The following is an 88,652-nucleotide window of genomic DNA, read 5'->3' on the forward strand; positions in this document are numbered from 1 at the left end:
AAAACAACATCAAAATTAGTATGACTGAAAATGGTGATCCTTACGAAAATGCAATAGCAGAGAGAATAAATGGTATTTTAAAATATGAATTTTTACTAATAGATGGATTTATAAATCATGTACAGGCATTAAAAGCAATAAGGGAATCTATTGATATTTATAACCAAAATAGGCCTCACTTAAGTTGTCAAATGTTAACGCCAAATCAGACGCATTTACAACAAGTAATCAAATCAAAAAAATGGAAGAAAAAAACCTCGAAAGTTTTTACTTCCGAGGTTAATAATTAGTGTAATTTTAAAATCTAATTCGTGTCAACTTTTTTCAGGACTAGACACGTCAATTTAAAAAAACACTTCTTATGCTTTTTATTAATCACTTTTTATTTAAATTTGATTTCCAATCTAAATTAAAATTGATGTTTAAGTTTAAAACAACAACTCATGAAAATTAATTCTTTAACAGTGGAAATTGACGGTATCGACAAAGAAATTTTACGCGACCTGATGGAAGATGCCCGAAAACCAATTCTTCAAATCGCCAATAAAATAGGAATTTCAGGAGCGGCAATTCATCAACGTTTGCGAAAACTGGAACAATCCGGCGTTATATCGGGATCAAAATTCACCGTAAATAATAAAATTCTGGGTTATAATACGATGGCTTTTGTTGGAATTTATTTGGACAAAGCAGCCCGAAATCCAGAAGCGGTGCGTGATTTAAAGAAAATTCCGGAAGTATTAGAATGTCATTACACCACGGGAAACTGGTCGATTCTGATAAAAATTATTTGTCGGGACAACGAACATTTAATGCATTTGCTCAACACCAAAATCCAAGCCATCGAAGGCGTCTCCAGAACAGAAACCTTTATTTCCCTAAACCAACAAATCGATAGGCAGATTCAATTATAATTCCGTTTAATCGAGTAAGTGTTGCGTTGCTTATTCGACAAAAAAAAACGTCTTGTTTTTGAACAAGACGTTTTTTTGTTTTTAAACGAAGAATCTAATTTCTTCTTCCACCCATATAAATCGAAACATAATACAACAAGGTTGCAATAGATCCTAAAGCAGCCACAACATACGTTCTTGCAGCCCATTTCAAGGAATCTTTAGCCCCAGCGTGTTCTTGTGGCGTCAACATTCTTTTGTTTTCTAACCAAGCCAATGCTCGGTTGCTCGCGTCATATTCGACCGGTAAAGTAACTATAGAGAACAATGTTGTCGCTGCAAAAATGATAATTCCTACCAGTAGTAATTGTGGAAAAGTCTTCATCATCAAGATTCCTCCAAGCAAAATCCATTGCATATAAGTGGAAGCCACATTCACTACCGGCACTAACTTAGAACGCATCGTGAGCCATTGATACCCCACCGCGTGTTGTACTGCATGACCACATTCGTGCGCCGCAACCGCCGCAGCCGCCGCATTTCTTTGGTTGTAAACCGCCTCACTTAAATTCACTGTTTTATCTGCTGGATTGTAGTGGTCCGTCAAACGTCCCGGCGTAGAGATAACTCTCACATCGCGAATCCCGTTATCGGCAAGCATTTTTTCGGCGATTTCAGCGCCTGACATTCCGTTTTGTAATTGTAATTTAGAATAATGTTCAAATTTGCTTTTTAGTCTTGAACTAACTAACCAGCTGAAAAGCATAATAGCTCCGGCAAGAATCAAATAACCCATTCCCATATTTTTGTTTTTTATTTAAATGTTTAAAATAAAATATCAAATTTTGAACCATTTTTTTACAATGTCAAAATGGCACAAGAAAACAGCAACAACATTATTCATTAACACTCAACTGCTTATTCACAGCTTCAAATTTAGCGATCAAACCGTTGACTCTAGCCTGCTCCTTTTTGATTTCTTTTGGTCTTAAATAAAACCAAGTAAACCCAATCCATCCCAACATTACTACATAAGTAAAAATTCCCCAAAATATTGTCATACGGGATGTGTATTCATACATGTACAAACATAACCCGGATCCAAGCAGTATAAAATACAAACTCAACATGGTAGATTGCAAAAAATGCTGTTTTGTTTTAATCGAAATTAATTTTTGCAGGTATTCACTATTGCTTTGAGTGCGATCAACTGTTTTATAAAATCCAACTAATTTATTGTAGACGAACAAATACATCAGCATTGCGGAAATTGTCAAAATAATTCCGATTTTGGTTGAAATAAACTCAGGCTGATAAAAATACCAGATAAAAATAATAAATGCACTTGTCGCGATCAGTAAAACATTTGTTATAACTAATTTTCTAAGGCTTACTCTCTTGAAATATTTCAGTTTAGAAAGCAATTCCTTAATATTTGGCGGGCTTACGGCCTGTTGTTTCCATAAATCTTTAAAGTCTATATTATTGTCCATTTTCTTTAAACTTTTGAGTTAATTTTTCTTTTATTCTATGAATTTTTACTCTTGTATTGGCTTCTGAGAGTCCGACGATATTGGCAATTTCAGCTTGTTTTACATCTTCCAGTTCGAGTGAAATAATAATGCGATCGATTTCTGGCAATTCGGCAACGCATTTATACAAAAATAGAATCTGAGGTTCTAGCGAATAGTGCTTTTCTTCTGTAATATGCATTGGAAGTTCTGACTTGGGAAATCGTTTTTCTTTGTCAATCTGTCTCAAGCAATTGTTGGATGCAATTCGGAAAATCCAAGTTCCAATACTGGCTTCATTTCTAAATGTGTGGAGTTTTTGCCAAACAATAATAAACGTTTCCTGCGCCATATCCTGTGCAATGTCATAATCATTTACGTAACCCATGCACAATCGAAAAACCTTTTGCCAATAGGATTTGTATAGTTGTTCAAACTCCATTATTATGATTTTATAAAGTTGTTTAGTTGTGCTAAATACCATTCTTTATCATCATACATAATAAAGTGCAAACCTTTGTTTGAATATTGAAAACTGGCAGTTTTTAAGTTTTTGTATTGTGCTTCTATAGGCCCTTTGTAATTTGAAAAACCAAATTCCAATAATATCAATGCAGGACATTTTATTGCCGTAATTTTATCTCTCAAATCCGTATTGGAAAAATCACAATACATTTTGCCAAAAATTTTTCGGTCTGATTTCATGCTCCAACTAATTGCTTCCTCTTGTTTTGAGGCATCTGCCAAAAGCATGGCCATATTTCTTTTTTGCATTTGATAAAATTCATCTTCAGACATAGTCGTTATTTGATTAACCATTGAAGAACAGTCGTTATTTTCTAGCGATTTAAAAGATGAATCTCTTAAAGCGGCCAAACAAGGAAGCGCATCAACGACTACAATTTTGCTTATTAATTCAGGATAATCTGAAGCAATAGCCAACGCAAGCCCTCCGCCCATACTGTGACCAACTATAATTGGTTTTTCTATTTTGTTTGCTTTAATGTAGTTCACGATTTCTGTTTCCCAATTTATAAACGAAGCATCTGGTTGTGGTTTAATCCCAGCAAAACCCGCCATTGTAAATGTGTAACACGTAAACTCTTTTTCGAAATTAGATTTTGTTTCATTCCAGACATCTCCAGAACTGGCAAATCCGGGCAGGAAGATTATAGATTGTTTTCCCTTTCCTGTTTTGCTTATTTCAAACGGATACGATTTTATTTGTCCGAATACATTTAAACACAATGCTGAAAACAATAGAATTATAACCAAGAAGGAATACTTTTTCATTTTTAATAGATTTAAGTTGTTAAATGACCCAATTTTTCTTTTAGATACAGAATCTATTAAAATGTTACAAAAAGTTAAAAATAATACTTAATATTCTATTTATATGTTGTTTGAAAAACAAAAAAAATCCCAATTCTAAATTTTAGAATTGGGATTGATTTATATCATAACACTATTTTTTACCCCACCAAATTAATAATTTTTCCCGGAACGATAATCACCTTGTTTGGCGTTTTTCCTTCTAATTGTTTGATGGTTCTTTCGTCTTTCATTACGATTTCCTCGATTTGTTCTTTGGTTAAATCCAAAGGTAAAACCATGGTGAAACGCATTTTTCCGTTGAAAGAAACTGGATATTCCTTGTTGCTTTCTACCAAATGTGCGGATTCGAATATTGGAAAATCAACGGTTGCAATTGAACCTGTATTTCCTAACAACGACCATAATTCTTCGGCGATGTGCGGCGCATACGGTGAAATCACAATCGCTAATGGTTCCAGAATAGCACGTGAATGACAGTTTTGAGTGGACAATTCGTTCACACAAATCATAAACTGAGAAACCGATGTATTAAAAGAGAACCCTTCAATATCTTCAGCTACTTTCTTGATGGTTTTGTGCAATGATTTTAAGTTGTCTTTGGTTGGCTCGTCATTGGTTACAATCAAACCATTATCATCAAAATACAAACGACACAGTTTTTTCAAGAAACCAAAAACGCCCGAAATTCCTGCCGTGTTCCAAGGTTTTGCTTGTTCCAATGGTCCTAAGAACATTTCATACAAACGCAACGTATCTGCTCCGTATTCATTACAAATATCATCCGGCGTTACCACATTGTATTTTGATTTCGACATTTTTTCGATTTCGCGACCAACAATGTATTTTCCGTTTTCTTCGCAAATGAATTCTGCATCTTTATAATCAGAATATAAAGGATGACTTTTGAAAGCTTTAATATCTAATTCATTAGCACCTTCATTGATTACAGCTAAATCAGCATGAATACCACTAATAAAAGGAACTAAATTTTTTAAAAATTCATCCGATAATTGAGTCCTCTTTTTAACAATATTAATAACCTCATCATTCAATTTAATTGTTGACAATAACCCATTTAAAACTTGATCATTTTTTTTTAATTTATCATACGAAATAAAAATAGTTGGAATCTTCTTTAATGCTCCTACGATCTCATTATTATCCTTAGATGCAATTCCATAAGTAAAAGAAATTCTATACACAAAAGCACTCATCCCCAAAATCATTCCCTGATTAATCAGTTTTTTGAATGGCTCTTCGGTAGGTGCAAAACCTTTGTCTTTTAGGAATTTGTTCCAAAAACGGGAATACAATAAATGTCCGGTGGCATGTTCGCTACCGCCAATGTATAAATCTACGTTTTCCCAATACGCCAATGCGTCTTTACTGACAAATTCGTTTTCATTGTGCGCATCCATATAACGCATCCAATACCACGAACTTCCCGCCCAACCTGGCATCGTGTTTAATTCTAATGGAAATATTGTCACGTTATCTACTAACTGTGTACTAACCACTGAACACTGAATACTGTCCCAAGCCCAAACCAAAGCGTTTCCTAAAGGCGGCTGTCCGTCTTCAGTTGGTAAATATTTTTCTACTTCCGGCAAGATGATTGGCAAATGTTGCGCATCAATCATTTGTGGCATTCCATTCACATAATATACCGGAAAGGGTTCTCCCCAATATCGCTGGCGAGAGAAAACAGCATCACGCAAACGGTAATTGATTTTTCCTTTTCCTTGGTTTAGTTTTTCTAATTCTTCTATAGCTTTTTTAGTCGCTTCTTTATAGGTCAGTCCGTTTAGGAAATCCGAATTAGCGATAATCACATTGTCTTTAGAACCATACGCAACTTCAGAAATATCTATATTGGCAAAAATATTTTTGATTTCCGTCATACCTTTTTGACCTTTAAAGAAATTCGCAAACGCATAATCTCTTTCATCGCCACAAGGAACGGCCATAACCGCGCCTGTTCCATAACCTGCCAAAACATAATCTCCAATCCAAACCGGAATGGATTCTTTGGTAAACGGATGTTCCGCATACGCACCCGTAAATACTCCCGAAATGGTTTTTACATCGGCCATACGTTCTCTTTCGGAACGTTTTGACGTTTTTTCTATATAAGCATCGACTGCTGCTTTTTGTGCTGCCGTTGTGATTTGAGCTACCAATTCATGTTCTGGCGCCAAGGTCATAAACGTTACTCCAAAAATGGTATCAGGACGCGTTGTAAACACATCTATAAATTGCTGCTCGCTTTCAACGTTTGACTTTTGACTTTCGACTTTAAAAGAGACTGTCGCCCCAACGGATTTTCCAATCCAGTTTCTCTGGCTTTCTTTGATGCTTTCACTCCAATCAATATCATTTAATCCTTGTAACAAACGTTCTGCGTAAGCCGAAATTCGCATGCTCCATTGGGTCATTTTCTTGCGCACTACCGTAAAACCGCCACGCTCTGAAACGCCATTTACGATTTCGTCATTTGCCAAAACCGTTCCTAATCCCGGACACCAGTTCACTTCAGTCTCGGCTAAATAAGTCAACCTATATTGCAGCAAAATTCTCTCCTGCTGTTCTTTTGCGAAAGCGTTCCATTCATTTGCTGAAAAAGCTTCACTATTTTCATCGCATACGGCATTGACATTTGCATTTCCTTCTGTTGAAAAAATAGAAACCAAAGTCGAAATATCTTCGGATTTGTCGCTTTTTTTATTGTACCAAGAATTGAATAATTGAATAAAAATCCACTGCGTATGCTTGTAATAATCAGGATTTGAGGTGCGCACTTCTCGGCTCCAATCGAATGAAAATCCAATTTTGTCCAATTGTTTTCGGTAACCGGCAATTTTATTTCCTTCTTTATCCGTTCCTCCGTCAATATTTACCGAAGTAGTATCTTCCGGGCGTTGACCCGTCTGTATCGCATATTGTTCCGCAGGCAATCCAAAACTGTCGTAGCCCATTGGGTGCAAAACATTGAAACCTTGGTGTCTTTTGTATCTGGAATACACATCAGAAGCAATATATCCCAGCGGATGTCCGACGTGCAATCCCGCTCCAGATGGGTAAGGAAACATGTCAAGTACGTAATATTTAGGTTTTTCTGAGTTGTTTTCGGCTTTGAACGTTTCGTTTTCTAACCAATATTTCTGCCATTTGGCCTCGATTTCGTTCGGATTGTATTTCATTCCCTTTTTTTATTGTTTTTTAATGGAGTCATGCTGTCGCGCACTCAAGTCATTCCCTTTTTTATTGTTTTTTAATGGAGTCATGCTGTCGCGCACTCAATTTATTACTTTTTTTAATGTTTTTTACGGAGTCATGCTATTGCACGCTCAAGTCATTTTTATAAGATTCTGAGTAACTCGGTTAAGTTGCTGTATTTATTTGAAGAAATGATTATTTCAAGGTGCCAAATTTACGTTTATTGTACGAAAGTTGAAACTTTGAGCGTTATTAACTTCAAATAAAGAAATTCTTTATTATTTTTACCCAATAATTTCAATAAACTATGAGTTCTTCCTTTGATAATTTTCAAAAACGTCGGTTAATTTCCTCTTATTTTTCAGTAGTGCTAAGTGTATTCTTAGTTTTATTTCTATTGGGAATATTGGGACTTTTCATTATAAATTCTAAAAAATTAGCCAACGATTTCAAAGAAAATATTGCCATGACGGTTTTTTTTAAAAATGAAGCCAATGACAGTATTGTAAAAGCTTTTGGAACCCAAATAAAAGCAAGTCCTTTCGTAAAATCATACACTTATGTCACCAAAGAAGCTGCCGCTAAAGAACATACCGATATTATTGGTGAGGATTTTATGGAATTTCTAGGTGAAAATCCACTGCAAAACTCCTACGACATTCATTTAAAAGGAGACTATGTAATTAACGATAGTATCACAAAAATTGAAGCTGGCTTGCGCCAAAACACAATGATTTCGGATATTGTGTATGACAAACAATTAGTGAATTTAGTGAACGACAACATCAAAAAAGTAAGTATGTGGATTTTAGTAATCAGCGTATTCTTAGCTTTTATTGCAGTATTGTTAATCAACAGTTCGTTGCGTTTGTCCATTCATTCCAACCGATTTATCATTAAAACCATGCAAATGGTAGGTGCTACAAAAGCTTTTATCAGAAAACCTTTTGTGATGCGAAGCATAAAATTAGGAATGATTGGAGCAGCTTTGGCCGTTCTAGCGTTAATTGGAGTTTTGATTTATGTTGAAACCAGTTTCCCAAATCTTGGTATATTGGAAGACAAAGCAATGATTGGCTTGGTATTATTGGCCGTTTTAGGAATTGGCGTTTTAATAACCTGGTTAAGCACATATTTTGCAACACAACGTTTCTTGAACTTGAGAACTGACGATCTTTATTAGTATTCAGTGTTCAGTCGCAGTGTTCAGTAAAAAAAATTGAAAAAATAACAGTTAGTAGTGATACTGAACTAAATTCAGCATAAATGGAAAATAACGAACAGAAACCAGAATTCCTTTTTGATAAAATAAACTATCAAATTCTATTAATTGGGATTGTAGTAATCGCACTGGGATTTATTCTAATGTCAGGCGGCGGAAGCGAGGATCCTAATGTATTTAGCGAAGACATCTTCAATTTTAGAAGAATTCGATTGGCGCCAACAACTGTTTTAATCGGTTTTGGAATTACCATTTACGCCATTCTTAAGAATTCCAAAAAAGCATAAATGAATACATTACAAGCATTTTTAATTGCTGTTATCGAAGGATTAACCGAATATCTTCCTGTTTCCTCGACCGCTCACATGATTTTTATGAGTTCTTATTTTGGAATACAAGAAGATGATTTCGTAAAGCTTTTTCAGGTTTCCATCCAATTTGGAGCCATTTTGGCGGTTGTCGCCTTGTATTGGAAGAAATTTTTCGATTTTTCTTCAAAAAGTGTTGCAATCAGTTTTTACCTCAAACTTATTTACGCCGTAATTCCAGCGTTGGTTTTAGGAAAATTATTCGATGATAAAATTGAAGCCATTCTTGGAGATCCTATTCCCATTGCGATTGTATTAATTTTGGGTGGCGTAATTTTACTTTTTATCGATAGTCGTTTTCAAAGCCCAACTGTTATCAAAGAAGAAGATATCACGTTAAAGAAAGCCGTAATCATTGGTTTTTGGCAATGCTTAGCAATGATGCCGGGGACAAGTCGATCTGCTGCTTCAATCATTGGAGGAATGCAACAAGGATTAACGCGTCATGCCGCAGCGGAATTCTCTTTTTTCTTGGCAGTTCCTACCATGATGGCCGTTACTTGTTATTCTGTGTTTTTGAAAACCTATGAGTCTTCGCAAATGAAAGGCTATGAATTGATTTTAAAATCAAACGAAAACATACAATTGTTCTTGATAGGAAACGTAGTTGCTTTTATCGTTGCTATTCTAGCGATTAAATTTTTCATAGAAATCATCAAAAAATACGGTTTCAAACCCTGGGGTTGGTACCGAATAATTGTAGGAATCTTTTTATTGTTCTACTTTTCATACTTTAAATAAATTCCTTTGAAGACAGCCGAAGATTTCCAAGACGGACAAATTTTACTGATTGATAAACCCTTGAATTGGACTTCATTTCAGGCGGTGAATAAATTGAAATGGGCATTAATTACCAAACTTAACCTCCCAAAAAAATTTAAGATTGGTCACGCTGGAACTTTAGATCCGTTGGCAACCGGATTATTGTTAGTTTGTACTGGAAAATTCACTAAAAGAATCACCGAACTTCAGGGTCAAGCCAAAGAATATACCGGAACTTTTTATATTGGAGCCACAACGCCTTCGTATGATTTAGAAACGGAAATCGACCAAACTTTCCCAACGGAACATATTGACGAAAATTTAATTCATGAAACCGTCAAACAATTTCTGGGTGAAATCGATCAAAAACCCCCTATTTATTCGGCTTTAAAAAAAGATGGTGTTCGCTTATACGAACATGCCAGAGCAGGAGAAACCATTGAAATTGCCACTAGAAAGACAACCATTCACGAATTTGAAATCACCAGAATTGCACTTCCCGAAGTCGATTTTAGGGTAGTTTGCAGCAAAGGAACCTACATTCGTTCCCTAGCCTTTGATTTTGGAAAGGCGATGAATTCTGGCTCGCATTTAACCGCTTTGCGTAGAACAAAAATTGGAGATTACGACGTAAATGAAGCTGTAGCTGTTGAAACATTTGAAGATTCTATTTCTCCTGTTCAACCTTAGCGTTCCAACTCAAGCATTATGTCAGCCAATTCATTCTGAGTAGTGATTCCCTTATCATGCAAATACCAAAGTTGTAAATTGGTTTTTAGAGTTTCGTCAATAACTCCGAATTCTTTTCTATAATCTGCTACCAAATCAGCTGCGGCTTGTGGTCTTGGCCCCCAATTTCCAAGCACACTTCCTGTTTCTTTATCAACGACAATCAAAATAGGAATCGCTTTCTTTTTATTGGTCAAAAACAACTTAATCAATTCTTCGTTTTCATCACGCAACACAATTCTCAAGTCAATTTTACCGGATTCAATTGCCGATTTATTGATAATTGGTAACAATTGCGCGGCATCACCGCACCAACCTTCAGAAATTACTAACCAAATGTATTCACTCTGTAATGACTTTAATTTCAGACTGGTTTCTTCGGTGATTTTAATCGTTTTATCCAAACGATTCATGCGCGTTTCATTCAGTTCGCTGTAATGCGTCAAATCTTCCGATTGTTCGTCCCCAGTTGATTTTTTTTCAAGTAATAAATCTGAAATAAGCTTTCTGTATTCTGAATATGAATGGCTATTAAACAATGCTTTGGCTATTGGAATTTTCATAATGAATTATTTTTTTTTACAAAGTTACCATAAAATTGGAGCATAAATATGATATCTGTCACTTTCAATTCCACAAAAAGAGTAATTTTATAACAAATAGTTAAGATGGATTTAAAAACAAAATCGATAGGATTAGTACTTTCCGGTGGCGGATCTAAAGGTTTGGCACATGCTGGTGTCATTAAATTTTTGGAAGAAGAAAACATCAAACCCTCTCAAATCGCAGGAACAAGTGCCGGATCAATTGTTGGCGCATTGTATGCTTGGGGAAAAACACCCGAAGAAATTTTGGAGTTTTTCAAATCCATTTATCTTTTTCACTGGAAACACCTCACGTTTAAAAAAGCGGGGCTGATTGATTCAGAATCCTTCCGAATTTATTTCCACAGTATCTTTAAAGACGCCGTATTAAGTGATTTGAATATTCCAATTCAGATTACAGCCACCGACATGGTTCGGGGAAAACTAAAAATATTTTCTCCCAATACAAAAATTGTTGATGCCATTTTAGCATCTTCAGCGTTTCCCGGCATTTTGTCTCCTTACGAAATAGATGGAAACATCTATAGTGACGGAGGGATATTGAATCATTTTCCAACCGATATCTTACAAGGACAATGTGACACTGTGATAGGTGTTTATGTAAGTCCGATTCAGAAAATTGAAGCCAAAGATTTGCGTTCCATCAAGGCAGTGACCACTCGGGCTTTTGATATTCTTTCGGCAAATTCAAATATGCATAAATTTAATATTTGCGATTGGGTTATAGAACCCAAGGATTTATGCCTTTACAGCACCTTTGAAACCAGCAAAGTAAAGATGAATGCCGTTTTCAACATTGGCTATGAAGCCGCAAAAAAATCGTATGAAAAACTTAATTTATAAAATTTAAGCAACACTTTTTTTAAAAATCAGAATATGTCTATATTTGCACCAATCAACTCAACACACACATGAAATACAAAAGAATTCTTCTGAAACTAAGTGGCGAAGCTTTAATGGGCGACTTGCAATACGGAATTGACCCAAAAAGACTTGCTGAGTATGCTGACGAAATCAAGCAAATTCATGATAAAGGAGTAGAAATAGCCATTGTAATAGGTGGTGGAAATATTTTTAGAGGAGTTGCAGGAGCAAGCGCAGGAATGGACAGAGTACAAGGTGATTATATGGGAATGCTGGCAACGGTGATTAACGGAATGGCATTACAAGGCGCATTGGAAGAAAAGGGTATGAAAACCCGTTTGCAAACGGCATTAAAAATGGAATCCATAGCAGAACCATATATCAAAAGAAGAGCGGACCGTCACCTTGAAAAAGGACGAATTGTAATTTTTGGAGCCGGAACCGGAAATCCATATTTTACAACCGATACTGCAGCGGTTTTACGTGGTATTGAAATCAATGCCAATGTGATTCTAAAAGGAACTCGTGTGGATGGTGTGTATGATTGTGATCCGGAAAAAAACGCATCTGCCGTTAAATTCGATTTCATTTCCTTTGACGATGTCCTTAAAAAAGGATTGAATGTAATGGATACGACAGCATTTACGCTAAGTCAGGAAAATAAATTACCAATCGTAGTTTTCGATATGAATAAAGTAGGAAACTTATTGAAAATCTGCGAAGGAGAAAATATAGGAACTGTAGTGAACATATAGTATTCAGTCACATTTTACAGTCGCAGAGGCGGCTAGAACTGGAAACTGAGACGGAAAACTGAAAACTAAAATTTATGACTGAAGAAATTGAATTTATATTAGATAGTACCAAAGAATCCATGACGGGTTCTATTGCGCATTTAGAAAAAGAATTTTTGAATATTCGCGCCGGAAAAGCTTCTCCAGCCATGCTTGGAAGTGTTTTTGTAGATTATTACGGATCAGCAACGCCACTTTCGCAGGTATCAAAAATTAGCGTTCCTGATGCCAGAACCATTACTTTGCAACCTTTTGAAAAAAATATGTTGCACGTAATTGAAAAAGCAATTATGGTTGCTAATATTGGTTTTAACCCAATGAATAATGGTGATGTAATTATCATTAGCGTTCCTGCATTGACCGAAGAAAGAAGACGCGATCTTGCGAAACAAGCAAAGGTTGAAGCAGAAGATGCTAAAGTGGGTATTAGAAATGCACGTAAGGACGCAAATACAGATATTAAAAAATTAGAAAAAGAAGGAACCTCTGAAGACATTTGCAAAAATGCCGAAGAAGAAGTTCAAAACTTAACCAATAGTTACATTAGGAAAATAGATGAACTTTTAGTGGTGAAAGAAACAGAAATTATGAAGGTGTAATTCCTTTTCAATAATATTAAAAATGCGTCGTGTTAGTTGAACACGACGCATTTTTTATTTTAAAAAATATTGAAAATTTCCTTTTAATGACTCGAAACGAATTTCAGTCCAATAATAGAACTGATTAAAGTGGTGATAAAGAAAATTCGCCAAAAATCAGCCGGTTCTTTAAAAACAAAAATTCCAACAAGAACCGTTCCCACCGCTCCAATCCCTGTCCAAACGGCATAAGCCGTTCCGATAGGCAGTGTTTGCGTGGCTTTATAAAGCAAGACCATACTTATTGTTAAACAAACCAAAAATCCGCCCAACCATAATGTTGCTGTCATTCCGGTATTTTCTTTGGCTTTGCCCAAACAAGTGGCAAAACCAACTTCAAATAAACCGCCGATAATTAATAAAATCCAATTCATGTTATTGTTTTAAAATCAATACAGAAGGAACACCGCTCAACCAATCACTTCTGGAATCTACGAGTTCTTTCCAACTTTCGAGACTAATCAGCATTAAATCCTGCTGCGCCAAAAATTCCTCTTTAATTATTTTATCGGTTATCAAACCAATGTTGTTTGGATATTTTTGTTCCAAAGAATCAATAGCGCTGTTCATTACAAAATTAGTCGTAAGATGTCCATTTACATCCAGAATAACAATTTTTGAGTTGTTGTTAAACACTAATTTCTGAATATAATCAATCACAAACGAATCTTCGGGACTGAAAATAGGAATAAAAACATGATTAACGTGTTGCAAATCTTTATCAATCAAAATCCCGATTGGCATTTTGGTTTTAGAAATAATCTGTCTCGTTCTTTCGTCAAAAGGGGAATTTTCGAACAACCCTTCTTTCCCGGTGAACTTATCAATTAAACGATCCGGATTAATGATTCGTGTTGTAAAACCAATTACTTTCCCAAGGATTGTTCCTTCAAATATTGATTTTCCCAGTCCTATTAGCAACAAATCATAATCGCCTTGATTGGCTATATCAGCAATCTCGGTTTCAATATCCATCGTTGCTTTAAAAATGGTGGTAATATCCTGTTTCAACAGTTGGGATTCTTCAACGATAGGATAAAAACTATTTTTTTCTTTATCTTCCAAGTTAAAAGTATGCACCTCATCACTCAAAGACAAATGCATCACGGTAATACTAGAGGTATTTTTCTGTTTTTTTATTAAACTGTTCGCCAATCGCAATAACGATTTCCCTTTTTCGTTGTTTCCAAACGAAATTAAAATTCGGTATTTATTCTGGTTTGTTGGTTCTATAATTTCAACACCATCTTTCGTTTTGAAGATATAATTGATTAAATCCAAAGCCGGCCCCGTCATAAAAGTAGTAACCAATGCCATGATTACCATCATGGTAAACACTTCGGGAGTCAAAACTTTAAGTTCCAACCCGATGTTTAAAACAATCAATTCCATTAAACCTCTGGTATTCATCAAGGCGCCAATCGTCAAACTGTCACGCCAACTTTGCCCTACAAATTTGGCAGCCAAAGCACTTCCCAAAAATTTTCCGACTACGGCTACTAAAATGATGAAACCAGTAACTTTCCATAAATACGGATCATTAAGAAGACCAATTTCTGTTTTTAAACCCGTGAATACAAAAAACAATGGCAGTAAGAGTATCAATGCAACATCCTCCACTTTTTCTATAAATATTGTTCTTAATTTTGGGACATCCGGCATAATTGCACCTGCCATAAATGCACCAAACAATGCGTGAATACCAATAACCTCCGTTGCATAGGACGAAAGAATCAATACCAGAAAAAAGATTGCCACAACCGGTTTTACAATACTGTCTTTAGAACCATATAAATCTCCAATTCGTTTCAAAAATGGTTTTACAATATAAATCATCGCAACAACATAAAGCACTGCCAGCATAATAATGTACAACGAACTCACGAAAGTCCCTGCTTTTACAATCGCAATTACTACCGCCAAAATACACCAAGCAGTAATATCATCGGCAGCAGCACATGTAATCACTATAGAACCTAATTTAGTTTTATGAATACCTCTTTCCTGAACGATTCTGGCTAACACGGGAAAAGCCGTTATACTTAACGCAATTCCCATAAACAAACTAAAAGCTAAAAACGTAACTCCCGCAGGAGCAAATCGGTTGTAAACAAAATAAGCCAGACCAATCCCGAGTGCAAAAGGGATTACTATACTGGCGTGACTAATTACTACCGCTTCATTGGCTTTGTTCTTCAGCACTTTCAAATCAAGTTCCATTCCGATAACGAACATAAAAAGGATTAATCCTATCTGACTCAAAAATTTTAAATTCCCTAAGGATTCAACGGGAAATAAAGCCACTGAAAATTCAGGAAAATACAATCCCAATAAGGATGGCCCGAGCACAATTCCCGCAATAATTTCCCCAATTACTGATGGCTGTCCTATTTTCTTGAAAATCCAGCCAAAAACTCGAGAAACAAGTATGATTGTTATGATTTGAGCCAAAAGAATAGCCAAAGGATCCTGAAAATTATGTTGCATAGCAGCTAAAAAATCATTCCAAGAACCATTGCCATTCTCTGGTGAAACTATTGTTTCTGTTTCTTCTAAGTTTTTCCCTTTAGTTATAATCCAGTACATTAATGCAATAAAACCGCCAGTAACACTCAAATAAAATATTGTATTTTTATAATTCTTCATATCCATTTTTATTCGTTCGCGCTCAGCTCTAAAAAACAAAGATGAGAAATTCAAATGTATAATTTATATCTCACAAAATTATTTAATTGTAAAATAAAAAAACCATATCATTACTCCTGTAAAACAACAAAAAGTTTCAGTCAAAACAAATGATTTATTGCGGTTTTAACTACCTTTACCGCCGTTAAATATTAATTATGATCAAGTGGTTTAGTTTGGGATTTTGGGAATTAATAGCCCGAATTGTCCTTAGAAATAGGATTTTAATGTTGTCCATTATTGTTGCGATAACTGCGCTTTTAGCACTACAATGGAAGAATATTCACTTCGCTTTTACCGAAGCCAATTTATTACCGGATGACAATATTGTAAATATTGAGTACAACGCCTTTTTAAATAAATTTGGTGAAGAAGGAAATCTAGTCATCATCGGGGTAAAAGATGACGCCATATATACCCCAAAAGCCTTTGCTTCCTGGAGTAAAATGATGAATACGTTAAAAGGCGACAAAGCGGTTGATTTAGTTATTTCGTTAAATGACTTAAAGAAATTACAAAAAAATGATTCGCTGGCAACCTTTGAACTCGTTCCTTTTGTAGACCAAAGCAAAACTCTTGACCCGGCATATCTTCAAAAAATTAAAAAAGAGCTTTTCAATGATTTGCCTTTTTACGAAGGATTACTTTTTAACAAAAGATCCGGAAGCATTCGCTCTGCCGTTTACATGGATAAAAAAATTGTAAACACGGAGGCACGAAAAGATTTTATCTTAGAAAAGTTAGTTCCCGCAGTCGAAAAATTCGAAAAAGAAACCGGAATCGATCTGCGTGTTTCAGGAATGCCTTACATCCGAACGCTGAATGCAAAAACCGTCACTGATGAGATCAGCATCTTCATTGGAGCCTCGTTATTAATCACCTCATTGCTTTTCTTTTTCTTTTTTAGAAGTTTTAGGGCGACGTTAATATCAATGATTATTGTTATAATTGGCGTGATGTGGTCTTTTGGATTTTTAGGATTACTGAATTATGAAATTACGGTTTTAACGGCTTTAGTTCCTTCTTTAATCATCGTTATCGGAATTCCGAATTGTATTTTTCTGACCAATAAATACCATCAGGAATACAAAATTCACCACAATAAAGCCAAAGCATTACAGCGTGTTACGACCAAAGTTGGAATGGCAACCTTGATGACAAACCTGACCACGGCCATAGGTTTTGCTACATTTGTTGCTTCCAATAATCAATTGTTACTGGAATTTGGCGTCGTGACTTCCATCAATATCATGGCACTTTTCTTTTTGTGCATCATTGTAATCCCTATTTTTCACAGTTATATTCCGGCTCCGAAAGAGCGTCACATTGAGCATTTAGACCGCAACTACGTTAAGGTTTTTATGGATTGGATTCTGAGAAACGTAAAACACAATCGGTTTTCAATTTATGTCGTTTCGATTGTTTTGCTTGTCATCAGCATTGTAGGCATCTATGAAATGCGCATTTCCGGAAGTTTAATTGAGGACATGCCAAAAAAAGAAGCATTTTTTGAAGACATTGTTTTCTTTGAAAAAGAGTTTGACGGAGTGATGCCGCTCGAAATCATGATTGACACCAAACGCAAAAAAGGAGTTATGAAATTGTCTACGTTAAGACGAATGGAAGAACTGGAGGAAACCATTGATGAAATCCCTGAATTATCAAAACCCATTTCTATTGTCAATTTAATTAAATATTCCAAACAAGCCTATTACAACGGAAACCCGGAATATTACGAATTGCCTACTTCGCAAGAACAGTCGTTTATTTTGTCGTATGCTAAAAATGCCACCAAAAACTCAAAAGATAATCTAATGAAAAGCTATGTGGATTCGACTGGACAATTTGCCCGAATCACGACTTTTATGCGCGATGAAAATGGCGATAATATTGCCAAAATTGAAGCTGAAATTCGTAAGAAAGCAGCTAAAATTTTCCCGCCCGATCAATACAAAGTCATTATCACCGGGAAAGCACTGGTTTTCCAGAAAGGAACCGGTTACCTGCTGGACAACTTACTTTCGTCGCTGGCCTTCGCCTTTTTCCTGACCGCGCTTTTGATTGGTTTTATGTTCCGTTCATTCAAAATGGTATTGGTTTCTATCATCCCGAATTTATTGCCGTTAATGCTAACCGCAGGAATTATGGGCTTTCTGGACATTCCGCTGAAACCCTCGACGATATTGGTTTTCGGAATTGCATTTGGACTTTCAGTAGACGACACCGTGAGATTTCTGTCCCAATACCGTGAGGAATTAAAGAAAAACAACTGGAAAATTCGTAAATCGGTTTACGCTACATTTACGGATGCCGGCTTGAGCATGTTCTATACTTCTATCGTGTTGTTCTTTGGATTTTCGGTATTTATGTTGTCCAGTTTTGGAGGAACAATAGCGCTGGGCGGTTTAATTTCATTGACATTATTGTTCGGAATGCTATCCAATTTGATGTTATTGCCAGCTTTGGTTTTGACCTTGAACAAAACACTAGCCAACGAACAGGATTTCATCGAACCCAAAATAGATATCATTGAACCAAGTGATGCCGAAATTGATGATTTAGAAAAAAATAAGTAGCAGTATTTGGAGCTATTTCCCGCTATTCGTTACAATCTTCCTGTTTTTTAAAGAAAAAAACAGGAAGGATTTTCACTGCTATCGCGGCTACGGAATTGTGGAAAGTAATTCATCTTGTTTTATCCTGCAACTTTTTTTTAGCCGTGTAGGTATATTTAAACACCTGTAAGGTTAAAAAAAACCATACAGGAAATCCCTAAGAATAGTTCTGAAAAATCCTAAATAACTTCATTTGGTTAGCCCCGATAGTAGCGGCATCCTTTTACTTTTTCCTTTAAAAAGTAAAAGATATAGCGAATAGCGGGAAATAGCTCCTCAATACCCTATTTCATGCAATGACTTTTAAAACAAATCATTTATATTTGCAGTTCAGTCACGAGACACTATTTAATATCAATTATACACCTAAAATGAGACATACAAAAGTTAAAGACTTACTAAACAGCACCACAACGCTTCATGAAGTAAATGCAAAAGGATGGGTGAGAACTTTTAGAAACAATCAATTTATTGCCTTAAACGATGGTTCGACCATTGATAATATACAGTGTGTTGTCGATTTTGAGAACACGCCAGACGAGACTTTGAAGAGAATTACCACTGGAGCAGCAATATCTGTAACAGGAACTTTGGTAGAAAGTAAAGGTGCCGGACAAAAATTTGAAATTCAGGTAGCTAAGCTGGAAATCCTTGGAGATTCAGATGCGGAGAAATTCCCGATACAACCTAAAAACAAACCGAGCTTGGACTTCTTGCGTGAAAATGCGCATTTAAGAGTTCGTACCAATATGTTTGGAGCGATTATGAGAGTGCGTTCAGTATTATCGTTTGCCGTTCACAGTTATTTTCAAGAGAAAGGTTTTGTCTATGTGAATACGCCAATAATCACAGGATCAGATGCTGAAGGTGCCGGTGAAATGTTTAAAGTTACCGCTTTGCCATTTGACGGAACGCCAAGAACCGAAGACGGAAAAGTAAATTACAAGGAAGATTTCTTCGGAAAAGAAACAAACCTTACGGTTTCGGGACAACTGGAAGGAGAAACTTTTGCAATGGCTTTGGGACAGATTTATACTTTTGGACCAACATTTAGAGCCGAAAACTCGAATACTTCCCGTCACCTTGCGGAATTTTGGATGATTGAGCCGGAAGTTGCTTTCAATGATTTAAATGACAACATGGATTTGGCTGAAGATTTTATTCAGCATGTAATCAAATATACTTTGGAAAAATGTCCGGAAGATTTAAAATTTCTTGAAGGAAGATTATTGGATGAAGAGAAATCGAAACCAGTTGCGGAGAGAAGCGAAATGGCTTTACTTGACAAACTAAACTTTGTTTTGGAAAACAATTTCAAACGTGTTTCATACACCGAAGCCATTGATATTTTAAGAGATTGTACGCCAAATAAAAAGAAAAAATTTAACTATATCATTAACGAATGGGGTGCGGACTTGCAAAGCGAACACGAGCGTTATTTGGTGGAAAAACACTTTAAATGCCCGGTAATCTTGTTTGATTACCCAGCAAATATCAAAGCATTTTATATGCGTTTGAACGAAGACGGAAAAACGGTTCGTGCGATGGATATCCTTTTCCCAGGGATTGGAGAAATCGTGGGAGGTTCTCAAAGAGAAGAGCGTTTTGATGTTTTGGTTGAAAAAATGAAAGCCTTAGGAATCGATGAAGAAGAATTGTGGTGGTACCTTGATACAAGACGATTCGGTTCAGCAGTTCACTCTGGTTTTGGACTTGGATTCGAAAGATTGGTATTATTTGTAACAGGAATGACAAATATTCGTGACGTAATTCCTTTTCCAAGAACGCCAATGAATGCGGAATTTTAGATTTTACTACGAAGTTTTTTTGCCGCAAAGGCGCTAAGACACTAAGTTTTTTTTTGTAAAGCTGGAAAGAGGTTTTGCCGCAAAGACGCTAAGACACTAAGTTTTTTAATGTGAAGAATGAAAATTAAAAACTTTTGTAAAACCGAAAAGAGGTTTTACGTGAAGACATTAAGACTTAAAGAAATTGTAAAAAAAACTATTGTTTTATCTGTGTTTTTGTGATAAACTATTTTAGATAAAGGGCTTTGCGAAGTGGTGCCTTCGTGGCAAGAAAAAAAAGTTAGTAGTAAAAAAAATAAAAAATGATTACAGAAAGAACTGAAGCCATTGCTAAAATAGTTGTTAATTCGGCTTTTAAAGTTCATAAAGAACTTGGACCTGGTTTATTGGAAAGAGTTTATGAAGTTTGTTTGGCTCACGAAATCAGTAAAGCGGGTCTTGCTGTAAAAAGACAAATAGACATTCCCATTGTTTACGATGGCATTGAATTTAGTGAAGGTTTACGACTCGATTTATTAGTTGAAGATTCTATTATCATAGAAGTAAAAGCGGTAGAACAAGTAAATTCTGTTTGGGAAGCTTAAATCATCAGCCATTTAAAATTGCTGAATAAAGATTTAGGATTTTTGATTAATTTCAATGTTCCATTAATAAAAAGTGGCATTCGAAGATTTATTAACACAAAAAAGTATTATTGATAAACTTAACTCCTTTATGGCTGTAAAAATTAAATAAAAAAATTTGTGCCTTGTTATTATAAAAATTATGTAAAAACTTTGTGCCTTTGCGTCTTAGTGCCAAAAAAGCAAAACAAATTAGTGCCTTAAATATGCTAAAGCAATTCTTAAATTTAAAATTATCACAGAAATTATCTCCTCAACAAATTCAGTTGATGAAGTTAATACAATTGCCTACGCAAGCTTTTGAACAACGTTTAGTAGAAGAAATGAACGAAAATCCTGCTTTAGAAGCCGGAAAAGAAGAAGATGAGTTCGAGAAAGACGAGTTCGAAAACGAAGATTATGACGATTATGATGACTCGGAATCGGATAGAATTGAAGCCGAAGACATCAATATTGACGAATATTTAAGCAACGACGAAACTCCAGACTATAAAACACAGGCCAACAATTATAGTGATGACGATGAAGATCGAGAAACGCCTTTTGCTGCGCCAATAAGTTTTCATCAGGATTTAATCAATCAATTGAACACTTTTATCCTGAATGATGAAGAGCGCGAAATTGCTGAATTTCTAGTAGGAAGTATTGATGATATGGGTTATATCCGTCGCAGCGTTCCTGATATGGTGGACGATATGGCGTTTACCCAAGGCATTTACACCGATGATAAAATGGTGGATAAAATGTTGCTGGTCATTCATGAACTGGAACCTTCGGGCGTTGGCGCACGTGATCTACAGGAATGTTTGTTGTTGCAATTAAAACACAAAACACCAACGGAATCCGTAGAATTAGCCACTGATATTATCGAAAATCAGTTTGATGCGTTTACCAAAAAACATTACGACAAGTTATTACAAAAATACAATGTTTCGAATGAGCAACTGAAAAAAGCCATCCACGAAATAGAAAAACTGAATCCAAAACCAGGAGGATCCTTTACTGGTAACAATAAAGTAACGGAAAATGTGGTTCCTGATTTTGCGATCCGAATTGTGGACGGCGAGCTGGAACTGACCTTGAATGGACGAAATGCTCCTTCGCTGCACGTTTCAAAGGATTATCAGGAAATGATGCAAACCTACAAGGATTCCCGAGATAAATCAGCACAGCAAAAAGATGCGGTGCAGTTTATCAAACAGAAACTGGATTCGGCTAAATGGTTTATCGACGCGATCCGTCAACGTCAGGAAACCCTTTTTGTAACCATGAATGCGATTATGCATTATCAGCAGGAATATTTTCTGGATGGTGATGAAACCAAGTTGAAACCGATGATTCTGAAAGACATTGCGGACATGGTAGGTTTGGATATTTCAACCATTTCACGTGTGGCCAACAGCAAATATGTGGAAACGCCTTATGGCACGAAACTGATAAAGGAATTTTTCTCGGAATCTATGAAAAACGACCAAGGGGAAGATGTTTCGACTTTAGAAATAAAGAAAATTCTTCAAAATACAATCGAGGAAGAGGACAAGAAAAAACCACTTCCAGACGATCAATTAGCTGAAATTCTTAAAGATAAAGGCTATCCAATTGCGAGAAGAACAATTGCAAAATACAGAGAACAACTCGATATTCCCGTAGCGAGAATGAGGAAGAAGATATAACTAATTATGATTTTGTAATTGCGAATTACAATCCAGAATTATAGGTTCTCATTCTTTATTTTTTTTTAAATCTGGCAAGAAAAATAATATTTTTTTAAATTTAAAACCCTTTCAAAATTCTAAACTTTGAAAGGGTTTGTCTTTTTAAAAACTTTATATTTTATCCAGTTCCGGCTCCCTCTTCTTTGGAGAGGGTTGGGTAGAGGATTTACTTCTCCTGATCTTTTCGCATCGCGTGATAATACGCGGCACGGCTCAACGGTTCGTATTCTTCAGTTTCACCCAGCATAACGAGTTTATCATTGTCTGTTTTACGGAAACTATAATTCGCCAGATTGCCGGTGCGGGTGCATACAGCATGAACTTTGGTCACATATTCGGCGGTGGCCATTAAGGCAGGCATGGGGCCAAAAGGATTTCCCTTAAAATCCATATCCAATCCTGCAACAATTACCCGGATTCCCTGATTCGCCAAATCATTACAAATTTTGACAATTTCGTCATCGAAAAACTGTGCTTCGTCAATGCCTACCACATCACAACCTTGCGCCAAAATAGCAATATTTGCAGCAGCAGGAACAGGTGTGGAACGGATTTCATTGGAGTCATGTGAAACTACCATATCGTCATGATAGCGTGTATCAATTTCAGGTTTGAAAATCTCTACTTTTTGCTTGGCAAATTGCGCTCTTTTTAAACGACGGATTAATTCTTCGGTTTTACCCGAAAACATGGAGCCGCAAATGACTTCAATCCAACCAAATTGTTCTTTATGATTTACTGTATTTTCGAGAAACATTTTGTATTTTTCTGACTTAAAAAATGAATAGTTTTTATTACTTTGTAATGGATAAACCGACTTAAAAATTTTATACTTTTACGTCGTTTCAAAAGTATAAAATTTATCTCAAATCGGAGATTTGCGAGCACTTATTTAAAAAAATAAAAATTGCCTACACGAAGATTCCATTTGTTACGGAAGATATAAACGAAAGACAAAACGCAACAATAAAGTCTCGCTTAACACACTATAAGTTCAACAGTTATGAAAAAAAAATTGGAAGCCGATTTAATCAGCATTGCACACAGAATATTACAGCTAAAAAATAAATCTGATATCAATCAATTATATCTGGAAACACAGAAGTTATACGAAAAACTTTCTGTCTTACGATTTGTAGACGAACACTTTAGTGAGGCAAAACCAACGATTGGCGTTGCTGAAATAGACCGAAAAATAGAATCTGTTTTTAACAAAATAGAATCGGCACAACCAGGAATCAAAGCTGCAGTCGAAGAAACTGTTGCTGAAGAAATTCTTGAAACATCATTAGAACAATCTAAACCAACTGCTGAAACACCTGAATCTGAAACGAATATTGCTGAAGAAACCACTGCTGAAGTAACTTTAGAAAAACCAGCAGTAACTGCAGGTGAATCTAAAACGAGTATCGAGGTCAAAGAAATTGTTGAGGCGCCATTGGAAGAAACAAAAGTCACCGCTGATAAATCTGAAACGAGTCTAGAAGAAGAAACTGCTGAGGTGGCTTTGGAAGAAACAAATCCCAATGAAGAAATAACCGCAGAAGAAACAGAAGAAACAGAAGAAACAGAAGAAACAGAAGATCGCATTCTTGAGAAAGAAATAGTTGCTGAGGAAAAAGAAACTTCAGAACCTGAAACTGCTCCATTCACGCCGGCTTTTGAATTAACTCAAGAGGAGGAAGTACAAACGGAACTGGAAGTGCCAAAGAAAATGGAACCGATACAAATTTCTTTCGAAGATTTATTGGGCGGAAATTACCATGACACCCAGTTTGTAAAAGTCCAACAAATTGAAAATATCCCTACTGCAGTGGTAATCGAAACTCCAAAAGAAATCGTTGCAGAGGACGAAAAAGCGATGCCTGCAAAAGAAGAAACTACGGAACCAAAAACAGTTTCGTTGAACGAAAAATTAGCCAAGGGAATTAATATCGATTTGAACGACCGTTTAGCATTTATAAAACACCTTTTCGGCAACAGCAGCGAGGATTATAACCGCGTTTTAAATCAATTAATCACGTTTAATACTTTTTACGAAACCAGAGATTTTATCCAAGAAATGGTAAAACCGGATTACAACAACTGGGAAGGAAAACAAGAGTATGAGGAACGTTTTATGGATATTATAGAGAAAAAATTCTTGTAAATTTCCTTTAATTTTCCTGAATATACATTTGAACAAATACAGATTTGCGATAAAATCTGTATTTAATTATTTTATCTATGTCAAAATTATACATCGTTCCTACGCCTATTGGCAATCTCGAAGACATGACTTTTCGAGCGATTCGGATTCTTAAGGAAGTCGATTTGATTCTCGCCGAGGACACGCGTACGAGCGGAAAATTGTTAAAGCATTTCGAAATTGGCACGCACATGTACAGCCATCACATGCACAATGAGCACAAAACCATCGAAAATTTAATATCGAGATTAAAAGCCGGAGAAAATATCGCATTGATATCAGATGCGGGAACGCCTGCGATTTCGGATCCAGGTTTTTTATTGACACGCGCTTGTGTTGAAAATGGAGTTGAAGTAGAATGTTTACCAGGAGCAACAGCATTTGTTCCGGCATTGGTCAACAGCGGTCTACCCAATGACAAATTTATTTTCGAAGGTTTTTTACCCGACAAAAAAGGGAAACAAACCCGTTATTTAGCATTAGCCGAAGAAACGCGAACGATGATTTTATATGTTTCTCCACATAAATTACTAAAAACTTTAGCAGAATTCATCCCTTATTTTGGCGAAGACCGTCAAATCTCGGTTTCTAGAGAATTATCAAAATTACACGAAGAAAATGTTCGAGGAACGGTACGAGAAGTTTTAAATCATTTTGAAAAAATAGCTCCGAGAGGAGAAATTGTTGTGGTTGTAGGTGGAAAACCAATAACAAAAGAACCTAAAAAATCTAAATTCTCACCTGAAGAATAATCATGAAAAAGGAAAAAGTTATTCTAATTGGTGCAGGAATTTGTGGACTTTACACCGCTTTTTTACTCCAAAAAAAAGGAATTGAAGTTTTGATATTAGAAGCCAATATCCTAATTGGAGGTCGCATAAAAACCATATCAGGTACAACAGGCGTCACGATGGAAATGGGTGCGACTTGGTTTGGAAACCAACACAGTCATCTTTTAGAACTACTTCACACTTTAGAACTCCCCTATTTTAGACAACATACCCAGGGCATTTCTTTATTTGAAACAATGTCCTTTGTACCACCACAAAAATTTAAAATCTCAGATTCCGAGGAACCCTCTTTTCGCATCAAGGGTGGAACAGCAACGATAATAAAGAAATTAGTATCTGAAGTTGGAATACAACATATTAAAACACAAACCAAAATAGTTTCCATAAAAGAGGAAAACAATCAATTAATAGTTACGGATTCAAGAGGGAATAATTATTCAGCAGATAAAGTTATCAGTACTATTCCACCGAATTTGTTAGTGAATTCGGTTGTTTTTGAACCTAGATTGCCAGAGAATTTTACACAACTAGCCAAGAAAACACATACTTGGATGGGCGAATCCATTAAATTCGCTGTGGAATATAGAACTCCTTTTTGGAAACAGAATCACTATTCCGGAACTTTATTCAGCCAAGCCAGCATAATTCAGGAAATGTACGACCACAGCGCCGCTGATAATTCTGGTTTCGCATTGAAAGGATTCTTAAACGCTGGAACCGCAGTCCTATCTTTAGAAGAACGTAAAGAGAAAGTAATTGCACAATTGACTACTTTTTTTGGGCCAGAAGCCAACGAATATGTTGCCTATTATGAGAACATTTGGCGAGAAGAACTCTTTACGTTTCAACCTTACGAGCAATTGGTATTGGCACATCAAAACAACGGACATTCTTTATTTAAAATCCCATTATTAAACGGAAAATTATATGTTTCCGGAGCAGAAACCGCTACTAAAAATCCTGGTTATATGGACGGAGCTATTTTTGCCGCGAAAACAATTGCTTCTCAATTCTAACAATTAAATCAATATGACTATAGCCGCTTTTTTAAAAAAATTAACACAAACTCCTGCAGCCATTAACTTTGTAGAAACCATTGCGGTTATTGAAGCAAATTACGATTTTACGCCTACAGCATTTGAGAACGGACTGCAACACAATGTCGCAGGAGAAAATTCAGGATCCTGTAAATTGTTTGCTTTCGCCGAAATTCAAAACCTATCTGAAGCAGCTACATTAGCTTGTTTTGGAGCGTATTATTTCGAAGATGTTTTGAAAAATCCAAACGCGACAGATCATCAGAATATTCGTAATTTCATGAAAACTGGTTGGGATGGAATTGCCTTTTACGGCAGCGCTTTAGTATTAAAATAAAATAGCTAAACCGCAAATTCATAAATTAAAACGACAGAACTAATTAGTGAATTCGCGGTTATTCTTTTTGAAAGTTTCTAAAATCCTAATTTCAAAATCTAAAATCCCAAATTAATATGCGTTGGACCCTCAAACCAAAACCTTCCGAAGATACCGTAAAACATTTGGCGAAAACGTTGAATGTAGAACATTTTGTCGCCACTTTATTAGTGCAACGCGGTATTGAAACATTTGAGGATGCCAGACGATTTTTTCGTCCGAGTTTAGCTGATTTGCATGATCCATACCTGATGAAAGATATGGAAAAAGCAGTCGCTCGAATCGAAAAAGCAATTGAAAATGAGGAAAATATTCTTGTTTTTGGGGATTATGATGTCGATGGCACCACCGCAGTTTCACTCGTTTCTTCCTATTTAAAAACCTATTATGCAAACGTGGCAACTTACATTCCGGATCGTTATGATGAAGGCTACGGAATTTCATTTAAAGGAATTGACTTCGCTGATGACAATGGATTTTCGCTTATTATTGCTTTAGATTGTGGCATAAAATCTATCGATCATGTGGCTTATGCTAAAGCACGAAATATCGATTTTATCATTTGCGACCACCACAGACCCGGTGAATTTTTGCCTGAAGCGGTTGCCATCCTTGACCCAAAACGAGACGATTGTCACTATCCTTATGATGAATTATGCGGTTGCGGAATCGGTTTCAAATTAATTCAGGCTTTGGGCCAAAACCGAAATGAAAGTATCGATGATTTGATTCCGTATCTGGATTTAGTTGCTGCCGCAATTGCCGCTGATATCGTCCCGATGACTGGCGAAAATCGGGTCTTGGCTCATTTTGGATTGCAAGTTATCAATACTGATCCAAGACCCGGAATCAAAGCCATCATCCATCAAATAAAAAAACAAACTTTAGATATTACCGATGTTGTTTTTATCATCGCACCCCGAATAAATGCCGCCGGACGCATCAAACATGGCAATCATGCGGTAGAATTGTTAACCGAATTTGATTTTGAACAAGCCCAACAATTTGCTTCTGAAATTGAAGCCTATAATTCGGAGCGGAAAGATTTAGACAAATTAATCACCAAAGAAGCGTTACAACAAATTGAGAAAAACAATGAAAAAGAACGTTTTACATCCGTAGTTTTTCAAGAAGATTGGCACAAAGGCGTGATTGGAATTGTCGCTTCCCGACTAATTGAAACCTATTATCGTCCGACACTTGTTTTCACCAAAAGTGGTGATAAATACGCGGCTTCGGCACGTTCCGTAAAAGGATTTGATGTCTATAATGCACTCGAAGCGTGTACCGAGCATTTGGAACAATTTGGCGGTCACATGTATGCCGCTGGAATGACTTTAGCGGCAGAAAAATATCAAATCTTCAAAGATGCTTTCGAAAAAGAAGTTGAAAGAACCATTCATCCGGATATGTTGACGCCCGAAATTGCAGTTGATGCCGAGATTGATTTTGCTGATATTACTCCAAAATTAATCCGAATACTGAAACAATTTGAACCGTACGGACCACAAAATATGACACCAATTTTCCTGACCAAAAACATCAAAGACACCGGTTATGGGAAACCTCTTGGTCAGGATGAAGAACATTTAAAACTTTTTGTCAAACAAAATAACTCTGAAGGTCTTGCTGCAATTGGTTTTAATTTGGGAAATAAAATCGAACTGACTACTCATCAAAAACCTTTTCAAGCCGTGTATTGCATAGATGAAAACGAATGGAAAGGCAAAATAAGTTTGCAATTGCGATTGCGAGATATTAAAGAATGATTCTTTGTTATGAAAAAAAAAGACCCTTACTCGGCGCTGCGTTATAAAGAATTCAATATTTTTTTGTTATTGCGTTTTGCCATGGTTTTTGGCTGGTCGATGCAGTTTATCGTTATTGAATGGGAAGTTTACAGTTTGACCAAAAATCCGCTATCATTAGGAATCATCGGATTAATGGAAGTCATACCGGCAATTTCGATGGCTTTGTTTGCCGGACACATCGTTGATCAAAAGGAGAAAAAAGGATTGCTTTTCAAATGTATTTTAGGATTTTCAATTATTAGTTTGGGCTTGTTTTTATTTACGTGGCCACCCTTTATAAAAGACTTTTCCACCCAAACTATTTTATATTCCATTTACTTTTTTGTGTTTTTAGGCGGATTGGTTCGTGCTTTTCTTGGCCCGACGATATTTTCTCTTTTGGCATTGATTGTTCCTAAAAAAGAATATCCGAACGCTGCCACTTGGAGCAGTTCTGTTTGGCAAATAAGTTCGGTTTTAGGTCCTGCCGTGGCCGGTTTTTCGATCAATTGGATTGGTGTCCATTGGTCCATGTCAATTGTTTTAGGATGTTCACTACTTGCTTTAATGGCTTTGACCCAAATTGCAACAAAACCTATTTTGAATCCAAAAATTGGTGAACCCATTATGGAGAGTTTGAAAGAAGGCGTGAAATTTGTTTTTAATAATAAGACTATTTTAGGGGCTTTATCTCTTGATATGATTGCCGTACTTTTTGGTGGAGCCGTCGCTTTATTACCCATTTTTGCACAAGACATTTTAAAAGTGGGTCCACAAGGATTTGGAGTTTTGAGAGCCGCTCCGGCAGTTGGTGCTTTCTTGATGCTGATTATTTCTGCGTATATTCCTTTTACTAAAAATGCGGGTATGAAACTGCTATCAGCAATTTTTGCGTTTGGGATTTGTATTATCGTTTTTGGACTTTCATCTATTTTTTGGTTGTCCGTTGCAGCTTTATTTCTAAGCGGTGTTTTCGACGGGATTTCGGTGGTGATACGCCAAACTATTTTGCAATTAAAAACACCGGATCACATGAGAGGCCGAGTTGCGGCCGTGAATTCTATATTTGTGGGTTCCTCTAATGAATTGGGTGCTTTTGAAAGCGGATTAACCGCAAAGCTTATGGGAACTGTTAGCGCAGTGGTCTTTGGCGGAAGCATGACACTGATCACCGTATTAATTACCGGAGCTGTATCCCCTACTTTTAGAAAACTGGACTTGCAAAAAGATATTGAGGAACACGAAAAGAGCGAATAATAATTAAATCTTTATAACTTACTATCGATAATCATTCGGTAAAATAATTTTAAGATTTTTTACCGACTTTTTTATGTCTTTTTTATGTTTTATTATTTAGAACAAATATAAATAATGCGTATTTTTGTTTCAAACTGATGACACATGCAAGAAATAAAACAAATATATCATAACAATTTAGGCACGGCTTTTTACTGGAGAAAGGATAATGGCCTTGTATTGGACAAAGTCCAACTGGTTTTTAGAGAAATGGGATTTTATTTTACCCAGCAGGAATTGCACCTATTTAAACGCTATATTGAGGACAGCTATATCCAAAATAAATCCTGCGACGATTGCGAACTAAAAAACAAATGTCACAAATTTTTACTAAAAACGCCTTGTTCACAAATTGATTTGGCCGTTTCCATGGAAGAATTAGATGCCGTAAAAGACTTAGTGGAAGGCACTTTGTTTAAAATAAATTTGGATAATTATTTGTATGGAGAGGGAATGAATTAGAGATTGGGATTTTTGCAATAATTGCAAAATGTACAAAAAGCATTCTCTTACATACTTTTCAGTTTTTAATTCTATTGATATGTTTCTCGTTTTGTATTCTGTAAAACGAAATCATGAAAAATACAGTTGCGACGATAATTTTGAAATATGATTTTTTGTTATATTCAAAAGAAAAATCATCCAAATCGACAGATAATAATCCGACAAGTAACAATATAATCCCTGAATAAATAAAAAACTTGGTTAATTTATTTTCGGTTTTCATAATTTTAATCTTTGTAAATAATTTCTAAGTTTAATTACATCAAATATATCCAAAAAGAAAATACTAACGGAGAACCATCAGGATATCTGTAAGTTTTTTTACACAGTCAAAACAAAAAAGGAAAGACTGGAAGAGAACCCTTAAAAATTTATTAATACTTCTTGATTTCAAAATTCTCACCATCAAAAACACCATAGGTGAAATAGGTAATCCAATCACCCAGATTCACATACTCGGCATTTTCTCCTACGGTTACTTTCATAGGCAAGTGACGGTGGCCAAAAATAAGGTAATTGTAGTGTTTGGTTTCCAGTTTTCTTTTGGAATAAAGAATCAGCCATTCATTGTCTTCACCAAGAAAGGTCACATCTTCATCGCCAGAAATCAGTTTGTTTTTTACCGAAAGGTATTGTGCCAATTTCACGCCAATATCCGGATGAAGCCATCTGAAAAGCCATTTGAAAAATGGATTTGTAAATATTTTTTTCATGCGTTTGTATCCTAAATCGCCAGGACCTTTTCCGTCTCCGTGACCAATTAGGAATGTTTTATCTCCAAAAGTGTATTTTTGATTGTCATGAAACACGGGAATATTGAGTTCTTTCTGGAAATAATCTTCCATCCATAAATCGTGATTTCCCACAAAGAAATAAATTGGGATTCCGCTGTCTCGGATTTCGGCGAGTTTGCCTAAAACACGGATAAACCCTTTTGGGACAACGGTTTTATATTCAAACCAAAAATCAAATAAGTCGCCCAATAGAAAGATAGCTTCAGCGTCGTCTTTTACTTCATCCAGCCAAGCCACAAATTTTTGTTCTCTCGGAAAACTCAATTCGGGTGTTGGCGCGCCAAAATGCTGATCGGAGGCGAAATATATTTTTTTGTTATTGGATAATTGCATGGAGCTACATTATGGATTTCATATTATCGCTGGCAAACCATTCGGCGAAAGAAGAATCAGTTTCTTGTAATTTTAAGGAAAAAAGAGAGATTCCCTCCGGCAATCGGCTGATTATTCTTTGAGAAAAATCAACTACCATGTTTTCGCTCGTTGGTTGGTACTCTACCAAAATAACGTGGTGTCCTCGGCTGATTAATTCCTCTGCCAATTCGATATGCGGCGTTGTTCCGTTAAAAACTGTCGCATGGTCAAATTGATCGACAATTTCTTCTTTTACAATTTTCTTTAGATCCGTGAAGTCAATCACCATTCCAAATTTCACATTAGAACGATCTGTTATTGGAGTTCCAATTACCGTTACTGACAATTTATAACTATGTCCGTGAACATTTTTACATTTCCCGTCGTAGCCGTATAAGGCGTGTCCAGTTTCGAAACTAAATTGTTTTGTAATTCTGATATTGCTCATCGGAGTTTAATTTTAATGCAAATTTAATAATAATTATAGGTCTTTGTCTCTTTTTTTTGCACTGGTGTACATCCAGTAAGCCAAAGCAAGTAAAACAACAAAAGGAATAAAGGATCCAATAACAATCCCTATTTGATAACTGCTGTCTGTTGCATTTTTTAGTTTTTCTTCAATGTTTACTCGTTGAACAAGCATCAGAATTTTCATAATGAACTATTTTTTAAATTGTAATAATGCTTTTTTGGTAAAATCAGATAACACCAATCTTCCAGAAATAGCGGCTCTCTCTAACAAAAGTGTTTTCCATTCTTGGGTACCATCCCACAACACTTTTTTCATTTCGGCTAATGCTTCAGGATTATAACTGGATAATTTATCAGTAAAATCAACTATTGCGGCATCCAACGCTTCAATAGTTTCAAAATTATTGGCATACAATCCTTTGGCTACAGCCCAATCAGCAGTTTTCCATTCGTGAGCTGCCAGCGTCATTTCGGTCATCGCCGTTTTTCCGATTTTCTTCGAAACGACAGGTTCTATAACAAAGGGACCAATTCCGATAGCCAATTCTGATAATTTTATTGATGCATTTTTTGTAGCCAATGTATAATCACAAGCGGAAGCAATTCCTACGCCGCCACCAACTGCTTTTCCGTGAATTCGCCCCACGATAAGCTTGGAACACAAACGCATTGCATTGATTAAATGGGCAAATCCAGAAAAGAACTCGGTTCCTTCTGATTCATTGGAAACAGCCAAAAGTTCATCAAATGAAGCACCTGCACAAAAAGCACCTGAGCCTTCACTTTGTATAATTATCACCGAAACAGTTGGATCGGCACTTAAATTATTGAATTTAGTAGTGAGTCGGTCTAACAATTCTCTCGGAAAAGAATTACTTGAAGGATGACCAAATGTAACGGTTGCAATTTTATTATCGATAGTTGTGAAGAGTGAACCTAAAGGGTTTTCTGATGCCATAGTGGGGATTTTGATGTAAAGTTAAAAAAAGTAAAGTAGGATTTGACTTTTTTTAAAATAGAATGGATTTGTATTTTGAAATTTGCTTTTTGGAAAATTTATATGCTATATTTGCCGAATAGTTTGGGGGATTAGCTCATTTGGCTAGAGTGCTTGCCTGGCAGGCAAGAGGTGATCGGTTCGAATCCGATATTCTCCACAAAAAAACCGTGAAATCTTTTTAGTAAGAGTTTACGGTTTTTTATTTTTTGAGATTGTATTTTTACATTTAATTAAAACTATTTTGGATATTCAATTTTACCCACTTGTCGCATCACGCGTACAATTTTAGCTTTTCGCCTGTTAATGTACGTGGAAGAACTGGTAGCCGAATATTTTCTTGGATTGGGCAAAATCGCGGCTATTCCTGCAGCCTGGATTAGTGTTAAACTGGAAGCATCTTTTCGATACCAATGTTCTGTGGCTGCTTGTGCTCCGTAGACCCCATTCCCCATTTCGATACTGTTCAAATACACTTCCATGATGCGTTCTTTTCCCCAAATGATTTCAATAAGAACAGTGAAATACGCTTCAAGTCCTTTTCTTAAATAACTTCGTCCTTGCCAAAGAAATACATTTTTGGCTGTTTGTTGCGATATTGTGCTTCCACCTTTTATTCTTCGACCTCGTTCATTGCTTTTGTACGCTTTTTGCATGGCGACAAAATCAAACCCATTGTGTATTAGAAACGTTCCATCTTCACTGGCGATTACGGCTTTTTGAAGATTCATGGAGATGTTTTCAATTGGTTCCCAGTCGTGACTAAAGAAAACTTCTTTTCCAGCTACTTTATTTTCAATCCCCCGAATGACCATCAAAGGCGTAAATGGAACGGGCACAAATTTAAAAAACACCACAAAAAACAAAGAGAGTCCGAGGAACCACAACAATATTTTGAATAAAAAACGAGTTAGTTTGCTCATAAAAGAGGTTGGTTCTTTTTTAATGGGTTGTTTTGATTTCCTGGGTGTTATTTTTGTTGCCATTATACTAAATCTGCTAATTCTGTTCCAATTAAACTTCCTATTGCCACTCCCATTCCACCCAATCGCACACCACAATAGACATTGTCAGACAGTCGTGAAACGATTGGATTTTTGCTGTTACCAATACCCATGATACCGCTCCAGCGGTGTGCAATTTGGAAATCCTGATTTGGCAAAATTACTTCTTTTAATAATTGTTCCAATTTTTTTTGTACAATTTCTGTTTGTCCAAATTCAGTTGTATTTTCCGTCTCAATATCTAGGTTTCTTCCACCACCCAAAAGTATTCTATCGCCAATATTCCTGAAATAATAATACCCTCTATCCAAGTGAAAAGTCCCTTTTATATCTAAATTTCTAATAGGTTCTGTAATCAAAACTTGTGCTCTGGCAGGTTTAACCGCGTCATTTGTCAATGTATTAGCAAAACCATTTGTTGCAAACAGTATTTTTTGGGTACTAAAACTGAAATCACCAAGTGCCACTTCCACTTTATTTCCTTTGTCGAAATAGGAGGTAACAGTTTGTTGGTTCAGAATCAATATATTTTTAGAAACCGCTTCTTTCAACAACGCTTGCATCATATTTCCAGTATCTATTTGTGCTTCAAACGGATTGAAAACTAGATATTCCTGTATGCCACCAAACCCAAATCGATCAACTTCCTTGGCAAAAACATCGGCTCTAAATAATGGTCTTAAGATTTCATTGATAAATGGTAATTTCCCAACACATTGATTATAGCTACTTTCGTCTTCTTTTAAAAATAACTCATATCCGCCGTACGGCTTGAAATCTATCGCGTCATCACCCAATCTTTTTCGCAACAACTGCAATCCTTGCCATCGTTTTTGAACAAGATGAATGACTTCCTCTTCCGAGTGGGATTTTAAATCGTCTATGATTTCTGAAAGACTTCCAAAACACGCAAACCCGGCATTTTTAGTACTCGCGCCTTGCGGTAACATTCCTTTTTCCAATACTAAAATTTTGCTTTTAGGGAATCTTTCGCGTAAGCGTAATGCAGCATGCAAGCCCACAATCCCACTTCCTACAATGGTATAATCTACATCAGTAAACCAGTTTTTTAGTTCCCAATAGCTCAAATCCATGTTCAAATTTTTTCATAAAAATAATAATTTTTTGGATTTATTCTGAATTTATTTTAGAAGCTAATCCCGCTATCCGTTACAATCTTTCTAGTCCTGAACTTGTTTCAGGATCCTGAAACAAGTTCAGGACTAGAAAGGATATACACCGCTATCAGGGCTAAAAAGCAAGTGTTAAAAACGAAAAAACATCAAATTAAATTGGCTAATTTTATCATTCGAAAAAATCTATTTTTAAAATGAAAAAAGTACTGCTTATAACCTTATTAATGATGAGTTTAACTACTATGGCACAAAATGTAATGACTCCAGAACTGCTTTGGAAACTTGGAAGAGTAGCTCCTTTAGGCATTTCCAAAGACGGAAAAAACGTAGTGTATAAAGTAGCCACTCCTTCCGTTCAAGAAAATAAATCGGATACAAAATTCTACACTTTACCCGTAAATGGTGGAAATCCAACCGAAGTAAAAGATACTAAAGACCTATTAAAAGACAAAAACAGTTCTCCAGACGGGAAATATATCGTTTATAATGAAGAAGTAAAAATCGAAAACGTTCATGGAAAAGATTTTTATCCGGAACTGGTAAAATCAGATGTTCAAATCTACGATGGGTTGAATTACCGTCATTGGGATACTTGGAACGAAGGCAAATTCAATCATGTTTTTTATAAAGAGAACAAAGATGGCGCTGTGGGAATTGACATTCTAAAAGGAGAAAATTTTGACAGTCCTCAAAAACCTTTTGGTGGCGATGAAGATTACATTTGGTCGCCAGACAGCAAAAGCATCCTTTATGTAAGCAAGAAAAAAACAGGAACTGACTATGCTCTTTCTACCAACACCAATATCTTCCAATACAACTTAGAAACTGGAAAAACTATCAATAAAACTGAAGAAAACCTGGGATATGATACCGCTCCACAATTTTCTCCTACAGGAAATTTGGCTTGGTTGCAGATGAAACGAGACGGTTATGAAGCCGATAAAAACGATCTGATTGTTAGCTTTAAAGGAATAAAAATGAACCTTACAGCAAATTGGGACGGAACGGTCGACAATTTCATCTGGAGTGGTGACGGAAAAAAAATATTTTTTGTTGCGCCTGTAGATGGAACAAAACAGTTGTTTGAAGTTAATTTTCCGGGGATGACCAAAATAGCAATTACCGTTCGCCAAATCACTATTGGCGATTTTGATGTCAATGATCTGGTTGGTTTTTCCGGCGGTACCATTATCGTGACGAGAACCGATATGAATCACGCTGCGGAAATATTTTCTTATAATCTGAAAAAAAACACATGGAAACAACTGTCCAATGTCAATACAACAACCTATGCTTCTTTGGCGCTAAGCAAAACCGAAAGAAGGTATGTAACGACAACCGATGGCAAAAAAATGTTAGTTTGGGTGATTCTTCCTCCTGATTTTGATGCTTCAAAAAAATACCCAACCCTTTTGTATTGTCAAGGCGGGCCACAATCTCCGTTGACACAATTTTATTCGTACCGATGGAATTTACAGTTGATGGCAGCAAATGGTTATATTGTCGTGGCTCCAAACCGTCGCGGCATGCAAGGCCACGGCGTAGCATGGAATGAGCAAATCAGCAAAGACTGGGGCGGACAGGTAATGGATGATTACCTATCAGCGATTGATGACGTGGCTAAGGAAAAATATGTTGATGCAACTCGTTTGGGATGCGTTGGTGCCAGTTACGGTGGGTATTCTGTTTTTTATCTGGCTGGAATTCACAATAACCGATTCAAAACTTTCATTGCCCACGATGGCGTTTATAATACCCAAAGCATGTTTGGAACTACCGAAGAAGTTTTCTTTAGCAATTGGGATTTTGGAGGTGCCTATTGGGAAAAAGACAATGCCATAGCTCAAAAAACCTACACGACATTCAACCCAATGACCAAAGTAGAAAAATGGAATAAACCTATTTTAATTATTCAGGGCGGAAAAGATTTTCGTGTACCAATTGGACAAGGCCAAGAAGCGTTCCAAGCTGCTCAATTGCTTGGAATAAAAAGCAGATTCCTGTATTTCCCGGAAGAAAACCATTGGGTACTGAAACCACAGAATGCTCAGGTTTGGCAAGGAGAATTTTTTAAATGGTTGAGAGAAACTTTGTAGATTAAGTAAAAACAAAAAAACCTTGCATCCCTGCAAGGTTTTTACTTAAATAAAGTATTTTTTATTCCGGATCGTTCATTTTGAAAGTATCCATAAATGCAGTGGTATAATCTCCTGAAATATAACGCGGATCATCCATTAATTGTCTGTGGAAAGGAATAGTCGTTTTTATACCTTCGATAACAAATTCATCTAAAGCTCTTCTCATTTTACTAATTGCTTCCTCGCGAGATTGAGCTGTAGTAATAAGTTTTGCAATCATTGAATCATAATTTGGCGGAATAGTGTACCCTGAATATACATGAGTATCTAAACGAACTCCATGTCCTCCCGGCATGTGCAATGTTGTAATTTTTCCTGGAGACGGACGGAAATCATTATAAGGATCTTCCGCATTAATACGGCATTCAATAGCATGCAATTGAGGCAAATAATTTTTCCCTGAAATAGCAACCCCTGCGGCTACAAGAATTTGTTCACGAATTAAATCATAATCAATGACTTGTTCTGTAATAGGGTGCTCTACTTGGATACGAGTATTCATTTCCATGAAGTAGAAATTACGGTTTTTATCCACCAAAAATTCTACAGTTCCAGCACCTTCATATTTAATGTATTCAGCTGCTTTTACAGCTGCTTCACCCATTTTAGTACGCAATTCATCTGTCATAAATGGTGAAGGCGTTTCTTCCGTCAATTTTTGATGACGTCTTTGTACGGAGCAGTCTCTTTCAGAAAGATGACACGCTTTTCCATAAGAATCGCCGATAACTTGAATTTCAATATGACGAGGCTCTTCAATTAATTTCTCCAAATACATTCCGTCATTCCCAAAAGCAGCTGCAGATTCCTGACGTGCACCTTCCCATGCTTTTAACAATTCATCTTCTTTCCAAACGGCACGCATCCCTTTACCACCGCCACCAGCAGTTGCTTTTAGCATTACTGGATAACCAAAATCTCTTGATAATTGCAAGGCTTGATCATACGACTCTAAAATACCTACTGAACCCGGAACACAAGGAACTCCTGCTTCGATCATAGTTGATTTTGCAGAGGCTTTATCTCCCATTCTATCAATCATCTCTGGAGACGCTCCAATAAATTTGATCCCATGTTCCTGACAAATTTTTGAAAATTTAGAATTTTCAGAAAGGAATCCGTATCCTGGATGTATTGCATCTGCGTTTGTAATTTCGGCAGCGGCAATAATATTTGACATTTTTAAATAGGATAAGTTGCTTGGAGGAGGTCCTATACAAACCGCTTCGTCAGCAAACTTTACATGAAGACTTTCGGCATCAGCAGTAGAATAAACAGCTACTGTTTTGATTCCCATTTCCTTACATGTTCTAATTACGCGTAACGCAATTTCCCCTCTATTTGCAATTAATATTTTTTTAAACATCTTATTTTATATTTTAAATTTAAAATTCCAATAGTCAAAACTCAATTTGGAATTGGAATTTTGACTACTGGAATCTCAAAAATATTATGACGGATCTACTAAGAATAAAGGTTGGTCAAACTCAACTGGTGACATATCGTCAACCAATATTTTTACAATTTTACCAGAAACTTCAGATTCAATTTCATTAAATAATTTCATTGCTTCGATTACACAAAGAACGTCACCTTGAGAAATTGTTTTACCTACTTCAACAAACATTGGTTTATCCGGAGATGGTTTTCTATAAAAAGTTCCAATGATTGGTGATTTTATAGTAATGTAATGAGAATTTTCTACTACTGGAGCTTCGGGTGCAGCTGCTACCGGTGCAATTTGCTGTGGAGCTACCGCTTGCTGAAGTGTTGCTTGAGCAGGCATTTGTTGAACATACGTGGTTTCTGTTACATTCCCTTCTAAAGTTGTTCTGATAGTGATTTTCACATCATCCATTTCTAACTTAACTTCTGCAACTCCTGAATTTGCTACAAACTTGATTAGATTTTGAATTTCTTTTAAATCCATAATTATTTGTTTTTAGTTTAAATTTATTTTTTATCGTATGCCCATTTTAGATAAATAGATCCCCATGTGAATCCACCTCCAAAAGCGGCCAAAATTATTGTGTCTCCTTTTTTGAATAAATGTTCGAAATCGCTAAGTACTAATGGTAAAGTTGCAGAAGTGGTATTTCCGTATTTTTCGATGTTCATTAAAACCTTAGAATCTTCTAAATTCATTCTGTTGGCAGTCGCATCAATAATACGTTTGTTGGCCTGATGAGGAACTAACCAATCTACGTCTTCATTTGTCAAATTATTTCTTTTCAAAATTAATTCGCTTGAATCCGCCATATTTGTTACCGCATATTTAAACACTGTTTTACCGTCTTGGATAATATTGTGTTTGTTATATTTTACTGTTTCAAAAGAAGTTGGATGAAGCGATCCACCGGCGTCGATTTTCAAAAAGTCTCTACCAATTCCATCACTGCGTAAGTACTCGTCTTGCAATCCTAAACCTTCATAATTGGGCTCAAATAAAACTGCACCCGCACCATCACCAAAAATTATACAGGTTGACCTATCAGTATAATCAACGATAGAAGACATTTTATCGGCTCCAATCAACAGTACTTTTTTATATCTTCCTGATTCAATGTATGCTGCGGCTGTAGACATACCATATAAGAAACTGGAACATGCAGCCTGTAAATCATAAGCAAAAGCATTTGTTGCTCCAATTTGAGTGGCAACGTATACTCCTGTTGAAGCTACCGGCATATCCGGTGTTGCGGTTGCCATTATCAATAAATCTATTTCCAAGGGATCTATATTAGCTTTAGCTAATAAATCTTGCGCAGCTTTTATAGCCAAAAAAGAAGTTCCCTTATCTTCATCTTTAAGAATTCTTCTTTCTTTTATTCCTGTACGAGAGGTGATCCACTCGTCATTGGTATCAACCATAGCTTCGAGCGCTTTGTTCGTTAGTACAAAGTCCGGAACATAGGCTCCAACAGCGGTAATTGCGGCTGTGATTGTATTCATCGTATGCGTTTATTTCTAGTCAAATGTTCCCATTTGAAAATTTTTTAAAAGACTTGAAAATTACAAAAAAAATTCCAATCTCATTGATTTGGAACTTCTTATTTAACTAAAATTATAGACAACAAAAAAACTCTCACGATGTGAGAGTTCGAATATCATTTACAAAAATGTATTAAGCAACAGCTACAGACTTATCTATAACAACTTGCCCTCTGTAATACATTTTACCTTCATGCCAATACGCTCTGTGGTATAAATGTGCTTCTCCTGTGATAGGACAAGTAGCGATTTGTGCTACGGTAGCTTTGTAATGTGTTCTTCTTTTATCTCTTCTTGTTTTGGAGATTTTTCTCTTAGGATGCGCCATTTTACTATATTATTTATCCGTTAATAGTTGCTTTAATTTGTCCCATCGCGGGTCAATATTTTCTTCTTCTTTATTTTCTACTTTTTCTTCCTTTACTGTAAGTTCATTGAGCTTAGTCAAAGCTTCTGTTTTTAAGCTTCCGTCTTTTATACCTGGATGAACCCGTCTTAGAGGGACTGATAACACAATCATTTCATAGATATATTGTGCAATATCTATCTCAAACTCCCCATGAGGTAAAATCAATAATTCCTCATTATCATTATTATATTCTTCATCAAAACGAACGATTAATTTCATCTTGCCTTTTATTGGCAAATCAAAATCTTCACTGGTAAGATCACAAGGTACATTTACAAAACCTTTGTGTTTAAAGCTCAACTCTAACAGCGTACTTTTTTTCTCTAAAACTACATTTACTTTGATATTTGAATCTTGATATTCGTTATAATCAAAGATTTCAAAGAACGCATTACTGATTTGATACTCAAAATGATGTTTCCCTAGCTTTAATCCTATAAAAGGAATTAAATATTCTTTTGTGTTCTTCATTTCAACAACAATTTGCCCCTAAACTTCGGGAGTGCAAAGATATAAAATTATTGCAAATCTAATAATGTTATTCACTTTTTTTTGTTCACAACTGCTTTTCTTTTGTTTTCAATGGTTTTGCACTGATTTCGGCATATTGATTTCTTGAATGGTAAACATCTATTGCCAGATATACCGCCTCTTTGAACGAGTTGAAATCCGCTATCCCCTTGCCCGCTATATCGTAAGCGGTACCATGGTCTGGCGACGTTCTAATTTTATTTAAACCCGCAGTGTAGTTTACTCCTTTACCAAAAGATAATGTTTTAAAAGGAATCAATCCCTGATCGTGATAGATAGCTATAACCGCATCATAATTATCGTATTGGTTACTACCAAAAAAGCCATCTGCCGGAAAAGGCCCAAAAACCAAAGTTCCTTTATCAAATATTTTTTTTAGTGCCGGTTTCAGTATCAAGTCATCCTCCTTACCAATAACTCCACCATCACCACAATGCGGATTCAACCCTAGCACCGCAATTTTAGGCTTATTAATACTGAAATCCTGAATTAACGACTGTTTGACTGTTTCAATTTTTTTCTTAATCAATTCCTCCGTAAGATGAGAAGCCACTTCACTTAAAGGAATATGATCCGTCATTAACCCTACTCTCAAATTATCCTGAACCATCAACATAAGTGCATTTCCCTCCAATTCTCGGTCTAAATAATCCGTATGTCCAGGAAACTTGAATTCCTCAGACTGGATATTGTATTTGTTTATCGGCGCTGTAACCAACACATCAACTAGTCCTTCTTTCAAAGCTTTCGTTGCAGCAACAAAAGATTTTATTGCATATTCTCCCGCTTTTGGATCACTCACACCCGGACTCAAATCGACCCCTTCCCGCCAAACATTCAAAACATTAATTTTTCCAGGAACAATTTGATCCAGTTTATCAATGCCGTGCAACAAGGAAGTTGATTGAAAACTTTTTTTCACAAAAGACAACAACTTAACATTTGCAAAGATAACAGGAGTACACAACTCTAACATTCTAGAATCCTCGAATGTTTTTAAAACAACCTCGCTTCCAATACCGTTTAAATCTCCAATAGAAATTCCTACGATTATATTTTCTGCTTTTTTCATCATGACATACCGTTATTTATTGCTAATTTTGAAGTGCAAATTTAGTAAAATAAAATAAGAAATGTTTACAGGAATCATAGAAACCCTTGGCACAATCCAAGAAATAAAAAAAGAGAACACTAACGTGCATATCACAATGAATTCATCGATTACCAGCGAACTTCAAATAGACCAAAGTGTCGCCCATAATGGAATATGCCTTACTGTTGTTGTTATAAAAGACAGCTCCTACACCGTAACTGCAATTGACGAGACCATAAAAAAAACAAACTTATCGGATTGGAAAGTTGGCGACAGTGTTAATCTGGAAAGGGCAATGAAATTAGGCGACAGACTTGATGGCCACATCGTTCAGGGTCATGTAGATCAAACAGGAATTTGCATCACTGCCAAAGCAACTGACGGAAGCTGGCTGTACAGGTTTGAATACGATGAAAGCCTGAACAACATTACTATCGAAAAAGGATCAATTACAGTCAATGGAGTAAGCTTGACGGTTGTAAACTCAAAAAAAAATCAGTTTAGTGTAGCAATTATCCCTTACACGCATGAACATACTAATTTCAAAAATTTTGAAGTTGGCACAAAAATTAACCTTGAATTTGATGTGATTGGAAAATACGTTTCCCGATTGTATGCCAACAAATAACAGCTCTATTCTTTAAAACAAAAAACTCCAATCTAGATTGGAGTTTTTTGTTTTAATTTAAAGCGATAAATGATGTAAATTCCAAGTACTAAAGCAACCAACATCAGTGTTAAAATATTTTCATCAATAGGTAATCCAGGAGGTGGAGGTGGCCTTCTTCTTCCTGTCGGAGAAGGCGGAGCATGATTGGCTGCAAAAGCATTAAAAATGCCTAATACAAAGATCATTAAGGAAAAAAAAACGATTTTAAATAACTTCATGAATTTAGCATAAATCATCCTTAAAGAGTAATTTTCAATAAGATATAATTTTCTGTAAAATAAACACATAGTTTTAACAAAAACAACAGCACTCGTTAAAAAAGCCTGTTTTTTGATAAAAAAAGTACTTCAGACTAATATAAACAAAAAAAATCCTTCAAAAATTTGAAAGATTTTTTTTAATGTGGTCCCACCTGGGCTCGAACCAGGGACCACCTGATTATGAGTCAGGTGCTCTAACCAGCTGAGCTATAGGACCGGTTTCGAGTGTGCAATATTACCACTAATTTTCATTTGCTCCAAATATTTTTGACATAGATTTTAGGATAGTTCAATTATTAACTTTTTTTCCACAGAAACCAACTGAATATTAGAATACTAACTTAAAGTCCATAATAAAATTATTTTAATTCCTGACACAATTCAATCAAGACACCATTCGTGCTTTTAGGGTGCAAAAATGCAACTAACTTATTATCAGCTCCTTTTTTTGGAGTTTCATTCAAAACTATAAATCCTTCTTTTTTCAAACGTGCTATTTCTGAAACAATATCTTCAACATCAAAAGCAATATGATGAACTCCTTCCCCTTTTTTTTCTAAAAACTTAGCAATAGGACTTTCTGGATTAGTTGCCGCCAAAAGCTCAATTTTATTTGGTCCATTCATAAAAAAAGAAGTAGTCACACCCTCCGTTTCTACATCTTCAAATTTGTAAGCCGGAGCGCCAAAGAGTTTTTCAAAAACTACATTAGAAACTTCTAAATCCTTAACTGCAATCCCAATATGTTCTATTTTTCTCATCATTTATACTATCAATTCAACGTTGTTTTCAAATTCGTGCAGTACACTAACTGCAATAAAATTTGTTTGACGTAAAATTAAACATTAAAAAGAAAAAACAACTGCCCTGATAAAAGTAAGTTGAATTAAATCCCTCATAATAATTCGATAAAAAATACCAATCGCACGAATTATAATTGTTATTTTGTAAATTCTAATTTAGAATTGATATGTTAAAAAACAATTTAAAATACACCTTATTCGTATTGCTTTTTATTGCCGTAGGTTGCGCCAAAAGAGGTTCTATTACTGGCGGATTAAAAGATACCATAGCCCCTGTTTTAAAAATAAGTTTCCCGAAGAACTTCAGCACTAACTTCGAAGGAAATGAAATCAAGTTGGTATTTGATGAAAATGTTAAACTGAAAAATTTGAACAAACAGTTGATTATTTCACCACCTATGAAAAATGAGCCGCTGATTTTACCAACAACGGCAAGCAAAACGATTTCAATCACGATAAAAGATACACTACAACCAAATACAACGTATAGCTTTAATTTTGGACAAAGTATTGCTGACAACAATGAAGGAAATCCTTTGAATCAATTCCAATATGTATTTTCAACTGGTGACTATATTGACTCTTTAAGCCTTGGCGGATCAGTAAAAAGCGCTTATGACAAAGAGGTCGAACCGTTCGTTTCCGTAATGCTTTACGAAGTGAATGATAGCTTTAAAGACTCCATTATTTATACCCAAAATCCAAGATACGTTACCAACACCTTGGACAGTTTGAAAACATTTCGTTTAGACAATTTAAAACCTGGAAAATACCTTCTTGTAGCCATGAAAGACTACAACAGCAACAATAAATACAATCCAAAAACAGACAAAATTGGGTTTAACAAAGGCTTTATTACTATTCCAAATGATACGCTTTACGAATTAGAGTTGTTTACAGAAACCCTTCCTTTTAAAACTTTCAAACCAAGTCAAGCATCCGGAAACCGATTGCTTATGGGATTTGAAGGCAAAATAAATTCTGCCGCAGCAAGACCCAAAATAATTTTAAAAAACAACAAAGATATTCTGTCTACTGTCATTACTAAATTTCCAAAAAAAGATTCCCTTCAAATCTGGCATAAACCTATTAAAGCTGATTCACTAAATTTGGCTGTAGCCAAAGACCAGTACGAAACCAATTTCACCTTTAAAATAAAAGACCAAAAAAAGGACACGTTGAGTATTTCAGCCATACAAACAAACAATTTGAAATTTCGAGAACGGTTTACTTTAGAGAGCAAAACTCCGTTAATCAGTTTCCAAAATTCAAAAATAAGTCTGACCAATAATGCAAAAACAGAAGTGCCTTTTACTACTGAATACGATGAATTTAATCAAAAATTGTATTTTGATTTCAAAAAAGAACCTTCCGAAAAATACACTTTTACAATTTTACCAGGTGCATTGATTGACTTCTTCGAAAAATCGAATGATACGTTAAACTATAAATTAAGTACTAAAAGCTATTCCGAAATGGCAAATCTAAGGGTTTTATTACAAAATGTACAACAATTTCCCATCATCGTGGAACTCACTAATTCCAAAGGCGATATTTTAGCCTCTGAATATTCGGAAAATGGCACTACAGTCGATTTCAATTTGCTGGAACCTTCTGTATTTTCGCTTCGGGTAATTTATGACACCAATAAAAACAAGGAATGGGATGCTGGTAATTATTTAGAAAAACGTCAGGCTGAGGAAGTAATCTATTCTTCTAAAGAAATATCTCTTCATGCTAATTTTGATTGGGAAGAGATATTTGATTTGAGTCTTCCGTACATTCCAGAACCTAAAAAGAAAACCGACAAGAAGAAATAAAAACTATCTATTTTCTATTTCAAAAGAATCTCTGTCGTTCAAAAAACCCAATTTTTGTCGGGTTTCCAGCATTTTTTGCTTATCTAATTCAACTGGAAACATACCTTCCGTTTCTAGTGGAATTTGAATATAGTTTCCAAGAAAATCGATTACTTGTGAATGGCCAATGTATTCATAGCCATTTGCGTCAGTACCGATTCTATTGACCCCAATCGCATAACTCATGTTTTCTATCGCTCGTGCTTTCAATAAAGCATCCCAAGCATTAGTTCTTATTTTTGGCCAACTCGCCACATAAATCAACACGTCATAGTCCTCTGAATTTCTGGAAAAAGCAGGGAATCGTAAATCATAACAAATCAACGGACAAATTTTCCATCCTAAGTAGTCCACAACTATTTTTTGGTTTCCACTGGTATAAACTTTGTCTTCGCCAGCCAGTGTGAACAAATGCCTTTTATCATAAAACTGGATTTCTCCGGAAGGAAACACAAATACTAATCTATTGTAAAAATTCCCGTTTTCCTCTATTACTAAACTTCCAGTAATAGCGCAGTTTCTGGCTTTCGCCAAAACTGTAAGCCAACTTATTGTTTCGCCTTGCATAGTTTCAGCGACATGTTCAGGATTCATCGTAAAACCGCTGCTAAACATTTCCGGCAATACAATTAAATCAACCGCTGAAGTGATTTCATTGATTTTTGCTTCGAAATAATTTCGGTTGACTTTTGGGTTTTCCCAAATTAAAGGAGCTTGAATCAGGATGACTTTCATTTTTTTATTTTTTGTAAAAATAAGAAATATCACAACACCATAAGTTCATTATATTAGCAAAAAAAACTTTATGAAAAAGATATTAGTCGTAATAGCAATGTTATTCAATATTTTGATTTTTGGCCAGGAAAAATCAGGAGCGAAACAATTTTGGGAAAACCTGCAGAAACAATGCGGCAAATCATTTATCGGAGAAGTCAAAGAAGGCGCTGCCAATGAAACTTTTCGAGATAAAAAATTGGTAATGCATGTTCGCAATTGTGACAAAAAGACGATTCGAATTCCGTTTTTTGTAGGAAATGATAAATCAAGAACTTGGGTATTGACGTACAAAAACGACCGTATTCAATTGAAACATGACCATCGTCACGAAGATGGCTCTGAAGATAAGGTGACACAATACGGTGGGACAACCACAAATTCTGGATCATCGATGCTTCAGTTTTTTCCGGCAGATCAAGAAACCCGTAATTTGATTCCAAATGCTGCTGCAAATGTCTGGTGGATTACTTTAGACGAAACTTCTTTTACCTATAATCTAAGACGCATCGGTTCAGACCGATTGTTTTCCGTGAAATTTGACATTACAAAAGGAGTACCAACACCTTCCGCACCTTGTGGATGGAAAGACTAAACTAGTTCTGAAATCTAACTTTTAACCATAAAAAAACGCATTCAAATTTGACATTGAATGCGTTTTAAATTACTATTTAATCTTTCGACCAGATTTGGACTTTAAGACATATTATCCTTTCAAACTTGCAGATAAATATTCTCTATTCATTCGAGCAATATTTTCAAGAGAAATTCCTTTTGGACATTCTACTTCGCAAGCTCCGGTATTTGTACAGTTACCAAAACCTTCGGCATCCATTTGGCTCACCATGTTCAACACACGGTCAGTAGCTTCCACTTTTCCTTGCGGTAATAAGGCAAATTGAGACACTTTAGCAGAAACAAATAACATAGCCGAAGAGTTTTTGCAACTCGCTACACAAGCGCCACAACCAATACATGTTGCAGCATCAAATGCTCTATCTGCATCGTGTTTAGGAATAGGAATTGTATTGGCATCAATAGTATTTCCAGATGTGTTCACAGAAATAAAACCACCAGATTGCTGGATTCTATCAAATGCGCCTCTATCAACCACTAAATCTTTAATTACGGGGAATGCTTTTGCTCTAAAAGGTTCTATAAAAATAGTGTCCCCATCTTTAAATTTACGCATGTGCAATTGACACGTTGTAACCAAACGGTCAGGTCCATGCGCTTCACCATTAATGAACAAAGAACACATTCCGCAAATTCCTTCGCGACAATCATGGTCAAAAGCAACAGTATCTTCTCCTTTTACGATTAATTCATCGTTCAAAATGTCAAGCATTTCAAGAAAAGACATATCTGGTTCAATTCCATCAATTGGATATTCAACTATTTTTCCTTCTGAGGCGGCATTTTTCTGACGCCATATTTTTAATGTAAGTTTCATTTTTTTTGTAAGTATTAAGTATTAAGACTTAAGTATCGAGACTTTTCTAAATACTATTTATAACTTCTTTGAACTAGTTTAACATTTTCGAACATTAACTCTTCTTTATGTAATACTGCATCGCTAGGATTACCTTTGTATTCCCATGCTGCAACGTATGCAAAGTTTTCGTCGTCACGTTGTGCTTCTCCTTCCGGTGTTTGATACTCTTCACGGAAGTGACCTCCACAAGATTCATTTCTATGTAGGGCATCTTTGGCAAACAACTCACCTAATTCAAGGAAATCAGCAATACGAAGTGCTTTAGCCAACTCTGGGTTAAAACTGTTCGCTGTTCCAGGAATTTTTACCTCTTTATAGAATTCTTCTCTAATTGCTGCAATTTCATTTTGTGCTTCTGTTAAACCTTTAGCATTACGAGCCATTCCAACTTTATCCCACATGATTTTTCCTAATTTCTTATGGAAATAATCCGCTGGTTTAGAACCTCCGTTACTCATTAAAGCCTCAATCTGTTGCTTAACATTTTTCTCTGCTTGTTCAAATTCTGGAGAATCAGTAGAGATGGTACCCATTTTAATATCTGGGGCTAAATAATCCCCAATGGTGTAAGGAAGAACAAAATATCCATCTGCCAAACCTTGCATTAATGCAGAAGCTCCCAATCTGTTCGCTCCGTGGTCTGAAAAGTTAGATTCTCCAATAGAGAAACAACCAGGAATTGTAGTTTGTAAGTTATAATCAACCCAAGTTCCTCCCATCGTGTAATGCACGGCTGGATAAATCATCATAGGAGTTGAATATGGATTTTCGTCTACAATTTTCTCGTACATCTGGAACAAGTTACCATATTTATTGGCTACAACTTCTGTTCCTAATTTAATAACCAAAGCTTTATCATTTTCGTCTAAATGCTTTAATCTCGCTTGATCTACTCCGTATCTTTCAATTGCAGCAGCAAAATCAAGATAAACAGCTTCTCCTGTTTTGTTAACACCAAAACCGGCATCACATCTTTCTTTAGCCGCACGAGAAGCAATATCTCTAGGCACTAAATTTCCAAAAGCAGGATATCTTCTTTCTAAATAATAATCTCTATCGGCTTCTGCAATTTGGGTTGGTTTTAATTTTCCATCTCTAATCGCCTTGGCATCTTCTAATTTTGCAGGAACCCAAATACGGCCATCATTACGCAAGGATTCTGACATTAACGTCAATTTTGCCTGATGCTCTCCAGATACCGGAATACAAGTTGGGTGAATTTGTGTGTAACAAGGATTTGCAAAAAACGCTCCTCTTTTGTGAATTTTCCAAGCTGCGGTTACATTACTTCCCATCGCATTCGTCGAAAGGAAAAAGACGTTTCCGTAGCCTCCGGAAGCAATAACTACAGCATGAGCAGAATGTCTTTCGATTTCTCCCGTAACCAAATTACGCGCTATTATTCCTCTTGCTTTACCGTTTACGATTACTAAATCCAGCATCTCGTGACGGTTGTGCATTTTTATTTTTCCACGACCTATTTGGCGGTTCATTGCTGAATACGCCCCTAATAATAATTGTTGTCCTGTTTGTCCTTTGGCATAAAAAGTTCTAGAAACTAATGTACCTCCAAAAGAACGGTTGTCAAGTAATCCGCCATATTCACGGGCAAAAGGTACACCTTGAGCCACACACTGGTCAATAATATTGGTAGAAACCTCAGCAAGACGGTGAACGTTTGCTTCACGAGCGCGGTAATCGCCACCTTTTACAGTATCATAAAACAAACGGAACGTTGAATCTCCGTCTCCTTGATAATTTTTTGCAGCGTTGATTCCCCCTTGTGCCGCAATCGAGTGCGCACGACGCGGTGAATCTTGAAAACAAAATGCTTTTACGTTATATCCTAACTCTGCCAACGTTGCAGCAGCCGAACCTCCAGCTAAACCTGTACCAACTACAATAATATCTAAATTACGTTTGTTAGCAGGATTTACTAAATTAATGTGATCTTTATAATTTGTCCATTTGTCCGAAATTGAACCGCCTGGAATTTTTGAATCTAATGCCATTTATAATTGAATATTAATGATTGAAATAATGAAATAATGCAATAAAAATAAATCCAAAAGGAACTACAATTGCAAAAGCATATCCTAATGTATGCAACGATTTTGAATATTTATTATTAAAACCTACAGATTGGAACGAAGAATTGAAACCGTGCCACAAGTGTAACGATAACAAAAGAAACGAAACGCAATAAATTGCCGTACGAATCCCACTTTCAAATTTATGCGTCAACTCAGCGAAATATCTGGTTTCGTCGAGAGGGTTAACCTCTACATATTTATACACCATTTCTGGAACCCAGAAATCGTAAAAATGTAGTCCCAAGAAAGCTAAGACAACTAAACCACTAACAATCATATTTCTTGAAGCCCAAGAAGAGTTAGCCGCCCCGTTATTCTTTGCATAAGAAATTGGTCTTGCACTGTTATTTTTAATTTCCAAAACCATACCCATTACAAAGTGGAAAACTACACCAAAAATAAGAATTGGTTGAAACACAAATTGAACCAATGGATTATTTCCCATAAAATGAGAAATAGAGTTAAAAGTATCAGGACTAAAAACCGAGGTACTGTTTATAAAAAAATGTTGTGCTAAAAATAAAATTAAGAAAAGTCCAGAAAGCGCCATAGCGACTTTTTTTGCTATCGATGACTTTAATAATGCAGATTTTGCCATAGGAATTTGAATAAATTAATTTAAAAATCATACAAAAATAAAGCAATTAGTAATGAACTACAACCTTTTCGCTTTAATTTATAATGATTTTAAAGTGTTAAGCCCTAAAACTTAATAATTTGCTAAAAATCAGTACTTAAGACGCTATAAACCTGTGATTTAGTTAAACAAAAGTGAATAATTATGAAATTAATCCAATCTGCAGAATAACGATAATTCACAGAAATTCCAGCTAAATTTACAATATCAATAATTTTGGTGGTAATTAAACTTCAAATTCCTAAAAGTTTAATAAACACTCTTTTTACAGTCTGAAATAAATTGTCATCAAACTCCTAACTTTTACTTTTTTAAGAAAAAATTTTAGAATAAAAATAGGAATTTACACCATTTTTTTTATCCGTTAAATGAAGAAAATTTACAGTTGAACTTTCGCTGCTTTTCTATTAAAAGATAATATTTATTTAACTGAATTTTGTCATGTATTGCTGTACGATTAAATCCGTGTTTTCATGGCGCATTTTTTGCTCTAACTGAATTGGCGGTGAAGCTCTTTCCAAACAATTCTTAACCGCACAGGTTTCACAGGTAACCCCGACAATCTGTTTCTTAAGAGAATCATTTTCGATAAACTTAAATTTTTTCTTCATTCCCGGCGTAATCAATATACCTACCGAAATACTGCGGATACAATCTACCTTAAACGGATCCGGTGTTGCGGATGAAAAAACAAGGTATTCATTTTTACTGTTTTCATAACTGGAGATTTGCGCGTCAAAAAAGTGGTTTTTATTTTGCTTCAAAGACTCCTCAATTGTGCGTATCGAAACCCATCTTCGGCAGTAATGCTCATTCATTTCATTCGCATGCGGTTCCTGCTGATTCGTGATGTGTAATTCTTTTTTTATTTGATAAGTATCCGTTCCTATTTGATGAGACAGTCTTAGAAAAAAGAGGTTTTTCAGCTGAAAATCTTTTGGTAAAATGTTAGTCAATCTTTGATAAAACGATTCTGGAGAGACATTAAACCCACTCATCAAAGCAATCATCTCCTCAGGCTTTGGATTTGTCTTTGACAAAAATAAGTTTAGTTCGTCTATCAGTTTTTGTCTTGGAATAAGCAATGCTCCCGCAAAATATGAAGCGTAAAAATTATTCAAAACCTGATCAAAATTATCAAATTTAATCCAACTGAACGTATACAACCTATCGGTAATCTCAAGATAATTATAGGCTATTTCTTTAGCCAGAATAAACGCTTTTTGAGGTTCGTCAATATCTAATGAAAGTAACAAAGTCTTACTTTTTGGCACAAAAATAGATCTCAAATCCCCCAATTGTTCTTGTTCAGAAAAAACGAGCTCTTTTATCGTGTAAGCATATTCTTCAATTAATATCGCCGTGAGTTCTTCAATCGAAATTTTGGTGTCGATATTTACATAAAACGCTTTGGAAAACTGCAAAACCTTTTGCTCTAAATCTTCAAAATAATTCGTGTGCGCTTCCTGATACGAACGCAACGAAGCCAAAAAGAAACTCTCTCTGGTCAAATTATAATGTTGGGCAATCTCAATAATTGTACTTATAAACGCATTGACTTTTGCAGGAGCGTTAGCAATAATATCAATAAGGTCATTTTCCTGAATCCCAAAAATCTCCAAAGGAATCTCTTTTAAAATGCCAGATTTCAGGATTTCTCCAATGGGCGCCAAATTATTATCCAGTTTTAATGAAACCATATTGTCATAAGAAACATCCAGTTTTTCAGACAGCAGAATGATTTTATCCGTTTTGGGATACTTTTTGCCTTTTTCAATTTCGTTCAAATACGATTTTGAAAGGTCCGTTATTTTTGCCAATCCAAATAAAGACAAATTCTTATTTGTACGTGCCTGCTTAAGTTTTAATCCAAAAATCAACTTGATATAATCCTTTTCTATGTTCATATCTCAAAGATAAGCTAAAAAATATTTAAGCCAAAAAAAATATTTTTACTTTTTAGCGTACGTTCGCTTGTTTAGTAAAAAACTTTTTGTATCATTGCACTGTTAAACAATCACATATTATTAACAAACATTCATTATTGTTAAATTAAATACGTTTTAAAATGAATTTAAAAGAAGTATATTCGAAAAATTTGTTAAATTTTTCAGAAGAAACCACCGAGCATTACCCGGAAATCTTAACTGACGAAGCAATGACTTTTTTGTCTCTACTTCATGAAAATTTTAATGAAAAAAGACTAACGCTTTTAGAGGAACGAAAAAAGCAACAAGTTTTATTTGATCAAGGTGCATTACCCACTTTTCCTGCTGAAACAAAAACCATCAGAGAGAGCAACTGGGAAGCTGCTAAAACTCCTGAAGATTTATTAGACCGAAGAGTCGAAATAACGGGACCAGTAGACCGAAAAATGGTAATCAATGCATTGAATTCGGGGGCAAAAACCTTCATGGCTGATTTTGAAGACAGCACTTCACCAACTTGGAGTAATTTAATGACGGGTCAACAAAACCTGAAAGACGCCATAAATAAAACTATTTCTCTTGAAGACAGTATAAAACATAAAAAATACAGTCTGAACGACAAAACTGCCGTACTGCTTGTTCGTCCAAGAGGATTGCATTTAACGGAGAAAAATATTTTGATTAAAGGAGAACAAACTTCTGGTTCCCTAATTGACTTTGGATTGTATGCTTTCCATAATCACAAGCAACTTATTGAAGATGGAACGGCACCGTATTTTTATATTCCAAAATTAGAACATTATCTGGAAGCGAGATGGTGGAATGAAGTTTTCGAATTCACGCAAGAATATTTGGGAGTAAAAAACGGAACATTCAAAGCAACAGTTTTAATCGAAACGATAACTGCCAGTTTTCAATTAGACGAAATCATTTTTGAACTGAAAGATCATATCGTAGGTCTTAATTGCGGGCGCTGGGATTATATTTTTTCTTACATCAAAAAACTAAGAAAAAACCCAGCTTTCATCGTTCCAAACCGAGATCAAGTGACCATGACTGCACCATTTATGAGTGCGTATTCACAATTAGTTATTCAAAGATGCCACAAACGAAACATTCATGCAATAGGTGGAATGGCCGCACAAATTCCGATAAAAAATAATGAAGAAGCCAACAAAACAGCTTTCGACAAAGTAATTGCCGACAAAGAACGTGAGGCAAAAAATGGACATGACGGAACATGGGTGGCACATCCGGATTTGGTTTCACTGGCCATGACCGTATTCGATAAATACATGCCGACCAAAAATCAGATTCATGTTAAAAGAGAAGACGTACACATTACCGAAAGTGATTTGCTGGAAACTCCAAAAGGAACAATTACAGAGGAAGGCGTTCGAAAAAATATCAGTATTTCAATTTTATATATCGCTTCATGGCTCAACGGACAAGGTGCAGCGGCCTTACACAATTTAATGGAAGATGCTGCTACTGCTGAGATTTCGAGATCACAATTATGGCAATGGCTTCAAAACGAAGTGATTTTGGACAATCAAAAAGTATTGAATGAAAAATACTATCATCGATTGGCTATGGAAGAATTCGAAAAAATCAGAAAGCTCGTGGGAGATGAAAATCATGTAAAACAGAAATATAGACTAGCCGAACAATTATTAGACATTCTGGTAGTCAACGACAATTTTATCGAATTTTTGACTATTCCAGGATATAAATACATTTAAAATTGCAATTGCTATAAAATCAACATTAATAAAAAAATTAAAAACACTATTAAACTTTAATACACGATGAAAACTACAGAAACAAGAATTCAAGAATTAGTTACCGACTGGATTACTAACCCAAGATGGAATGGTATTGAGCGCCCATACTCTGCTGAAGAAGTGGTGAAATTGCAAGGTTCTTATCAAATAGAACACAGTGTAGCCAGAATTGGAGCCAATAATTTATGGAACAAACTAAACGCTCAGGATTTTGTAGCAGGACTTGGCGCACTTACCGGAAACCAAGCAATTCAAGAAGTGGAAGCAGGATTAGATGCTATATATTTGAGCGGATGGCAGGTTGCTGCTGATGCAAATGTAGCTGGAGAAATGTATCCTGACCAATCTTTATATCCTGCTAACAGCGTTCCGTTAGTAGTGAAACGCATTAATAATGCCCTGTTGAGAGCAGACCAAATACAAGTAGTAAACGGAACTGCGGATAAAAAAGAATATCTAGTTCCTATTGTAGCAGATGCAGAGGCTGGTTTCGGCGGAAACCTAAATGCTTTCGAATTAATGAAAGCGATGATCGAAGCGGGAGCTGCCGGGGTTCACTTTGAAGACCAATTAAGTTCTGCTAAAAAATGCGGACACTTAGGTGGAAAAGTATTGGTTCCTACTCAAGAGGCTATCAATAAATTAATTGCAGCACGTTTAGCAGCTGACGTAATGGGAACACCAACAATTGTTGTTGCCCGTACAGATGCAGATGCAGCTAACTTATTGACTAGCGATATTGACCCAAGAGATGCCAAATTCATCACGGGTGAAAAAACTGGAGAAGGTTTTTTCTATGTAAATTGTGGCGTGGAGCAAGGAATTGACAGAGGATTGAGTTATGCGCCTTATGCTGATTTAATTTGGATGGAGACCAGCAATCCGGATCTTGATTACGCAAGAAAATTTGCTGAAGGAATTCACGCGAAATTTCCAGGAAAAATGTTGGCTTACAACTGTTCGCCTTCTTTCAACTGGGCTGCTAAGTTATCCGTGGCTGAAATGGAAACGTTCAGAGAAGATCTTGCGGCAATGGGATACAAATTCCAATTCATCACTTTAGCTGGATTCCATGCACTAAATACCAGCATGTTCGAATTGTCTAAAGCATACAAAGAAAGAGGAATGGCCGGCTATTCTGAATTGCAGGAAAGAGAATTTGCTTTGCAAAAACACGGTTTCAAAGCGGTAAAACACCAAGGTTTCGTAGGGACTTCTTATTTTGATGCGGTACAAAATACTGTGACAGTTGGGAAATCATCTACAACTGCAATGAAAGACTCTACTGAAGCTGCTCAGTTTTAAACAAAGTAACAACCATAAAAAAACACGATTTCAGATGAAATCGTGTTTTTTGTTTTTAAAATAAAATGACTGTTTATTTTGATTCTATAATTTCAAGGTCTGTAACAACTTTCTCTTTTCCTTTTTGAATACTTATTTTGTTCACCGAAACCGGAAGGTAATATTTGCCGTTTTTAGCTTGTTCCAATTTTAGTTTTTTGTCTTTATTTTTCCAATTATCAGCAGTTGCTTTCGTTATGGAAAGATCATAAACATGTTTGTTCAATCCTTTTACGGCTTTTACTTTCTGAGAATAGACCACTTCTTTCAAGCTGTTTTTAATTTGCAACAGCACCTCTGCATCGCCATTCGAATAAAACCATATCTCCGCTTTTGGCTCTGAAGCCTTAGCCCAAGAACTCCAGCTGTTTCCCCATTCTTTTGATTTTTTTATCTTTTTAAGTTCAAAAACATGAAGATTTTCCGCTACAACTTTATCATTCAGTTGTCGCACTTGATCCAAATTAACTTTATACACCGAACGACCGTGAGTTCCCACCACTAAATCTTTTGCTATCTTTTGAATTACTAGATCGTGAACCGCCACGCTTGGAATTCCGTTAGAAAAATCATCCCAAGATGTTCCTTTGTTTAAGGAAACATACAAGCCGTTATCCGTTCCCACATATAAAACATTCTCGTTTACGTTATCCTCCACAATTACATTCACTGGACTTGCAGGCAAATTATTGGCTATATTTTTCCAGGTTTGACCAAAATCATCTGACTTATAAACATAACTGGTGAAATCATCATTTCGATATCCGTTCAAAGTCGCATACACTCTCTCTTTCTTATGTGCCGAAGCCACGACTCTCGAAACCCAGCGGTTTTGCGGTAAATTTCCTGAAATTTTGTTCCAAGTCGCCCCGCCATCTTTCGAAATATGAATCAATCCATCGTCACTTCCTGTATAAAGTAACCCAAACTGCAAGGTACTTTCACTGATAGCAGCGATTGTCCCAAAAGCAACATTCCCTTCTTTTGCTCCTTGCGTTAAATCAGGCGAAATAGCCGTCCAAGTTTCCCCTTGATTCATCGAACGATGTAAGAAATTAGATCCCATGTATAAAATATCCTGATTGTGTGAAGACAATAAAATAGGCGTCTGCCAATTGAATCGAAAGGGCTTTTCGTCCTTTTTTGGCTTTGGCGAAATATACTCTCGCTTGTTATTCGCACGATCAATTCTGTAATAATTCCCAAATTGAAACCCTGTAAAAACAATATTTGGATTTCTTTTGTCTATTTGAGTCTGCATTCCGTCACCACCCATCAAATTTTCGTATGGATAATTTCCGGTTTGGTACCATTCTGAGGAATATTTATAATCACTTGGGCCAACCCAAACCCCATTATCCTGCATGCCGCCATAAATATTATACGGTTCTTGCTCATCGACATTCACTGCATAAAACTGACTTACTGAGTGCGAATTACTTTTTACCCAATGCGCTCCATCATCATACGAAATGTTCAAACCGCCATCATTTCCATTGATTAAATGCCCTGATTTATTTGGGTTAACCCAAACTACGTGATGATCCGAGTGAACATTTTCCTCGCTTATGGATGTAAATGTTTTTCCGCCATCATTTGATTTTATAATGGGCACACCCGATAAATAAATTTTATTGACATCGTTTGGATCAACTGAAATAACACTAAAATAATATCCGTACGAATAAAAGAAATCATCGATAAAATCCTGATGAGTCTTCGTCCAGTTTTTCCCTCCATTACTTGATTTGTACACTTCGGCTCCAATTACTTCTGTCTCGGCTAAATTATTTATCGCATCCAGAACCACTTTTGCGGCTTCGTTAGGTTGCAAATACCCGTTTTGAACCCAATGTTTGATATTTTCGGCCCTGTATTTTTCGGTTAAACCGTAATTCTTTAAAATAGAATTCAAACTTTTATTAGGTAATTTCAGGAATTCGTCCCCAGGCATGGAAAACGCAACCGGTAACGAATTACTTTTTTTAGATTGTAAAGGTCTTTTGAATTGGTTGTCCAAAATGGCATACACGTTTTCATCATCATATACCGCTAAACCAATACGACCAACGCCTTCTCCAACCGGAAATCCGCTTTCAGCATTCGTTGTGAAAAGTTTCCATGTCAATCCCGCATCTTCACTTTTATAAATTCCCGAAGTAGCGCCACTTCCTATAAAATCCCAAGCCTTTCTGTCTTTACTCCAAGAAGCCGCATATTGAACCTTAAAGTTTTTTGGCGAAACAGCCACATCTATAATTCCGGTTTCATCATCGATATAAAGGGTTTTACTCCACGTTTTTCCGCCATTTGTCGTTTTATAAATCCCTCTTTCTTCATTTTTTGAATACAAATGACCCACTGCACCCACAACAACTTCATCTGGATTTGATGGATTTATCAGGATTCTACTGATGTGATGGCTGTCATGCAATCCCATATTTTGCCAAGTCTTTCCTTTATCTTCGGATTTCAAAACTCCAATTCCGGCATAAGAAGATCGGGACGAATTAACTTCGCCAGTTCCTACCCAAATCGTTCCTCGTTTCCAGTCTATCGCGATATCACCCACATTTTGCGTAGGCGCCGCATCCATAACTGGTGAAAAACTCATTCCGTTATTATTCGTGTACCAAAGTCCGCCCGAAGCATAGCCCACATAAAACTCGGTTGGATTTTCGGGATTTACATCCACATCCACCACTCTGCCGCTCATTACCGTTGGACCCACATTTTCGAAAGCAACATTTTGAAAAAGCGATTGTTTCTCCATTGTTTTTTTGGCTTCCAATGATTGCTGAATCGCTTCGGCAGAAACTTGTCCCCAAGAGACACTTTGTACAATAAGAGCCGAAAAGAGTACTATTTTTTTCATGTAAATTAATTTGAGTTGGAAAATTAATCATAAAAATAGTTATCTGAAAATTTTATAGTGTAATTAACATCCGTTTCTCTCAAAGTTAGTATTTTTGATTATTCAATATATAAAAAGAATTGTAATGAAATAAGCGTAGCCAGGAATGGTATCAAAACCAATACTGGCGCTCTGCGAATTACACATGACCCATAAAAAACAATAAAAATCAACAAATGAAATACCATCAAATTGACCGAGATTTATTTATAAAAAATAGAGAAAAATTCATGGCTCAGATGAAGCCAAACAGCGTCGCTGTTTTCAATTCTAATGATATTTATCCCGTTTCTGCAGATAGTACGTTGCCTTTTGCACAACACCGCGACATCTTTTATCTGAGCGGAGTAGATCAGGAAGAAAGCATTTTATTGCTTTTCCCGGATGCGCCTTACGAGCACCAAAGAGAAATGGTATTCTTGAAAGAAACCAGTGAGCACATTGCGATTTGGGAAGGCGAGAAACTGACTAAAGAACGTGCTTTTGAAGTAACAGGAATAAGAACTGTGTATTGGTTGCAGGAATTTGAAAAAGTCTTATTTGAGATGATGACTCACGCTGACACGATTTACATCAATACCAACGAGCATTACCGCGCTACAGTAGAAACTGAAACTCGCGAAGCCCGTTTTGTAAAATGGTGGAAAGAGAAATATCCGGCGCATGCTGTTGCAAAAAGTAACCCGATATTACAACGCCTTCGTTCTGTAAAAGAAATCGAAGAACTGGATTTAATCCAAAAAGCCTGTAATATTACGGAACTCGGTTTTAGAAGAATATTGCCTTTCGTGAAACCAAATGTAACCGAATACGAAATTGAAGCCGAGCTAATTCACGAATTCATTCGCAACCGTTCCAGAGGTTTCGCTTACACGCCAATTATTGCTTCCGGTAACAATGCTAATGTATTGCATTATATAGAGAACAATCAACAATGCAAAGCCGGTGATTTGATTTTACTGGATGTTGCTGCTGAATATGCGAATTATTCCAGTGACATGACGCGTACCATTCCGGTTTCAGGAACGTATACCAAAAGACAAAAAGAAGTGTACAACGCCGTTTTACGTGTAAAAAACGAAGCGACTAAAATGCTGACAACAGGCACACTTTGGAAACAATATCATATCGAAGTTGGGAAATTAATGACTTCAGAATTGCTAGGTTTAGGCCTTATTGACACAGCCGATGTACAAAACGAAAAGCCGGAATGGCCCGCTTACAAAAAATATTTCATGCACGGAACATCACACCACATGGGATTGGACACGCACGATTACGGAATCCTGACCGAACCCATGCAAGCCAATATGGTTTTCACCGTAGAGCCTGGAATTTACATTCCTGCCGAAGGTTTCGGAATCCGTCTGGAGGACAATATCATCGTTCAGGAAAGCGGCGAACCATTTAACATGATGCGTAATATCCCAATTGAAGTAGACGAAATCGAAGAATTAATGAACAGTTAATTCCTCAAAAACTTACAAGGAAATCGGTTTACAGCAATGTGAACCGATTTTTTTTGGGCGCAACCCAGCCTCCGTAAACTCCGGCTGCGTCGGGCTATTCGCTGCAAATGAAATTCACTGAACTTCTATGAAAATAAACACAACGTGAAGTAAGTCCTCGTCTCGTCCAAAAAGACGAGACTGTGGGCTTTCCGCTATTATCCCTTGCGCACTTCAACGAGAAAATTTATAACTCCAAAACATCAATTCCAAAATCCATCTTAAAGCTGTAACTTTATAATCTTGCTGCCGAATTATTTAAAAACTTAAAACACACAAATCATGCAAGCACACGAAATAGAGTATCACATATACGGCGAGGAAATGCAATATGTAGAAATAGAATTGGACCCACAGGAAATTGTAATTGCCGAAGCCGGAAGTTTTATGATGATGGACAATAATATCCAAATGGAAACTATTTTTGGAGACGGTTCCGGACAAGAAAACGGATTGTTCGGCAAACTTTTAAGTGCCGGAAAAAGAGTTCTGACCGGCGAAAGTCTTTTTATGACCGCGTTCATCAATCAAAACAATACTAAAAGCAAAGTTTCCTTTGCCTCACCATATCCCGGAAAAATTATCCCAATTGACTTAACGCAATTTGGCGGAAAATTCATTTGCCAAAAAGATGCCTTTCTCTGTGCCGCTAAAGGCGTTTCAGTGGGAATCGAATTCTCTAAAAAACTGGGGCGCGGATTGTTTGGAGGCGAAGGTTTTATCATGCAAAAAATAGAAGGCGATGGTCTGGCATTCGTACATACCGGCGGAACATTGGCCAAAAAAGAATTAGCAGCAGGCGAAATCCTAAAAGTCGACACGGGTTGCATCGTAGGTTTTACCAAAGATGTCGATTACGATATTGAGTTTATTGGCGGGATCAAGAATTCAATTTTTGGTGGCGAAGGTTTATTTTATGCCACGCTTCGTGGCCCGGGAACAGTTTATGTACAATCCTTGCCTTTCAGCCGACTCGCGGACAGGATCATCGCATCTGCACCAAGAGCTGGCGGAAACAGTCGCGATGAAGGCAGTTTATTAGGCGGATTAGGAATCATGCTCGATGGCGACAGACGATTTTAAATTTCATAAACGGCTTTCAGAAATGGAAGCCGTTTTTATTTTAAAGGAAGTTGAATTTGTGGTAAAGGTTGACAAAGTGTTTTGTTTACAATCTTTTCTCTCATTAATTTCTTTTTATTAAAATGTCTTGATATATTTTGAATAATTTCAGTGTAGTTATCAGTTCCATTCTCTTTTTGATGGTAAAAAACCTTTATTGATATACAATTTGGATGTTCAAAAATTGTATTAAGCATAGTTCTATCTGATAATCCGCAAGAATGACCCATTATATAAACTTGAAATTTCTTATCACTTTCAACAAAATCTAAAAGACGTTTGTAATTTGAACTTTGTAGATATTGAAAAGACTTAAAATTTCTTAAATACTCATTATCATCTATGTTTTCAATCATTTTATAATCGTCGTCCATTTCGTCTCCAAAACCAAAATTAACTCTATTTATAGAATCGTTTAGTTTACCATGGATGTAATTTATTTGTTTAGCATATGCAAATCCATAAAAATATTCTTGTACTAATTTTGTGTAATTAAAATTTAAAAAAAAAGTCGTGAGATCATAATTTTTTTGTGCTTTTTGCAGAAATTCTTTAACATATAATTGATCACTATTTTGAAATTCATTTAGAAATTCTTTCTCGTCAAATCTGTTTATTAATTCTGGTAAGAGAATATCTTGAATGGGATTATCTCTAAACAACGTAAAATCATATTGTTCTTCAATTTTTTCTTTTAAATATTTTTCTAAAAGATTTTTAACTTGTTCAAATTCTTTGTTTAGAATAATTGTTTGTGCCTTTTTTTCTCTATTTGATAAAGAAGCTAATTTCACAATTATTTTTAACTTATTGTAATATTCATTTTCAATATCTACCCAATTTTCAATTGAATTATCACAAATTATTTTAAAAAATGAATTTTTAAAATTGACTTCAAAATAACCATAACCTTTTTCTTTATTTCTTTCAACAAGAGTCATCAATTCTTTGTATGATCTTATATTATTAAAAGCTTCAAAATCCAAATCACTATACATACTTCCTAATTCACATGATAATTTAACAAAATTATCATTATCATATTCTAACTTTCTTTCTTTAGTTTTACAAACGCCTCTCCAATAATCATCAATAAAATCCTTATAAGAAGTTGGTAATCCATGCGCCAAATCAAATCCGTTTCCAATAATAACAAGTCTGTTCATATTTATAAAATGCTTTTCTCAAATATACTATTTTTAATACAAGCGCATTCATGAATTGCTTACATGAGCTTATATTTCTTAAATGGTTAAAAAAATAAAATACTACTTTTGTAGTCTAAATTTTCATTTTGAAACAAATTCTCTTTAAAAACACCAACATCTCCTATTCCGATACCGGGAAAGGAACCGCTATTGTCTTTCTTCATGGTTTTCTGGAAAACAAAGGCATGTGGGATTTTTATATTCCGGAGTTTGCTAAAAAAAACCGTGTCATCACCATTGATTTGCTGGGACATGGCGAAACGGAATGTTTGAGTTACGTCCAAACGATGGAAGATAATGCGGATGCGGTTCATGCTGTTTTATCGGATTTGCGTATCCGAAAGGCCGTTTTTGTCGGACATTCTATGGGCGGTTATGTCGCATTGGCTTTCGCCGAATTGTATCCCGACATGATAAAAGGATTGGTTTTATTAAACTCGACCGCAAGAGCCGACAGCGAGGAACGAAAAATAAATAGGGACCGCGCTATCAAAGCAGTAAAACAATCTTTTATGAACTTTGTTTCACTTTCTATCGCTAATTTATTTAGTGAATCCAACAGAGAACGACTTTCATCAGAAATAGAAAGCGTAAAAAAAGAAGCTTTAAAAACACCGTTACAAGGAATCGTTGCATCTCTTGAAGGAATGAAAATAAGACAAGATCGGGAAGTTTTGTTGCATCTTACACCCTATCCAAAATTATTGATTCTGGGCGAAAAAGATCCAGTTTTAAATTACGAAGAAACCAAAGAACAAATTGAAAACACCGCAGTGAAACTGGTCACTTTTCCGGACGGACACATGAGTCATATTGAAAATCAAGACCAATTATTAACCGTATTGTTGGCTTTTTTCAAAAGCATTTAAATCATTCCTGATTTCAAATACCCTTTTTCAACCAATTCGCTTTTGTCTTTTAAATGGTGCATTTTCCCTTCTTTCATCAACGCTAGTTTTGTGGAGACTTTAATCACATTTTCATAATTATGATCCGTGATAATAATTCCTTTTACACTGGACATTGCAGTGATTAATTCATTTATCTTTTCAATCATGATTGGCGACAAACCATTATAAGGCTCGTCTAATAAAACAAATTTTGACGCGTTATTCAGGATTAATTTAATTTCTAAATACCGTAATTCGCCCCCCGACAAATGCTTTATTTTTTTGTTCAGCATCAATTGAATCATTTCGTCGGCATAAAAATCTTGTAATTTATCTTTGGAAATAGACAATTGAATCGTCTTTTTTATCGAAAATGAACTTGGAATAAAATTATCCTGAGGTAAATAACTTATTTCGTTAATCAAATCGCTTGTTTTTGATTTCACTACGCCATCCACCCGAACAAATTTAAAATCGGCTGCAACAATTCCGAAAATGATTTTTAACAAAGTAGATTTACCGGAGCCATTTCGCCCTAAAACACCAATAATATCAGCAGTTTCACATTTTAAATACACATCAGAAACTATGATTTTCCCATCATATTGTTTTTGAACACTGTCTACTTCTAAAATATTTTTAGTCATATGAGTTTCAGCACTAGATTAATGAATAAAATCAGCACCATCGAAAAAACACAATTCATCAGAAAACCATACACAAACAATTGCATTTTTGAGATTCCGTTGTTGTAATAAAACAGGTATTCATTTTTAGCATTCACTTCTTTTATCAAAATACTGATACAAAAACCAAAAATAATAAGCACGTACTTGAAGGTTTCAAATCCTCCAAAAATCCATGCCAAAACACTTATTGACATGTTTATCGTCAAAGTACTTTTGTAAAACTCGAATATGTTCGCTAATTTTCTGATCGTGAATTCTATCTAAATTATTTTCTCTTTGAAAGGAATACTTTCATCTAAAATTTCACTCAATAAAAGGACCATTTGCTCCAGATAATTACTCAAAATTTGTTCATTTATAACTGAATTTATTTCTTTGTCTACTTTAAAATTAAACGGAAGAAAACCTGCTTTTAAATTCTTAAAAGAGATAATTCCCGCTTCAATTGGTTTTCCTTTCGCTTCGTGTTCATACATATAAGCATACGCGAGCACCTGAATGATTTTGTCGCTTTTAATATCTTCTGTTAATCCTTTCCAGGATTTCAACGTGACGCTTGCTTTTTCTACTTTTCCGGTTTTATAATCGATAATTCGAATGATTCCGTTACGTTCTTCAATACGATCCACATTACCTTTTATCAATACCGGAAAAGGCAAATTAGGATGTTGTAAGGGCCGCTCAAAAGTTTCTTCCAAAGCAATAATTTTTATTGCGTCGCCATTCTTGATGCTTTCCAATTCTACTTTCAGGAAATTCGAAACGTTTCTTTTGGCGACTTCAAACGCCAATAAATTTCTTCCTTTTTTGATTTCGCCTTCTTTGTAAACTAATTTAAATTGCTTTAAGACCTCAGCATCAATTTGTTTGAAACACTTTAAAATATCATTTTCGGAAATGAATTCACCAATGAAAGGCTCGTATAAAACCCTCAACGTTTCGTGGATAATGGTTCCCAAAGTATTTAAGGCAATATTTTCTTCGACTTCTTCAACTTCGCTGATGCGCAAAATTTTCTGGAAATAAAACTGAATCGGATTCCTAATATAACTCGTCAATGCCGATGGAGAAAATCCTTTTTCGGCAATTTCTTTCAGTCGCACCATCACACTTGCTGACTTTGGAATAACCATCGGTTGATACGCTGTTTCGGGTAAAACTGCATTGTAAATTTCGTGCGATAAAGTATGATTTTTTTGCTTTTCAACTTCCAGTTGCGTGATGAATCGGCTTTTTTCACCCGCATCCAAACCTTCACTTTCCGTATTATAAATTAAATAGATATTCTTCGCTCTTTGTAACAAATGATAAAAATGATAGGTATAAATGGCATCTTTTTCTTTGAATGTTGGCAAGCCCAATTCGCGTTTCACATCATACGGAATAAAAGAATTTTGTGATTTACCAGCCGGAAACTTGCCTTCATTCATCGAAGTGACAATAACGGTGTCAAAATCCAAAACACGGCTTTCTAACACTCCCATAATCTGCAGACCATTTAAAGGTTCTCCTTCAAAAGAAACTTCAGCCAAATCAATTACTTGTTTGTAAATGGCATAAAGCGTTTCTATTTTATCAATATTTAGGTGTTTCGAATAATAATTAATTAGTTTATTGATGACTTTGAAAATGGCAAAAACAAAAGACTTGGTGATTTTTTCTTCTTCGTTGTCGTTGCTTAAATTTTCTTTTATGGTTTGCAATAATTTAGAAATAGTCTGTAATACCGGAATTGAACCATTTTCCCATTTTTGGAACAACAACAGAAACAACTCACTTGGAACTACAGCTAATTCCATCAATTTATAATGGGTGATAAATGTGTAATTATTTTGATTAATGATCTTTACTAATACATTCGTATTTGCATAAGGCTCCACCAAAGGATGCGTCAATATATCCAAAACATCTTTGTAATACAACACATAACTTTTAGCATTTCTAGACAACGCATTCGTATGCATTTTAAACAATTTGGCAATCAAAATTTGGGCTGGATTGTTTTTGCTTGAATACCCCATAGTAATATTCAAAGCCCCAACAGTTGACGGTAAAGAATATAAAAGCGGCACCAAAAGATTTTCTTCACCAAGTACGATCGCCACTTTATCAAGTTTCCCTTCCGGATTTCCATTGATAACATTTTCGATAATACTTCCCGTGATTTTGGCCTGACCAATTGTTTTTGGCGTACCGATTACCTGAATGTTTTTAGTCTGCGAAAAATCATTGACAATCCATTCAAACGGATTCAGTTTATAATGCTTCCAACTCTCTTTAAAACGGCGTACAAAAAGTCCTGCATCATGATAGGGATCGTTGAGAAAGGTTTGATCTACATCCCAATATATTTTGGCCTGATCAGAAGCAATAAGGTGTTGAATTATTTTTTCTTCTGCGGCATTCAATGCATTAAAACCAGCAAAAACAAATTGTTTGTCTATGATAGAATTTGTAAAATGATTGAGATTTTTAACAGCCTCCCGATAAATGAGCCCTTGATATCCGATTCCTTTATTTAGCAAATGACCATAAAGGGATTGATAATAATTGGGAAGTAACTTCCAAAAATCAATATATTTCTCTAATAAGGCAGTTTTATTTTCGACTTCGATCCCCCATTTTTTGATATCCTCAATATCCTTCAGATACGAAAGTACATGAGATGGTTTTAATAAATAACGGTCTATTTCATTGAAGTCTTGTAATAGTGTTTTGGCCCAATTGGCAAACAATTCAAAGGACTGTTGGTTTGCTTTATCGGTAATAGACAAGTAAACATCGTAGAATTCAAATAATAATTCGATTGGATCTACAGTACGGATGTCAGCTATGTTTTGAACAAAATCTTCAATACTTATAATTTCGGGAGAAAGAATATTAGTGTTAACTTGATTTCTCAACGCTTCAATCAAAAATATTTTAGCTCGTTTGTTTGGTAAAACTATAATGGTATTCGAAAGATTCTCTGAATAATTTTCAATTAAAACCGAAGCTATTTTATCTAAAAAAGAAGTATTTGTCATTTTATAAAAATAAAAAAAACGCCCCGATAAATCGAGGCGTTTTCTAAAAATTTTTGAAGGAAATTATTTTTGCAAAATAACTTCTGTTCTTCTGTTTTTTGCTTTACCAGCAGCAGTTTTGTTTGTTTCAACCGGAGTTCCTTCACCAAAACCTACAGCATTTAAGTTTTCAGCTTTAATACCTCTTTCTAACAAAGCTTCTCTAACAACGTTAGCTCTATCTTCAGAAAGTTTTTGATTGAAAGCATCTGAACCATCACTATCAGTATGTCCTTCTACGCTGAATTTAGCGTTAGGATAATTTTTAAGAATATTTGCCATTGCATCTAATCTAGCTGGAACATCTCCAGCTTTGAAAGTAGCTTTACCTGAATTAAAATAGATTGCTCTAGCTTGAATTTTAAGATTGTCTAAAGCTTCAGTAGTTACTTCAGGACATCCTCTATTACTAGCTGGACCAGCTACAGTAGGACAATCGTCATCTTTATCTAAAACACCATCTCCATCAGTGTCTGGCCATGGACATCCACCGTTTTCTTTAGGACCTGCAACAGTAGGACATTTGTCATCTTTGTCAGCAATTCCATCACCGTCAGCATCAGGACAGCCATTTAATGCAGCTAAACCAAAAACTGTAGGACATGCATCATTTTTATCAGCAATTCCATCTCCATCAGTATCAGGACATCCGTTTAATGCAGCTAGACCAAAATCATTTGGACATTCGTCAGCACTATCTTGAATTCCGTCTCCATCAGTATCAGGACAACCGTTGAATTCTTTTAAACCAGCAACCTCAGGACAAGCATCATCTTTGTCATAAATTCCGTCACCATCAGTATCTTTACCACCAAATTTGAAGATAAGACCTGCTGAATGTTGGAAATGTGATGGAGCATCTGGAACACCAGCTGCATCTTCTCTATCTCCAAAAGATTTTTTGTACCTTGTTGCAAGTTCTAAACCTACATTATCAGTAAACCATAATGTCAAACCAGCACCTGGGTTTAAAGTTCCGTAGCTACTATCACCAAAGAAAGTATATCCTCCACCAATAGATAAAGAGGGATCAATTACTTTAGAACTAATCAAGTTCATAAAACTATATTTGATAGTTGCATCAACACCATAGTACATCAAATCTCCAGGATTAGATACTACATATCCACGAGAATCGCTTCCAACAGTTCCAGGTGCAAATTTTACGTACTTATCAATTTTGTTCACAGATCCAGACAAACCGAAAGAAAAATTATCACCTACGAATCTAGATACACTAAGGTAAGATACTGAAGGAAGGATGTTCCAATTGTCTTTAACAGCAAATGGTTGAGAAAAATGGCGATCTAGCCAATTATGTCCTCCACCAGCACTAGTTCTAGTGTCAACGGCATTAACTCCAAAAGAGATAGCCCAAGGATTGTTACTGTCTTGTGCGTGAGAGCTTAAACCCATCACCATCATCACAGCAACTAAAATTTTGTTAAGATGTTTCATACTTAATTTTTTTAATTACAATTTAGTTAATTACATACAAAAGTAGTACGTAAATTTTAAACTACAAAATGAATTGTTAAAAAAAACCTACAATCATGTTTAAAAGTGGGAATTATACAACATTTAACATTTTTCCAACCTCAATAAATGCGTTAATTGCCTTATCTAAATGCGTTATTGTGTGGGCTGCAGACAGTTGTACTCTAATTCTTGCTTTATCCTTAGGCACAACAGGAAAAAAGAAGCCTACAACAAAAATACCTCTTTTCAACAGCTCATTTGACATCGTTTGGGACAATTTCGCATCATAAAGCATTACCGGGACAATTGCTGAATCACCATCAATGATATCAAAACCTGCTTTTTTCATTCCCTGTTTGAAATAATTAATATTCCATTCTAATTGATCCCGTAAAACAGTATCTCTTTCTAATATTTCAAAAACTTTAATAGAAGCTCCTACAATTGCAGGTGCTAAAGAATTAGAGAATAAATACGGTCTGGAACGCTGACGCAATATTTCGATAATTTCTTTTTTAGCGGTGGTATAACCTCCCATTGCTCCTCCAAGTGCTTTTCCTAGTGTTCCGGTAATAATGTCAACTCTTCCCATTACACCTTTTGCCTCGAGCGTTCCTTTTCCATTTGCTCCAATAAATCCGGCAGCATGGCATTCGTCTACCATAACCATCGCGTCATATTTATCGGCCAAATCACAAATCTTATCCAACGGAGCTACAACACCGTCCATAGAGAAAACACCATCTGTAACAATTAATTTGAAACGAGTTCCTGCCTCAGTAGCTTTAATTAATTGTTGTTCCAAATCTTCCATATTGCTATTTTCATAACGATAACGAGCAGCTTTACACAAACGAACACCATCTATAATGGAAGCGTGATTTAAACTATCTGAAATTATCGCATCATTTTCTCCTAATAAGGGTTCGAAAACTCCACCGTTAGCATCAAAAGCGGCAGCATAAAGAATAGTATCTTCGGTTCCGTAAAATTCAGAAATCTTTTTCTCCAATGTTTTGTGAATATCCTGAGTTCCGCAAATAAAACGAACCGATGACATTCCGAAGCCATGAGTATCCAAAGCGTCTTTAGCAGCCTGAATCACTTCTGGGTGCGATGATAATCCAAGATAATTATTGGCACAAAAATTTAAAACAGTTTCTCCTGTAGAAATAGTGATTTCTGCTCCTTGAGGTGAAGTTATAATTCTTTCTTTTTTGAAAATTCCGTTATCTTCAATGGTTTGTAATTCTGCTTGAAGATGTTCTTTTATTTTTCCGTACATTTTTGATGTTTTTTAAAGTTCAATTTTGCGAATTATTCATTATTTAGGCTACAAATTTACTACATCGATTTCTTTTCCGATGTAAATAAGTACTTTTTTTGCCACTTTATAACCCATTAACTCAATTGCTGTTTGATAATTTTCCAATTGCTGTTGGTATTTCACATTATGTGTTCCTGTTTTATAATCCAGCAGCAAAACTTCTTTGTTTTTTGTTAAAACCATTCGGTCCGGTTTAATGCTTTTTCCTTGTTTTTGAATAATAGTTTGCTCATTCAAAACTTCATTCCCTTCGGCAAAACAAATTTCTAATTCACTGTGATTGACAATTTCCTGAATTGTATTCAAAACTGTTTCTTTTTGACCAAAAGTTATCAATCCGTTTTCAATAGACTTTGTAATTGCCAAATCAATATCGTTTTTCGTTTTGACAAAAGACAGAATTTCATGAATTACATTTCCATATTCAATAGCTTCCTGTTGATGAGTTCCCCACATTAATGCCTCTCGTTGCGCAATTTTTATATTCTTTGGATTTAGAATTTCAGACACGAGAGGAATTGTTTTTGAAGTATCAATGTGTGGTTTTGCGGAAGATAATTTTGTTGCATTTCCAAATTCATATTCCAATTTATCTTCATCAAATTCACCTTTGTTATCCAAATAATTAATGAAAAAACTACACATATTATTCTTTGGAATTTCGCCTTTACTGGATAAATTCATATTCGAAATCACATACAACTGCTCTTCAGCTCTTGTCAAAGCCACATACAAAACATTGACATTATCCAATAATTCTTCCTGCTTTTTTTGATTGTAAATCTCAACCGCTTCCTCGCCAAATCCTTCTACCGCACTGCTGTTATCAATTAAAACTTTAGGCAAACCGAAATCCTGTTCTTCAGCATTCAGCCATAATTTGTCTTTCGGTTTTCTGTTGTAATCCTCCTCGGCAAAAGGAAAAATCACGACTGGAAATTCCAATCCTTTCGATTTATGAATTGTCATAATCCGAACGGCATTAGTCCCTTCCGGCGAAGGAATACTGAATTTCTCGGCATTTTTATCCCAGAAATTCAAGAAATCAGATATTCCTGCTTGGTTTCGAATGTCCCGCTCGAGAACGATGTCCAGAAAATATTGGACGTAAGCATTCCCCTCCCCAACCCTCCCCGAAGGGGAGGGAGCAATAACTGGAGAACTGGAATTTAGAAAAGTTTCTTGTAGAATTAACTCTTCTTTTATTTTATTCAAAACATCTGAAATACTCTTTACAACTTGCTCATTTGTAAATCGAATGACTTTATACCCTAATATATTTAAAGTGTTTGTTCTATTTTTATCAATTTGAATTTGCTCTTCAGTAAAATGGTATTCGTCATCTACTTCAACAATTAGTTTTTTTGACAAACAAACAAAATCAACAATAAAATCATCAATGAGATGTTGCTGCCTGAATTTATAATCTTCTAATGATTTAGATTTAAACTCCATCCAAAGAACTTTCTCCGCATGTGTTGGTTCTTTCCTCATCGCTTTAGCCTTATCGATTGAAAGATGAGAATAATTTCCGCCCGTCATGTATCCAAATTTATTTGATTCAATAAAACAGGCTTTATCCATCTGATTAACTACTAAGTCTCCCTTTCCTTTGGAGAGGACCGGGAAGAGGAACTTTGCTATTATAGTTTCAACCGCTTCGTACAATGATTTTTTTCGAATGTTTTGAAATGAAAGCGAAACTTCAAAACTCATCAACCAATTTTCGAATTCAGTTTCCTGAAATAATGCCATTCCTTGAGCAATAAAATCGTGAATCAGTAATTTATCCTGACTGTTTTGCGCTAAATATTGAAGAAAGTTTGCTTTAGATTCTAAGTCAGAACTGTTTTTCAAGTACTTTAATAAATGAATAATCAATCGAACTTCAGTAGCATTTTGAATCATCAATGTTTCCGATGACAAAAGTGGAATTCCTTGCTCGGTCAGATAATTCGCAATCGCAATTCCTTGGCTTCGTTTCCGAGTCAGAATCACAATATCTTTGTACTGAAAGCCTTGTTTTAATGTTTTTTGAATCGTATTTAAAGTTGCTAAAACATATAAATCGGTTTTATCAATCGTTCCTTCATCACCCGAATCTTCGGAATTACACTCTGTTTTCTCCACTTTTGGAATGAAAGAAATATTTACGTAGCCACCGGTTTTATCATTGGTTTTTTGATGGCTGTGATTTTCGTATAAATCTTTATAATCCAAATGTTCAAATTCATTAGACAACAGTTTAAAAAAATCATTGTTGAATTCGATTATCTGTGAATAAGAGCGGTAATTTTTATCTAAATGTTCGAGTCTTTTATCTGGATTATTGAACGGATTTTGGTCTTTACTTAATTCAATAAACTGTTCCGCTTTTCCACCTCGCCATCTGTAAATAGATTGTTTTGGGTCGCCCACAATCATCAAAGTTCCCTTTACTCCAAAATCATCCTGACCCGAAAGCGCATTATCAATCAGCGGAATCAGGTTTTGCCATTGCATTTCGGAAGTATCCTGAAATTCATCTATAAAAAAATGACGGTAACGCTCGCCCAATCGTTCGTATATAAAAGGAGCTGGTTGGTTTTGAATTTCGCGATGGATAATCGCATTAAATTCTGAAATGGAAAGTACATTTTGTTCCTCCTGAATTTTGGCCAATTCATTACTCACCGTATTTAGCAATGATAAAGGCGTAATGTTTTTGAGGAATGCTTTATAGAAATTTATCTTTTCGAAAGCTGAATAAACTTTAGTCAGAATTTGCAAAAATTCAGGAATCAAATTCTCAATAATCACTCGATCTTTGGCTGTTTTATTGATTGCTACATCATCAAACTCATGAAAAGTTTTATTCTTGAGATTGAATTTCCCTTGCTGAATACTATTGATATGATTTGGAAAAGTGCCTCTGGAAAAGGATTTTACATCAATCCCGTTTTTATCGATTAAAGTCAAGGCTTCTTCTGCAAAAACAATGGTTTGCTTTTCTAAATCTTTGCAGGCTTGAGTTAATTTGGCTTTAATTTCGACAAACTCAGTGATGGATTTATCTTGAAAATGCGTGATTTCGTTTCGATTATTTTCATTAAGAACCAAGCGACCGGTTTCGAGAATTTCACGGGAAATATCCCAAGATTTATCGTCATCGGTTTTTTCCATCGTGAAATCAATGAGTAATTTAGTCAATGTTTCATCTTCTCCGGCTTGCGCGATGATGGCATCGACGGCTTCAATCAATAAATTTTCAGTATCTAAAGTGACTTCAAAAGTCATTGGTAAATTCAAATCGTGCGCAAAAGCCCGAATGACTTTATGCGTAAATTTATCAATGGTCGAAATATCAAAAGCGGCATAATTATGAATAATATGCTTAATGATTTGCTGTGATTTGGTTTTGATTTGGATAATAGAAAGTCCTATTGGTTCTTCACTCCATTCTTCAGGATTATTTTCTTTCCGTTTTCCGTTCAACAAATCCTTCATTAAATCCTGCGCTTTATCGCTGGGTTCATCTTTGGCAAATTCGGATAAACTACCTACGATTCGGCTTTTCATTTCGTGTACCGCTTTGTTGGTAAACGTAATGGCGAGAATATTGCGGTAGGCATCATTTTTGGGCGCGACAAGGATAATTTTCAGGTATTCTTTGACAAGCGCATACGTTTTTCCGGAACCTGCCGATGCGTCGTATATGGAGAATGAAGGTCTCCCCTCACCAGCCCTCTTCGAAGGAGAAGGAGCCGAAACTGGATTTATTTTATGTTCCAAATTGATGTTTTTTATACATTACGATTTTTTATTTTTTGATTTAGAATTAGCGTCCATATTTCCCAAATCGCCTAGCCCTGATGGAAACGGCATCCTTTTTATAAGGTGATTTTTCATCACCTTATAAAAAGATAGAGTGAACAGCAGGAAATAGCTCCTAAAAATACGTGTATTAATAGGTTACTTTTAAAATTTGTCCCGAAACTTCAGGATAAAACTTAAAAGTAGTATTTTTGCAGCATGGAAACAAATAGACAGAAAAAAATAGGCGGGGTGATCCAAAAAGATTTGGTTGATATTCTGCAAGGTGAAGTGAGAAAAAACGGAGTGGCAAATTTAGTCATTTCGGTATCCAAGGTTACGGTTACTACAGATTTATCAGTGGCTACAGTGCATTTAAGCGTTTTTCCTCAGGACAAAGCCAAAGAAATTTTAGAGGCGGTGAAGTCCAATGCCAAAAATATAAAACATGATTTATCGCAACGCGTTCGTTTGCAATTAAGAAAAGTTCCAAATTTGGTTTTCTTTATTGACGACTCTTTGGACTATATTGAAAAAATTGACAATGCGTTAGCAAACAGAGACAATCCTATAGAAAACAGAGATCTTTTGGACAAACGCCGATTTCAATAAAATTTGAATTTCCCTCTATACATAGCCAAGCGCTACATTCTTAGCAATAGTAAAAATAATGCTATCAATATCATCAATCGTATTGCCAGTTTAGGAATTATTGTTGGTGCAATGGCGTTGTTTGTGGTTTTATCTGTTTTTAGCGGGTTAAAAGTTTTTAGTCTTTCGTTTACAAATGACATTGATCCCGACCTGAAAATAAGCAGCACTTTAGGAAAATCCTTTTTAATTGCTCCAGGTCAGGAAAGCCAAATTAAGAAAATTGATGGATTAGCTTCGTATACTAAAATTATTGAAGAACGTGTTTTATTCACTTTTGACGGAAAACAAGAAGTTACGTACTTAAAAGGTGTTGATGCTAATTTTAGCAAAGTAAATGCTATTGAAACAAAACTTTTCAATGGACTATGGCTTGAGCCAGATACGTATCAGGTGGTTGTGGGTTACGGAATTGCTCAGAAATTTTCGATGGGATTATTGGATTTTAATCGTCAGTTGGAAGTTTTAGTTCCAAGACCCGGAAAAGGCGCTATTGAAAATCCAGAACAAGCTTTTAATAAAACGGATCTAATTCCTGTTGGGATTTACGCCATCAGCGAAGATTTAGATTCGAAATACGTTTTTGCCGATTTAGGTTTAGCGCAAGAATTATTGGAATACAAAACCAATCAAGTTTCCGGGATTGAAATCAAGACGAAGATCGATGCTAACGAAAATGCAATTACAGCCGAACTTCAAACTATTTTCAACAATAAAATCACCGTAAAAAATAGGGCGCAACTCAACGAATCGCTTTATAAAATGTTGAATACCGAGAATATTGCCGTGTATTTAATCTTTACTTTGGTGATTGTTGTGGCGCTATTCAACTTGATTGGCGCGTTAATTATGATGATTTTAGACAAAAAAGGAAACCTAAAAACCCTTTTTAATCTGGGAACTGAAATCAAAGATTTGCGAAAAATATTCCTGCTTCAAGGTACTTTATTAAGTGTTTTTGGTGGAATTATTGGCTTAGTTTTAGGAATAATAATTGTTTTGCTGCAAGAATATTTTCAACTTATTATGATTACTCCTACACTGGCGTATCCCGTGATTTTTTCTCTTGAAAATGTACTAATTGTTATGGGAACAATTGTTACGCTTGGTTTTATTGCTTCGCTGATTGCGAGTAGCCGCGTGAGTAAAAAGTTATTGGAATAAGATTTCCCATTTAAAATAAAACACGAATTCCACCAATTTACACGAATCATTTTGTGCAAATTAGTGGAATTCGTGTTTAAATTAATTAGCTAAACAACCTCATATCCCGCATACGTTTCTTCGATTTCATTCAAAGCGGCGAACAACTCTTCCGGTCGGTCTAGGGTTACCAATTGTTGCTTGTGCGTTTTAAAAGAATGAATTCCTTTGAAATAATTGGTATAATGAGGGCGCGTTTCTACAATTCCTAGTCGTTCACCTTTCCATTCCATTGCCCAAGTGAGATGATTTCGCACTGCTTCTACTCTATCGATCACGGTGGGTTTTGGCAAATGATCCCCAGTTTTGAAGTAATGTTTGATTTCGTCAAAAATCCAAGGATAACCAATCGCAGCGCGACCAATCATAATTCCGTCAATACCGTATTCATTTTTATATTGTAATGCTTTTTCCGGAGAATCAATATCGCCATTACCAAAAATAGGCATCGTGATTCTGGGATTATTTTTTACTCTAGCGATGTGAGACCAATCGGAATGCCCTTTATACATTTGGGCACGTGTTCTCGCGTGTATGCTTAAAGCAGCAACACCAATATCTTGCAGACGCTCTGCAACCTCATCGATATTGATGGAATTATCGTCCCAACCCAATCGGGTTTTTACCGTTACTGGCAAATGAGTACTGTTAATAACAGCCTTAGTCAGACGAATCATCAAATCGACATCTTTAAGAACTCCGGCGCCAGCACCTTTACAAACGACTTTTTTGACAGGGCAGCCAAAATTAATATCAATTATATCCGGGTTTACAGTAGAAACAATTTTAGACGACATTGCCATGGCTTCCTCGTCCCCTCCAAAAATCTGGATTCCAACTGGACGTTCGTAATCGAAGATGTCTAATTTCATTCGGCTTTTGATAGCGTCACGAATCAATCCTTCAGAAGAAATAAATTCTGAATACATCATATCGGCACCATGCATTTTACACAATCTACGAAACGGAGGATCGCTCACATCTTCCATAGGTGCAAGAAGTAGCGGGAAATCTGGTAATTCTATGTTGCCGATTTTTATCAAGGGAATTTTTTTTGCAAAAATACGGAAATGTTTGTAAGTCTAAAACATTTTCTTTTCGGTTAGGTATTTCCAATAGCGTTTTGGAACATGCTGTACGTGAAGCTTGGTGTTTTTTCGTTCTTTTATGCTGGTATGGTCAAAATATTCCCACCACAGTTTCTGATAATTAATTTCTGTGTCCGAAAAAACTTGATTGTTTTTATCGTCTAATGATTTAATGTCTAAATCCATCATCACAATTTCGACCTCTTTTAAATCGTAATACACACCATATTTACGTCGTAAATCATAAATAATCCATTTTTGATCTTGATAACGATTTTTAAAATGCCTGATAATCAAGGTCAAAACATCGAAATCGGGATCAATTTTGGCAAAATAAATGCCGTCTTTCAATTGCTCGAATCTAATGAATGCTTCCATTCGGTGCTTTTCGCGCCCCACATTTTTGGTTAGTTGAGAAATTTGCAACACACTTTCATTTGCAAAATCCTTCATAATATTTATAGAAGGATTTTGAACCGCATAATTTATGACATCAAAAATCACATCTTCAACACCAATTTTTTCAGACAGAAAGGCATAAATAACACAGCGAACACCATCATTACCAATTTGTGCGTTGAGCTTTTTAATAACCCGATCGGATTTAGAAATATCGGTAATGATTTCTATTTTTTCAGCGAATAAATTGTGCTGTAGATCGTCTTTTTTACTGATTTTTGGGTTTGGATATTTGAATTCAAAGATTTCAAAAATTGCAGTAAATAAACCCTCAAAAGTATTATCGTAGGAAAGTTGTGTCATTGAGTAATGATAATTGATTATCAAACGGTTTCTCAAATTTTGATTTCATATCACTGAGAATAATTTCCTTTAAATTCAGGGCATTCAAAAATTTTAAATGGGTATTTTCGTTGCTTACGGATATGAAATATTTTGCTCGGTTTATCGATACACCTATTTTTTTAAGATGTTCCATCGTAAGATTTTGGAATCGTCTGGCATGAACAATTTTATGTGCCGATTTTACTCCTATACCCGGAACACGAAGAATCATTTCAAGCGGTGCATTTTGAATAATTACTGGAAATTGAGTGATGTTCCGAAGAGCCCATCCCATTTTTGGATCGACTTCTAAATCGAGAAATGGATTATTTTTTTCCAGAATTTCATTGGCTTTAAACCCGTAAAAACGCATGAGCCAATCGGCTTGATACAATCTGTTTTCACGTACCAACGGAACTTGAGCACCAATGGCTGGCAATCGTGCGTCATTGGAAACTGGAACATAACCAGAATAATAGACTCGTTTTAGGTTAAAATTATTGTAAAAATGATCGGCAACCTGAATGATTTGAAAATCATTTTCTTGCGTTGCCCCAACAATTACTTGTGTACTTTGTCCAGCTGGAGCAAATTTTGGCGTGCTTTTAAATTTTTTCTTTTCTTCCTTGTATTGAATGAGTTCATTTTTTACAAAACGCATCGGCTTAATCATGTCCTGATGATTTTTATCTGGCGCCAATAATTTTAATCCAGATTCAGTAGGAATTTCTAAATTCATACTCAACCTATCTGCGTATAATCCGGCCTCGCGCATTATTTCATCAGAAGCCCCAGGAATACTTTTCAGGTGGATATAGCCATTAAAATTGTGTTCCAATCTTAATTTTTTGGCCACACGAACCAGACGTTCCATGGTGTAATCGGCATTTTTAAAAATTCCTGAACTTAAAAAAAGACCTTCAATATAATTTCTTCTGTAAAAATTGATGGTTAAATCAACCACTTCTTCTACAGTAAAAGCGGCTCGCTGAATGTCATTACTTTTTCGAGTGACACAATAAGCACAATCGTAAATACAAAAATTGGTCAGTAATATTTTCAGCAAGGAAACACATCGTCCATCTTCTGTATAAGTATGACAAATTCCCGAAGCCGATGAATCGCCAAGTCCTTTATTGGTGTTTTTTCGATTCCCGCCACTTGAGGAACACGACACATCATATTTTGCTGCATCTGCCAGAATTTCTAATTTTTCTTTGATTTTATCGTAATCCACAATACCGTTTTCTTTCTTTTATTCGAACAAAAGTACAGCTAATAATAATTGTAAAACAGCTATTTAACATTTTTGTATTCTTATAAAAACCTTCTTTTGGACGGCAAAATATTTAAAGAAATTGTGAAAAGTTTGCTTTATATTTGCAAACTCAAAGCAGGGTTTAGAAAGCCTTGGATAAATAGAAAAAAGAAGATGATATGTTATGCATTTCATATTTTCAAAAAACAATACCATAAGATATGAAACACATACGTAATTTTTGCATTATTGCACATATTGATCACGGGAAAAGTACGCTTGCTGACCGATTATTAGGTGCTACACAAACTGTTACTGCTCGTGAAGAAAAAGCGCAATTGCTGGATAACATGGACTTGGAGCGCGAGCGTGGGATTACCATAAAGAGTCACGCGATTCAGATGGAATACACCTATAAAGGGCAAGAATACATCCTGAATTTAATTGACACTCCCGGACACGTGGACTTTTCGTACGAGGTTTCTCGTTCGATTGCAGCTTGTGAAGGCGCACTTTTGATTGTAGATGCAGCGCAAAGTATTCAGGCACAAACGATTTCGAATTTATATTTGGCTTTGGAGAATGACTTGGAGATTATTCCAGTTTTGAATAAAGTGGATTTACCAAGTGCCAATCCGGAGGAAGTAAGTGATGATATTATTGATTTACTTGGCTGTAAATTGGAGGATATTATTCACGCTTCAGGTAAAACGGGTTTTGGTGTAGAAAATATTCTGGCAGCAATTATAGAAAAAATTCCGCCTCCATCAGGAAGTATTGACGAGCCGTTACAAGCATTAATTTTTGACTCGCATTACAATCCGTTTCGAGGAATTGAAGTTATTTTTCGTGTAAAAAACGGACAGATTAAAAAAGGTCAGAAGATAAAATTCATGGCTACCGGAAATGAATATTTTGCCGATGAGATTGGTACTTTAAAATTAAACCAAGTTCCAAAACAAGTGATTTCAGCAGGTGATGTTGGGTACTTAATTTCTGGAATTAAAGAAGCAAAAGAAGTAAAAGTAGGAGATACGTTGACGGATGCAAAAACGCCAACAACGAATATAATTAAAGGTTTTGAAGATGTGAAACCAATGGTTTTTGCGGGTATTTATCCTGTGGATACCGAAGATTATGAGGAGTTGAGAAACTCTATGGAAAAACTACAGTTGAATGATGCTTCATTGGTGTTTTTACCGGAAAGTTCTGCAGCTTTGGGATTTGGTTTCCGTTGCGGTTTCTTAGGAATGTTGCACATGGAGATTATCCAAGAGCGTTTGGAGAGAGAGTTTAATATGACTGTTATTACTACCGTTCCCAATGTTTCGTATCTAGCTTACACCAAAAAAGATCCTACAACACCACTTATTGTAAATAATCCTTCGGACTTGCCGGAGCCTTCTCGTTTAGACCATGTGGAGGAACCTTTTATTAAGGCAACTATCATTACTAAATCTGATTACGTTGGAAATGTAATGAGTTTGTGTATCGAAAAACGTGGTTTGATTACCAATCAGACGTATTTGACTACAGAACGTGTAGAGTTGACTTTTGACATGCCTTTGGCAGAGATTGTATTTGACTTTTATGACCGTTTGAAAACCGTTTCTAAAGGATATGCCTCGTTTGATTATACGCCAATTGGATTGCGAACTTCTAATTTGGTTAAAGTGGACATTCTGTTGAACGCTACCATTGTTGATGCTTTATCATCCTTGATGCATGCCGATAATGCGTATTCTATTGGAAAAAAAATGTGTGAAAAACTAAAAGAATTAATTCCACGTCAGCAATTCGATATTCCTGTTCAAGCGGCGATTGGGGTAAAAGTGATTTCTCGCGAAACAATAAAAGCATTGCGTAAAGACGTTACCGCGAAATGTTATGGTGGAGATATTTCCCGTAAACGTAAATTATTGGAAAAACAGAAAAAAGGTAAAAAACGAATGAGACTAGTTGGAAATGTTGAGATTCCACAAGAAGCGTTTATGGCGGTTTTGAAATTGAATGACTAAAAATTATAGTAAATTCTGACCAGAGAAAAGCAAACTGGTGAAGCAATTTTAAATTATAAATGAAACCTGACGATGTAAAAATTATCAGGTTTTTTTGTTTTTATTTATCCTTCAACCAATCAAATAATCGTTTAGCATCTTCATATTTAAACAATTGAGTTCCTTCATTCATTGTTGCTGCCGAGCCGCAAGCCACTCCCCAACGGATAACTTCTTTAAGACTTTTATTTTGCGAAAGCGCCCAAACTATCCCACCCACCATACTGTCTCCAGCACCAACGGTACTTTTTTTGGCTACATTGGGAGCAGGAACAAACTGACAAGAATCTTTTGTAACCAAAACGGCGCCCTGTGGCCCGAGAGAAACGACAACAATTTCGGCGCCACCAATAGTAATGATTTGTTTTGCGGCTTCGTTTACTTCTTCCAGTTCCAATCGCTCCACGCCTATTAATTTTGCGAGTTCACCAACATTAGGTTTAATCATATAAACACCAACTTCTAGCGCTTTTTTTAATGCTTCGCCTGATGTATCTATAATTAACTTTGCATTTGATTTTTTGGCGATTTCTGCAATTTTTCGATAAAAATCCGTTGACAAGCCTTGATTTAAACTCCCGCTGGCTAACAAAAATTTTGGGCTTAAAGCAGTTATGGTTTCTAATATACTGTTGCTTTCTTCCTCCGAAATTTTTCCTCCAGTAAATCCGAATCGATATTGGGAATTGGTATTGTCATCCACAGCAACAAAACTTTCTCTAGTCCAACTCTGAACCTCAACTGCTTTATATGCTATCGATTCTTTACTAACCAATTCCTCAAGCATTTTACCTGTAGGTCCACCAGAAGTAAATACTGCTAGCGAAGTTCCTCCTAAACGCGAGATTGCCTTCGACACGTTTATTCCACCGCCACCGGCATCCAAGCGTGGTTCATCACAGCGTATTTTCTGTTCCGCAACCAAGCCTTTAAAGTGGGTGCTTTTATCCAAAGCTGGGTTGACTGTTATAGTAACGATATCAAATGATTTCATTTTGTCCGATTTAACTAAATTAAAGGTCGGATAAAATTCATAAAATTGGTACAAATCAAGGCGAATATTTCTTTGTATATTTGCAATCTGAAAACAAGAAAAAAAATGATTGAAGATAAAAACCCACAACGCACCAGTATTGCCCAATTAGGAGAATTTGGATTGATAGACCATTTGACAAAAAACTTTGAAATCAACCAGTCTTCTACTTTAAAGGGAATTGGGGATGACGCAGCCGTTTTGGATTTCAAAGATAAAAAGGTGGTTATCTCTACCGATTTACTCATTGAAGGCGTCCATTTTGATTTGGCATACATGCCGCTAAAACATTTAGGCTATAAAGCAGTCGTGGTCAATGTTTCGGACATATGCGCGATGAATGCCAAGCCAACTCAAATCACGGTTTCAGTTGCGGTGTCAAATCGTTTTCCTTTAGAAGCTTTAGACGAATTGTTTGCAGGAATTACGCATGCAGCTCATGAATATAATGTAGATGTTATAGGCGGTGATACGACTTCATCTCAAAAAGGATTAATCATTAGTATTACTGCTATTGGCGAAGCTAACGAAGAAGAAATCGTTTATAGAAATGGCGCAAAACAAACTGATTTATTAGTAGTTACCGGAGATATTGGAGCTGCTTACATGGGACTGCAAGTTTTAGAAAGAGAAAAGCAAGTTTTTAAGGTGAACCCAAATTCACAGCCTGATCTAGATGCATACACGTACTTAATTGAACGTCAGTTGAAGCCAGAAGCCAGAAAAGATGTTCGTACTTTATTGCACGCTTTAGAAATAAAACCAACTTCAATGATTGATATCTCGGATGGACTATCATCGGAAATTATGCATTTGTGCAAACAGTCCAAAGTAGGTTGTAATTTATATGAGGACAAATTACCAATAGATCCACAATTTATTAATGTGTGTGAAGAATTCAATATCGACAGTACAACCGTTGCGATAAACGGCGGGGAAGATTATGAATTGCTTTTCACTATTGCTATGGAGGATTTTGAAAAAATCAAAGGCAATCCAAATTTCACTATTATTGGTCACATGACACAAGAAAGCGAAGGGATTCATTTAGTTACTCGTGCCAACACCAAAATTGCGTTAAAAGCTCGCGGTTGGGATGCTTTGAGTGAATAAAGCACACATTAAACCAACAAAAAACGACACCTCTTAAGTGTCGTTTTTCTGTTTAAGAAATTTAAAAAAGTAAACCTTTGTTTTTAGCTTCTCGAATTAAGTCAATATCACTGCCGTCTTCTATTTTTAATAATTCTTTTAGTTTTAATTTTCTTTGTTCTATTGCACCCAAAGAAATTGGAATATATTGAGGAATCGTATTCAACTTAGTACCTTTTGATAAATGAAACAAAATTTGTTTATCAAATTGATCGATTTCGATTGCATCTTCCTCCGATTGGGATAACATTTTTAGAACCGATTGACTGTAATACTTTTCGTCTTTAATAACTTTATCAAAAGCAAAAAGTAATTCGTCAAATGTTAAATCATTTTTTATAACCAGTCCACTTGGGTTTATCGTATTGATAATTGTTTTAATCTTCAACAATTCTGTGTACATGGTTAGCAAAATGATTTTGCAGTTTGGCATATATTCAGATAATAGTTTCGCTAAATCCTCCCCAGAATAAATATTTTTTTCTTCAAAAGGAGGCATGCTAATATCCAAAAAAGCAATGTCAAATGCGGGAATATCTGGATTTGTAATAATCTGGTAAGCAGATTGACAATCTTTAGCTTTTGTTATAAAAAACTCAAATTCATCCGGATTATATCTGGTAATTGCATTTTTGTAACCTTCAATAATGAAAGGATGGTCGTCAACTATTAAAATTTTATTCTTCGTTGTTAATGTATCAACTGAATTAATCGCCATTTTTTGTGTAAGTTGTAGGTTTATTTTCTATTCTATTGGGCTGTAACGGTAATGATTGTTCCCTCACCTTTTGTCGATTTGATGTCAAACATTCCATCGCATTCCTTGGCTCGAAAAAGTATGTTTTGGAGGCCAATTCCTTTTTTGGCTGTTTTCACATTAAAACCAATGCCATCATCGGTGATTTTTAAAATTAAGTGGTCCGCTTCTTTTTTCAGTTCTATTTTAATGGTATTTGCATTGGCATATTTATTAATATTTTGGAGTGCTTCCTGCAAAATACGATATAAATTAATTTTTACCGAGTTACTCACCAATTCCCATTTTATCGCAGAATCAATATTAGAAATGAGTTTTGATTTATAAGTCTTTTTTTGGTCTTCAAATAAATTATCAACAATCGCAACGAAGTTATTAATTAATTCTGATTTTTCTCTATTCAGATCATGGGAAATCTCACGAATATCCTGCTCAATATTTTTTAATTCTGTTAAATAGTTGTTTCTTTTTTCAATAGCAGTCTCATCAACAACTTTATTTAAACTATCTAAGTTAATTCGTACTCCAAACATTCTACCCAATACTCCATCGTGCAATTCGCGTGCCACCCGCTTTTTCTCCTTAATCCTATTTATTTCGATTGTGTTTTGTTGTGAAATCATTAAATTATAAATCTCTTCATTGGCAATCTGCTGTTGCTGCTTGAATAACAATTCTCTGTTTTTTGCTTTTTGGGATTTGATTACAAATAACGACAGGCCTAACATCGTTAAGGCACTAAAACCAAATAACAGATTGCGGTTTTTGGTTTCTAAATCAGAGTTTTCATCTATTATTTTATCTGTTTCATATTCGATTCGAGAAAATTTCTCGCCCATTTTTCGCTCTGCTTTTTGGAGACTGTCGTTGATATGGATGTATTGTTTGGTGTATTCAGCTGCTTTTTGAGGCTCTATAATGGCCAACTGCTTAAGAGGAGCTAAAGCATTACGATAATTTTTAGAACTTCGGGCAGTTTGCAGCGCTTCTTTCGAGAACTGTATTGCTTTTACAGTATCCTTTTTAAAAGCAAAATATTCGGATAAATGTATTTTATTAGTGATAATTCCCGCTGTCAATCGCAAACTATCTCTCAATTTCAAGGATTGATAAAAAAGCTTAGGAAGTTGATCCCACTCTTTTAATTTAAATTCGGAATAAGCTAGATTATCCAATAACATGGCATATAATGAAGGCTTATCTGCAATTAAGTTTTTTTGCTCTAAGCCTTGTTTAAAATAAAGCTTAGCCTCTTTATGTTTATTCAAGTTTTGATATACAAATCCGATATTATTTAAAGAAGTCGCTCTAGATTGGAAAACTGAAGGAATGACTTTTTCATCAATATTAGCTAACGCCTTAGTATGAAATACTAGAGATTTATTATGCTCGTCTAACTGACTATTTATCACCCCTAAAAGATTATAGGACTCATAGATAACGTCATTCGCTTCTTTTCCTTTAATTGCGCTAAGAGCCTTAAAAACCTCTATTTCACTCCCTAGAAAATCACTTTCATTATACTTTAATAGAGCTTTATTTAGGCGGGTTTTGGCTACATTATAACCGTCATAATCCTTTAAATAAATTTTTTCCGCCCTAAAGTAATATATAAATGCTGTGTCAGAAATTCCCTGTGATGCATAATAATCCCCTAAATATGTAAATGCTTTTATAATATTGATAGTATCCTTTGTGTTTTCTGAATTTTTTAATATTACTTGCACCGTTTTTTTATATTCTTTCAAATTATCCATGTTATAATAACGGTTGGCAATTTTAAAAAGATTTATACGATTCAATGAATCATTAGGTTGTTTAATAATAATGGCGTATGCTTTCTGATTAAATTTTTTTCTATGGCTTTGTGATAAATTAAAGTCGTTTGCTAACGAAAAATAAATGGAAAGACTATCTATTGATGGATTTACATCTAGATTTACATCGTTTTTTTTATTACAACTAAAAAATAATAAAAAGAAGAATAATATATTGTAAAAATTTTTCAATAGCAATTTTGGACTTTATTCAAAAATACTAAAAAATTTGAAATAAAAAAAAGCTATCAAAGATTTGATAGCTAAAATATATAATTTGAGAAAGTATAATTTAATTAATCAACTTTTTTATTTCCTCCAGCTGATGTATTTCCAACTAAGTCTACTTTTTTATTACCTCCAGCTGATGTATTCCCAACTAAGTCTACTTTTTTATTACCTCCAGCTGATGTATTCCCAACTAATTCTACATTACCGTTATTATCTATTGTTACTACAGGATCAGTTTCCGGCGTTGTAAAAGAAGTTAATACCATTACTAAAGAGAATAATCCGATTGATAAAATTGCTTTTTTCATAATTTGGGTTTTTTATGTTGTTGTTTTGATTTATCTTATTTGGAAGCACAATTGATATGTGATTCTTCTGTAAAACTACACAGGCAACTTGATTTTTTCCTACAAAAAAAGACGTTTATGGTAGAATGCATCCGTTTGATAGTGGATGAATATCAAATTTGAGTACATAGCTGATTTTATATTTCTAAATAATTTCCGCTAGCAAATTCGGAGATAATAAGATCGATATTGATCTTGTATGATTTAGAAAAAGGAAGTTTTTCCGTACTATTTTTAATATAACAGAGAGCGTTTCCGCTATGAATTCTGGAAATATAATTACGGTTCACAATGTAACTATTATGAATTCTTATAAATGGATACGACAATGCTCCTTCAAAATGTTTCAATGTTTTAAAAGCAGTTATCATTTCTCCATTGTTTAGATAGATATCTGTTGAATTATTATCCGCCCGCAGATAACAAATGTCTGTTGCATCAATATAACGATAATCTCCATAAGACTTAATACACAATGTCAACGATTGGCCATGATTTATCGTTTGGGGTTGTGGGAGGAACGTTGGTTTTTCATCAAAAATTATAGGTTCATTCAAATCGACTTCACTTTCAACTTTTGACTTATTTAATTTTAATATCAATTTTACTAAATCGATTCTTAGCAGTGGCTTTATAAAATAATCGAAAACCTCATATTTTATAGCATGAAAGGCTAAATCTTTATTGCTGGTTGTAATAATAATTTTTGGGATAACTTTTAAATACCTGTGCAATTCATTGATAAGTGCCAAAGACAAATTACTGGCTGTATTATCAGGATCAATTTCGAGAAAAACTATTAGAGGAGTATGTTCTAAAATAAGATTTAGTCCATCAGTGTAATTATTTGCAGACGCCACAAAAGTAAGCTCTGAAAAACTATCAGCAATGCCTTTTGTTTTTAAAACACCTTCTTGATTGTCGTCAATAATAATGTACGAGTAATTCATCAATGGCTTCTCCTGGAATTATTAGGCATTAAATCTGATATTCAAAGCAAAACATACTTCAGATCATTAAATTACTATTGTGGTCTTGGGAAATTAATTATGTGAAAGCATGAAATATTAAACAAAAAACTCTTATTCAACATTCTAAAAATAAGCATTTAACCATTTTTCCCTTCAAGTTGTTAATATGTTTTAAACAAATGTTCACACATTAAGATGAAGTGCAAATATATCCGATAAAGAGCGTTATTTTTTATTTTCAAACCAGTTTAAAATAAATTTCATTTAGTAAACCATACCTAAAAAACATCACGTTATTATCACAAAAAATTTCCAATAGAAAAGCTGCGACTTATTTTATTGCTGACATAAAAATTAACGGTATTGATTGATTATTACTCTGTGCAAATTAGCCAGCAAAAAATTAAACGTAAAAAATACTTTTTTTACAAATTTATCTTACTTTTATAAAAAAACCAACACTATGAAAAAACTATTTGTATTAATTTGCTTAACTTCTTCTTTATTTGGTTTTAGCCAAGAAAAAGAAACAATCGATTTTAAAAGAAATGAATTAAAAGGAAATGCACTTTTATTGGTGATAGGCGCAGGTGAATTCACTTACGAGCGATTACTTAACGAAGAATCCGGAGTTGGAGTATCATTATTTTTTAATTATGATGATCAATTTTACACCAAATTTAGCCTGACTCCATTCTATCGTTTTTATTTCAGTAAAAAACCGGCGGCTGGTTTTTTTGTGGAAGGTTTTGGGATGCTGAATTCTTATGATAGCTATGTTTATAACAATAATTCATCCGATCCATACAATTCATATAATTCAAACATCGAAAACAGAACCGATTTTGCGCTTGGTTTTGGTCTGGGTTCTAAATGGATTAATAAAAAAGGATTTCTTTTTGAAATAAATGCAGGTGTTGGTAGAAACTTATTTAATAGTAACGATACTGATAATGAAATAGTAGGACGTGGCGGAATAACATTAGGTTATAGATTTTAAACAAAAAAGCTTCTCAATCGAGAAGCTTTTTTTTAATATTATGTCCCGTCCTGAAATAGGTTGTCACTCAAACAACTTAATTTATGGAATCACAATCCCCGCAAAGACAAAAACGTAGTCAACGAGATTACAGCCTAGCTTTTAAATTACAAGTAGTTGCCGAAGTAGAAAAAGGCGAGTTAACCTATAAACAAGCTCAAAAAAAGTATGGAATTCAAGGTAGAAGCACTGTTTTGGTTTGGATGCGAAAACATAGTATCTTAGATTGGAAAGAATTACCATCTATGTCACAAAAGAATACTCCAGAACAACGAATAAAAGAGCTAGAATCACTACTTTCTAAGGAAAAAGAAAAAGTACATGTCTTAAATGTTGCTATA

General features: G+C 35.4%; 79 protein-coding genes and 2 tRNA genes. 36 read left to right on the top strand and 45 right to left on the bottom strand.

The annotated features are described in order from the left end of the window. Positions 1–290: integrase core domain-containing protein (locus tag BMZ76_RS12270; protein WP_143071091.1), on the top strand; the 290-nt coding region annotated here is incomplete at its 5' end. Positions 291–443: 153 nt separating this feature from the next. Next, complete coding sequence (locus BMZ76_RS12275; RefSeq protein ID WP_091206984.1) at positions 444–914, top strand: Lrp/AsnC ligand binding domain-containing protein; 471 nt, start codon at positions 444–446, stop codon at positions 912–914. Positions 915–1,008: 94 nt separating this feature from the next. On the opposite strand, the gene BMZ76_RS12280 is transcribed toward BMZ76_RS12275, so the two are convergent. The 5 genes from BMZ76_RS12280 to BMZ76_RS12300 form a co-directional block, all read right to left on the bottom strand. Next, complete coding sequence (locus BMZ76_RS12280) at positions 1,009–1,695, bottom strand: zinc metallopeptidase (protein WP_208857663.1); 687 nt, start codon at positions 1,693–1,695, stop codon at positions 1,009–1,011. Positions 1,696–1,789: 94 nt separating this feature from the next. After that, the gene (locus BMZ76_RS12285; protein WP_091206988.1) at positions 1,790–2,386 is read right to left on the bottom strand and encodes a hypothetical protein; all 597 of its coding nucleotides are present in this window, start codon (positions 2,384–2,386) and stop codon (positions 1,790–1,792) included. Next, positions 2,376–2,846, bottom strand: a complete 471-nt coding sequence (locus tag BMZ76_RS12290; protein WP_091207224.1) for an RNA polymerase sigma factor — start codon at positions 2,844–2,846, stop codon at positions 2,376–2,378. Before BMZ76_RS12290 ends, BMZ76_RS12285 begins: the two co-directional genes overlap by 11 nt. Positions 2,847–2,848: 2 nt before the next feature. Continuing rightward, entirely contained in the window at positions 2,849–3,697 is an 849-nt protein-coding gene (locus BMZ76_RS12295) for an alpha/beta fold hydrolase (RefSeq protein WP_091206991.1), read from the bottom strand. A gap of 179 nt (positions 3,698–3,876) precedes the next feature. Continuing rightward, the gene (locus tag BMZ76_RS12300; RefSeq protein WP_091206995.1) at positions 3,877–6,939 is read right to left on the bottom strand and encodes a leucine--tRNA ligase; all 3,063 of its coding nucleotides are present in this window, start codon (positions 6,937–6,939) and stop codon (positions 3,877–3,879) included. A 323-nt stretch (positions 6,940–7,262) separates the two neighbouring features. Here BMZ76_RS12300 and BMZ76_RS12305 point away from each other — a divergent pair, with 323 nt between their 5' ends. The 4 genes from BMZ76_RS12305 (at position 7,263) to truB (ending at position 9,997) form a co-directional block, all read left to right on the top strand. Next, positions 7,263–8,138 carry a cell division protein FtsX gene (locus BMZ76_RS12305; RefSeq protein ID WP_091206999.1) on the top strand — a complete coding sequence of 292 codons (876 nt, stop codon included), beginning with the start codon at positions 7,263–7,265 and terminating at the stop codon, positions 8,136–8,138. 83 nt (positions 8,139–8,221) lie between these two features. Continuing rightward, positions 8,222–8,464, top strand: coding sequence for a DUF3098 domain-containing protein (locus BMZ76_RS12310; RefSeq protein WP_091207001.1), 243 nt, complete (start codon positions 8,222–8,224; stop codon positions 8,462–8,464). Next, positions 8,465–9,286 carry an undecaprenyl-diphosphate phosphatase gene (locus tag BMZ76_RS12315; RefSeq protein WP_091207004.1) on the top strand — a complete coding sequence of 274 codons (822 nt, stop codon included), beginning with the start codon at positions 8,465–8,467 and terminating at the stop codon, positions 9,284–9,286. It abuts the gene before it with no gap. A 6-nt stretch (positions 9,287–9,292) separates the two neighbouring features. After that, positions 9,293–9,997, top strand: a complete 705-nt coding sequence (gene truB / locus BMZ76_RS12320; RefSeq protein WP_091207008.1) for a tRNA pseudouridine(55) synthase TruB — start codon at positions 9,293–9,295, stop codon at positions 9,995–9,997. Here truB and BMZ76_RS12325 read toward each other — a convergent pair. Then, on the bottom strand, positions 9,994–10,599 hold the full coding sequence (locus BMZ76_RS12325; RefSeq protein ID WP_091207015.1) for a thioredoxin family protein: 606 nt from the start codon (positions 10,597–10,599) through the stop codon (positions 9,994–9,996). The genes truB and BMZ76_RS12325 overlap by 4 nt on opposite strands. A gap of 105 nt (positions 10,600–10,704) precedes the next feature. Here BMZ76_RS12325 and BMZ76_RS12330 point away from each other — a divergent pair, with 105 nt between their 5' ends. The 3 genes from BMZ76_RS12330 (at position 10,705) to frr (ending at position 12,898) form a co-directional block, all read left to right on the top strand. After that, on the top strand, positions 10,705–11,484 hold the full coding sequence (locus BMZ76_RS12330; RefSeq protein WP_091207018.1) for a patatin-like phospholipase family protein: 780 nt from the start codon (positions 10,705–10,707) through the stop codon (positions 11,482–11,484). 68 nt (positions 11,485–11,552) lie between these two features. Further along, positions 11,553–12,260: a UMP kinase gene (gene pyrH / locus BMZ76_RS12335; protein ID WP_091207021.1), complete on the top strand. Its 708-nt coding sequence runs from the start codon at positions 11,553–11,555 to the stop codon at positions 12,258–12,260. Between the two features lie 74 nt (positions 12,261–12,334). After that, a complete protein-coding gene (gene frr / locus BMZ76_RS12340) occupies positions 12,335–12,898 on the top strand; it encodes a ribosome recycling factor (RefSeq protein ID WP_091207025.1) in 564 nt (187 codons plus the stop codon). Positions 12,899–12,981: 83 nt separating this feature from the next. Here the strand turns inward: frr and BMZ76_RS12345 are convergent, their stop codons facing one another. Continuing rightward, the gene (locus tag BMZ76_RS12345; RefSeq protein WP_091207029.1) at positions 12,982–13,311 is read right to left on the bottom strand and encodes a DMT family transporter; all 330 of its coding nucleotides are present in this window, start codon (positions 13,309–13,311) and stop codon (positions 12,982–12,984) included. A 1-nt stretch (position 13,312) separates the two neighbouring features. Next, entirely contained in the window at positions 13,313–15,583 is a 2,271-nt protein-coding gene (locus BMZ76_RS12350; RefSeq protein WP_091207227.1) for a cation:proton antiporter, read from the bottom strand. A 197-nt stretch (positions 15,584–15,780) separates the two neighbouring features. On the opposite strand from BMZ76_RS12350, the gene BMZ76_RS12355 reads away from it, so the two are divergent. The 4 genes from BMZ76_RS12355 (at position 15,781) to rpoN (ending at position 22,341) form a co-directional block, all read left to right on the top strand. Next, a complete protein-coding gene (locus tag BMZ76_RS12355) occupies positions 15,781–18,198 on the top strand; it encodes an efflux RND transporter permease subunit (RefSeq protein WP_091207032.1) in 2,418 nt (805 codons plus the stop codon). A gap of 410 nt (positions 18,199–18,608) precedes the next feature. Further along, positions 18,609–20,045, top strand: a complete 1,437-nt coding sequence (gene asnS / locus BMZ76_RS12360) for an asparagine--tRNA ligase (protein WP_091207035.1) — start codon at positions 18,609–18,611, stop codon at positions 20,043–20,045. A 302-nt stretch (positions 20,046–20,347) separates the two neighbouring features. Beyond that, positions 20,348–20,629, top strand: coding sequence for a GxxExxY protein (locus tag BMZ76_RS12365; RefSeq protein ID WP_208857665.1), 282 nt, complete (start codon positions 20,348–20,350; stop codon positions 20,627–20,629). Positions 20,630–20,874: 245 nt separating this feature from the next. Next, a complete protein-coding gene (gene rpoN, locus BMZ76_RS12370; RefSeq protein WP_091207230.1) occupies positions 20,875–22,341 on the top strand; it encodes an RNA polymerase factor sigma-54 in 1,467 nt (488 codons plus the stop codon). A gap of 208 nt (positions 22,342–22,549) precedes the next feature. Here rpoN and BMZ76_RS12375 read toward each other — a convergent pair whose 3' ends face one another. Then, the gene (locus tag BMZ76_RS12375; protein ID WP_091207038.1) at positions 22,550–23,140 is read right to left on the bottom strand and encodes a thymidine kinase; all 591 of its coding nucleotides are present in this window, start codon (positions 23,138–23,140) and stop codon (positions 22,550–22,552) included. Between the two features lie 246 nt (positions 23,141–23,386). Here BMZ76_RS12375 and BMZ76_RS12380 point away from each other — a divergent pair, with 246 nt between their 5' ends. The 7 genes from BMZ76_RS12380 to BMZ76_RS12410 all read left to right on the top strand — a co-directional run bounded on the left by BMZ76_RS12380 (position 23,387) and on the right by BMZ76_RS12410 (position 30,323). Further along, positions 23,387–24,532, top strand: a complete 1,146-nt coding sequence (locus BMZ76_RS12380) for a hypothetical protein (protein WP_091207042.1) — start codon at positions 23,387–23,389, stop codon at positions 24,530–24,532. Between the two features lie 77 nt (positions 24,533–24,609). Beyond that, positions 24,610–25,323: a 16S rRNA (cytidine(1402)-2'-O)-methyltransferase gene (gene rsmI / locus BMZ76_RS12385; protein ID WP_091207045.1), complete on the top strand. Its 714-nt coding sequence runs from the start codon at positions 24,610–24,612 to the stop codon at positions 25,321–25,323. Positions 25,324–25,325: 2 nt separating this feature from the next. After that, entirely contained in the window at positions 25,326–26,378 is a 1,053-nt protein-coding gene (locus tag BMZ76_RS12390) for a flavin monoamine oxidase family protein (protein ID WP_091207049.1), read from the top strand. A gap of 13 nt (positions 26,379–26,391) precedes the next feature. Next, positions 26,392–26,736 (top strand): HopJ type III effector protein, encoded by a 345-nt coding sequence (locus BMZ76_RS12395; protein ID WP_091207052.1) that lies wholly within the window; start codon positions 26,392–26,394, stop codon positions 26,734–26,736. Between the two features lie 116 nt (positions 26,737–26,852). After that, positions 26,853–28,544, top strand: a complete 1,692-nt coding sequence (recJ, locus tag BMZ76_RS12400) for a single-stranded-DNA-specific exonuclease RecJ (RefSeq protein ID WP_091207055.1) — start codon at positions 26,853–26,855, stop codon at positions 28,542–28,544. A 9-nt stretch (positions 28,545–28,553) separates the two neighbouring features. Continuing rightward, the gene (locus BMZ76_RS12405) at positions 28,554–29,822 is read left to right on the top strand and encodes an MFS transporter (protein WP_091207058.1); all 1,269 of its coding nucleotides are present in this window, start codon (positions 28,554–28,556) and stop codon (positions 29,820–29,822) included. Between the two features lie 144 nt (positions 29,823–29,966). Further along, positions 29,967–30,323 (top strand): DUF6686 family protein, encoded by a 357-nt coding sequence (locus tag BMZ76_RS12410; RefSeq protein WP_091207061.1) that lies wholly within the window; start codon positions 29,967–29,969, stop codon positions 30,321–30,323. A gap of 416 nt (positions 30,324–30,739) precedes the next feature. On the opposite strand, the gene BMZ76_RS12420 is transcribed toward BMZ76_RS12410, so the two are convergent. From BMZ76_RS12420 to BMZ76_RS12430, 4 genes are read right to left on the bottom strand one after another with little or no spacing between them, the layout of a single operon-like run. Beyond that, complete coding sequence (locus tag BMZ76_RS12420; protein WP_091207069.1) at positions 30,740–31,492, bottom strand: UDP-2,3-diacylglucosamine diphosphatase; 753 nt, start codon at positions 31,490–31,492, stop codon at positions 30,740–30,742. Positions 31,493–31,496: 4 nt separating this feature from the next. Next, the gene (locus tag BMZ76_RS12425) at positions 31,497–31,961 is read right to left on the bottom strand and encodes a 6-pyruvoyl trahydropterin synthase family protein (protein ID WP_091207073.1); all 465 of its coding nucleotides are present in this window, start codon (positions 31,959–31,961) and stop codon (positions 31,497–31,499) included. 33 nt (positions 31,962–31,994) lie between these two features. Then, positions 31,995–32,168 (bottom strand): hypothetical protein, encoded by a 174-nt coding sequence (locus BMZ76_RS15940; RefSeq protein ID WP_167543016.1) that lies wholly within the window; start codon positions 32,166–32,168, stop codon positions 31,995–31,997. Between the two features lie 6 nt (positions 32,169–32,174). Continuing rightward, positions 32,175–32,942 carry an enoyl-CoA hydratase/isomerase family protein gene (locus tag BMZ76_RS12430; protein ID WP_091207077.1) on the bottom strand — a complete coding sequence of 256 codons (768 nt, stop codon included), beginning with the start codon at positions 32,940–32,942 and terminating at the stop codon, positions 32,175–32,177. A gap of 125 nt (positions 32,943–33,067) precedes the next feature. Between BMZ76_RS12430 and BMZ76_RS12435 the strand changes: the two genes are divergently transcribed. Continuing rightward, positions 33,068–33,141: transfer RNA gene (locus BMZ76_RS12435), tRNA-Ala, on the top strand. A 79-nt stretch (positions 33,142–33,220) separates the two neighbouring features. Here the strand turns inward: BMZ76_RS12435 and mtgA are convergent. After that, positions 33,221–33,967: a monofunctional biosynthetic peptidoglycan transglycosylase gene (gene mtgA, locus BMZ76_RS12440; RefSeq protein ID WP_091207082.1), complete on the bottom strand. Its 747-nt coding sequence runs from the start codon at positions 33,965–33,967 to the stop codon at positions 33,221–33,223. Then, a complete protein-coding gene (locus tag BMZ76_RS12445; RefSeq protein WP_091207087.1) occupies positions 33,967–35,079 on the bottom strand; it encodes an NAD(P)/FAD-dependent oxidoreductase in 1,113 nt (370 codons plus the stop codon). The genes mtgA and BMZ76_RS12445 overlap by 1 nt, the downstream gene beginning before the upstream one ends. A 236-nt stretch (positions 35,080–35,315) precedes the next feature. On the opposite strand from BMZ76_RS12445, the gene BMZ76_RS12450 reads away from it, so the two are divergent. Next, positions 35,316–37,217 carry a S9 family peptidase gene (locus BMZ76_RS12450; protein ID WP_091207090.1) on the top strand — a complete coding sequence of 634 codons (1,902 nt, stop codon included), beginning with the start codon at positions 35,316–35,318 and terminating at the stop codon, positions 37,215–37,217. Between the two features lie 61 nt (positions 37,218–37,278). Here BMZ76_RS12450 and accC read toward each other — a convergent pair whose 3' ends face one another. The 6 genes from accC to pdxA form a co-directional block, all read right to left on the bottom strand. Beyond that, on the bottom strand, positions 37,279–38,625 hold the full coding sequence (gene accC, locus BMZ76_RS12455) for an acetyl-CoA carboxylase biotin carboxylase subunit (protein WP_091207094.1): 1,347 nt from the start codon (positions 38,623–38,625) through the stop codon (positions 37,279–37,281). A gap of 84 nt (positions 38,626–38,709) precedes the next feature. Continuing rightward, positions 38,710–39,189, bottom strand: coding sequence for an acetyl-CoA carboxylase biotin carboxyl carrier protein (gene accB / locus BMZ76_RS12460; protein WP_091207099.1), 480 nt, complete (start codon positions 39,187–39,189; stop codon positions 38,710–38,712). 23 nt (positions 39,190–39,212) lie between these two features. Beyond that, on the bottom strand, positions 39,213–40,211 hold the full coding sequence (locus BMZ76_RS12465; RefSeq protein WP_091207102.1) for a beta-ketoacyl-ACP synthase III: 999 nt from the start codon (positions 40,209–40,211) through the stop codon (positions 39,213–39,215). Between the two features lie 172 nt (positions 40,212–40,383). Then, positions 40,384–40,578: a 50S ribosomal protein L32 gene (gene rpmF, locus BMZ76_RS12470; protein WP_007137315.1), complete on the bottom strand. Its 195-nt coding sequence runs from the start codon at positions 40,576–40,578 to the stop codon at positions 40,384–40,386. A 9-nt stretch (positions 40,579–40,587) separates the two neighbouring features. Then, positions 40,588–41,130, bottom strand: a complete 543-nt coding sequence (locus BMZ76_RS12475) for a YceD family protein (RefSeq protein ID WP_091207105.1) — start codon at positions 41,128–41,130, stop codon at positions 40,588–40,590. A gap of 85 nt (positions 41,131–41,215) precedes the next feature. After that, on the bottom strand, positions 41,216–42,265 hold the full coding sequence (pdxA, locus tag BMZ76_RS12480) for a 4-hydroxythreonine-4-phosphate dehydrogenase PdxA (protein WP_091207111.1): 1,050 nt from the start codon (positions 42,263–42,265) through the stop codon (positions 41,216–41,218). Between the two features lie 58 nt (positions 42,266–42,323). Between pdxA and BMZ76_RS12485 the strand changes: the two genes are divergently transcribed. Further along, a complete protein-coding gene (locus BMZ76_RS12485) occupies positions 42,324–42,911 on the top strand; it encodes a riboflavin synthase (RefSeq protein WP_091207114.1) in 588 nt (195 codons plus the stop codon). Between the two features lie 32 nt (positions 42,912–42,943). On the opposite strand, the gene BMZ76_RS12490 is transcribed toward BMZ76_RS12485, so the two are convergent. From BMZ76_RS12490 to mce, 3 genes are all read right to left on the bottom strand, one after another. After that, a complete protein-coding gene (locus BMZ76_RS12490; RefSeq protein WP_143071092.1) occupies positions 42,944–43,171 on the bottom strand; it encodes a hypothetical protein in 228 nt (75 codons plus the stop codon). 185 nt (positions 43,172–43,356) lie between these two features. Further along, positions 43,357–43,430, bottom strand: a tRNA-Ile gene (locus tag BMZ76_RS12495). A gap of 142 nt (positions 43,431–43,572) precedes the next feature. Continuing rightward, on the bottom strand, positions 43,573–43,974 hold the full coding sequence (gene mce, locus BMZ76_RS12500) for a methylmalonyl-CoA epimerase (protein WP_091207233.1): 402 nt from the start codon (positions 43,972–43,974) through the stop codon (positions 43,573–43,575). A 209-nt stretch (positions 43,975–44,183) separates the two neighbouring features. Here mce and BMZ76_RS12505 point away from each other — a divergent pair, with 209 nt between their 5' ends. Further along, a complete protein-coding gene (locus tag BMZ76_RS12505) occupies positions 44,184–45,836 on the top strand; it encodes an Ig-like domain-containing domain (protein WP_091207121.1) in 1,653 nt (550 codons plus the stop codon). A gap of 3 nt (positions 45,837–45,839) precedes the next feature. Here BMZ76_RS12505 and BMZ76_RS12510 read toward each other — a convergent pair whose 3' ends face one another. Then, positions 45,840–46,610 (bottom strand): amidohydrolase, encoded by a 771-nt coding sequence (locus tag BMZ76_RS12510; protein WP_091207126.1) that lies wholly within the window; start codon positions 46,608–46,610, stop codon positions 45,840–45,842. A 70-nt stretch (positions 46,611–46,680) separates the two neighbouring features. Here BMZ76_RS12510 and BMZ76_RS12515 point away from each other — a divergent pair, with 70 nt between their 5' ends. Continuing rightward, positions 46,681–47,244, top strand: a complete 564-nt coding sequence (locus BMZ76_RS12515; RefSeq protein ID WP_091207131.1) for a hypothetical protein — start codon at positions 46,681–46,683, stop codon at positions 47,242–47,244. Between the two features lie 111 nt (positions 47,245–47,355). Here the strand turns inward: BMZ76_RS12515 and BMZ76_RS12520 are convergent, their stop codons facing one another. The 4 genes from BMZ76_RS12520 to BMZ76_RS12535 form a co-directional block, all read right to left on the bottom strand. Then, positions 47,356–48,102, bottom strand: coding sequence for a succinate dehydrogenase/fumarate reductase iron-sulfur subunit (locus BMZ76_RS12520; protein ID WP_091207134.1), 747 nt, complete (start codon positions 48,100–48,102; stop codon positions 47,356–47,358). A gap of 53 nt (positions 48,103–48,155) precedes the next feature. Next, the gene (locus BMZ76_RS12525) at positions 48,156–50,156 is read right to left on the bottom strand and encodes a fumarate reductase/succinate dehydrogenase flavoprotein subunit (RefSeq protein ID WP_091207137.1); all 2,001 of its coding nucleotides are present in this window, start codon (positions 50,154–50,156) and stop codon (positions 48,156–48,158) included. Positions 50,157–50,169: 13 nt separating this feature from the next. After that, positions 50,170–50,835 carry a succinate dehydrogenase cytochrome b subunit gene (locus BMZ76_RS12530; protein WP_091207141.1) on the bottom strand — a complete coding sequence of 222 codons (666 nt, stop codon included), beginning with the start codon at positions 50,833–50,835 and terminating at the stop codon, positions 50,170–50,172. Between the two features lie 464 nt (positions 50,836–51,299). Continuing rightward, entirely contained in the window at positions 51,300–52,781 is a 1,482-nt protein-coding gene (locus BMZ76_RS12535) for a helix-turn-helix domain-containing protein (protein ID WP_091207146.1), read from the bottom strand. Positions 52,782–52,942: 161 nt separating this feature from the next. Between BMZ76_RS12535 and aceB the strand changes: the two genes are divergently transcribed. Further along, the gene (gene aceB, locus BMZ76_RS12540; RefSeq protein WP_091207150.1) at positions 52,943–54,544 is read left to right on the top strand and encodes a malate synthase A; all 1,602 of its coding nucleotides are present in this window, start codon (positions 52,943–52,945) and stop codon (positions 54,542–54,544) included. Positions 54,545–54,610: 66 nt separating this feature from the next. Beyond that, a complete protein-coding gene (aceA, locus tag BMZ76_RS12545; RefSeq protein WP_091207153.1) occupies positions 54,611–55,891 on the top strand; it encodes an isocitrate lyase in 1,281 nt (426 codons plus the stop codon). Positions 55,892–55,964: 73 nt separating this feature from the next. Here aceA and BMZ76_RS12550 read toward each other — a convergent pair whose 3' ends face one another. After that, positions 55,965–58,805 (bottom strand): WD40/YVTN/BNR-like repeat-containing protein, encoded by a 2,841-nt coding sequence (locus tag BMZ76_RS12550; protein WP_091207156.1) that lies wholly within the window; start codon positions 58,803–58,805, stop codon positions 55,965–55,967. Between the two features lie 215 nt (positions 58,806–59,020). Between BMZ76_RS12550 and BMZ76_RS12555 the strand changes: the two genes are divergently transcribed. Next, positions 59,021–60,313: an aminopeptidase P family protein gene (locus BMZ76_RS12555; protein ID WP_091207159.1), complete on the top strand. Its 1,293-nt coding sequence runs from the start codon at positions 59,021–59,023 to the stop codon at positions 60,311–60,313. Between the two features lie 321 nt (positions 60,314–60,634). Beyond that, positions 60,635–61,435, top strand: coding sequence for a TIGR00266 family protein (locus BMZ76_RS12560; RefSeq protein ID WP_091207162.1), 801 nt, complete (start codon positions 60,635–60,637; stop codon positions 61,433–61,435). Positions 61,436–61,470: 35 nt separating this feature from the next. On the opposite strand, the gene BMZ76_RS12565 is transcribed toward BMZ76_RS12560, so the two are convergent. Beyond that, positions 61,471–62,640, bottom strand: a complete 1,170-nt coding sequence (locus BMZ76_RS12565) for an AbiH family protein (protein ID WP_091207165.1) — start codon at positions 62,638–62,640, stop codon at positions 61,471–61,473. A 128-nt stretch (positions 62,641–62,768) separates the two neighbouring features. Here BMZ76_RS12565 and BMZ76_RS12570 point away from each other — a divergent pair, with 128 nt between their 5' ends. Continuing rightward, positions 62,769–63,551 (top strand): alpha/beta fold hydrolase, encoded by a 783-nt coding sequence (locus BMZ76_RS12570; protein WP_091207169.1) that lies wholly within the window; start codon positions 62,769–62,771, stop codon positions 63,549–63,551. On the opposite strand, the gene BMZ76_RS12575 is transcribed toward BMZ76_RS12570, so the two are convergent. The 6 genes from BMZ76_RS12575 to BMZ76_RS12600 form a co-directional block, all read right to left on the bottom strand. Then, positions 63,548–64,219 (bottom strand): ATP-binding cassette domain-containing protein, encoded by a 672-nt coding sequence (locus BMZ76_RS12575; RefSeq protein WP_091207171.1) that lies wholly within the window; start codon positions 64,217–64,219, stop codon positions 63,548–63,550. The genes BMZ76_RS12570 and BMZ76_RS12575 overlap by 4 nt on opposite strands. Beyond that, positions 64,216–64,455, bottom strand: a complete 240-nt coding sequence (locus BMZ76_RS12580) for a hypothetical protein (protein ID WP_091207173.1) — start codon at positions 64,453–64,455, stop codon at positions 64,216–64,218. The genes BMZ76_RS12575 and BMZ76_RS12580 overlap by 4 nt, the downstream gene beginning before the upstream one ends. 66 nt (positions 64,456–64,521) lie before the next feature. After that, positions 64,522–67,287, bottom strand: coding sequence for a PD-(D/E)XK nuclease family protein (locus tag BMZ76_RS12585; RefSeq protein ID WP_091207175.1), 2,766 nt, complete (start codon positions 67,285–67,287; stop codon positions 64,522–64,524). A gap of 63 nt (positions 67,288–67,350) precedes the next feature. Further along, on the bottom strand, positions 67,351–68,784 hold the full coding sequence (locus BMZ76_RS12590; protein WP_091207178.1) for an OmpA family protein: 1,434 nt from the start codon (positions 68,782–68,784) through the stop codon (positions 67,351–67,353). Positions 68,785–68,896: 112 nt separating this feature from the next. Continuing rightward, positions 68,897–70,090, bottom strand: coding sequence for a glycine C-acetyltransferase (gene kbl, locus BMZ76_RS12595; RefSeq protein WP_091207181.1), 1,194 nt, complete (start codon positions 70,088–70,090; stop codon positions 68,897–68,899). Between the two features lie 48 nt (positions 70,091–70,138). Beyond that, entirely contained in the window at positions 70,139–73,891 is a 3,753-nt protein-coding gene (locus tag BMZ76_RS12600; RefSeq protein WP_244281813.1) for a UvrD-helicase domain-containing protein, read from the bottom strand. A 252-nt stretch (positions 73,892–74,143) separates the two neighbouring features. Here BMZ76_RS12600 and rbfA point away from each other — a divergent pair, with 252 nt between their 5' ends. Together rbfA and BMZ76_RS12610 are read left to right on the top strand one after the other, a co-directional pair. Beyond that, positions 74,144–74,536 (top strand): 30S ribosome-binding factor RbfA, encoded by a 393-nt coding sequence (rbfA, locus tag BMZ76_RS12605; RefSeq protein WP_035669309.1) that lies wholly within the window; start codon positions 74,144–74,146, stop codon positions 74,534–74,536. A gap of 3 nt (positions 74,537–74,539) precedes the next feature. Further along, positions 74,540–75,739 carry an ABC transporter permease gene (locus BMZ76_RS12610; protein WP_091207186.1) on the top strand — a complete coding sequence of 400 codons (1,200 nt, stop codon included), beginning with the start codon at positions 74,540–74,542 and terminating at the stop codon, positions 75,737–75,739. Positions 75,740–75,828: 89 nt separating this feature from the next. Here the strand turns inward: BMZ76_RS12610 and dusB are convergent, their stop codons facing one another. The 3 genes from dusB to BMZ76_RS12625 are packed head-to-tail and all read right to left on the bottom strand — an operon-like array spanning position 75,829 to position 78,886. After that, complete coding sequence (dusB, locus tag BMZ76_RS12615; RefSeq protein WP_091207191.1) at positions 75,829–76,821, bottom strand: tRNA dihydrouridine synthase DusB; 993 nt, start codon at positions 76,819–76,821, stop codon at positions 75,829–75,831. 39 nt (positions 76,822–76,860) lie between these two features. Beyond that, entirely contained in the window at positions 76,861–77,628 is a 768-nt protein-coding gene (locus BMZ76_RS12620) for a TIGR03915 family putative DNA repair protein (protein WP_091207194.1), read from the bottom strand. After that, entirely contained in the window at positions 77,606–78,886 is a 1,281-nt protein-coding gene (locus tag BMZ76_RS12625; protein ID WP_091207197.1) for a putative DNA modification/repair radical SAM protein, read from the bottom strand. Before BMZ76_RS12625 ends, BMZ76_RS12620 begins: the two co-directional genes overlap by 23 nt. 242 nt (positions 78,887–79,128) lie before the next feature. Here BMZ76_RS12625 and lepA point away from each other — a divergent pair, with 242 nt between their 5' ends. Then, a complete protein-coding gene (gene lepA / locus BMZ76_RS12630) occupies positions 79,129–80,925 on the top strand; it encodes a translation elongation factor 4 (RefSeq protein ID WP_091207200.1) in 1,797 nt (598 codons plus the stop codon). A 100-nt stretch (positions 80,926–81,025) separates the two neighbouring features. Here lepA and BMZ76_RS12635 read toward each other — a convergent pair whose 3' ends face one another. Beyond that, on the bottom strand, positions 81,026–81,958 hold the full coding sequence (locus BMZ76_RS12635) for a 1-phosphofructokinase family hexose kinase (protein WP_091207236.1): 933 nt from the start codon (positions 81,956–81,958) through the stop codon (positions 81,026–81,028). Positions 81,959–82,063: 105 nt separating this feature from the next. Here BMZ76_RS12635 and thiL point away from each other — a divergent pair, with 105 nt between their 5' ends. Beyond that, complete coding sequence (gene thiL / locus BMZ76_RS12640) at positions 82,064–83,110, top strand: thiamine-phosphate kinase (RefSeq protein ID WP_091207204.1); 1,047 nt, start codon at positions 82,064–82,066, stop codon at positions 83,108–83,110. Positions 83,111–83,171: 61 nt separating this feature from the next. Here thiL and BMZ76_RS12645 read toward each other — a convergent pair whose 3' ends face one another. From BMZ76_RS12645 to BMZ76_RS12660, 4 genes are all read right to left on the bottom strand, one after another. Next, positions 83,172–83,867, bottom strand: a complete 696-nt coding sequence (locus BMZ76_RS12645; RefSeq protein ID WP_091207208.1) for a response regulator — start codon at positions 83,865–83,867, stop codon at positions 83,172–83,174. Positions 83,868–83,899: 32 nt separating this feature from the next. Further along, positions 83,900–85,915 carry a tetratricopeptide repeat-containing sensor histidine kinase gene (locus tag BMZ76_RS12650; RefSeq protein ID WP_244281811.1) on the bottom strand — a complete coding sequence of 672 codons (2,016 nt, stop codon included), beginning with the start codon at positions 85,913–85,915 and terminating at the stop codon, positions 83,900–83,902. Positions 85,916–86,019: 104 nt separating this feature from the next. Then, positions 86,020–86,262 carry a 3-oxoacyl-ACP reductase gene (locus BMZ76_RS12655; protein WP_091207213.1) on the bottom strand — a complete coding sequence of 81 codons (243 nt, stop codon included), beginning with the start codon at positions 86,260–86,262 and terminating at the stop codon, positions 86,020–86,022. Between the two features lie 176 nt (positions 86,263–86,438). Next, complete coding sequence (locus BMZ76_RS12660) at positions 86,439–87,251, bottom strand: LytR/AlgR family response regulator transcription factor (protein ID WP_091207216.1); 813 nt, start codon at positions 87,249–87,251, stop codon at positions 86,439–86,441. 484 nt (positions 87,252–87,735) lie between these two features. Between BMZ76_RS12660 and BMZ76_RS12665 the strand changes: the two genes are divergently transcribed. Both BMZ76_RS12665 and BMZ76_RS16210 read left to right on the top strand, forming a co-directional pair. After that, entirely contained in the window at positions 87,736–88,272 is a 537-nt protein-coding gene (locus BMZ76_RS12665; RefSeq protein WP_091207242.1) for a DUF3575 domain-containing protein, read from the top strand. A gap of 83 nt (positions 88,273–88,355) precedes the next feature. Continuing rightward, positions 88,356–88,652, top strand: a 297-nt coding sequence (locus BMZ76_RS16210; protein WP_244281812.1) for a helix-turn-helix domain-containing protein, incomplete at its 3' end; no start/stop codon positions are given.

This window comes from Flavobacterium xueshanense, from assembly GCF_900112975.1.
Taxonomy (GTDB): Bacteria; Bacteroidota; Bacteroidia; order Flavobacteriales; family Flavobacteriaceae; genus Flavobacterium; species Flavobacterium xueshanense.

What these genes read in the sequence shown, in the direction of transcription:
- BMZ76_RS12665 (WP_091207242.1), top strand. Translation starts at nt 87,736, where the DNA reads ATGAAAAAACTATTTGTATTAATTTGCTTAACTTCTTCTTTATTTGGT.
- BMZ76_RS12280 (WP_208857663.1), bottom strand. Translation starts at nt 1,695, where the DNA reads ATGGGAATGGGTTATTTGATTCTTGCCGGAGCTATTATGCTTTTCAGC.
- kbl (WP_091207181.1), bottom strand. Translation starts at nt 70,090, where the DNA reads ATGTACGGAAAAATAAAAGAACATCTTCAAGCAGAATTACAAACCATT.
- BMZ76_RS12590 (WP_091207178.1), bottom strand. Translation starts at nt 68,784, where the DNA reads ATGAAACATCTTAACAAAATTTTAGTTGCTGTGATGATGGTGATGGGT.
- accB (WP_091207099.1), bottom strand. Translation starts at nt 39,189, where the DNA reads ATGGATTTAAAAGAAATTCAAAATCTAATCAAGTTTGTAGCAAATTCA.
- BMZ76_RS12525 (WP_091207137.1), bottom strand. Translation starts at nt 50,156, where the DNA reads ATGGCATTAGATTCAAAAATTCCAGGCGGTTCAATTTCGGACAAATGG.
- BMZ76_RS12405 (WP_091207058.1), top strand. Translation starts at nt 28,554, where the DNA reads ATGAAAAAAAAAGACCCTTACTCGGCGCTGCGTTATAAAGAATTCAAT.
- BMZ76_RS12295 (WP_091206991.1), bottom strand. Translation starts at nt 3,697, where the DNA reads ATGAAAAAGTATTCCTTCTTGGTTATAATTCTATTGTTTTCAGCATTG.
- BMZ76_RS12620 (WP_091207194.1), bottom strand. Translation starts at nt 77,628, where the DNA reads ATGACACAACTTTCCTACGATAATACTTTTGAGGGTTTATTTACTGCA.
- BMZ76_RS12285 (WP_091206988.1), bottom strand. Translation starts at nt 2,386, where the DNA reads ATGGACAATAATATAGACTTTAAAGATTTATGGAAACAACAGGCCGTA.
- BMZ76_RS12450 (WP_091207090.1), top strand. Translation starts at nt 35,316, where the DNA reads ATGAAAAAAGTACTGCTTATAACCTTATTAATGATGAGTTTAACTACT.
- BMZ76_RS12530 (WP_091207141.1), bottom strand. Translation starts at nt 50,835, where the DNA reads ATGGCAAAATCTGCATTATTAAAGTCATCGATAGCAAAAAAAGTCGCT.
- BMZ76_RS12375 (WP_091207038.1), bottom strand. Translation starts at nt 23,140, where the DNA reads ATGTTTCTCGAAAATACAGTAAATCATAAAGAACAATTTGGTTGGATT.
- BMZ76_RS12550 (WP_091207156.1), bottom strand. Translation starts at nt 58,805, where the DNA reads ATGAAAAAAATAGTACTCTTTTCGGCTCTTATTGTACAAAGTGTCTCT.
- BMZ76_RS12515 (WP_091207131.1), top strand. Translation starts at nt 46,681, where the DNA reads ATGAAAAAGATATTAGTCGTAATAGCAATGTTATTCAATATTTTGATT.
- BMZ76_RS12290 (WP_091207224.1), bottom strand. Translation starts at nt 2,846, where the DNA reads ATGGAGTTTGAACAACTATACAAATCCTATTGGCAAAAGGTTTTTCGA.
- mtgA (WP_091207082.1), bottom strand. Translation starts at nt 33,967, where the DNA reads ATGGCAACAAAAATAACACCCAGGAAATCAAAACAACCCATTAAAAAA.
- BMZ76_RS12430 (WP_091207077.1), bottom strand. Translation starts at nt 32,942, where the DNA reads ATGGCATCAGAAAACCCTTTAGGTTCACTCTTCACAACTATCGATAAT.
- pyrH (WP_091207021.1), top strand. Translation starts at nt 11,553, where the DNA reads ATGAAATACAAAAGAATTCTTCTGAAACTAAGTGGCGAAGCTTTAATG.
- BMZ76_RS12555 (WP_091207159.1), top strand. Translation starts at nt 59,021, where the DNA reads ATGAAATACCATCAAATTGACCGAGATTTATTTATAAAAAATAGAGAA.
- accC (WP_091207094.1), bottom strand. Translation starts at nt 38,625, where the DNA reads ATGTTTAAAAAAATATTAATTGCAAATAGAGGGGAAATTGCGTTACGC.
- BMZ76_RS12300 (WP_091206995.1), bottom strand. Translation starts at nt 6,939, where the DNA reads ATGAAATACAATCCGAACGAAATCGAGGCCAAATGGCAGAAATATTGG.
- BMZ76_RS12575 (WP_091207171.1), bottom strand. Translation starts at nt 64,219, where the DNA reads ATGACTAAAAATATTTTAGAAGTAGACAGTGTTCAAAAACAATATGAT.
- BMZ76_RS12310 (WP_091207001.1), top strand. Translation starts at nt 8,222, where the DNA reads ATGGAAAATAACGAACAGAAACCAGAATTCCTTTTTGATAAAATAAAC.
- BMZ76_RS12325 (WP_091207015.1), bottom strand. Translation starts at nt 10,599, where the DNA reads ATGAAAATTCCAATAGCCAAAGCATTGTTTAATAGCCATTCATATTCA.
- BMZ76_RS12330 (WP_091207018.1), top strand. Translation starts at nt 10,705, where the DNA reads ATGGATTTAAAAACAAAATCGATAGGATTAGTACTTTCCGGTGGCGGA.
- BMZ76_RS12635 (WP_091207236.1), bottom strand. Translation starts at nt 81,958, where the DNA reads ATGAAATCATTTGATATCGTTACTATAACAGTCAACCCAGCTTTGGAT.
- BMZ76_RS12490 (WP_143071092.1), bottom strand. Translation starts at nt 43,171, where the DNA reads ATGAAGTTATTTAAAATCGTTTTTTTTTCCTTAATGATCTTTGTATTA.
- rsmI (WP_091207045.1), top strand. Translation starts at nt 24,610, where the DNA reads ATGTCAAAATTATACATCGTTCCTACGCCTATTGGCAATCTCGAAGAC.
- BMZ76_RS12535 (WP_091207146.1), bottom strand. Translation starts at nt 52,781, where the DNA reads ATGAACATAGAAAAGGATTATATCAAGTTGATTTTTGGATTAAAACTT.
- BMZ76_RS12655 (WP_091207213.1), bottom strand. Translation starts at nt 86,262, where the DNA reads ATGAAAAAAGCAATTTTATCAATCGGATTATTCTCTTTAGTAATGGTA.
- BMZ76_RS12355 (WP_091207032.1), top strand. Translation starts at nt 15,781, where the DNA reads ATGATCAAGTGGTTTAGTTTGGGATTTTGGGAATTAATAGCCCGAATT.
- BMZ76_RS12505 (WP_091207121.1), top strand. Translation starts at nt 44,184, where the DNA reads ATGTTAAAAAACAATTTAAAATACACCTTATTCGTATTGCTTTTTATT.
- BMZ76_RS12380 (WP_091207042.1), top strand. Translation starts at nt 23,387, where the DNA reads ATGAAAAAAAAATTGGAAGCCGATTTAATCAGCATTGCACACAGAATA.
- BMZ76_RS12275 (WP_091206984.1), top strand. Translation starts at nt 444, where the DNA reads ATGAAAATTAATTCTTTAACAGTGGAAATTGACGGTATCGACAAAGAA.
- BMZ76_RS12465 (WP_091207102.1), bottom strand. Translation starts at nt 40,211, where the DNA reads ATGAATACAATCACAGCCGCAATTACCGCTGTTGGAGCCTATGTTCCG.
- BMZ76_RS12485 (WP_091207114.1), top strand. Translation starts at nt 42,324, where the DNA reads ATGTTTACAGGAATCATAGAAACCCTTGGCACAATCCAAGAAATAAAA.
- recJ (WP_091207055.1), top strand. Translation starts at nt 26,853, where the DNA reads ATGCGTTGGACCCTCAAACCAAAACCTTCCGAAGATACCGTAAAACAT.
- BMZ76_RS12585 (WP_091207175.1), bottom strand. Translation starts at nt 67,287, where the DNA reads ATGACAAATACTTCTTTTTTAGATAAAATAGCTTCGGTTTTAATTGAA.
- BMZ76_RS12425 (WP_091207073.1), bottom strand. Translation starts at nt 31,961, where the DNA reads ATGAGCAATATCAGAATTACAAAACAATTTAGTTTCGAAACTGGACAC.
- asnS (WP_091207035.1), top strand. Translation starts at nt 18,609, where the DNA reads ATGAGACATACAAAAGTTAAAGACTTACTAAACAGCACCACAACGCTT.
- BMZ76_RS12510 (WP_091207126.1), bottom strand. Translation starts at nt 46,610, where the DNA reads ATGAAAGTCATCCTGATTCAAGCTCCTTTAATTTGGGAAAACCCAAAA.
- rbfA (WP_035669309.1), top strand. Translation starts at nt 74,144, where the DNA reads ATGGAAACAAATAGACAGAAAAAAATAGGCGGGGTGATCCAAAAAGAT.
- aceA (WP_091207153.1), top strand. Translation starts at nt 54,611, where the DNA reads ATGAAAACTACAGAAACAAGAATTCAAGAATTAGTTACCGACTGGATT.
- BMZ76_RS12390 (WP_091207049.1), top strand. Translation starts at nt 25,326, where the DNA reads ATGAAAAAGGAAAAAGTTATTCTAATTGGTGCAGGAATTTGTGGACTT.
- BMZ76_RS12410 (WP_091207061.1), top strand. Translation starts at nt 29,967, where the DNA reads ATGCAAGAAATAAAACAAATATATCATAACAATTTAGGCACGGCTTTT.
- BMZ76_RS12645 (WP_091207208.1), bottom strand. Translation starts at nt 83,867, where the DNA reads ATGGCGATTAATTCAGTTGATACATTAACAACGAAGAATAAAATTTTA.
- lepA (WP_091207200.1), top strand. Translation starts at nt 79,129, where the DNA reads ATGAAACACATACGTAATTTTTGCATTATTGCACATATTGATCACGGG.
- BMZ76_RS12395 (WP_091207052.1), top strand. Translation starts at nt 26,392, where the DNA reads ATGACTATAGCCGCTTTTTTAAAAAAATTAACACAAACTCCTGCAGCC.
- BMZ76_RS12350 (WP_091207227.1), bottom strand. Translation starts at nt 15,583, where the DNA reads ATGAAGAATTATAAAAATACAATATTTTATTTGAGTGTTACTGGCGGT.
- rpmF (WP_007137315.1), bottom strand. Translation starts at nt 40,578, where the DNA reads ATGGCGCATCCTAAGAGAAAAATCTCCAAAACAAGAAGAGATAAAAGA.
- BMZ76_RS12445 (WP_091207087.1), bottom strand. Translation starts at nt 35,079, where the DNA reads ATGGATTTGAGCTATTGGGAACTAAAAAACTGGTTTACTGATGTAGAT.
- BMZ76_RS15940 (WP_167543016.1), bottom strand. Translation starts at nt 32,168, where the DNA reads ATGAAAATTCTGATGCTTGTTCAACGAGTAAACATTGAAGAAAAACTA.
- mce (WP_091207233.1), bottom strand. Translation starts at nt 43,974, where the DNA reads ATGAGAAAAATAGAACATATTGGGATTGCAGTTAAGGATTTAGAAGTT.
- thiL (WP_091207204.1), top strand. Translation starts at nt 82,064, where the DNA reads ATGATTGAAGATAAAAACCCACAACGCACCAGTATTGCCCAATTAGGA.
- rpoN (WP_091207230.1), top strand. Translation starts at nt 20,875, where the DNA reads ATGCTAAAGCAATTCTTAAATTTAAAATTATCACAGAAATTATCTCCT.
- BMZ76_RS12305 (WP_091206999.1), top strand. Translation starts at nt 7,263, where the DNA reads ATGAGTTCTTCCTTTGATAATTTTCAAAAACGTCGGTTAATTTCCTCT.
- BMZ76_RS12345 (WP_091207029.1), bottom strand. Translation starts at nt 13,311, where the DNA reads ATGAATTGGATTTTATTAATTATCGGCGGTTTATTTGAAGTTGGTTTT.
- BMZ76_RS12580 (WP_091207173.1), bottom strand. Translation starts at nt 64,455, where the DNA reads ATGTCAATAAGTGTTTTGGCATGGATTTTTGGAGGATTTGAAACCTTC.
- BMZ76_RS12365 (WP_208857665.1), top strand. Translation starts at nt 20,348, where the DNA reads ATGATTACAGAAAGAACTGAAGCCATTGCTAAAATAGTTGTTAATTCG.
- frr (WP_091207025.1), top strand. Translation starts at nt 12,335, where the DNA reads ATGACTGAAGAAATTGAATTTATATTAGATAGTACCAAAGAATCCATG.
- pdxA (WP_091207111.1), bottom strand. Translation starts at nt 42,265, where the DNA reads ATGATGAAAAAAGCAGAAAATATAATCGTAGGAATTTCTATTGGAGAT.
- BMZ76_RS12560 (WP_091207162.1), top strand. Translation starts at nt 60,635, where the DNA reads ATGCAAGCACACGAAATAGAGTATCACATATACGGCGAGGAAATGCAA.
- BMZ76_RS12660 (WP_091207216.1), bottom strand. Translation starts at nt 87,251, where the DNA reads ATGAATTACTCGTACATTATTATTGACGACAATCAAGAAGGTGTTTTA.
- BMZ76_RS12315 (WP_091207004.1), top strand. Translation starts at nt 8,465, where the DNA reads ATGAATACATTACAAGCATTTTTAATTGCTGTTATCGAAGGATTAACC.
- BMZ76_RS12475 (WP_091207105.1), bottom strand. Translation starts at nt 41,130, where the DNA reads ATGAAGAACACAAAAGAATATTTAATTCCTTTTATAGGATTAAAGCTA.
- aceB (WP_091207150.1), top strand. Translation starts at nt 52,943, where the DNA reads ATGAATTTAAAAGAAGTATATTCGAAAAATTTGTTAAATTTTTCAGAA.
- BMZ76_RS12565 (WP_091207165.1), bottom strand. Translation starts at nt 62,640, where the DNA reads ATGAACAGACTTGTTATTATTGGAAACGGATTTGATTTGGCGCATGGA.
- BMZ76_RS12420 (WP_091207069.1), bottom strand. Translation starts at nt 31,492, where the DNA reads ATGCAATTATCCAATAACAAAAAAATATATTTCGCCTCCGATCAGCAT.
- BMZ76_RS12520 (WP_091207134.1), bottom strand. Translation starts at nt 48,102, where the DNA reads ATGAAACTTACATTAAAAATATGGCGTCAGAAAAATGCCGCCTCAGAA.